The organism is Clostridium sp. FS41 (genome assembly GCF_000954015.1).
GTDB classification, from domain to species: Bacteria; Bacillota; Clostridia; order Lachnospirales; family Lachnospiraceae; genus Enterocloster; species Enterocloster citroniae.
Genome location: NZ_JYHN01000066.1, coordinates 1 through 87,701, shown reverse-complemented (window position 1 = coordinate 87,701; position 87,701 = coordinate 1). Strand labels below are relative to the sequence as shown.

Below are 87,701 nucleotides of genomic sequence, written 5' to 3'. Positions count from 1 at the left end.
ACAACTTACATACCACATCACCCCCCCCCTACAAATTTCAAACAAAGTCAGGAGTTTTCTTGACATGGCTTCAAACGGCAATTATAGTATACAGATAGGGCGAAGGAGCAGTGAAGGGCCCGGTATCATCAGAAATTAAGAAATGGAGCAGACTAATTGCATTTATTATCCCAACAGACCTTGGAATACATTTTATCCGACATATTAGAAAAATCAAGATATCTTCCAATAGCGCTTATTGTGGGTATTTTGATAGGGTTTTGCAGCATGAAGTTTTTAGGCTGTAATAAAAGGTGCCTGAAATGTACCTTGCTTATTATTTATTTTATCATGCTGTCCATCCTCACTATATTTGAGCGGGAGCCTGGATCGCGCACTGAAATGTGCCTAACCTTATTTGGGACCATTGGAGGGCCCAGAGACAATTCTTATGTGATTGAAAATGTTCTGTTATTCATTCCCTTTGGGATTCTTGCTCCGTGGACATGGAGACTCATGAGGAACCCGGTTATCTGTACCTTGTTTGGATTTGCCTTGAGCTGTACGGTTGAAGTGATACAGCTGATCACGCAGCGGGGCTATTTTCAGGTGGATGATATTTTCACCAATACGATAGGAACATTGATCGGAGCCGTTGTGTTTTGGATTTTTACCCGTATGGCAGGATATGATTGACAACTGTTAAAATCTTGCTATAATTAAATACTTAGGAAGCGAACTAATTGCGTTCTATGTCAGCATTTCCAATGAAAATTTAATGGAAATCCAATGAAGGCCCAATGAAGATCCTGTCAACATCCGATCAGGACCCTATAATAATTCCATGTGGATTCACCTGGACCAGATAAGAGAGGACAGCTTATGCAGACCGGCAAATTGATTAATATGATATCCATACGCCTAAGGCGCCGTTCCGGGAAGACAGGAAGGCTTTTGGGCATCACTGAGGCTCAGGGGCGTATCCTTGAGTTTATTCTGGTTGAAAGTAAAGACAAGCCGTTGTTTCAAAAGGATATAGAAAAGGAGTTTGATCTGCGGCCATCCACGGCCACAGAACTATTGAAAACACTGGAAGAGCAGAAGATGATCCAGCGAGTCAGCAGCGAACATGACGCCAGATACAAGGAGATTTTGTTCACGGAAACAGCAGAACATATACGCCTGGCCCTTCAGCAGGAGATACAGAGGACGGAAGAGCAGCTTGTGAGGGGAATACCCAAGGAAGAATTGGATGTATTTATGAGGGTTGCCGGGAAAATGCTTCTGAATCTGGATGATTAGGAAGAGTGCTGAAGCCTTATATAAGTGAAGAAATACATCCAAACCATTTTACATATAAAAGGAGTCCAAAATGTCAACCCCAACCAATTTATCCGATGATTTCACTCAGGGAAACATAGTAACAAAACTGATCAGATTCATGGTCCCCATCCTGGGCGCTTTGATCCTCCAGGCCATGTACGGGGCAGTAGACCTTCTGGTGGTAGGCCAGTTCGGCACGGATGCAGGCATATCGGCCGTGGCAACGGGCAGCAATATCATTAACCTGGTGACCTTTGTCATAACCTCCCTGACCATGGGGGTAACGGTCCTGATCAGCCGGTATATGGGCGAAAAGAGGGCAAGCCGTATTGGCGGTGTGATCGGAGGATGCATCTGCTTTTTTGCCATTTTTACCGCAGTCATTATGGTCCTGCTGCTGGCAGGCGCCCCGGTATTTGCATCCTGGCTCAACGCGCCTGCCCCAGCCTATGAAATGACCATTGAGTATGTAAGAATCTGCGGCGCGGGAATTATTTTTGTGGTCGCATATAATGTGATCAGCGGCATATTCAGAGGGCTGGGGAACTCAAAGCTGCCTTTGGTCTTTGTGTCCATTGCCTGTCTGGTGAATATTGTGGGGGATCTGTTTTTTGTGGCGGTTCTTCACATGAATGTGGCAGGCGCCGCGCTCGCTACCATTTTAGCCCAGGCGGTCAGCGTGATCCTGTCCCTGTTTATTATCAGGAGGCAGAACCTTCCTTTTACCGTCACACGGCAGGACCTGCATTTTAACAGTGAGATCCCGGTTTTCCTCAAGCTGGGCATCCCCCTGGCATTGCAGGAGCTGCTTACCAGCATTTCCTTCCTGATCCTGTGCGCCATTGTCAACGGCATTGGGCTGGAGGCGTCCTCCGGTTATGGGATCGCGCAAAAGGTGATCTCCTTTATCATGCTGATCCCGTCAGCCCTTATGCAGTCCATGTCCGCGTTCGTGGCCCAGAATGTGGGCGCAGGAAAGGAGGAGAGGGCCAGGAAGGCAATGCTTACCGGCATGGGATTAGGAGCGTCTGTGGGGGTGATCATATTCCTGATCTCATTTTTCCGCGGTGATATCCCCGCCTCGGTCTTCACCACGAATGAAGCTTATATCATAAGGGCCGCGGAATATTTGAAAGGATTCAGCTTTGAGGCCATCCTCACATGCCTGGTTTTCAGTTATATTGGTTATTTTAACGGACACGGCATGTCGCTTCCGGTTATGGTTCAGGGGATCACGGCGTCCTTCCTGGTACGTGTGCCTCTTTCCTATTTGTTCAGCTTAAAGGAAGGCGCCAGCCTGTTTGATATTGGATTGGCAGTTCCCGCCGCCTCCCTGTACGGCATCCTTTTTTTCACCATATGCTACATATGGTACGTGCGGAAAAAAGGGTAGTCTTTTTCTATTTGTCTTTATGATGTTCCTTACACTGTTCTTTATACTGGCGCAGGTATTCCATCTGCTGTTCATCATCCACTTCACGGTCATAGGGCGTGGTGTTGCACACACAGCAGTATAATATAAACGCGATCAGTATAAGAAGCAGGATAACCAGAATGATCCAGAGCATAGTTCCTCCAATCACGGAAATAATAACAACTTACATCTAACCGATCAAAAAGGGTACCAGGCCGTCAAATATCCACTGACCTGATACCCTTACTATCAATCTATCCACATTTATCCGGCCTATGCACATGGGCGCGGCATTTCTTACTTCTCATCGCAGACCTGAAAAATATAGAACTTCAGATAGTAGCTTTCATCCGCAGCCCACAGGATGGGATGGTCACTGGCCTGGGTACGGTACTCTACCTGGCGCAGCCGCTTGTGCACATTCCCGGCCGCTTCCCGGATCGTCTTTGTGAAAAGTTCCGGGTCCATAAAGTGGGAACAGGAGCAGGTGGCCAGATACCCCCCGTCCTTTACCAGCTTCATGCCTCTCAGATTGATTTCCCTGTACCCCTTAACTGCATTTTTTATGGAATTTCTGGATTTGGTAAATGCCGGCGGATCCAGAATGACCACATCAAATTTCTGCCCATCCTGTTCCAGCTTGGGAAGCAGGTCAAATACATCTGCACATTCAAAATGCACCCTGTCCTGGATTCCGTTGAGCGCTGCATTTTCACTGGCCTGATCCACCGCCAGACGGGATGCGTCCACGCCCAGCACGTCCTTGGAGCCGGCCAGCCCGGCATTCAGGGCAAATGAACCGGTGTGCGTAAAGCAGTCCAGCACCTTGTCCGGCTGGGTCCTCCTGCACAGGTTCTGCACAGCCAGGCGGTTATATTTCTGGTCAAGGAAAAATCCGGTCTTTTGGCCGTCCTCCACATCCACCAGGTAGCGGACCCCATTTTCCAGAATCTCCACCTTGGTATCAAACGGCTCTCCTATAAACCCTTTATACCGCTCCATGCCTTCCTGGAGGCGGACCTTTGCATCGCTGCGCTCGTAAACGCCCCGGATGGTGATCCCGTCCTCTGCCAGAACCTTTTTAAGCATTTCCACGATCACAGGTTTCAGCCGGTCGATCCCCAGTGCCAGAGATTCCACCACCAGCACATCGGAAAATTTGTCGATCACAATACCCGGAAGAAAGTCGGCCTCTCCGAACAGGATCCTGCAGCTGGAAGTGTCCACGGTTGCTTTTCTGTACTCCCACGCATTCCTGACCCGCATCTCAATAAAGTTCTGGTCAATAACGGTATCCTTTTTGCGGGATAACATGCGCACGGTCAGCTTGGAGTTGGTATTGATAAATCCATGCCCCAGCCCATAACCGTCAAAATCCTCCACGGCGGCCAGGTCCCCGTTCTCATATTCCCCGGTGACGGTGTCGATCTCATTGTCGTAAATCCAGGCTCCGCCGGCTTTCAGGGTGCGTCCCTGGCCTTTTTTTAGGCGGACAGTGGCTGTAACTGTGTATAAGTTCTTAGATTCCATGAAGTGCTCCTGTCTTTGGTTGTTTTATCTGATACCATGAATTTTGCATGTCTACCATCATATCATAATATAAATGAAAATTCAAACCCCGGCCTCCCCTACGCGTAAGGATCCATCTCCAGCACCTCGATCCCCTGGGTGATGATCTGCTCGGTCAGCTTTGCCATCTGCTGTGGCGTTTCCTTCAGTCCGGTCTGGAGCCAGTACTGTACCAGCCCCACGCAGCCCGATGCAATATAGGAAAAGAAAGCGTCAAAGACAGCCGGATTGCCGGTGCGGAATACCTCCATCCAGTCCTTGAGACATTTTTCGCGTATAAGCTTTTTCAGGCGGTTGACAAAATTCAGATCCCCGTTTTCACCCAGCAGGATTTCAATGAGATCTGCATTTTCATAAACCAGGGAATAGATCTCATTAAAGATCACAGCCGGTCTTTGCTTTAGGTCCACGGCGTCATGCTTGAGCACCAGCTGGTTAAACTCGTCCTGCAGCTCAGCCTCAGTCTTTTCCAGCAGGTCGAACACGTCCTTATAATGAAGGTAAAAGGTTCCCCTGTTCAGATCGGCCATGTCTGTCAGCTCGCGGACCGTGATGTCCTGGACTTTTTTCTCCTTTAATAAGGAAATAAGACATTCCCGAAGCTGCCTCCGTGTTTTTCTAACCCTGCGGTCTATGGAATCAGTACTCATGATTCAATCCTCCTTTGATGTATAATGTACCTTCGGAGCCTTCCAGGCACCCATTCTTGCGGCTGATCCTTCCGCCGGCCCCACGCAAACTGATCAACGTACACACCATGTACGCCTCATACATTTGTGGCTAACTGACAAAAACCATCCCGCAAATCTGAGTACCAGGAGATTCGGAGAGTGCACTACAGATATGGGGAACGCAGCCCCATTAGACTTTACAAATATTTAACATATTTTTCCTGGACAAATGATGCAATAGTGTTGATTATTAGGCGAATCCATCAAAATTAATCATTGTATTTTTGCCATTTCTTAGTATAATCCATTATAGTCAATAAATAAACAAATGTCAATTAATAAAATAGAAGTTGCTTAACAGAATAAAAGACGTATAATAGATATATAGGCATAACTAGACAGCTGTATGAAGGGGATGATCAGGTGAAACACAGAAAATATAGACTTTTTTTAATGGCAGTCTTGGTTGTGGGAGCATTTCCGGGAACCGGCCTGGGAACGGCAGCGGCCCAGGAGACACAGCAAACCCAGGAGACACAGCAAACCCAGGAGACACAGCAAACCCAGGAGACACAGCCGGCACAGCAAACCGAAAGCAACACCACGGCACACCCGGGCTGGAACCGGTCAGGGGAGAACTGGTACTGGATGGATGAGAACAACAGTTTACATAAGGGATGGATTCAGACAGATGGCCGAACCTATTATCTGGATAAAGATGGGATCATGGCCAGGGGATGGAAGGAAGTGGACGGAGAGTGGTACTATTTCCACGAAGACGGCGGCATGAACCTGGGGGAGCTGATCCTTGACAATGGAATGTATGAGTTTTCAAGGAACGGCGCCCTTGTTTCGGCCCAGTGGGTGGAGAATACCGGGGGCGGGGCGTACAGCGCTGGCTGTTATGATGAGGAGACTCAAGCGCTGTTTGATGAACTGAATGAGGAAAAGAAGCAGAGATATTTTGACCAGCATCCTGACCGGGAAGATGATTATGATGGGGATATGCACAGGGTGTATGACCGGAACGCTGGATTTAAAATGGATATGGCCCTGAATAAGGCCGCGGCCCACCGGCTGGAGGCAGCCATGGCAGGCGGATACATGGATGAGCGGATTCCCGGCGAGGGAACGGTGAATGACTACCTGGCTTCCATTCCTTACCGGAAAAATGCCACCTGCCTGGAACTGTACATCCGCAGCTGTGAGGATGAATCCGAGGCATTTTCCAAAGTCATGGAGCGGACCGGGGACAGGTATGATTCCAAGGGGGACAGAACCTATTCCCTGGAATATTACCGCAGCCTGGGTATGGCCCGCGGTGAAAAGGATGGGAAACAATATTTCTTGATAATTATGATGCGGTAGTGTAAGGGAGTATGGAACATGGGACAGAGACTGCTTGACAGATTGAAGAGAAAGACACACAGGGTAAAAGGGCAGGAGCAGGCAGATGGATTGTCGGTTTCCGCCCGTCTGGCCGGTTTTATCATACATAAGAAGGGCTGGATCGAGAGCGTATTTGTGGCAGGGTGTATCTTTTCCCTGATTGCAATGCTTTTTGTGAATGTGAATTACGACCTGACCGAATATCTGCCGGACACGGCCCAGTCCTGTATCGGACTGGATCTGATGGAAAATGAATTCGGATACCCGGGTACAGCCAGGCTGATGATCAAGGACGTTAGCCTGTATGAGGCAAAGCAGTACAAGGATAAGCTGGAGGCAGTGGATGGCGTGGACCAGATCCTGTGGTGCGACAGTACGGTGAATATTTATTCCGGAGAGGATTTTATTAACCAGAAGGATATTGAGGATTATTATAAGGATGGCTGCGCCGTGATGGATATCACCTTTGACGAGGGGGACACCACTAAGAAGACCTCCCAGGCCATTGATGAGATGAAGGCCATCACCGGGGATAAGGGGTATTATGTGGGCATGGCTGTCCAGAACAAGTCCCTGACGGAAAATGTGGAAAGTGAGATGAACCTTATCCTCACCGTGGCGGTGATCATGATCTTTGCGGTACTGTGCATCACCACCACGGCGTGGTCCGAGCCCTTTTTGTTTTTGCTGGTCATGGGCGTGGCCATTCTGCTGAACCGGGGAACCAATATATTTATCGGGACCGTGTCCTTTCTGACCAACAATGTGGCCATGGTGCTGCAGCTGGCCACCTCCATGGACTATTCTATTTTCCTGCTGGATGCGTTTTCCAGGGAGCGGCAGAAGGGAAAGACGGAAGAGGAGGCCATGGTGGGAGCCATTGAGGAGGCCATTAACTCTATTTTCGCCAGCAGCCTGACCACCGTGGTGGGCTTCCTGGCCCTGGTGTCCATGAATTTTACCATTGGTTTTGATATGGGCCTGGTTCTGGCAAAGGGAATTGTGTTCAGCCTGATCACCGTGGTATTCTTTATGCCCGCCATGATCCTGAAGTTTACAAAGTGGAATGACAAGACCAGGCACCGTCCCTTCCTGCCCAGCTTCCGCAAATTCAGCGAATGGGTATACAAGGTGCGTTATGCTTCCCTGATCATTATGGTCCTACTCACCCCGCCCGCCTATGTGGCCCAGGGGATGAATGATTTCCTTTACGGCAACAGTGCGGTGGGAGCCAGCGAGGGGACCCAGGTCTATGCGGACGACCAGGAGATATCCCAGAAGTTCGGGCGCAGCAACATGCTGTTGGCCCTGTATCCAAATACTTCGCCGGTGCTGGAAAAGGAAATGTCCGATGAGATCGAGGACCTGCCCTATGCTAAAAGCGTAATGTCCCTGGCCAACACCCTGCCTGTGGGGATTCCGGAGGATTTCCTTCCCTATTCCCTTACCAGCGAGCTTCATACCAAGGATTCCTGCAGAATGCTGATATACATAAGGACTAAGACGGAAAGCGACCAGGCATTTAAGTGCACGGATGAAATACAAAGCATTGTGGACCGGTATTATCCGGACGGGGCATATCTGGTGGGGGAGACCCCATCCACCCAGGACATTAAGACCACGATTACCTCGGATAACGCACGGGTAAACACCCTGTCCCTGTTGGGGGTATTCCTGGTCGTCATGTTCAGCTTCCGGTCGTTTATCATACCGGTTGTGGTAATGATCCCTATCCAGGTGGCTATTTTCCTCAACATGGCAATGCCCTATCTCCAGGGCGACACCATGGTGTTTATGGGTTACATTATTGTCAGCAGTATCCAGCTGGGAGCAACCGTGGATTATTCCATACTTATGACCAATAACTACGTATCCTGTAGGAAGACGCTGCCTAAGAAGGAAGCCTGTATACAGGCGCTGATGCTGTCCTGCCCGTCCATCTTCACATCGGGGACCATCATTATACTGGCAGGATATATCATACACTTTATATCCACTACAGCGGCCATTGGGGATTTGGGCCATCTGATCGGAAGAGGCGGATTGTTCAGCGTAATCCTGGTGCTGACCGTACTGCCCGCCCTGCTGGCCCTGTTTGACCGGATCATAACAAGCAATGAATGGGACCGCTTGCAAAAGCACCTGAGAAAACGCCATGAAAAGCGCAAGGCGATTATCAAAGCTGGGCTTGGGACCATTGTAAATAAAATAACCATCGGAAATAAAAGAAACAATGAACCATCGGAGGTGGAAAGCAATGAAGTATAAGTATAAAAGAGTCATGACAGCCGGCCTGGCCGCGGCTATGCTTTGCACCAATGCTGGCGGGGGCCTGCCGGTATATGGGGCGGAAGCGGCCGTGGATGTGGATGAGACCATGTACGTAAACCTGGATTATTACGGCAGGCTTGATAAGATCAACGTGGTTAAGGGATGCAGCCTTAACGGCCTTACGGATTTTACGGATTACGGCACGTATCTGGATGTGACCAATATGTCCAATCAGGCGGTGCCGGTGCTGGGAGACGGTTCGGTCACCTGGAATTTTCCCCAGGCCCAGAAGGAGCGGTTCTATTACAAATGCGCCCTGGATAAAGACCAGATTACACTGCCCTGGGAATTTGACGTTTCCTACAAACTGAACGGCGTGCCATCCAACGGCGATCAGCTGGCCGGCGCGTCCGGGCTGGTGGAGATCCATATAAAGGCGGACCCCAATGACCATGCCCGGGAATATTACCGCAATAACATGATGCTCATGGTGGCGGTTCCTGTTGACATGGGGAAATGCTACAGCGTGGAGGCGGAAGGCTCCCAAACCCAGAATCTGGGAGAAACAACAGCGGTAGTGTTCACAGCCCTGCCCGGGGAGGAGGGGGATTACACTGTGCGCATCGGCACGGACAGCTTTGAGACCACCGGAGTCATCATGGCCATGATGCCGGGAACCGTGGAGGATCTGGAGCACATCAAGGATCTGAAGGAAGCCAAGGATACATGGCAGGATGCAGGGGATGAGCTGTATGACAGCCTGGAACAGATGGCAAAATCCGTGGAAGATATGCGTGAGGGTGTGAACCAGGTGCGTGGAGGACTGGATTCAGCGGAGAGTGCAAGGCAGAAGTGGAGCAATTCCAAGGACAGCATCCTGGCCGGAAACGACCAGACCCTGGCGTCCCTGACCTCTGTTTCACAGCAGCTGGAAACCATGATACCCCATCTCCAGACCGCCAAGGATTCAGCGGAAGTGGTCCACAAGAGTATGGGAGATATTGTAAATACACTTGGGGATATGCAGGATCCCTTAAGAAAGCTGCACACCAGGCTGAATAACATCAAGAGCAGTTCAGCGGGAATCTCCGAGAATATCCCTGAGCTGATGGAGATCATGCAGCAGCTGATTGCCCTGGATGCTCAGCTTCAGGCCAGCGAACAGGTATATGTGACCGGTCTGGCCAGTGCCGGCGCAGGGATCGGTTTCCTGGATGAAGATTATTACATGGATGAAGAGGATTTTGGCCACTCACGTGGAAATGGCGGCGGCGGGAGTGGAAGCAGCTCCGGCCACACCGATTCCCAGGGAAAGGATACGGACAACACAGGAAATACAACGGACACTGACAAGAAAAACGACCAGAGTGCAGATGGTTCAACAAGTACGGACGGTTCTGCCGGTACAGGCGGCTCCGCCGGCACGGATAACACCCCGGGAACGGATGACAAGAACAGCCAGGGTACGGGCGGTTCCACCGGCGCGGACGGATCCGCAAGTACGGACGGTTCTGCCGGTACGGACGGCTCCGCCGGCGCGGACAATGCCTCAGGAACAGATGACAAGAACAGCCAGGGTACGGGCGGTTCCACCGGCACGGACGGTTCTGCCGGTACGGGCGGATCCACCGGTACGGACGGTTCCACGAACGCAGGTTCCGCCTCCGGCACTCCCGACCAGAATGATCAGGGCAGCGGCTCCGCCGGTTCCCAGGATAATGCCGCCAATGGTTCCGGGGGAGCAGGTACGGGAACGGACGCATCAGCAGGAGGGACCGGATCGGGCACTGCAGCCGGAACAGGCGCCGCATCAGGATCGGGCGCCGCATCCGGGGCAGGCTCCACATCAGGATCGGGCGCTGCATCGGGCGCAGACTCCACATCAGGAACCGGCGCCGCTTCAGACACAGACGCCGCATCCGGCGCAGGAGAAACACTCTCCCTTGCGCCGGGTTCAACAATAATGGCGGTCATTGAAAAGCACAATGTACCGCTGGTGGGTACTCCCGAGGTTCCGGTGGACATGGGGACCCTGATGGAGCTTTTGTCCGGCAGACAGTCCATGCTGACGGATATATCCAAAAAGAGCAGCGAGCTTTCCCTTCTGATGTCCAACCTGATGGATGACACTTCGGACTCGGCAAAATACAGTGCGGAGATCGTGGATAACCTGGACTATCTCATTGAGGACCTGACCGCACTCCACGATTCACTGGACACCTATTATCCGGATCTCCAGGCTGCCCTGGATGATTCCCAGGAGCTTGTCCGCCGCACCACAGATGCCCTGAATAACGGCGTCAGCACCATGACCATTGTACAGAATACCTTAAAGGACAGCAGTGATGATTTTGACGCTGCTGCACGGGACAGCTTAAGAGGCAGCATGGAACTTCTGGACAGAAGCCTGAGCATACTGGACAGCACCACGGCCATGCGCCGGGCGGGCCGCACCATGAAGGACACCATTGACAATGAGCTGGATAAGTTTGACACAGACAACCGTTTCCTGTTCATGGACCCGTCCTCTGAAAAGGTTTCATTTACCTCTGATAAGAACAGGGCTCCAAAGACATTGCAGATCGTGCTCCGCACCGATGAGATCAGCGTGGATGAGGATGATGCCAAGACAGCGGATGCAGAGGTGGCAAAGATTAAGGAAAGCCCGCTTCGCAGGATGTGGAATGTGCTGGTCCAGATGTGGAAGGCTATGGTCAGCATTTTCAAAAACAGGTAGCAGGCCGGGGGAATTTTTAGTATAATGGTATCTGACACAGGAGTTTGAGGTATATTGCCGTGGACGGCTGTACTGGGGAGGGATGGATACCGTGGCTGAGATAAGCAGGCAGGAGAAAACCAAATACAAGCTGGCGGCTTCCGTGAAGGAATGCATGAAGACCCAGCCTGTGGATAAGATTACGGTGAAGAATATCGTGGAGGGATGCGGCGTTACCCGCCAGACCTTTTACCGCAGTTTCCTGGATAAATATGACCTGATCAACTGGTATTTTGACAAGCTGGTGCTCCAGTCCTTTGAGCAGATCGGCATGGGGCATACGGTGGGGGAAAGCCTGACCCGTAAATTTGAATTTATCCTCAATGAAAAGGTGTTTTTTACAGAAGCCTTCCGCTCAGATGACAAAAATTCCCTGAAGGAGCATGATTTTGAGCTGATCCTCAAGTTTTACACAGACCTGCTTGCCAGAAAGGACAGCAAGGCCCTGAATCAGGAACTGCAGTTCCTTTTGGAGATGTACTGCCAGGGCTCCGTGTATATGACAGTCAAGTGGGTTCTGGGAGGCATGAAGGATTCGCCCCGGGACATGTCCGGCAAGCTGGTGGAAGCCATGCCGCCAAAGCTGGCCGAGGTATTTGAACGCCTGAAGCTGCTATAGGTAATAGTAGACAATGAGAATAGTTAACTTGCACAAAGATTGAGAAAAAGTGACAGACAGAGATGTTTGTCACTTTTATTTTTAACATCCCGTTGTTATAATATTAACAAATAGAACAAGCCAAAGCGCCGGAATTTTCCGGACGCATGTGATAAAAGAAAAGGAGAGGTAAATCATGGCAAACAGAATCGTATTAAACGAAACATCCTATCATGGCGCAGGGGCGATCCGGGAGATTGCAAATGAGGCAAAGGCAAGGGGATTTAAGAAGGCATTTGTCTGCTCAGACCCTGATCTGATCAAGTTCAATGTGACTACCAAGGTGACCAAGGTACTGGAGGATGCCGGACTTGCATACGAGATCTACTCCAACATCAAGCCGAATCCCACCATTGAGAATGTCCAGACCGGCGTTGCCGCATTCAGGGCATCCGGCGCTGATTATATCATTGCCATTGGCGGCGGTTCCTCCATGGACACTTCCAAGGCCATTGGCATCATCATCACCAACCCTGAGTTTGAGGATGTGAGAAGCCTGGAAGGTGTTGCCCCCACCAAGAATCCCTGCGTTCCGATCATTGCGGTTCCCACAACAGCAGGCACGGCGGCAGAGGTTACCATCAACTATGTGATCACGGATGTTGAGAAAAAGCGCAAATTCGTATGTGTGGATACCCATGATATTCCCGTAGTGGCAGTGGTTGACCCGGAAATGATGGCCTCCATGCCGAAGGGACTGACAGCGGCAACCGGCATGGATGCCCTGACCCACGCAATTGAGGGATATACCACAAAGGGCGCATGGGAGATGACCGATATGTTTAACTTAAAAGCCATCGAAGTTATTGCCCGCAGCCTGAGGGACGCGGTGGAGAATAAGCCGGAGGGCAGGGAAGGCATGGCCCTGGGACAGTATCTCACAGGGATGGGCTTTTCCAACTGCGGACTGGGGATCGTCCACTCCATGGCCCATGGCCTGGGTGCCCTGTATGATACCCCCCACGGTGTTGCAAATGCCATCATTCTTCCAACGGTTATGGAGTACAATGCTCCCTGCACAGGAACCAAGTTTAAGGACATTGCCGTTGCCATGGGCGTGGAAGGTGTGGAGGACATGAGCCAGGAGGAATACCGCAAGGCTGCTGTGGACGCTGTGAAGAAGCTGTCCCAGGATGTGGGGATCCCTGCTGACCTAAAGGAGATCGTAAAACCTGAGGATGTGGATTTCCTATCCCAGTCCGCCATGGATGACGCCTGCCGTCCGGGAAATCCAAAGGATCCATCTTTAGAGGATATCAAGAACCTGTACCTGTCACTGATGTGACCATGATCATGCGGACGTATTGCCAAAGCGGCATACGTCCGCATCGCCGTTTTAGGGGTCTGGAACCATAAAACGGCCAATATGATAGTTTCTCATGAAAAATGTACATGGTAACTTCCTATGCCCTGTGGTACAATTTTATCAAACAATTCAAATATCTGGAGGCATATATGGAATTTAAGATAACGGTTTTAAACAGGGATAACGAGATAAAAGCATCCATGGAAGGTCCCTCACAGGCAGTTCTGGCCTGGAAGGGGGAGTACCGGGAAGGGGACCGGATCGTGTTTGGTCTGCCGGAGAAGAACCGCTTCTATGTGGTCCGCGTGGATGACACCATGGACGAGTCTTACATTTTTGCGGTTCAGACGGAACTTGCATATATCGTTCCTTTTGAGGAAAAGAAGACATCCTATAACCCCAAAGCTTTTACAGGGGAGCGCCATTACCTGACCGTACGGTATGCCATGGAGCATGAGATTAAGGTCTATAAGAATCTGGCTGAGAATGTGATGGACCAGCATGTATTCCGCGGATATTACCCTCATGCCAGCGCCAATGTGGAGACAAGAGGGGAAGCCGTGTTTGCGGCGCGCAATGCCATAGATGGGGTCACAGCCAACCGTTCCCATGGAAAATGGCCCTATGAATCATGGGGGATCAATCAGCAGGACGATGCGCAGATGACCCTGGAATTTGGCCGCGCAGTGGATTTTGACAAGATCGTACTCTATACCAGGGCGGACTTCCCTCATGACAACTGGTGGGAACAGGTCACCTTTACCTTTTCTGACGGCTCCGCGGAGACGGTGCGGCTGGCAAAGAGCGCGGAACCCCATGTGATCCCCATCAAAAAGAGTGGAATTACATGGCTTACCTTTGGTCAGCTGATCAAAGCGGATGACCCGTCCCCGTTCCCTGCGCTGACGCAGATTGAAGTGTATGGCTATGAACATAGATAAGTACTTCCTATGACATGAATCTTATTGCCACAAGAGTTTTCCTGTGGAGCCGGACATTAAAATGGGCGGCAGCGGTTTTGTTTCAGCCGCTGCCGCCCTGTTTTGGCTTTCTTATCCTGCCGGTTCCTCCAGCCAGGCCTGCCCCGGGGTCATCTCCCCTGTGAAGATCCTGCCGTAATCTTTTGCATACTTGGCCTGATGGTATTTAAACAGCATTTCATTTTGGGACACAGGTCCCAGTATCTCAATCTTACCGGTAACATGGGACATGGCATAGCGGATGCATTTCCCCTGTCCGTTCTGCATATTCTTTGCGCCCTCCACAATCTCGTAACCCTGCATCAGGGGGACCTGGAACTGGCTCTTTACCCCTGATACGGGGCGGCACTGGAAAATGTAATAGGGAACCGCACCGCATTTGGTCAGATCCTTTAACAGTGCGCCCAGTACATGGCTGCTGTCATTGATCCCCTTTAACAGCACGGTCTGGTTTTTGACAATGACGCCTGCATCCAGCAGGGTTTTCACAGCCTTCCTGGCATGATCGGTCAATTCCTTTGGATGGTTAAACTGGGTAACCACATAGATTTGTTTTTTCTGCGTGTATGTCTTGAGAATATCCAGAAGTTCGTGGTCGTCATAGATTCTTTCCGGAAGAACAACAGGGGTGCGGGTGCCAAAGCGTATCAGGTCCAGATGGGGGATCGGGGTGAAATGCTCCAGATACTGCGCTATGACCTGATTGCTGTTTACAAATGCATCTCCGCCGGATATGAGTATATTGCTGATCTCACTGTGGGCATTTACATAGGCAGCCATCTCAGCCACATTGTCGGCCGTCTCATCATCAGAGATACCCACCAGGCGTTTGCGGAAGCAGTGCCTGCAGTACATGGCACAGCGGTGGGTGGACAGGATCAGGGCTGTCTGCGGGTATTTATGCTGTAAACCCGATATTACTGTGTTGTCCGCTTCTCCGCTGGTATCAAAATCCCCGGACAAGTCAGTTTCACTGATGGATGGGATACACATCCTAAACACCGGATCACGGGCCGGATCATTCCAGTCGATCAGTGACAGGTAATAACGAGTGACGGTCATGGGGAACTGATGGAGGATCCTGTTAAGATGCTCGATCTGGGAATCTGTCAGATCCATGTATTCCCTCAGCTCGCCCGCTTTTGTGACATTGGTTCTCAGTGCTTCTTTCCAATTCATAGTATCATCCCCTTCATTATGTAGTTCACATAAAATTATAACAGGTGAAAGAAAGGTGTCCTATGAATAAATTGTAAATAAATTATAAACTTTAGAAAAAAAGTATAAACCGGGAAAGGATGACAGCCTTTAGAAAATGTAAAGGGACAAAAAGAAAAACACGGTATACAGAGCCATAACGGCCCGGCATATCGTGTTTAAATGGATGGATCTTACGGTTACAGAAGGACAATCCCGTTGCCGGCTCCGATGCGGTCAGCTCCGGCCTCTACTAGCTCACGGGCAAACTCAGGGGTGCGGATACCGCCGCTGGCCTTTACCTGAAGCCTGTCCCCTACTGTTTTACGCATAAGCCTGATGTCTTCAACCGTGGCTCCTCCGGTGGAAAAACCGGTGGAGGTCTTCACAAAAGCAGCGCCGGCTTCCTCAGACAGTTCACAAGCCTTTACTTTCTCTTCATCGGTCAAAAGACATGTCTCAATGATCACCTTTACAATGGCCGGTTTGGAAGCTTCAACCACTGCCTTGATATCATCTCTTACAAAATCCCAGTTCCTGTCCTTGACAGCGCCGATATTAATGACCATATCCACTTCCTCAGCGCCGGCTTTCACTGATTCGGAAGCCTCGAACGCCTTGGCGGAGGTGAGCATGGCTCCCAGGGGGAATCCCACCACACAGCAGGTCATGACACCGGAGCCTTTTAGCTGGGATGAAACCAGCGGAACATGGCAGCTGTTTACGCATACGGAAGCAAACTTATGCTCAACGGCTTCCTTGCAGTAGCGCTTGATGGTGTCGGCGGAGGCGTCAGCCTTCAACATGGTGTGGTCGATTTTCTTTGCAATATCCATTGTTTTCTCTCCTTTATTTTTACAGCAGAGCCGAATTATGATAATAAAATAATAGCATAAATGCCTGTATTTATCAAGTGAAATCGGTTACAGGATTTGTGAAATAAAAAATAGACATTTGCATGTGATAAATGTGTAATAAAGTTCAAATAATTTAAAATAATAGTACAATTTGCACAATAAAATTGTAAAAAAATATTGACAAGGGGGAGGGAATGTGATATTTTTAAAATGTAATTATGAAAGCGGTTTCAAGAATTATATCACGAGGTATAGTGGGAGCCGGCACCAATCCTCCAAGGCGGATTGAAAAAGATGAAACGGGAAAACGAATATGAATATATATGATATAGCCAAAGAGGCGGGCGTGTCTCCCGCCACGGTCTCCAGGGTTTTAAACAATCACAAGAATGTAAAAGAGGAGACAAGGAATAAGATCCAGGAAGTAATCAAGGGCAAAAATTATTCGCCTAACACCATAGCGCGCAATCTCAGCGTGGGCACTTCCAGGAACATTGCATTTATGGTACCTGACATTGAGAATCCTTTTTTCAGCAAGATCCTTCACGGGATTTCGGACCGGGCCATGGATAATGACTACAATGTCTTCATGTTTGGCACAGCTGAGAACACGGCCAGAGAGCACAAGATCCTGGACTCGCTTAAGATCGAGATGATGAAGGGACTGATCATCATTCCTGTGTCGGAAGCGGACAGGGAGACGGCTGAGCGGCTTAAGGAATTTGAGGAACAGGGAGTGCCTGTGGTGCTCATTGACCGTGATGTAAGGAACGCCAGGTTTGACGCGGTATTTTCCGAGGACATGGAGGGAGCCTGTGAAGCGGTGGAGTGCCTGATTGAAGAGGGGCATAAGAAGATAGGGATCATAACAGGACCCGATACGTCAAGACCGGGCCATGAGCGTTTGAAAGGATATAAAAGGGCCTTGGCCAATAATGGCATTTCCCTGAACAAGGATTACATCATATGCGGCAATTTTATGGAAGATGAATCATATGAGGCCATGAAACAGCTGCTGGATCTGGAGGATCCTCCCACGGCTGTGTTTACATCCAACAACATGACCACCTTGGGAGCGCTGCGGTGCCTGAAGGAACGCCAGATGAAATTGGGAGCGGATATATCGGTCGTAGGGTTTGACGATATCAAGGAACTTGCGTATACGGACATTCATCTGACTGCTGTGACCAGACCTGTTTATGAGATGGGATGCGAGGCAATGCGGATATTGGAGAGAAGGTTCCGGAAGGCTGAGGGGGTGGAGGAGGAAAAATTGATCATCCAGAGAAATCTGGTCAAGACATGGCTGATAAAAAGAGGCTCGGAAAAACATAAGGATTTATCAGGTGGGAGTGACACCTATCACACATAAGCGCCTTGAAGACAAGTGTTCATAAGGAGGAAAATAAAATGAGTAAGGTTGCTGTATTTGGCAGTTTTGTAGTTGATCTGATGGCCAGGAGTCCCCATCTTCCGGTACCGGGGGAGACGGTAAAAGGTTCCATGTTCAAGATGGGACCGGGAGGAAAGGGATTTAACCAGTGTGTGGCCGCCCACAAGGCGGGGGCGGAAGTGGTCATGATAACCAAGGTGGGAAGGGACAGCTTTGCCAATGTTGCGCTGGATACCATGACGGATCTGGGGATGGATAAAGAACATATCTTTGTCTCAGATGACAGGGAGACGGGAATTGCTCTGATCCTGGTGGATGAGAATACCAGCCAGAATGAGATCATCATAGTACCGGGAGCATGCAACACCATAACAGACGAAGAGATCAAAAGCATTGAGAATGTTATAAAGGAATCCGAATACGTGCTTCTACAGCTGGAAGTAAACCAGGACGCCAATGAGATGGTGGTGGATATGGCCAACCGGTATGGGTGCAAGGTGATCGTGAACACGGCTCCCTACTCGCCGGTGACAGATGATTTCCTGTCCAAGGCATATATGGTCACCCCCAATGAGGTGGAGGCGGAGGAGCTGACAGGCATCCCGGTATCGGATCTCCAGTCTGCCAAAAAGGCGGCAGCGTATTTTTATGACAAGGGTGTGCAAAAGGTGCTCATAACCCTTGGCTCAAGGGGAGTATTTGTTTCTTCGGACGGCAGGGAGGAGATCGTGCCCGCGTTTAAGGTGGATGCGGTTGACACCACAGGGGCCGGGGATGCCTTTAACGGAGGCCTGCTGGCAGCGCTGGCCGAGGGAAAGGATATCTGGGAGGCGGTGCGCTTTGCCAATGGTTTGGCGGCACTGTCCGTGCAGAAGCTGGGGACCACCCCATCCATGCCTTCCCGGGAAGAGATAGATGCATTTTTACAGAGTACACAATAGCAGAAGGAGGAAATGTGTTATGTTGAAAGGAATACCTACAAGAATTGGATCGGATCTGTTAAAAGCATTGGCTGATATGGGGCATGGGGATCTGATCATCATTGCGGACGACTTCTATCCACCCATCACCAAAACGCCGGGAGGCGTCAGCATCCAGGCCAAGGGCAACACCGCCGCTGAGATGATCGAGGATATTCTCAAGCTGATGCCTTTGGATGTGGATTACTGTGAGCATCCGGTGGAGTATATGGTGCCGGATCAGGACGCCGGTGTTTCCATGGACCGGCCCAAGGTGTGGGATGATGCCGTGGAAGCAGTGGTGAGGAACGGATATGCGCCCAAGATCGTGGGAGAGATCGAGCGCACTAAGTTCTATGAAAAAGCCGGGAAGGCTTATGTGACTGTGTGTACCAGCGAGCGTCAGCCTTACGGATGCTTTATTTTACAAAAGGGAGTTTTATAGGTGCTTTGACAATGCCGGGCCGGAATGATCCGGCCGGTCAGGGCAAAGTATCCATGCGCCAAGCGTCTGCAGGGAAGAGGCCTGGCGCCGGGTGCAACCGGGGGACTATTGTTTATAAGAGAAGGAGGATCTAAGTTATGAAGAAAGGTTTAGCAAAGAAATTGACAGCGGCCCTGTTGGCGGGAACCATGGTATGTTCCCTTGCTGCCTGCGCAAAAAAGGAAGCGGCGCCCACCACGGCAGTACCGGCAGCGGCGAAAGCAGAGGAAGCCAAGCCGGAGGGTACGCAGGCTCCTGAGACGGCGGAAGGAAAGACGTACAGTATTGTTTATCTGACTCCCTCCACTGCATCCCAGTTCTGGACCTATGTTGGGATCGGCATTGAGAATGCCATGAAGGATATGGAGGAAAAGGAAGGGGTAAAGATCGACTTCTCCACCGTAGGACCGGCAGAGGAGAGCCAGACAGAGGATTATGTAACAGCATTTGAACAGTGTATTGCAAAGAAACCAGATGCCATTGTCACGGCTACATTGGCAATTGATGCAACTGTTCCAAAGGCAAAGGAAGCAACCCAGAACGGCATAGTCCTGAACTTTGTAAACTGCGGACTGGGCGTTGGGGATGATGGGGCTCATGAAGAAGACTACAACCAGTTCTATTATTGCTCCAACGATACCATTGGCGAGATGGCGGCCCAGGCATTTTTGGAGACCATGGATGCAAAAAGCATGGATAAGACAAAAGGGACCATCGGTATCAACATGAATGTTGAGAACGAAGCGCTGAACCACAGGATCCAGAGTTTCCGTGACTATATGGCCGCCAATGCGCCCGACCTGACCCTGACTGATACATATTATAACGGCAATGTGGTAGAGACATCCCAGGCCAATGCGGAGAACATTATCTCCACCTTTGGATCTGACCTGATCGGTATGTATTCCGGCAACAACATCACAGGTGACGGCGTGTGTCTGGCAGTACAGGCAGCCGGCATCGGAGACAGGATCGTTTCCGTGGCAGTTGACTCTGATGACACGGAGATCAATGCCCTTAAGAACGGCTCCCTGGATGCCATCATTGTACAGGATGCTTATGCACAGGGCTATAAGTGTATGGAAAATGCCATTCAGACGTTAATTAATGGATCAAATCCTGAGTCCGTCAAGCAGGTGAATTGTCCTCCTGTTATCATTACCAGCAGCAATATGAATGATAAGGAAATGCAGGATCTCCTCGATCCCACACGTCTCAAAAAGTAATTGATAAACGTTCGTTACTGGTAAAAGGAGGCCGTTGTCCAACTGCCTCCTTTTTATAAAAGGGGATAAGTCGATGCAGGAAACGATTTTAAAGATTGAACACATCAGTAAGTTCTACCCCGGCGTTACGGCATTAAATGATGTCAGCTTTGAGATTAAAAAAGGCGAGGTCCGTGCACTGGTAGGTGAGAACGGAGCCGGGAAATCCACCCTGATCAAATGTATCATGGGAGTTGAAAAGCCGGACAAAGGCCGCATTTCCATGAATTATAACGGTCAGTGGGTGGTGAATACAAGCGCGCTGGAGGCACAAAGCCATGGCGTATACGCCAATTACCAGCATGTCAATATTGCTCCTGACCTGAGCATTGCGGAAAATTATTATCTTGGAAGGCAGCCGAAGACAAAGCTGGGAGCAGTTGACTGGAAACAGATGGCGGAAAACAGCAAAAAGATCATTGACAAGTTTGAAATGAATGTGGATCCAAAGGATAAGATCAGGAACCTTCCCATCGCCATGCAGGCCATGGTGACCATCAGTAAGATCTCGGTAAACAATGATATCCGGGTGGTGATCTTTGATGAGCCCACCGCCTTACTGGAGAATGAAAAGGTGGAAGTCCTGTTCCGCTTTATCAAAGAATTAAAGGAAAATGGTGTCAGCATCATTTATATTTCCCATCGTCTGGAAGAGATCATGGATATCTGTGACAGCGTGACCGTGCTGAAGGACGGCACGTATGTGGATACAAAACCGGTCGGCGAGGTGACCAAGGATTCATTGATCACCATGATGGTAGGCCGCGAAATGTCTGATATATACAATATAAAGCGCCAGGAACCGGGGGAGGAAGTCCTGCGGGTAGAAAATTTCAGCGACAGTTCTCATTTTGAACATATTAATTTCACTGTACATAAAGGGGAGATCCTGGGATTTGTGGGCCTGGTGGGAGCCGGGCGCAGCGAGATCATGCGGGCCCTGTGCGGCGTGGAGCGGCGCCTGACAGGAGATGTATATGTCAAAGGAAAGAAAGTCAATATCAAGAACCCCAGCGATGCCATGCATCATGGGATCTGCTTCCTCACAGAGGACAGGCGCACGGACGGGCTGGCGCTCCAGCTGTCCATAAAGACCAATATCAATATGAACTCTTATGATATGATCAGCAAAAAGGGAATCATTTCCCTGAAAAAGGAAAGTGAAAGGGCGGAGGACTATTCCAAACGTGTGAATGTAAAAACACCTAATATTTTGCAGCTGGTAGGCAATCTGTCCGGCGGAAACCAGCAAAAGGTGGTTATTGCAAAGCTGTTGTGCCGTGACCCTGACCTTCTTATCTTTGACGAACCCACTGTGGGTGTGGATGTGGGAGCAAAGGAAGAGATCTATAAGCTGATGGAAAAACTGACGGAGCAGGGCCGGAGCATCATTCTCATATCTTCTTATCTGCCTGAGGTCATGGGCCTGGCGGACCGTTTGATCGTAATGGCTCAGGGAAAGATTACAGGAGAGTTTGATAAAGAAGAATTAAAGACCTTGAGGGAAGAAGATGTCCTGCGCAGGGCGTCCATTGAAGGCTAGACATAGGAGGGGTTTTATGGATAAGGCAAAGGTTGGAAAGGGCAGTTCACTTACCAGCGTATTCCAGCAGACGGAATTCACGCTGGGAGTCATTATAGTGGCTTTATTTGTGATAACGTCCGTGTGTACAGATAATTTCTTTAGTGTTTACAACATTACAAACCTGATGAAGCAGTGTGCCATCATTGGCGTTCTGGCAGTGGCCCAGACCATGATCATCACCACAGGAGGCATTGATATCAGCGGCGGCGCCATCACCGGCCTTTCCTGTATGGTATTGGCATTGCTTCAGCGCGATACGGGGATGAACTTCTATCTGACGCTGATCATAGCGGTCATGTTTTCCATCGGAGCCGGACTGGCAAACGGTATTATTGTCTATGACTTTAAAGTGCCTCCCATGATCGCTACCCTGGGCATGTCCACCATTATCAGGGGTATTGTAAAGATCATAAGCAAAGCGCTGACAGTCAGCGGGCTGGACGAGAGAATCCTGAACATGGGCAATAACAGCTTTTTTGGCTTGCTGCCCGCATTGGCCATTATATGGGCGGTAGTGGCTTTGGTTGTATTCCTGATCCTGCGATACACGGTATTTGGACGAAACCTGTATGTGATCGGAAGCGGCGTTGAGGTTGCCAAGTTAAGCGGTATAAAGGTCAGGAAAATGTTTTACTCCGTGTATGCATTTGCAGGACTGCTCTATGGAATCGCAGGCATCATGCTGGCAGCGCGTGTGCAGAGCGCGCTTCCCACCGGAGGCGAAGGCTATGATATGAACGCCATTGCGGCAGCTGTAATCGGCGGCGCGTCACTGTCAGGCGGCCGGGGTGCTGTCAGCGGTACGCTGCTGGGCACTATCCTTATGGTATTGATCAATAACGCAGGCGTACAGTTTGGATTAAATACGCATGTGCTGGAAATCACCAGCGGTGTGCTGATCGTGTTTGCTGTTACAATGGATATGGTAAAGAACAGGAAAAAAGCTTAGAGGGCAGGAGACTTTCCGGGAGAACTTCCGGGAGACTGCACAGGACGGCTGTATAAGAAGGCTGCAGACCTAGTTTGCAGCCTCCTTCTTTTATACGTTTTTCAGACACAAGGCAGTCATACGAATTTTGAAAAGGACAGATTGCACCCGTCAGCCTTCTGGCTGAAAATATTCACGGCCCGGGACATCACATGATAGTATTCCTGGTCCTTTGTTTCCACGTTCAGATAGTCCAGTTCCTTGGTGAACTGGGCTTGTTTTAGGTCGGGGATGTGGCACAGTTCCTGGAGAATCTCCGTTGCCTGCTCCGGCTTGAGCTCTTTGGATAAATGATAGCTTCGTCCCATTTTATTTTCATCATCCTTTCATGAAAAAATTGAGGTTTTCTGTTTCATTTCCTTATATATAAATGATAAACAGGAATTGGGATGATTAAACAGCATGGGATGAAATATTTTCCATATTTTATGCGGTCCCTGTACCGGCAGGGACCATTCACTGCCGGGTCAGCTTATAAAGCTCCTTTAAATATCGCTGTGCAAATCCGCTGAGATGGAGTTTGGGGTTGGATATCCACCCTATTTCCATGGATTCCTCTGTCTCCGGGGGAACGGCGATGATGGAGTCCCCGTTTAAGTTGCGGTTCAGGATGCCGCTGCAGATGGTGTAGCCGTTGAGCCCGATCAAAAGGTTAAAAAGCGTGGCACACATCCTATATTGCCAATAAGATATATGAGGCCGTATTCCGTCTCATGGCATCCTGAATCCTGGCTTTAGGGCTGCTGGTCCAGCTGGGAAAGGGGCTTCTGGCTGAAACGCACCGTAAGGGCATAGACATGCTCATATCCCTTTGAATCATACTGTTCAGGCGTAAAATAGTGATCCACATCATAGGATAAGACAGTGCTCTGTGAGGTTATGATCTGAACTGCAAGGGGGATCTCCTCCTCATAGTCCACCTGGGTCAGTCCGTTCAGAAAGGATGTGGCGGCGCTCATGCCATCGGACTTCTCGGCGGGAACTGAGCTGTGAGCCGTGGCTCCGCTGCCGCCCTTGCTCTGGAACGCGGTCCTAAGTCCCTCTGACAGATCCTGAAAATCAAAGGCCAGACGCCCGGTGTCATCGGAGAATTGATGGCCTCCCCCTCCGGACATCAGCCGCCACTGGCCCTGGTCCAGCTCATATGTGTTAAACTGGATGGTCTGCACCGTATCGTCCAGCTTAAAATCGTATATGGCGGGAGAGTCCCCGGCGCCCAGTAATTTTGCCATATTCAGCTCCTGCGTGGTCAGGGCTGCCTTTTCTATGTACATATCAGGCTTTTTGCCGGAAGGGCTGCAGGCCCAAAGGGATAAGGATAGGACGAAAAGGCCAATGGCTGTCTTTATTTTTTTCACTTAATTGCTCCTCCTGAATAAAAAATGGTTCATTGGTAAAAGTAGTAGTATACTCAGGATTTTATCACAGGGACTGAAGGAATTCCACCATAATTGGAAGTCTTAAGAATGGTTTGGAAAATGTAAGAAACACAATATTATCAATAAACGGATATTATAAAAATCAAGGAGTATTGCATAATTGTAAATATCTGTATGGGCGAATAAAATTTTACACATAATTTACATAGACTTTACATTCGGGGCGGGAATCTATATTGACGATATATGAAATATCCCGTATAATGAGTATGTGTAAAAGAAATGTTAAGATGAAGTAAATAATAGGAAAAGAGGCTACAGATTATCATGGAGTTCGCCCGATTTGAAGGATGCCGCAAGCATGTAAAAAAACTGGCATAACCTGCGATCTTGTACGTAAGATGGCGGGCTATGCCATATTTTTGCGCATTTTTAGGGAATAAGGACAGATAATATCCAAAAAATGATAATATAGGGAAACCTTGAATCCCTTAAGACAAAAGGAGAAAACACATGGGAGTAGAATTGGTTTTAAGCCTGCTTGGCGGCCTTGCGCTGTTTATGTATGGTATGCAGATGATGAGTACCAATCTGGAAGCAGTGGCAGGAAACCGGATGAAGCAGATTTTGGAACGGCTTACAGCCAACCGTTTTTTGGGAGTGCTGGTAGGCGCGGGAATCACGGCCCTGATCCAGTCATCCTCAGCCACCACGGTCATGACAGTGGGTTTTGTTAACTCTGGGCTTATGACCCTGAAACAGGCTGTATGGATCATCATGGGCGCCAATGTGGGAACCACCATCACCGGACAGCTGATCGCCCTGGACATAGGCGCCCTGGCCCCCCTGATCGCCTTTGTGGGCGTTATGCTTTTGATCTTTGTAAAGAATAAGAAGGTACAGCATGTGGGCGGGATCGTGGCCGGTATCGGTGTGCTGTTCATCGGAATGGGAATGATGAGCGATGCAATGGTTCCTCTGCGTGATTCCCAGACCTTTATCCATATGGTGACTAAATTCTCCAACCCGCTTCTGGGGATCCTTGTGGGCGCTGTATTCACAGCCATCATACAGTCCTCATCCGCATCCGTTGGTATCCTCCAGGCATTGGCCATGGGCGGCGTGATCAACCTGCACAGTGCCGTGTTCGTGCTCTTTGGCCAGAACATCGGTACCTGTATCACGGCGCTGCTGGCTTCAGTGGGAACAAGCAGGAATGCGAAGCGGACCACCCTGATCCACCTGATGTTTAATGTGATCGGAACCGCACTCTTTGTGACGCTCTGTATCCTCACTCCGTTTACAGACTTTGTGGCAGGCCTGACCCCGGATAATCCTGTGGCCCAGATCGCCAATGTCCATACCATATTCAATATAAGCACCACCCTGATCCTTCTTCCCTTCGGCTCTATGCTTGAGAAGATCGCCATCGCCCTTCTTCCTGACAAACAGGTACCGGTAAAGGATGCGGACAGGTGGTTTGAGGACCTTATGGCATCCAAGCACCATCTGGGTGTTTCCACCATTGCCATCAGCCAGATCCATGATGAGATCACCCAGATGCTGGATACAGCTGCGGTGAATGTGTCGGAGAGTTTTATGGCAGTGGCCAACGGGCCTGGAAATGATGGGATCCATCCCATTGAGGAAAGGGAAGAGGAGATCGACCTGAGCAATGTGAGGATCTCCAAAAAGATATCCAAGATACTTGTTTTGGACCAGACGCCCAAGGATGTGGACACCCTGAACCGTATGTATACGATCCTGGGCAATATTGAGCGTATCGGGGACCATGCCATGAACCTGGCGGAATATGCCGAGACCATTGAGCAGAAAGGGTTATCATTTTCCGGATATGCCCAGAAGGAGTTTAAGACCATGGAAGAAACCTGCAGGGAGGGAATGGGCATCCTGCGCAGGGCAGCGGACGGTGACCCCGAGTTCAGGCTTTCCATGGCGGAGGAGATCGAGCAGAGGATTGATGATATCACCCTGAAGTTCCGCCAGAATCAGATTGACCGGATGCGTGAAGGAAACTGCAATGTGGAATCCTCCATTCTGTATTCCGAGATGCTTACCGATTATGAGAGGATCGGTGACCATATGCTCAACATTGCCCAGGCATATGCCGCTATTGAGCGTCCCGGTGACGGGGGACAGACGGCTGCGGCCGCAATTGCATCATAGGACGGGAGGTACAGGTTCTGAACAGAGCGGCATAGGGCCGGGAACCTGAAAAAACGGTTGACCGGGAAGGCCGGGCGGTGTAAGATAGTACCATAAAACAAACGTAACAAAAAGAAAAAGGTGATGAAGGTCCGGCATATCAGATGACACAGAATCAGTGGCATGGGTGTGACTGGAAAAGAGCGGATAAAATCAATTGGATCGGATCAAAGGCAGCTGTTCTGACAGTTCTGTTTTTGTACCCGGTATTTGATTTTACTCTGCTCACACTTTCATTGACCTGGAAAGAAAACCGCGGAGTAAAATCTGCGGTTTTATTATTTCCAGGTCAATAAACGTGTACCGTTTAAAAATGATTGCAAGGAGGATGGATGATGTACAAACACATGATACAGTTTTTAGACAGGCCGGACCTTTACCAAAAGACAGAGGCGGCATTCTGGGATGATGAGCACATTTCCGGGGAGATGCTAAAAGCCCATCTTGCTCCGGATTTTGAAGGGGCAAGCAGGAAGCTGGAATTTATCCAACGGTCGGCATCGTGGATCGGGGAAATAATGCCCCCTGCAAAGTATCCCCGTATTCTCGATGTGGGCTGCGGTCCTGGGCTGTACACGGAACGGTTTTCCAAAATGGGATATGGGACAACTGGTATGGATCTTTCCAGGCGGTCCGTTCAATACGCCAGGGATTCAGCGGCAAGTCAGGGATTGGATATCACCTATTATTGCCAGAACTATCTGGCCATGGAACTGGAGGAAACCTTTGATGCGGCTGTGATGATATACTGTGATTACGGGGTGCTGCCGGATCACGAAAGGAGAACTCTTTTAAGAAACCTGTATAACCATCTAAGGCCAGGGGGAAAGGTGCTGCTGGATGTCTTTTCAATGGAAAGCTATAGGCGCTTTGAGGAACTGCAGACATGGGAAACCTGTCCAAAGGGGGGATTCTGGAAAAAGGAGGGATATATAGCGTTGACGGGGAAATACCGCTGTACGGACCATGTGACACTGGAGCAGGTTACTGTGATCGGAGAGCGGGAAACAAAGGCATACTGCCTGTGGAACACATATTTTACAAAGGAAATGTTGGTCAGGGAAGCCGGGGAAGCCGGTTTTGGGGTATGTGGAGTGCTGGGGGATGTGGCGGGAAGCCCTTGCAGGGAGGATGGTCCCACCATTGCCATACTCATAGAAAAACAGGCCGGATGACCGGCCTGTAGTTAAAGGGTACAGCAATATGATCCATTTTTATTTCTGCTTCCTGGTGGCGGTGGGCAGGTTCCAGCAGTATCGGGTGGCCAGCAGACGTATGAGGATGACCACCAGGGCGCCAACGATCATGGACGCATCCCCGGTCAGCCAGTCACTTAGGAACACATAGCACAGGGCGCCGGCAATGGAAGCGCTGGCGTACACGTGTTTGCGCAGGATGTAGGGGGTCTGCCCGGCCATGATATCCCTGAGCACCCCGCCTCCGACCCCGGTGAGCACACCCAGGAACACGGACAGGAAATGATAGTCCTCATATCCCGCCAGTACCGCGGTATCAATGCCCGTTACAGTGAAGGCGGCCAGACCAATGGCATCAAAGATATTCATCATTTTTTCATATGCCGCAATGTAGCGGCTTTCCAGTATCTTTTGGTTCAGGCGTACAACAATGAACAGTACCAGGACCGTAATGAATGCTGTGAGGACATAGACGGGATTCATAAACAGGCTGGGAGGGACATTTCCCAGTATGATATCCCGCATCATTCCGCCGCCCACCGCAGTGGTGACGCCCAGAACCACCACGCCAAGCAGATCCAGCTGCTGCTTAATGGCAACCATGGCGCCTGATGAGGCAAATGCAATGGTGCCGATCACCTCAATGATAAAAAAGATTGAAACATGAAATTCCATAAGATTCTCCGTTCTGCCGCATCAAAGGGATATCGGTATATACCCGGATATGCGGCATTTCTCCTCCGTAATTTAACCCATATGTATGCTATATTAGAAATGGCCGGATGTCAACAGGCATTTGAAGGAAAATCCAGTGAAACGGAAATATATAATAAAAACATCCCGCACCGGGGAAATCGCAGTCCCGGTCCGGGATGGTCTTGATACAGAAATCAGTTTGAACAGGTATTATAAAAGGAAAATATTATGTTCCCTGCATGTTTCCCGCATTTCACCGGGCCAGATGCTGGCCTGGACCTCTCCGATGTGGGCGCGGTCCAGCAAAAGCATGCACAGACGGGACTGTCCGATACCGCCGCCGATGGTGTAGGGAAGTTCCCCGTTTAAAAGCATCTGGTGGTATGGAAGGGTACGGCGGTCCTCGCAGCCGGCCTTTTTAAGCTGTTGCTCCAGGGCTTTTTCATCCACACGGATTCCCATGCTGGAAATCTCCAGCGCGCACTGGAGGTGGTCGAACCAGAACAGGATGTCGCCGTTCAGGCTCCAGTCATCATAGTCAGGCGCGCGGCCGTCATGGGGTTCCCCGCCCTTTAACTTGTCGCCGATCTGCATAAGGAAGACACATCCGTGTTCCCTGGTGATCAGGTTCTCCCGTTCCTTGGGCGTACGGTCCGGATACAGATCCTCCAGTTCCTGGGTAGTGATAAAAAAGATCTCCTTTGGAAGGTGCTTTACGGCTTCCGGATATTTGTACCATACTTCATGCTGCATGTGCTTGATGATCTTAAATATCTCGCGGACTGTTTCCATCAGGGTGTCCAGGGTCCTTTGTTCCTTGGTGATTACCCGCTCCCAGTCCCACTGGTCCACATAGCAGGAGTGGAGATTATCCAGCTCCTCATCCCTTCGGATGGCGTTCATGTTGGTATAAAGGCCTTCGCCCGGCTGAAAGCCGTATTCCTTTAATGCCATACGTTTCCACTTGGCAAGGGAGTGCACTACCTCCAGGGTTTCCCCGGGCAGTCCCAGCATATCAAATGCCACGGGACGCTCCGTACCGTTTAGGTTGTCATTGAGACCGCTGCTGCGTTCCACAAAAAGGGGGGCGGAGATACGCTCCAGGTGCATTTCCCGTCCCATCTCTTTCTGGAATGTATCACGTATGTATTTGATTGCGTCCTGTGTCTCCCGGATACTAAGCCGGGGGTCATAGTGTTCAGGTAAAATGAGTTCCATTTAACAAACCTCCAAATAATCGATTAGCGTATTTTCTTATGGTATCATTAATAGGAAAAAGGCGCAAGAGTAAAAAATAAAAAACATTACTCATATAGATCCATAAGTTTCCTGCGCATTTGCCTGCGCCGTTTTTCGGTTGCACCTGCATCCACGCAGAAGACGCCCTCCTGTTCCAGGATCACATCCCCCTCTTGTGCCCCGGGAGGGAGCTCCTTTAGGGGAATGGGGATCATTTCCCTGGACTCATTTTCACACACAGCCATTTCTTCCTCCAGGCGGTCGATAATGTATTTCATAAAAAACCCCTTTCTCATATATTATGTTTGGTCTAAGATCACTGCGGGTTAAGATCACTATGGATTGCACTGCTTACAGGGAGCGTAGCCCGCCTCTGTCAGTTCATCGCGGGTGGAGGTGACCTCCCGGCGGTTTCCGTCCCGGATCTGGCTCACTGAGGAGCACTCCGGCACATGGAATTTCTTTGTGTTGGTATTGAGTATGTACGTCTGCCCGGTCCCGGTCTGTCCCGTCCCGGTCTGTCCCGTCCCGGTCTGCTCCGTTCCAATCTGTCCCGATATGGTTGTCCAGGTGATCTTGCTTCCATCGCTGTCCGCAATGATGGTTCCCTGCTTATCGGTGCGGAAAATGCGGCATCCGGCCTGTTCCAGCTTTTCCATGGTCTCTTTGTGGGGATGACCGTAGGAGTTGTCCTTGCCGCATTGGATCACCACATAGCTGGGGGATACCTTTTTAAAAAATGCATCGCTGGTGGAGGTGCTGCTGCCATGGTGACCCGCTTTCAGCACATCGGCAGACAGCACCGCGCCGCTGTTTACCATATCCTCCTCGGCATCCTTTTCCGCATCGCCGCACATGAGGAAGCTGTTATCCCCATAGGTCAGGCGGATGCCCACGGACCAGTTGTTCAGGTCATTTCCGTAATCCGCTGCAGGAGCCACAATGGTGAAGGCGGCTGCGCCCAAGGAATAGGAAGTGCCCGGAACCGGCTTGGTGATCTTAAGCCCCTTATTGGAAATGGAATCCAGCAGGTCCTCAAAGGTCCTGGAAGTGTGCTCCACAGGGGGCAGGATGACTTTTTTCACAGTAAATTGGCCGATCACCTTGTCCAGGCCACCGATGTGGTCGGAATGGGGATGGGTTCCGATCACATAGTCCAGCTCAGTGACCCCGGCCTGCTGCAGATACCGGATGACGGTGTCCGCCTGGTTGTTTTCCCCTGCGTCAATGAGCATGAAATGCCCTTCCGACTGGACCAATATGCTGTCCCCCTGCCCCACGTCAATAAAATGGACCCTTAAGTCCTGTCCCTCAGAGCCTGACGCTGCAAGGGCCTGGGATCCGGGCGGGCCGGAGGACTGGGAAAGAGCGGAGGAACACCCTCCCAGGAGAAGGGCTATTGCAGTGAGTAAACATATTATCAGTATTCGGATATGTCTTTTTTGTGCGATCATTTCAGTCTGCCTTTCTGTCAGTTAAATATTCTGTGTGGCCATGGCCTTTTGAAAAGCCTCATCCCATGTGGGATAGGTCCGTTTCAGGGAGACGGGATGCCCCTCCCTGTTAAGGAAGCAGTGGCTGCTCTCACCCGCGGCCCGGAGTTCGCCTGTAGCCTTGTCCCGCATCTCGTATGAGAGGGTCATGCGGATGGCGTTATAAGCTTTCATCCTTACCCGTATGAGGATATGGTCGTCAAAATGCACCATGGTCCTGTACTGGCAGCTGATCTCCAGAACCGGGCTCATGATCCCGGCCTCTTCCATGGAGCGGTATCCGCAGCCCATCTGCTCCATCATATCGATCCGGGCCTCCTCCATCCAACGGATGAAATTGGAATGGTGGACACAGCCCATCTGGTCTGTCTCATAATAGTTTGCGTGGTGCTCGTAGTCTTTAAACATTGGTACCTCCTGTGCGTTCAAATGCTACTGATTAGTATACCCCAGGCCCTGGATTTCGTAAAGTCCCTGAAAATTTGACATTTCCCAGTGAAACAAGCCGTATATTTTTGGATAAGCTGACATATAATGGTAATAAATGGCCGGTGAAAGAAACAAACGGCCTGAAAAATTAAATTCAGTAAAGGAGCGCGCGATTATGGCACGGGGAGTAAGAAAAACACCGATTGAAAAGCTGCAGGGAGAACTGGCGGAGGTGCAGAATTCCATTGCACAGTATGAGAACTGTCTGGAGACAATGAGGGAGCGTGAAAAAGCCCTGGAAGATCAGATCCAGCTGGAGGAGTTTAAGGTGGTCAATGAAATGCTGCGGGAGCGGGATATGACCATGGACGATTTAAAAGAGATGATCGCGGGGGGAACGGAGGAGAGCCTGACTGCTTAAAAGCGTAACTGCTTAAAGCATATTTGTCCGCTGTTTCCCGAAAGCTGTGTATAAATGTGAAAACACAGCATTCCGCACTTGTATACCCCATGATTTCTATGATAAAATAGAGAAAAATTCTCGGTGGAGGTACAGGTGATGGTGGAAGTGACTTTGGGAAGCACGGGCATTACGGTGAACAAGAACGGTTTTGGCGCCCTTCCCATTCAGCGTATATCAGATGAAGATGCTGTCTGTCTGATCAGAAAGGCATATGAAGGGGGCATCAACTTTTTTGATACGGCCCGGTGTTATTCGGACAGCGAGAAAAAGGTGGGGATTGCCCTGGAGGGAATCCGGGACAAGGTGATAGTGGCTACCAAGACCATGTCCACCACAGTGGAGGGATTCTGGGAAGATCTGGAGATCTCTCTGGACAACCTGAAGACAGACCATGTGGATATATACCAGTTCCATAATCCTTCCTTCTGTCCTCGCCCAGGTGACGGCACCGGCCTCTATGAAGCCATGCTGGAGGCCAAGGCACAGGGAAAGGTAAAACATATCGGCATTACAAACCACAGGCTGTCTGTGGCCAATGAAGCCATTGATTCCGGCCTTTATGAGACGCTGCAGTTCCCGTTCTGTTACCTTGCCACTGACAAGGATATAGAGCTGGTGGAAAAGTGCAGGAAAGCAAACATGGGATTTATCGCCATGAAAGCCCTGTCCGGAGGACTGATCAATAATTCCAGGGCTGCTTATGTGTACCTGGCCCGGTTTGATAATGTCCTGCCCATCTGGGGTGTCCAGAGGGAGAACGAACTGGATGAGTTTCTTTCCTATGTACAGGAGCCGCCGGTGATGACACAGGAGCTGGAGGAGCTGATCCGCCATGACAGGGAGCAGCTCCAGGGAGAATTCTGCAGGGGCTGCGGTTACTGCATGCCTTGCCCGGTGGGCATTGAGATCAACAACTGTGCCAGGATGTCCCTGATGATCAGAAGGTCTCCTTCTGAGGCACAGCTGACTCCAAAGATGCAGGAAAAGATGAAGCTGATCGAAAAATGCCTCCACTGCGGCCAGTGCAAAGGCAAATGTCCCTACGGGCTGGATACGCCCACACTCCTTGAAAAGAACCTGAAGGATTATCTGGAGATCCTGGACGGCAAAGAATATTAAAAAAGTTCTTGACTGTTATGATTTGATTTAGTATAATGCATAGCGTTCACTCGGAGGGTGAGCCATTCGTTTGGAAATGGCAAGCTGGATAAGGTGACAGGTTGAAAAGCCTGTTATCCTGTCCGGCTTTTTTTGTGTCATTAAAGTGACAAAAGGAGGAACGCAGTGATGGATTTATTGCAGGGAAACACTAAAACAACATACTTTAAATATCTGGGTGCGGCATTTGGCAGCGCATTGATCAGCGCGGTTTACAGCATTGTGGATATGGCCATGGTGGGGCAGTACCAGGGACCTGAGGGCACGGCGGCCCTTGCAGTGGTGGCTCCTGTGTGGAATATCATATACAGCCTGGGGCTTTTGACCGGCATTGGCGGATCCGTGCTTTTTGGCGCTGCAAAAGGAAAGGGTGAGAGACGCACAGAGGGGGAGTATTTTACGGCTGCCCTGATGATCACCGTGGTTTTGGCAGCTGCCAGCTGGCTTATGGTCCTGTTTTTTGACACTCCCATGCTGCATTTGTTTGGGGCGGAGGAGACGTTGCTGCCCCTGGCCAGGGAGTACCTTTATCCCATTAAGTTTGTGGTGCCCCTGTTTCTGTTTAACCAGATGCTGGCGGCCTTTCTGCGCAATGACGGCAATCCCGGCCTGGCCGCCGCCGCTGTATTGTCAGGGGGTATATTTAATATCATTGGGGATTATTTGTTTGTATTTGTGTTTGGCATGGGGATCATGGGAGCCGGACTTGCCACCGCGGCCGGAGCCGGCATCACCTTTGCCGGGATGATCTCACATTTCTTCACAAAAAAGAACACTATGAGACTGGTGAGGCCCAGCCTGTTTTGGGGAAAATGCCGCAGGATCATAGTGACGGGCTTTTCCACCTTTTTTATTGATGTGGCCATGGGAATCCTGACCATGCTCTTTAATCGTCAGATTATGAAATACCTGGGAGGCAGTGCACTGTCCGTATATGGCGTGATCGTTAATATCAGCACCATTGTCCAGTGCTGTGCGTACAGCGTGGGCCAGGCGTCACAGCCGATCTTTTCCATCTGTTTTGGGGCGGGAAAATGGGACAGGATAAAAGAAACACTGAAATATGCCCTGTATTCAGTGGCATGTTTCAGTGTTGTCTGGACCCTGCTGGTATTTGCGTTTCCCAACGGGTTTATCCGCATTTTCATGGCGCCCACAGATGAGATATACCGCATTGCGCCCTTTATATTGAGGAGTTATGGGATCTCCTTCCTGCTGCTTCCTCTCAATGTTTTTTCCACCTATTATTTTCAGGCGCTTATGAAGCCGGGAGTCTCATTCCTGGTATCGGTTCTGAGAGGGCTGATCCTCAGCGGAATTATGATCTGCCTGCTGCCCATTGCCGCTGGCCCCGATTCACTGTGGTTTGCCATGGTGATCACAGAGGCAGCGGTAGCGGTCCTGGTCATTTCCCTGATCCGCAGATACACAAGGGAACTGCCCGCAGAATAGGCGGAGCCAAAACCGGGACGTCCTTGGAATAAGTCTTCCATAGGAACCGGCTTATCCCCGGTACCGGTTGATACATGCAAAGATTTCCTGGGTTCTGGGCATGCACAGGCTGCAGGCAGCATAGGAGGTGTCGCTGACAGCGGTGATGCCTCCCTTTTTTATTTCCTTTTCCAACAGGGTAACCGTGTCAGCCACGGTATAGCGCTCCAGCAGCTGGTGCTCCACACAGTAGCGCAGCATCTGCGCCAGGGCATTGGTCTGCTCCGGGTCGATCAGCTGCTCCACGAAACGCAGGTCAACAGGGGACTTCCCTACCTGAAGGGAGTCCTTGCCGTAAACCTTGACTTTGATCCGCTCCTCGCGGCCGCCCTGACTGCCGTAACCGCCCCGGGCTCCATCCCGTCCGCCTCTTCCGCGTCCATAAGATCCTCCCTGGCGGTAACCGCCCTTACCATGTTCTTCAGGCTGCGCATTTTGGGACTGACCCGAACGGCCGGAAGCGGACAGGCCGGAATTGGATAGGCCGGATGTGGATGTCCCGGTCTGAAGCTTCCTTCCCCTGGCGGGAAGGGCAAAACCCGGGGCGCGGGTAATTGGCTCAGCGCCGTAAGAGGCGCAGAAAGCCTTGGTCTTGTCCGTAATATCCAATGGCTCGTAACAATCCATCTGTATGATAGTGTCCGCAATGTAAAAGTAAGCGCCGGAACTGCCCGCCACCATGATGGTGGAGATGCCGGCATTCTCATACAGATCCCTGGCCCGTTCAATAAAAGGCGTGATGGGTTCCTTGGAGCGGCTGATGATCTTTTGCATCAGGTCATCCCGCACCATGAAGTTGGTGGCGGATGTGTCCTCATCGATCAGGAATGCCCGGCTTCCCGCTTCTATTCCCTCGATCACCGCAGCTGCCTGGGACGTACTTCCGCTGGCATCCTCAGTGGAGAAGCACTTGGTATTCTTTTTGTTGGGAAGGTCATTGATGAACAGGGAAATGTCGGTGTTCTGTATGCTCCTGCCGTCCTCTGCCCTGAGCTTCATGGCAGTGCTGTCCGTGATCACATATTCCCGTCCATCCCCTGCAACATGGTTGTAGACGCCGGCCTCCAGGGCCTTTAACAGGGTGGACTTGCCGTGGTATCCGCCGCCTACGATCAGGGTGATGCCCCGCCTCAGCCCCATGCCTGTAAGCCTGCCATGGTGAGGCAGGTCCAGCTCTGTCCGAAGGGACTGAGGGGAGGAAAAGGGAACGCTGCCCTTCATGGGCCTGCTGGAAATACCGCTTTCCCTGGGAAGCACGGCCTTGTCCGCCACAAAGGAGACCAGGTCCAGGCGCTCAAGCTCACGGCGTATGAACTGCTGGTCCTCTGCCAGATGGATCACGGACAGCACCTCCTCCGGCTTTCTGTTTTTAAAGTAGAATACATGTTTTACGCAGCGGGGCAGGAAGTCAAAAAGGATCTTGATCAGCTCCCCTGAATTAATGGTCCTGCCGTTGGCAGGGAAACCGGCCTCAAAGCGGGCGGTAATGCCCTTTGGGCCGCATTCGCAGGCCGTGCGGCTCAGTATCTCCGGGCCGGGCCGGCTGGTGGTGATAAGACCGCTTTTGCCGGAACCCTTTGCCTTAAAATTAAACGTTGCAATTTCCTGGTAAAACTGCCTTACCATATAATCTTCCAGGGCAGTCTGCTTCCAAGGCGTGTCAAAATATTCTGCCGGATATCCTGCCTTCTCATGGGGGATCCATACGCTTAATTTAGAAGGGGAAGCAAAGGGATCTCCCTGTACGTGGTCAATGGAAAGTACATAGTCATTAAAATCATAGGAACCCCTGGCATCCTTATAGGCGGGGTAGCTTCTGCGGTCAATGGACTCCAAGAGCCTCTGTAGATCTGTTGATGATTTCATAGTGGATCGTCTCCTCGCATTTAGTCCATTCCATTTTATAGCAGGGTACAGGAAAATGCAACAGGATGTGACGTTGAAGAAAGGGATTGTTTGTGGTATGATGATTTCCATGATACGGCAGGAAACCATAGTGAAATAAAAGGGGATGAATCGAATGGACCAGCAAAAACAGGAAATACTGGATGCACTGGCAGGTGCGGATAAAGTGCTCATCGGAATCGGCAATGAATGGAAGCTGGCCGGAGACGGCCGGGATATAAGGGAACGCAGGCTGGATGACCCGGGGCAGACCCGGCTAAAGGAGGCCTATGGCAGGTTATATGAACTGGTAAAGGATAAGGACTATTATGTGGTCACCACTGTGACGGACGGAGCCGTCTATGACACAGGGTTTGACAGCGGCCGGGTGGTGGCTCCCTGCGGAAATATCCACTGGCGCCAGTGTTCTGCCGCGTGTACCAAGGACATATGGGAGGAGGGGGAAGTCCCCGGGGACGTCTGTCCCCACTGCGGCGCGCCCCTGACAGGGAATACCCTGGAGGCGGGCCGGTATATAGAGGAGGGATATCTTCCCCGCTGGGAAGCCTATAAGAGATGGCAGACAGGCACCCTGAACCGGAAACTGGTGATACTGGAACTGGGAGAGGGGTTTAAGACCCCCACGGTGATCAGGTGGCCCTTTGAGAAAATTGCTTTTTTTAACCAGAAAGCCAGGTTTTTCAGGATCCACGAAAGCCTTCACCAGATTCCCGGGGAAGTGGGGGAGAGGGCCCTTGGGATCGGCTGCAACAGTGTGGATTTTATATTAAAATGGTAACAGTTCAGGACATCCGGTGTAAAATGGGTGTAAAAACCTGTTGCCTTTATTACGTTACCATGCTAAAATGTTAAATCATAGGGAACGAGGTTTAAGAATATGATTGGGATTATCGATTATGACGCAGGGAATCTGCGCAGCGTAGAAAAAGCACTGATATCCCTGGGAGAGGCACCGGTGATCACCAGGGACAGGAAGTCCATACTGGAAGCGGACCGGGTCATACTGCCCGGGGTCGGCTCCTTTGGGGACGCCATGTCCCGCCTTCGCCAGTATGGACTGGTGGATGTCATCCGGGAGACAGTGGATAAGGGCACTCCCTTTTTGGGCATCTGTCTGGGACTGCAGCTTTTGTTTGAGAGCAGCGAGGAGAGTGAGGGCGTGGAAGGCCTTGGAATCCTTCCTGGGCGCATTCTGCGGATCCCGGATACTCCGGGGCTTAAGATACCCCACATGGGATGGAATTCCCTGGACATCAAACCAGGCGCAAAGCTGTTTCGGGGGATTGACAATGGCGCCTATGTGTATTTTGTCCATTCCTATTATCTGAAAGCCGATGACGAGCGTGTTGTGGCTGCTTCCACGGAATACAGCACCCATATACACGCGGCTGTGGAAAAGGAACATGTATTTGCCTGCCAGTTCCATCCGGAAAAGAGCAGCCAGGTGGGTCTGTCTATTTTGAAGAATTTTCTGGAAGTTTAGGTGTATCTGAAAATGATAGGAGAGAGCTATGTTTACAAAGAGAATTATCCCATGTCTGGATGTGAATAACGGACGTGTTGTAAAAGGCGTAAATTTTGTGAATCTCAGGGATGCGGGTGATCCGGTGGAGATCGCTGCGGCCTATGACAAGGCCGGGGCGGATGAGCTTGTATTCCTGGATATCACCGCTTCCTCAGACAACCGGGGGACCGTGGTGGATATGGTGCGCAGGGTGGCTGAGACCGTGTTCATTCCATTTACGGTGGGAGGAGGGATCCGCACAGTGGAGGATTTCCGCATGCTCCTTCGGGAAGGGGCGGACAAAATTTCCATCAACTCCTCGGCCATCGACCGCCCGCGGCTGATCAGCGATGCGGCGGACAAGTTCGGCCGTCAGTGCGTGGTGGTGGCCATTGACGCCCGGCGCAGGAAAGACGGATCCGGTTGGAACATATACAAACACGGCGGACGGGTGGATGTGGGCATTGACGCAGTGGAATGGGCCATGGAGGCGGACCGCCTGGGAGCCGGGGAGATCCTTCTCACCAGCATGGACTGTGACGGCACCAAAGGAGGGTATGACAATGAACTCACTGCCCTGATCGCTGAAAATGTCTCAGTTCCCGTCATTGCCTCAGGGGGGGCCGGGACAATGGAGCATTTCTATGATACGCTGACAAAGGGAAAAGCAGATGCAGCCCTGGCCGCCTCCCTGTTTCATTACAAAGAACTGGAGATAGGGGATCTGAAGGAGTATCTGGCGGGAAAAGGGATATGTGTGCGGTTGTGAGAGCATTGTGACAAGTGAGGGATGGGGTTCACCGGCGGGTTCTGCCCGCCGGTATTTTTATGGGATGTTTTTCATCCATATTTCCTCATTGACATTTACGTGGTAATTTGATATAGTGATTTTGGGAACGTTCCCAAAATGATTCTGTTTGATCCGAAGGAGATTATATATGGACTTTTCAATCTGGGATGTGGCGAAGCGTGCAGGAGTGTCTAAAAGTACGGTATCCCGCGTGCTCAACGGCAATGCGGTTGGACAGGCTTCTTATCAGAAGGTTATGGACGCTGTTAAGGAGATGGGGTACCGTCCTAATTATATGGCCCGCGGCCTGAGGGGAAATTCCAGCAATGTGATCGGAGTACTTTCCCTTGGAGGCATGATGTTCCGTGACCCCTCACTGTGCACCCGTTTTGCGGGAGTTGCAGATGTGCTGCAGCAGCAGGGGTATGACCTGTTTCTGGTACATGATGACTATGATAATTTTAATGGCATTAACACGCCCAAATATATGACATATCTTGCTGAAAAAAGAATTAACGGTTTGATCACCCTGGGTGCAACGGACAGCCTAGAGGATCAGATTAAAAATGCTGCAACCAAGTTCCGCAATGTTGTCTATACCGGTGACCGGATCCTTTCTGATAAGGGATTCAGGGTGTATCTGGGCAACTATAATTACAGCTATGACCTGTTTCACTTACTTCTTGAATATGGTCATCGCCGGATCTTAATGATATACCGTGACAATAACAAGCTTCTTCTCAGCCGCAGGGAAGCTGCGCTTAAGGATGCGGCCGGAAGCCTTTCCATTTCTGGTGAGGTGCATTGTCAGTTTTATAATCCCTATGAAGATACCGGATATTCTGCGAAAACATCTAAATTGCAGGAAGCCATTTACCATACCTATAGGTCTGGTGATTTTACGGCTGTTTTTGCCGATGAGTCAATTGACACCCGCACAATACTGGGGGCCTTTGCAAAGCATGAAAAGGTTTTGGGAAAGGACTATTCCCTTGTTACCATTGAAGGAGGTCTTGAGATCAACCAAAGCGGCGTTGATTCCATTACCTCTGTCCATTTGCCTGATTATGACTACGGAAAACGTATTGCTGAACTGATGATCGAGGTCATTGAGGATGACACTCTTGAATATAAAGATGTGTACATGTCCTACTCTCTGACAAAAGGAAATTCTGTCAGAAGATTACTTTTATAGGTTTATTTTTGCTTTTTCTGGGAACGTTCCCGAAAAAGTTTAAATAAGATCTGCGTTCCGGAACCGCAGTTTCTACTAAAATAATTAAGGAGGATCGTTTTTATGCAAACAAAGGGAAGATTCCATTATGCATTTGCTGTTGCGGCAGCATATTGCCTGGTTATTCCGGCTATCTATCTGTTCAGTAATCCTTTCAGCATGTATATGGTGCCTATCGTAGAAGATCTTCATATTTCCCGGGGTACATACTCATTGCACCAGACCATTCACGAAATCATATCTGCAATTGCCTACTTCTTGTATGTCAAGGCCCAAAAAAGGTTTGGCCTGCGGGAACTGGCAACCATGGGGCTGCTTTGCGCCGCGTTAGCGGCTGTTTGCTACGCAGTTGCACACAGTGTGCCTCTTTTGTTTCTTGGAGGTGCCTTTTCAGCTCTGATCTGGCCTCTTTCCAGCCAGGTTACAGCGGGAAGTATTGTAAATAACTGGTTTGCCAAGAAAAGCGCTACCGTGATTTCCGTTATTTTCGGGTGTGGAAATATTGCAGGCTTTTTTAATGCCAAGATCATTGCTTACTGGATCAGCCATTACGGCTGGAGGCGGTCAATGCTTTACACCATGGCGGTTATGCTGGTGGTGGCTGTCATCGCATATGCGGTAATCCGCAGCCATCCCAGCGAAAAGGGCCTTCACGCATGGGGGACTCCCCAGGGCGGGGAACAGTCTGATGAAGTAGAGGAGGATGACCCTTCAAAGCTTCCTGGCGCGGATTTTAATACGTCCATGAAAAATATTAAGCTTTACAGCGCGTACGCCTGGTGTTTTATCACCGGCATCATTGTATATCCGGTGGTTGGTATTTTTTCCGCCCAGCTTACGGATATTGGCCTGGATGCCGCTGCGATCAGCAATGCGGTGGGGATCATGAGCATCGGCTCCCTGGTTCTTCTGATCCCATTGGGACAGGTGATCGACAGATGGGGGATCCGGCCGGCCACCGTGGCCTGTGTATTGTCCTACCTGGGAACCATCGCCCTGCTGCTCACCGTATCCCCGGCGACTCCGGTTCTCGCAACGGTTGCCGGATTCCTCATGGGGGCTGCGATCCTTCTTTTTACGATCCTCCCGCTGTTTATGAAAGAAGTGTTCGGATTCCGGGAATTTGCAAAGTTTATGAGCTATTCTGTTATTTTCCGCACGGTGGGAAATGCGATCGGTTCGCCGATGTTAAACTTTGTGTATGATTACGCTGGTTCTTACCGGATCGTCCTGCTGGTGTTTGCAGGGATCTCGCTGCTGCTATTACTTTTTGGCTGCATAGCCACCAGCAAAAAGAACCCCTTGTGGGTGGAAACCCGTCCGGGATATCCGGGATATGTTGAAAACTAAATAAAAAACCATAAAAGGAGATATCACTATGCAGTACACGCGTTTATTAGGAAAATATGCTTCTGAACTGAAATATGAGGATCTGCCCGCCGAAGTCATTGAACAGGCTAAAAAGATCACGCTGCACACCATTGCGGTTGCCATTGCAAGCATGAATGTACCCACTGCGCAAAAGGCCGTGGAAATGGTGCGCAGAAAAGGCGGGACTCCTGAGGCAACTGTCTGGGGAACCGATCTGAAGGTTCCTGTGGAAGAAGCAGGCTTTGCCAATGGTACGACCGCGGATACTCTGGACTGGGAGGATTGTACCTGGACCGGACATGCGTCAGCCGGGGCGATACCGGCAGCCTTTGCCATGGCGGAACAGCAAAAGGCATCGGGAAAAAGGTATCTGGAGGCGGTGGTTGCGGCTTATGAAGTGTATCAGCGCATTGCGATGTCCGTGCAGCCGGACCTGTCCAATTACTTTGGAAAAGGAAAAGGCTGGGGGCTTGTGTGCTGGCAGATTTTTTCCTCCACTGTTGCGGCCGGCAAAATACTTGGGTTTGACGGAGATCAGATCGCGGCAGCCATTACAAAAGGCGCTTATCTTACCCCTCTTACCCTTGGTGATACCGGACTGACGGACACGTATCATGTGGCCCACGGGGTTTCTGCAAGATGCGGTATCAACAGCGCGCTGTTGACCAGCATCGGATTCGAGCCTTATCTGGATGGGCTGGATGGAAACAGCGGTTTCTGGAGACAGATCTGTGACCGTGTTGACTGGGATTGGCTGGATCGGGATTTGGGCAAAGATTACCTGATCATGCAGACCCTTCTGAAACATTGGCCTGTAAATGTATGGATCGAAGCGCCTCTGGACGGACTTGATAATCTTTGCAGAAAGTACCAGTTCCGGACAGAGGAGATTGCTAAAATACGCGTGTCGCCCCAGCTTGACATCTATACGGATAAAGGGATGAGCAGGCCGTATGTGTTCATGCAGGCGCAATACAGTGTTCCCCATTGCTTTGCAGCTTATTTGGACAATCCATTTCCGTCCGAAAACTGGTTTACCCAGGAGAGCAGACAGCCGGAAGGGCGTATTGCAGAACTGTCGCGCCTGGTTGAGTTTTTTGGCCCTGAGATGGATCGCTATGAAGCATTTCTTATTTTTATGGATCGTGATTTTCCTGAAACAACAGTTGAGGTCACTTTAAAAAATGGTGCCACTGTCACAGAAACGCTTAAATATCCAAAAGGCCATCCCAAGAATAATTATACCTTTGAAGAGGAACGTGAACATTTTATGGCGCGTACGGCCCCGTATATCGGAGCGGAAAAAGCCAAACAGTTTGTGGATGCAATTGAACACCTGGAGGAATATTCCAACGTATCAGAGGTTGCAAAGTACCTGATCCGGGAATAAGAACGGTATTGCAGCCGGAAAATACTGTCCCGGCTTCCGACTGCAATCTTTCATGGAATGAGGAGGTATCTGTTCATGTCTGGTAATACTCATGATACAAAACAAAAGTTAACTTTTTCCGAATGTTATTCCACGGGCATTGGAATGGTAATCGGAGCCGGAATCATCACAATGACAGGTGTTTGCATTGGTTTTACCGGCAGCGGTGTTTTCATTGCCTATCTCATTGCAGGCGTTGCCGTATTTTTAGCAAATGGTCCCCTTTTGCTGGCAGCATCCGTTTTGCCGCGTACCAGCGGCAATTACGTATATGCCAGTATACTGAACCGGAAACTGGGAGGCATTTATGCCTGTATCATCTTTTTAACAGATGTAACCATTGGTTTTATGGGAGTTTCTTTTGCCAATTATCTGGACAGTATTTTTCCTGTTAATAAGACTGTGATCGCTTTGGTGGTCGTGACTGTTTTCTTTATAGCAAATCTTTTTGGGGGTAAAAATGTGGCAAGGCTCCAGACAGCCCTCAATATTATTTTAATTCTTGCATGGGGAAGCTTTCTGATTTTAGGACTTCCAAAAGTTAATATTGATAATTTTACCATTGACAAAATGTTTCTCAACCGGGCGCAGGGGATGAAGGATTCTGTTACAATGCTGGTTTTTGCAATGGGAGGCGGCCTTTGGCTGACCAACAGCGGAGGGCGTGTGAAGAATCCCCACCGGACCATTATACTTGGCAACCTTGCCATCACGGGAACCGCCATGGTGCTGTTTTCCTTGATCGCAATCGTGGCAGCCGGTGTTTTACCCTTGAGTGAAACCGCAAACCAGCCCCTTACCCTTGTGGCAAAAACAATTTATCCGGGAAACAGTTATCTGTTTTTTGTTGTAGGCGGTGCGCTGATCGCCCTTGCCACGACCATCAATGCCAGTTTCCTAAACACAGCAAATGCTCTGGTCCGCAGCAGTGAGGAGGGATGGTTTCCGGGCATTCTCGGAAGGCTTAATAAGCATGGTGTTCCGTATATGCTTCTAAGCCTGATGTTTGTTATCACCGTTATGCCCATCCTTTTAGGAATTGACACAACGCTGTTTTCACGCATGACCTCAGGCCTGACATACCTGACAAAGATCATTCCCAATGTGGCGTGTATTGCTGTTCTTTATAAGTATCCTGAAATTTGGAAAAACTCAAAGTTTCACATGAGCAAGCCGGCTTTGATTCTATTTTTAATGATCTGCTATACCGCTCTGGGATGGATCGTGTATGAGAATATGAAAAATTATCCTCCTGTGCTGCTTTTTATAGTTGCCCTGGTGCTGGCGGCAACCACGGCCTATATTTTCTGGCGTGAAAAATACCAGATCAAAATTAAAGAGGAACAAGGTTTCTCCGATACTGAGATCAGATTCTGACGCATTCCAGGCGGCTGATCTGTTTCCAAGTTTTCCGTAAAAAGGTCCGATTCCCCTTCCGGATAGGGGGGAATCGGACCTTTTTTATGGAAATTAATCCATTCCCATGTCCAAATTCCTCAAATCTTTGACAAATATTTTGTATATATCCGTTGTTTCCTTTGTATTCCTATGCTAAAATATGAAAATATGGATAATTATGTAGAAGAAAAGGAGATGCAGAAGATGGCCGCAATATCCAATGATTGGCTGCAGCCCTTAAGCAGTGAATTTAAGAAAGATTATTACAGGAAACTGTACCAGACCGTAAAGCACGAGTATGAGACCAGGAAGGTATTCCCGGCTCCTGATGATATTTTTAATGCATTTGCCTTCACGCCTCTGGCTGATGTGAAAGTGGTGATCCTGGGGCAGGACCCGTACCACAATGACGGACAGGCCCACGGCCTGTGTTTTTCCGTGAAGCCGGATGTGGAGATCCCGCCTTCCCTTGTGAACATTTATCAGGAACTCCATGATGACCTGGGATGTTATATCCCCAATAACGGTTATCTGAAAAAATGGGCGGATCAGGGCGTTATGCTGCTGAACACTGTTCTTACGGTGCGTGCCCACCAGGCCAATTCCCACCACGATATCGGCTGGGAGGAGTTTACCAACGCGGCGATCAAGATCCTCAATGAGCAGGACAGGCCCATGGTATTTATCCTCTGGGGCAGGCCGGCCCAGTCCAAGAAGCCCATGTTAAACAATCCAAAGCACATGATCCTGGAAGCGCCCCATCCCAGTCCCCTTTCCGCGTTCCGTGGATTTTTTGGCAGCAGGCCGTTCAGTAAGACCAATGCCTTTCTTGAAGAACACGGCCTGACGCCTGTGGACTGGCAGATCGAGAATCTATAAAACAGGTATAGTGACCGAAAAGATTACATAAAATGTACAGCATGCAGCCGGAGCAATGCAGTCATGCGGTAAGGAGAATTTATGACTTTAGTTGAAGTGTTGAAGATAATTGTATTGGGTATTGTGGAGGGCTTTACGGAATGGCTGCCCATAAGCAGCACAGGGCATATGATACTGGTGGATGAGATCATCCGGTTAAACCAGCCGGATGCGTTTAAGGACGTGTTTCTGGTGGTGATCCAGCTGGGGGCTATCCTGGCGGTGGTGGTAATGTATTTCCATAAGCTGAACCCGTTCAGCCCTACCAAGAGCAGCCGCCAAAAGGATGCCACCTGGGCCTTATGGATCAAGATCGTGATCGCATGTGTGCCCGCGGCCGTGCTGGGGCTTCTCTTGGATGACTGGATGGAAGCCCATCTGTTTAACGCCTATGTGGTGGCGGCGGCCCTGATCATATACGGCGTGCTGTTCATTGTACTGGAGAACAGCAGCGTCTGCTCCAATCCGCAGATCAATAAGGTGGGGCAGATTTCAGCCAAGACAGCCTTTATGATCGGCATGGTCCAGCTGCTGGCCCTGATCCCGGGAACCTCCCGTTCCGGCTCCACCATACTGGGAGCCATGGTGCTGGGCTGCTCCAGGGGCGCTGCTGCCGAGTTCTCATTTTTCCTGGGGATCCCGGTCATGTTCGGAGCCAGCCTTTTAAAGCTGGTGAAATATTTTGTGGCAGGCAATGTATTCACCGGCCCACAGATCTTTTATACGGTCCTGGGAATGCTGATCGCCTTTGTGGTCTCCATCTACTCCATCCAGTTCCTGATGAGTTATGTGCGCAAGCATGATTTTAAGTTCTTTGGATATTACCGGATCATACTGGGCGTGATCGTATTGGCTTATTTTGGAATAACGGCATTGGCCAGTTAACTGGTTTGCAAACGAGTTGAAGAAGTGATGCAAACGAGTTGCAGAAGAGTTAAAAAGAGAAAAGAGAGTTGTCCCGCCGGCGTCCTATACGCCGGCCTTTTTATATCTGATATTTACATCCAAGTACGCCCGGCTTCCCCAAGGCGGATTGAAAAAAGTGATGGAAATAATTTCAGCCGGAAACAAAACACAGCGCCCAAACTAACTGGCAGCTGCGGTTTTGCTTCCGGCTGAGGCGATAGTCAGGAATGATTTCCCGCTTAGTCCAGATTATCGGCGATCTCGTACAACAGCCGCTCTGAGTCTTCCCAGCCCAGACAGGGGTCTGTGATGGATTGGCCGTAGCAGTGCTGGCCGATCTTCTGGCTGCCCGGCTCGATATAACTCTCGATCATAAGTCCCTTGACCAGCTTTTTGATATCGCTGGAATGACGGCGGCTGTGAAGCACTTCCTTGGAGATACGGATCTGCTCCTTGTACTGCTTGTTGGAGTTGGAGTGGTTGGTATCCACAATGCAGGCCGGGTTCTTCAGATCTCTCTTGGCATACAGGTCAAAGAGCAGCTTCAGGTCTTCGTAGTGGTAGTTGGGAATGCACTGTCCCCTTTTATTGACAGCTCCCCTGAGAATGGTGTGTGTCAGCGGGTTCCCCGGGCACTGCACTTCATTGCCCCGGAAGATAAAATCATGAGGCAGCTGGGCGGCCACCACGGAGTTGAGCATAACGGTCAGGTCGCCGCTGGTGGGATTCTTCATGCCCACAGGCACATCACATCCGCTGGCTACCAGGCGGTGGTACTGGTTTTCCACAGAGCGGGCGCCCACTGCCACATAGGCCATCATGTCGGAAAGATAGTTCAGGTTGTCGGGATAAAGCATCTCGTCAGCGGTGGCCAGACCTGTCTCACGCAGAACCCTCATATGCATGTGGCGGATGGCCAGGATGCCCTCGAACATATCGGGCTTCTTCTCAGGATCGGGCTGGTGCACCATGCCCATATAACCCTCGCCCGTGGTCCGCGGCTTGTTGGTGTAGACACGGGGAATGATGATGAGCTTGTCCTTTGTTTTTTCCTGAACCTTAACAAGGCGTCCCGTGTAATCGCACACGGATTCCTCATTGTCGGCAGAGCAGGGGCCGATGATCACAATAAACTTGTCGCTTTCCCCGGTGAATACCTTTTTGACATCCTCATCCCTCTGCTGTTTGATCTGTGCCAGCTTCTGGTCCAGAGGGAACTGTTCCCGTATCTCTGCCGGAGTCGGCAGTTTGTTAATAAACGTGAATCCCATTTTCTATATCCTCCCATGTATAAATACCGTGCCGTTATGCGTGGGATCGATCTATATGTAATGCCCCCAGCGCACGGATATGTTCCAATGCTTCATTATAGTATAGAAACAGGGATTCGTAAATAGTGAATCCCACGAAAATGTTGACAATAAAGGCATTTCCAAGTATAAATAGAGACATGGCGGTTTTGGGAGACAATACCTGACCGGGAGATAATACCTGCCGGGAGACAATACCTGACCGGGACACGATCCATAGCCGGGGCACAATACATAACCAGGAGACAGTACATAACTATGAAGACAGGGAACAGACAGACCATGGGGACGATCATGGCGCTGGCAGGCGGCATATGCTGGGGTTTTTCAGGATGCTGCGGCCAGTTCTTATTTGAGCAGAAGGCGGTACAGGCACCGTGGCTGGTGACCGTGCGCCTTTTCTTTGCAGGCATCCTTTTGATCCTGACAGGATTTAAGCTGAACGGAAGGGAGAATCTTAATATATTCAGAAAAAAACAGGACGCACTCCATCTTCTGGCCTTTGCTATTTTTGGCATCACCTTCTGCCAGTATACGTATTTTATGGCCATCCAGGCATCCAATGCGGGAACCGCCACGGTGCTGCAGTACCTGTCGCCGGTACTGATCCTTTTGGTGGTGTGCATCCGTGGAAAACGCCTTCCCAAAGGCCTGGAGCTGGGGGCCATCGGGCTGTCGCTCCTTGGCACCTTTGTCATAGGGACCCATGGGGATATCCACACCTTCCATATCTCGGGGGAAGCGCTGTTCTGGGGCCTTTTGGCCGCTGTCAGCTCCATGATCTATACCATGATACCGGGCGGTCTGATCCTCAAATATGATATCTACCAGGTACTGGGATTCGGCATGTTCATGGGCGGCATTGCCATGGGAATATTCGTGCGTCCGTGGACCTGCGCGCCGGTGTGGGATACGGGAACCGTTGGCGCCCTGGCCGGCGTGATCGTGGTGGGGACAGCCCTGGCTTTTGGTCTGTTTTTGCAGGGGGTCAGCCTTATAGGCCCTTTGCGGGGAAGCATTATGGGGAGTGTGGAGCCGGTGTCCGCGGTCATTATTTCCGTGTTTTGGCTGAACACGTCCTTTACCCCTGCTGATTTTATTGGGTTTGCCCTGATCCTGGGAGCTGTGTTTGTGCTGACATTTTCACAGAGACCCGAATCCCTAAAAAAGGCGGATGCAGGGATAACAGACGGTATTTAGGGCTTGACAAAACAGGGAAGCCTGTCTATAATGGGGATAATTTCATGAATTGGCTATGACGGGAACAAGTAATGATCTGCAAAAGCATACAGAAAGCAGCCGGGTGATGAGAGGCGCATGGAAAGCAGGTCATGAATACATCTTAGAGCTTCACACCCAACGGCGGCTGCCCAGTAGGCTGTGACGGATCCTGCACACGTTATCGTGCTAGAGTATAAAGGAGAGGCATGCACTCCAGTACTCGAAGAGGCGGGCAGCGTGAGCTGTCTGTAAACATCAGGTGGTAACACGGAGCACATGGCTTCGTCCTTTTGAATCAAGAGGACGGGGCTTTTTTAGTACTCAGGAAAACATCTCCCCCTCCCGGGGAAATGCTGCCTGATAGAAAAACGTAAGAATCAAGCCCTTGCATGAAACAGGAAATATGATAAAATATTTAGAGTAGGAAGAGGAGAAAACACCATGCAGATTTACGAAGAATTAGTTGCCAGAGGCTTAATTGCCCAGGTCACAAACGAAGAAGAAATTAAGAAAATGGTAAACGAAGGCAAGGCTGTATTCTATATTGGCTTTGATCCAACGGCTGACAGTCTCCATGTAGGGCATTTTATGGCCCTGTGCCTGATGAAGCGCCTGCAGATGGCAGGCAACAAGCCGATCGCCCTGATCGGAGGAGGCACCGGCATGATCGGAGATCCGTCCGGACGTTCCGACATGCGTACCATGATGACTCCTGAGATCATCCAGCACAACTGTGACTGCTTTAAGAAACAGATGAGCCGTTTTATAGATTTCTCTGAAGGCAAGGCGCTGATGGTCAACAATGCGGAGTGGCTGTTAGAACTTAACTACATTGATTTTCTCAGGGAAGTGGGACCCCATTTTTCCGTCAACAACATGCTGAGGGCTGAGTGCTATAAGCAGAGGATGGAGAAGGGATTAAGCTTCCTGGAATTCAACTACATGATCATGCAGAGCTTTGATTTCTATGAGCTGTTCCAGCGCTATGGCTGCAATATGCAGTTTGGCGGTGATGACCAGTGGAGCAACATGCTTGGCGGCACGGAGTTGATCCGCAGAAAGCTGGGCAAGGATGCCCACGCCATGACCATCACGCTGCTGCTCAACTCTGAGGGCAAAAAGATGGGCAAGACCCAGTCCGGCGCTGTCTGGCTGGATCCCAATAAGACATCTCCCTTTGAGTTTTACCAGTACTGGAGGAATATTGCGGATGCGGATGTACTCAAGTGCCTGCGTATGCTTACATTCCTTCCGATTGAGCAGATTGATGAGATGGACCAGTGGGAAGGCAGCCAGCTGAATAAGGCCAAAGAGATCCTTGCATATGAACTCACCAGCCTGGTGCATGGTGAGGAAGAGGCAGCCAAGGCGCAGGAAGGGGCAAGAGCCCTGTTTGAGTCCGGCGGCAACACGGCTAACATGCCCACATACCAGCTGACAGATGAGGACTTTACCGATGGCGCCATTGACGTGCTGGGCGTGCTTCAGAAGTCAGGACTTTGTGCTTCACGTTCAGAGGCAAGAAGAAATGTGGAACAGGGCGGTGTATCCGTGGATGGGAATGCTGTAAAGGATATCAAGGCAGTTTTCTCAAAGGACCAGTTTGCAGGCGAAGGCCTTGTGTTTAAGCGCGGCAAAAAGAATTTTATGAAGGTCATTGCCAAATAAAAAGTCCTGCGGAGTCAGAAGATTGAGAGGAGGGTGCCGGATGAGCGGTTTCAGACCGGTACGGCAGCTGGGAGCATTTGTGGCTGCAGCTGTCCTAAGTATAGGCTCGGTGTTTGTTTCGGAAGCAGCAGCCGTAAAGCCACAGGTGCCTGTATCCATGCACATGGATATCAACAGCAGAAGGACATCCATCTATGATGGGTATTCCACCTATGTGCTTGGCTACAGGGCATCGGAAAGTGATACATTCACGGTTACAAAAGACAGAAACGACATCAATCTTGATGACGTGACAATGAATTATTATCTTCTCACCTATGACGGTGAGACACAAAAGTATCTGGAATGCACGGTTTATGGCCTGAAGGAGGGAACTCATTATCCCATTGTCCGGCCGGAGACCGTGGAGCGGGAAAAGGCAGCAGGCAATCTCTATGAATACCTAAACCGCTGTTATGTGGTGGAATTCTGTTATGGGGATGCCAGGTCGTCCATGTATTTTTCCGTGTTTCCCGAGGAGGATATGAATGCATACCGCAACATCCTTTTGGGAAAATGGAAAAAAGAGACCCGGGGATGGAAATATGAATATCAGGACGAGGTTCTCACGAACTGGGCCCTGATCAATGAAAAATGGTACTATTTCGGCGCAGACGGATATATGAAGACCGGATGGCAGGATTATAAGGGAGATGTATATTACCTGAGCCCTGACAGCGGTGTGATGCGCGCGGACTGTACCATTGACGGATTCCGTCTGGATTCCAGCGGTAAACGAGTGGATTAAAAACATGAAAAAAGCTGTACCCGGCAGGTATGATGTGCCGGATACAGCTTTTTTATTGCAGATATGTGCTGAGAATATGTGCTGAAAATATGTGGTGCAGATATGTTTTAAAATGCCAACAGCCCCAAATGTTCCAGCAGGATCTTAAGCCCCATAAGGATCAGAATGGCGCCTCCGGCCAGCTCCGCCCTGGATTTGTATTTGCAGCCAAAGGCATTTCCAACCTTTACGCCCACCATGGACAGGGTAAATGTGACAGCGCCGATAAAGGACACGGCAGGAACAATGTCAACGTTCAGGAATGCGAAGGTGACTCCCACGGCCAGAGCATCGATGCTGGTGGCCACGGCCAGAAGGACCATGCCGCGCACATCCAGGGACGCGTTGGCGCAGGACTCGTCTTTTTCAAAGGACTCCTTCACCATGCCGGCGCCTATGAGGACCAGAAGGAGGAAAGCCACCCAGTGGTCGTAGGCACGGATAGCCATGCTGAACTTAGAGCCCAGGAAGTATCCCAACAATGGCATGGCGGCCTGGAATCCTCCAAAGTACAGACCCACGATTAGCGCACCCTTCCAGCTCATCCTGGGCATGGCCAGGCCCTTACAGACAGCAACAGCAAATGCATCCATGGACAGGCCCACGGCAATGATGAATAACTCGGTTAATGACATAGCAGATCCTCCCGTTATTGGTTTAATATATGGAATGGCGTATAAAAAAAGACCCATCTACAGCTCTCTTGCCGTAGATAAGTCTCATTATTTAAAATAAAGCCAGATAGAATCTATCAGCGTGTTGACCTTATTACATGCAGCGCATGCCAATTACTCCCTTATCACTTGCTACATTTTACGTGACATTGGAAGAAAAGTCAAGAATAATTCTCAAAAAAGATCTGAAACAGCGTTTAATTCGTTGATTCAGACCATTGTAAAAAAACAGCCCCTGTGCTAAACTGATAAGAACGTACCGATACTGCGGAAAACAGCAGAAAAAAGGAGTATACAGGGAGTTTACGCGAGATGAAAAAGTCATATGAAATAGACATGTGCAACGGTCCGCTTTTGGGCAAGATCCTTTTATTTTCCGTGCCTTTAATGATGTCAGGAATCCTGCAGCTTTTGTTTAATGCAGCGGATATCATTGTGGTGGGACGGTTTGCAGGCAGCAGTGCCCTGGCGGCAGTGGGATCCACCTCGGCCCTGATCAATCTGCTGATCAATGTGTTTGTGGGCCTGTCCGTGGGTGTCAATGTCCTGGTGGCCAAGTACTATGGAGGCCGCAGGGAAAAGGACATGAGCGAAACGGTCCATACGGCCATTACCACAAGTGTCCTCAGCGGACTGTTCCTGGTGGTCTTAGGCCTGGTGGCAGCCAAACCTCTGCTGCACCTGATGGGGACTCCCGATGATGTGCTGAGCCAGTCCGTGCTGTATATGCGGATCTATTTTCTGGGAATGCCTGTGCTGATGCTGTACAACTTCGGCGCAGCGATCCTGAGAGCCATCGGGGATACCAGGCGCCCTCTTTATTTCCTGTTTGCGGCCGGTATAGTGAACGTGGTTCTGAACCTGTTTTTTGTGATCGGCCTTGGCATGGGGGTGGACGGTGTGGCGTGGGCCACGGTTATATCCGAGCATATATCGGCCCTGCTTGTGTTAAAGAGCCTGATGGAAGCGCCCGGAGCCTTGAAGCTGTCCCTTAAGAACCTGCGGATCCATCCCAAGAAGCTGAAGCGGATCATAAAGATCGGACTTCCGGCAGGAATGCAGGGAGCCATATTCTCCATTTCCAATGTGCTGATCCAGTCCTCGGTCAATTCTTTTGGCTCCATTGCCATGGCGGGAAATACAGCATCCTCCAATATAGAGGGGTTTGTGTATACGGCCATGAACGCGGTGTACCAGACCAATCTAAGCTTTACCAGCCAGAACCTGGGCGGCAGGAAATACAGCAGGATCAATAAGATCATGTACATATGCCTGGGGGTGGTCACCGTAGTTGGCCTGTCCTTAGGGCTGACGGCCGTGCTGGGCGGCAGGATGCTGCTTGGGATCTATTCCTCTGACCCGGAAGTGCTGCGATACGGTATGCTGAGGCTGGGGATCATCTGCACCACCTATTTTCTCTGCGGCATCATGGACTGTATGGTGGGAAGCCTGCGCGGCCTTGGTTACTCCATTATTCCCATGTTCGTTTCACTGACAGGGGCCTGCGGATTCCGTGTGCTGTGGGTGTTCACTGTATTTGCAGCATATCATTCCCTGGATGTCCTATATCTGTCATATCCGGTGTCCTGGGCCATCACCGCGGCAGCCCACATGATCACCTTCCGCAAGATACGCCGCAAGATTCCGAAACAGGATGCAATGCCCATGATTTAGATGCCAATAAAAGATGCAAAAGAAAGGTAACATTACTCTATGCTGTTCAGCTCACTTACCTTTGTATGGTTTTTCCTTCCTGCTCTGGCCCTGATCTATTACCTGATGCCGGGGCGGAAACTTAAAAATGCGATCCTGCTGATCGCCAGCCTGATATTCTATACATGGGGGGAACCCCGCTATGTGGTGCTGGTGCTTTTATCCATTCTGGTCAATTATGTATTTGGCCTTGTCATTGCGGGCCTTGACAGAGGGCCAGGTGTGAAAGCATCCGATGAAAAAGGGCCGGGAGAAATGAAACCGGACAGGAAAAGGCTGGGCAGGAAAAAGCTGGCCCTGGCCGTTTGCGTCATAGCAAACATCTGCCTGCTGGGGTATTTCAAATACTTTAATTTTTTCCTGGAACTGGTTTATACCATTGCGGGAAAAGATGGATTTACACCCAGGAACATTCCTTTGCCCATCGGCATTTCCTTTTATACCTTCCAAGCCATTTCCTATATAGCCGACATATACCGGGGCGTAAAGCCGGTGCAGAAAAATATGTTCAGGCTTGCCCTTTATATATCGCTGTTTCCACAGATCCTTTCAGGTCCCATTGTAAGATACAATGAACTGGAACCGCAGATCACGGGCCGCAGGGAGAGCATTTCCATGCACGCCTACGGCATCAAGCGGTTTGTCTGCGGACTTGCCAAAAAGATGATATTTGCCAATATGTTTGGACAGGTGGTGGACCGGATCTGGGAACTTCCCCTGGAGCAGCTGGGCACGGCCATGGTGTGGTTTACAGTCATTCTATACAGTTTCCAGATTTATTATGATTTTTCCGGTTACTCGGATATGGCCATTGGACTGGGGCGTATGTTTGGCTTTACCTATCAGGAAAATTTTAATTTCCCCTACCTGTCCGCCTCTGTCAGTGAGTTCTGGAGGCGGTGGCATATATCCTTATCCACCTGGTTTAAGCAGTATCTCTACATTCCCCTGGGAGGCAACCGCAAGGGCCTTAATAGGACCTGCGTCAATCTGTTTGTGGTGTTCCTTGCAACGGGACTGTGGCATGGAGCCAGCATGAATTTTATCTGCTGGGGCATCTATTACGGGATATTTATCGTGGCGGAGCGTCTGTGGATCGGAACGCTTTTGGATAAGAATCCATATAAGGTGCTGAACCACGTGTACGCACTGGTGGTGGTAGCTTTCGGGTGGCTGCTGTTCCGTGTGCAGAACCTTCACCAGGCCAAGGTCATGGTCACTGCCATGCTGGTTCCAAAGGCAGGCCTGTGGAATCTCCGTATTTTTATGGACAATCGGATCATTTTCCTCCTGATACTTGCAGTATGCTTTTGCGGTCCTGTTCAGCAGCTGTTTCCTGGGCTTAAAAAGCGGCTGTTTGATGAAGAGCGCATGGGGGTATTGGATGTGGCGGTTATGGCATTCCTGCTCCTTCTCTGTACAATGCTCATGGTCAGCAGTACCTATCAGGCGTTTATCTACTTCAGATTCTGACATACATAAGGGAGTACATTTATGATAAAAAAGATTTTGATCGGGGGATTCTGGGCGCTTGTGCTCCTTCCCAACCTGCTGTTTATGCTGGCCGGGGGCAAGGGGGATGGCGGGGGGACGGAGAACCGGACCCTTGCGGAATTTCCTGTGTTTGAAACGGATACATATGAAACATTTCCCTCAGCGGTGGACAGTTACATCAACGACCATGCGGCTTTCAGAAACCGCTTTCTCAGCGCCAATTCAGTGCTGAACTTAAAGCTGTTCGGATATGCGGATAACCAGGATGTGATCAGAGGAAAAGACGGCTGGTATTTTTTTGCAGGAGGCATGAGCCTGTACGATGCGCTGGGCACGGAGCCCTTTTATCCGGATGATGTTGCATGGATCGGGAATCAGATCATACGGGCGGCAGATTATTATGAGAGCAGGGGGATTCCGTTTATCGTAATGATACCGCCTAATAAAGAAGGCGTTTACAGGGAATACATGCCGGATTGCTACGGCCGCGTATGGGAGGGGAACAGGCCGGCCCAGCTGGAAGAGTATCTCCGTGAACACTCCGGTATCACGGTGCTGGACCCCAGGGAATATTTTAATGCCAACAGGGACTATACCTGGTACTACAAGACCGATACCCACTGGAATTTTGCAGGGGGATACGTGGGAACGCAGATGATCATAGAAGCCCTGGGCGGTACGCCGGTACCCATTGAGGATGTGACCGTAACGTATGAGCAGGGGACTCCCGGGGATCTGGTGAACCTGTTCCATTTGCCGGAACGGTTCTGCAGTGAAGAGAATGCGGTGGTGACCGGTTACAGGGATGAGCTGACAGTCAATGCAGAGGATGTGAACGGGGATAAAAACATACTCCATATGTCCACCCCGGGAGCTCCGGACAAAAGGCGGATCGCGGTTATCAGGGACTCATTTGGAACCGCATTGATGGATAAACTGCCCAGATATTTTGCAAATGTGGACTTTTACCACTGGCAGGCATTTGACTATACTATGCTGGAGGAGAATCCGCCGGATGCCATTGTGTACCAGATCGTGGAGAGGGATCTGACCAGGATTCCACAGGATGTGGAAAAGATGCTGCCTCCCTTGGACGCGGAATGATTTTTTAAACTACTTCTTTTGTAAATGGATAAAATATCGTATAATCAGATGGGATAGCATGTAATGCTGTGCAATACTCAATATAGAAGCAGAAAAGGAGAAGGAACGTACATGAAGATTTTGAATTATGGCTCATTGAATATTGACTATACCTACAGTGTGGATCATTTTGTAAGGGGTGGGGAGACATTGTCGTCAGACAGCATGAATGTATTTTCCGGCGGAAAAGGGTTAAACCAGTCCATTGCCCTGAGCAAAAGCGGGGCTGAGGTTTGGCATGCAGGCGCGGTGGGAACAGGAGACGGGGACTTCCTGATCCGGCAGCTTCAAAGTGCCGGTGTTAACACGGAGCTGATTGCAGTGCTGGAAGGTAAGACCGGACATGCCATTATCCAGAAGGCAAAAGACGGAGGGAATTGTATCCTTCTCTACGGCGGCGCCAACCAGGAGATCACAAAATCCATGGTGGATGAAGTCATGGAACACTTTGAGGCAGGGGATTACCTGGTTTTGCAGAATGAGATCAGCGAGATCGGTTATATCATGGAAAAGGCCCATGAGAAACAGATGAAGATCGTATTAAACCCCTCGCCCATGGATCACAGGATAGGGGAATATCCACTGGAATATGTGGACTATTTCCTGTTAAATGAAATCGAGGCAGGGGATATATGCAATGAGCAGGGAGAGGGGGAAGCGCTCCTTAGAAAGCTGTCCGCCAAGTTTCCGGGAGCCAGGATCGTCCTGACCCTGGGAGGTGACGGTTCCCTTTACTGGGACGGGGAACGCCTGTTAAAGCAGGGGATCTATAAGGTGGAGGTGGCGGATACCACCGCTGCCGGGGATACCTTTACCGGATTTTTTATCGGAGGCCTGGTGCAGGGCATGGATGCCGCTGCAGCTCTTGAATGGGCTGCAAAGGCAGCGGCGATCGCTGTCTCACGCCAGGGGGCAGCTCCATCCATTCCTTCCAGGGATGAGGTAGACGGGTTCTGATCAAAGGGTACACAGAAGAATACATTAAGAAAACAGGTGATCTAAAAAGCCGTCATTCCATGTTTTTGTTTTGCCAAACAATGGAATGGCGGCTTTCATTTTATTTTTGTGTTGTTGAGAACGGAAATAAGATCATTAAGAAAAGCCGTAGGGAGTCACTGTCTACGAAAAACCGGAAATCCGCCACAGGAAGGGGGAGCAATCGTTTGATTATTCTAAAATTATCAGAATATTTAAACAATTAGTACAATAATCAAGGGTAAAATTGTATTAAAACGGAAACAATTGTAATTAATTGGATTTAAATATAAATAAACTAAAAAGATAATAAAAAAATTAAAAAAGTGTTGACAAATAGAATGCCATTTACTATAATGAAGACAACAAAAGAACAGAGAACAAAAAAGAATTCAAGGAACTGTAGACAATCAGTTCACAAGTAATAAAATCCAAGCAAAGGAGGTACGGACCACCAAAGACTTAATTTTAGTTTAATATATAGTAAAAGAAATTTTATTATATATTAGACCAGGAAAAGCCAATCTACTAAAAAGTGAAACGCTCAGGCAGTAAAGTAATTTTAAGTAATTGATTTAAAGAAACAAAAGAATCCAGTCGATTGGGAAACGATTCAAAGAGTAACAGAGTTTCAAAGATTAAAGAAGTTTTAATGTAAATGAGTAAGTTTACAAAGGAAAACCATTTAATATAAAGAAATAAGTTAACAAATTGGAAAGTTTAAAAAGCAATTGCAGTATTTAAAGAAATAATTTAAAGATACAAGCTGTTAAAAAGTGAAACATTTATAAAACAATGGATGATAACATTTTCATGAAACTATCTCAAGAGTATTAATCAAAAGATCAGATATCGGTTTAGTGATATGACGAGAAAGTATCATTAGAACGAATTAAATTAATACCGGATAGTAGGGTACAAAGAAGTAAGGAAAATGGATCAGACATAAGTAGTTAGATGAAGTAGTAAGAGCGAAGTAGCAGATAGTAGAATGGTGTAACAACTTAATATAGAAATAAAAAGAAACAATTGTTTCAGAAAAGTGAGGCTTGGTCCAATGGACGAGATAGTCTGGAGACGAGTATCGTAATCGAGAACGTGGTTAGTCAAAGATTCGATACTCGTCTTCCTTGTTGTTTAGAGCACGTTTGAAACACACACAGTTGAGACATGCTCTGAAGATATGTATATGGAATGAGTGGAATCAGGCGTTTTACAGGCCAGGGAAAAGGGAATGCTGGCAGGTAGGCGCTTTTTTGTTGGAGTTACGCTGTTTTCCTAATTTACAGTCCCTCCAGATCAAAGGGAGGGGTATACTCTTCCCTGGAGCTGCTCTTTTGCTGCATAAACCCCTGAGTCAGACCCAGTTCAATCGCTGTGTCCACCACACGGTTGTACTCGTAGGTGGTGATGCGGCGGTTCAGGCCGGGATATTCGCTGCTGTGGTGAAAGGGGGTATACTGGCTCATAAGGCTGATCAGATACCGGCCTTCAGGCAGATGATCTTTCATCCAGTGAAGCAGGGCAATGGAATCATCCTTGTGTCCGGGAAGGACCATATGGCGTATGATAACGCCCTTTTTCAGCAGGGGAAAGGAGGAGACGCTTTCCTGGCCTGGGAGGTGATCCTGGTCCGGGTTGTGATCCTGGTCCGGGTTGTGATCCTGCCATACAGGGGCGCCGGTCTGACGGATCATCTGCCGGATGGCGGCAGAGGACTGCTCAAAGTAATCAGATGCCCTGGAATACTTAAGGGCAAGCCGGTTATCATAATACTTGAAGTCAGGAAGCCATATATCCACATAGTCCTTTAGGGCCAGAATCATCTCTGTGGTTTCGTATCCGCCGCAGTTGTAGACAACGGGTATGGTAAGTCTGTCCCGCACCATATCCAGGGCAGATGTGATGTGGGGCAGGTATTGGGTGGGAGTGACCAGGTTGATGTTGTAGGCCCCCTGGGATTCAAGATTCAGGAAAATCTGCGCCAGTTCTTCTGCGGTCAGTACTTTGCCGAAATTGTCACTGCTCAGTTCCCAGTTTTGGCAAAAGCAGCATCTTAGGGTGCAGCCGGAAAAGAACACGGTCCCGCTTCCGCCTCTTTCCTGTTCAGGACCGCTGATACACGGTTCCTCCCAGTGGTGGAGGGCAGCCCTGGCAGCTTTCAGCTCATGGCCGCAGCCGCAGTAGCCGGTGGTTTCCAGGCGGTTGACACCGCAGGCCCTGGGGCATAGGGTACAGGCGGTATATCTGTCAAATGGTATGGGGATTCTCTGATTCATGGCTCATGGTTCTCCTAAATGGTATAGTCCTGCTGTTCCGGCAGGCGGTGATGTTCCCTGTATTCCTTGGGGGAGACACCGTACTCCTTTTTAAAGGCCCTGAAAAAGCTGGTGTAGTCCTTAAAACCGTACTGATGGTAAACATGGCTGATGGGCTGGTCGGACAGGATGGCGTTCTTGCTGGCATGAAGGCGCTTTTTCAGGATATACTGGTGAAGGGGGATCCCCATATTGTCCTTAAATATGTGGGATATGTGATATTTACTCACATAAAAAAAGGAGGACAGGCTGTCCAGGCTCAGATCACCCTCCAAATGCCGGTTAATGTAGTCGCAGATGTTCAGGTAGAGCACATTTTCATAGACCACTGACTTTTGGTGAAGGCTGTCATAAAGCAGCCGGTTGATATATACCAAAAATGACACGGCCATAAGTTCTGCCGTCAGGCGGTGGAAGGCGCGGCCGCTGGCCGACTCCTCGATCAGGTCCGTAAGCTTACCCTGTATCTCCTGGGTGGTGATGGTGTCGGTATGAAAACGGTAGGTCTGATGGCTCTGGGCATAGTCAAAACCATAAGCCAGCTCCTCATCTGCCTGGCGCAGTGTTTTGAAGTAATCCGCTCCCAGCCAGAATACAAAGCGGCGGTATGGTTTGTCATGGGAAAGAAATTCCGGATAGTGGGGAGTGGAGGGTGGGACCAGCAGACAGTCACCGTACTCCAGATGATAACTTTTGTTTCCCACATGGTATTGTACATCGCCTTCCAGGAAAAAATAGAATTCATAATAATCGTGTTCATGGGCAGCCACGGATTTTAAGGTAGTGTCATTGTAATAAAACAGCTCAAAGTCAACGGGCTGCATGTATTGTCTTGTATTAAAGTCCGAGGATATCTGTTTTTTCACAGGGAGTTTCCTTTCTGGGGCAGTTTGTGCGCGGGCGCAGGAGCAGGTATAAACCGTGTGGTGAGGTATTATTTTACCCAATCTTAGCATGAAACAACAACATTTGCAATATGTTGGGCAAGTATCACTATGGACGGGAATGCTGTATCTGATATAATAAAATTAAATAAAGGGACATCCATTAACCAACAATTTTAAGGAGGAGTTTATACATGAAATTATCATTCAGATGGTACGGAGAAGATGACAAGGTAACCTTGGAGAACATCCGCCAGATCCCGGGAATGCAGTCTATTGTAACAGCTGTTTATGATGTGCCGGTAGGTGAGGTATGGAGCCGTGAAAGCATTGCCAAGTTAAAAAAGCAGGTTGAGGATGCGGGCCTTGGATTCGATGTGATCGAGAGTATTCCGGTTCATGAGGATATCAAGCTGGGTAAGCCAACCAGGGATAAATATATTGAGAACTACTGTGAGAACATCCGCCGTGTGGCTGAAGCCGGTATCAAGTGTGTATGCTATAATTTCATGCCTGTATTTGACTGGACAAGAACCCAGTTGGACCATGAGCTGGGTGATGGATCCACTTCACTGGTATATTATCAGGAGCAGGTGGACGCAGTGAATCCTCTGAACAGCGACAGCGATCTGACTCTTCCGGGATGGGATTCCAGCTACACAAGAGAAGGATTAAAGGCAGTTGTTGAGGAGTACAATAACCTGACCGAGGATATGCTGTGGGATAATGTAAAATATTTCCTGGAAAGAGTGATCCCGGTTGCGGCAGAGTGTGATGTAAACATGGCAATCCATGAGGATGACCCATGCTGGAGCATTTTCGGTCTGCCGAGAATCATTACCTGCGAGGAGAACCTGGACCGCTTCTTAAAGCTGGTGGATGACAAGCACAACGGTATCACGCTGTGTACCGGTTCCCTGGGCTGCTCCGCTAAAAACGATGTGGTGAGAATGGCCGGAAAGTATGCTGCCATGGGCAGGATCCATTTTGCACACATCAGAAATGTGGCTGTTCTGGACAATGGATTTGAGGAGAGAGCACATCTGTCTTCCTGCGGTTCCCTGGATATGTTCGGAATTGTAAAGGCACTGGTGGATAACGGCTTTGACGGCTATGTGAGACCTGACCACGGACGTATGATCTGGGGTGAGACAGGACGCGCAGGATATGGTCTGTACGACAGGGCTCTGGGCGCAACATATCTCAACGGTCTGTTTGAGGCAGTGGAGAAGATGAGCAAGTAATAGACTTTCATGGATAGATCGAATAAAGGGATCAGGGTAGAGTGCGCTGGTCCCTTTTTTTACATAGAAACCATGTACAAAACCAAATGGAGGGAGGTTAAAGGTATGGTATTCGGAACGGATCTGACCGGAAAGATGGCTGTGGTCACAGGAGCGGGCGGGATTTTGTGCGGTATGTTTGCCAGGACTCTGGCAGGGGCAGGGGCATCAGTGGCCCTGTTGGATATCAATCTGGAGGCGGCTGAGAAAATTGCAGGCGAGATACGGGACATGGGCGGCACCGCCTCGGCCTATGAGGTGGATGTAATGGACAAGGATATGCTGGAAAGCGTCCATGCCAGGGTCCTGGCGGAACTGGGCCCCTGTGATATTCTGGTAAACGGAGCAGGAGGCAACCAGGCCTGCGCCAATACATCCAAGGAGTATTTTGAGATGGGCGACATTGAAGGGGATGTGGTCACATTTTTCGATCTGGAATATGGGGGCATACAGAAGGTGCTGGATCTGAATTTCCTGGGGGCATTCCTTACCTGTCAGGTGTTTGCAAAGGATATGGTGGGAAGGGACGGGTGCAATATCCTGAATATTTCCTCTGCCAGTGCGAAGCGGCCCCTGACCAGGATACCGGTATTCAGCGGGGCCGTGGCGGCTCTCAGCAATTTTACCCAGTGGCTGGCCGTGCATTTTGCCAGGGCAGGCATCCGGGTCAATGCCATTGCGCCGGGGTTTTTTGTGACACGGCAGAATGAGAGGCTTTTGTATGAGGAGGACGGCGCCCCGGCAGCCAGGGCGGCCAAGGTACTGGCCGCAACCCCTATGGGCCGGTTCGGAAAGCCGGAAGAACTCAATGGGGCCCTGCTTTTCCTTCTCAATAACGAGGCTGCCGGTTTTATCACCGGGGTGGTTCTGCCTGTGGACGGGGGATTCGGGGCAAATGCAGGGGTTTAACATGCATGTTCCGTTACGTATGTTCTGTCATACATCCCTTGAATGTCCTTTGATCCCCCTCGCCTAAGCTGCTCCTAAATGTCCGCAATACCCCAACATAAGGTTCATCAGGCAGGTGTTTTCCTGGAACGGCTGAGATATTTGGGAAGGCCCAGCTCCATGATCCGCTCCGGTTCCCCTGCAATGAGAGGCAGTGCGTACTCCAGGAATTGGGGACCGATATCCGTACCCTTTTGGGTGATCCAATCCACCGGAAAGCCCTTTTCCTTGTTGCAGACATTGCAGACATCCGTCAGCCCGTATTCCAATTCATAGGAAGGGGTATGGCGGCGGGAACAGGTGACCATGCACCCGGTGGCGCCGCCCAGCATCTGTTGAACAGCGGTTCGTCCGGACAGGACTGCTTCGTGCACATCCGCGGCAGATGCCAGCAGGCTGCTGCACCGCTGATTTACATTCAGTTCCACGGAACGGACTTTTACATGGAAGCGATTGCGCACATAGCTTTCAAGAAGCTTGGCGCTTCCAGTGAGCATTTTGTGGCCAAAGGTGTCCAGGCTGGCCTCATTGGCATATTCACAAATAAATCTTCCATGTTTATCCCTGATGCCTTCGGATACGCAGACCACCACATTGGGCTGCTGATCCAGGGCATTTTTTACATTTTCCAAAAACTGTTCCATGTCAAAGGGAACTTCCGGCATATAGATAAGGAGAGGGTTGTCTCCAGGGTGCTTTCTTGCCAGAACGCTGGCCGCAGTGACCCAGCCGGCATGGCGGCCCATAAGCTCCACAATAGTGACTGCGGGCTGCTGGTATACCGAGGCGTCCAGGCATATTTCCCTGACCGTGGATGCCACATATTTGGCAGCGCTGCCGTAACCCGGTGTGTGGTCCGTGACAGGAAGGTCGTTGTCTATGGTTTTAGGTACCCCAATGAATGATACGTTTTCATGGCGCAGACGGGCACAGCGGGACAGCTTATCCACTGTATCCATGGAGTCATTGCCGCCGATATAAAGGCAGGCGCCAATGCCCAGTGAGGTGAATTTTTCAAATAAAAGCCCGTAAACAGGGGCGTCCAGATTCTCGGGAAGCTTATAGCGGCAGGAGCCAAGATATGCCGCCGGGGTCTGCTTTAACAGCAAAAGGTCCTCCGCGGTCAGCTCTTGTGAAAGATCCATGCAGCGGCCTGAGAGGAAACCCTCGATTCCGTTTACCATGCCGTAAACCGTGTCTATGTGTTCAGGATGGGCTTTTCCCTCGGTGATGACTCCGTATAAACTGGCGTTAATGACAGCAGTGGGCCCTCCGGACTGGCCAACCAGAATGTTTTTTCTCATGATGCTTCTCCTTGATATTCTCTTTGATGTTAGGCAAGTACGCATATGAGTATATAATAAATGTAAAGACAATGCAATCCACTCTTGTAAACATGCATAGAAATGTAATCCAATTTTGTATATTATGCCAATTGAAATTGAAATGACTATGTGCTAACCTGTATACAAATTTAAAAAGTTGTATACAAGTTGATAGGTTGGAATACAACCTCGCAGCCAAAGGAGGATTTAAGTAATGGATATTCGTTATTCTGCAAACCAGAGAGATGTGAAGCGCTATACCACAGAAGAATTAAGGGATGAATTCCTGATCCGGAACCTGTATGTGGAGAATGAAGTGGTTGCCGTGTATTCACACGTGGACCGTATGGTGACATTGGGATGTATGCCCACAACCGAGACTGTTTCCATTGATAAGGGAATTGACTGCTGGAAGAATTTCGGCACTCATTTCTTCCTGGAGCGCCGTGAGGTGGGTATTTTTAATATTGGAGGCGCTGGAAAGATCGTAGCTGACGGCCAGGAATTCAACATGGGATATAAGGACTGTCTGTATATCACCAAGGGAACCAAGGAGGTTTACTTCTCCAGCCAGGATGCCTCTGCTCCGGCCAAGTTCTACATGGTAAGTGCACCGGCCCATACTTCTTTTACCACCACCTATATCCCCATTGAGAAGGCTGCCAAGAGGCCATGCGGCGCTGCCGAGACTGCCAATAAGCGCGTGATCAACCAGTTCATCCACCCGGATGTGCTTCAGACCTGCCAGCTGTCCATGGGCATGACGGTTTTGGAAGAGGGCAGTGTATGGAATACCATGCCGGCCCATACCCATGAGCGCCGTATGGAGATCTATATGTACTTTGAGGTTCCGGGAGACAACGTGGTATTCCATATGATGGGAGAGCCCACCCAGACAAGGCATATCATCATGAAGAATGAGGAAGCTGTCATCAGCCCGTCCTGGAGCATCCACAGCGGAGCCGGTACATCCAACTATACATTTATCTGGGCCATGGGCGGAGAGAACATGGAGTTCGATGACATGGATACCATGATGCCGAATCAGATGATGTAGGGGCAGACAGATAAGAATCAGGCAGATGCAGAACGAGTAGATGCAGAACATATCACAGGTTTTAGGAGGATAAGGAAATGAACGAATATTTACAGAATTTTTCACTGGAAGGTAAGATTGCCCTGATTACAGGCGCATCCTACGGAATCGGTTTTGCCATTGCAAAGGCCATGGCAGGAGCCGGTGCAACCATTGTTTTTAACGATATCAAGCAGGAGCTGGTGGACAAGGGCGTGGCAGCATACAAGGAAGAGGGAATCGAAGCACACGGCTATGTGTGTGATGTCACCAACGAAGATGCTGTGAATGAACTGGTATCCGTAATTGAGAAGGAAGTGGGCGTGATCGATATCCTGGTCAATAACGCAGGGATCATTAAGAGGATCCCCATGTGTGACATGTCGGCTGCCGAGTTCAGACAGGTGATCGATGTGGATCTCAATGCTCCATTTATTGTATCAAAGGCAGTTATCCCCAGCATGATCAAGAAGGGCCATGGCAAGATCATCAATATCTGTTCCATGATGAGTGAGCTGGGCCGTGAGACTGTTTCCGCTTATGCGGCAGCCAAGGGCGGATTAAAGATGCTTACTAAGAACATTGCTTCCGAATACGGCGAGTACAATATCCAGTGCAACGGCATTGGACCCGGCTATATTGCCACTCCTCAGACCGCGCCTCTTCGTGAGATCCAGCCTGACGGGTCCAGACATCCATTTGACCAGTTCATTATTGCCAAGACTCCAGCCGGCCGCTGGGGCGAGGCAGAGGACCTGGGCGGACCAGCTGTATTCCTGGCTTCCGAGGCATCTAATTTTGTGAACGGTCTGGTATTATACGTGGACGGCGGTATTCTGGCATATATCGGAAAGCAGCCTAAATAATAGAAAATTGGGGAAGTATCCCCAAAGAGGTGCCTCCAGGTCAGGATTTCCTGGAGGCATCGGATCAGTGACGGATAACTGTATGGGGGTGACACCATGGGAGAAGAGAATTTTAAGAACCGCGGAGAGCTTGTATTTGAGACCCTGAAGCGGGAAATCCTGGATCTGAGGCTTAAGCCTGGACAGATGATCAGTGAAAATGATATATGTGACCGCTTTGGCGTGTCCAGGACTCCTGTGAGGGATGCCCTCAGGCTTTTGCAGGAACAGGGCTTTGTGGAGACCGTTCCCTACAGGGGGACTTATGTCACTCTTTTAAGCCTGGATAATATCAAGCAGATGATCTATATGCGGGTAGCGGTGGAAACCATGGTACTCAGGGATTTTACCCAGGTCCGCACACCCATGGTCATGGAGGACATCCGGCATGCCATTGCCCAGCAGAAGGCTTTGACCCAGGAACCCGGATTTGAACCTGAACAGTTTTATCATATGGATGCGCAGATGCACTCCATCTGGTTCTGGGCAGTGAAGCGCCAGAAGCTTTGGGAAATGCTTCAGGCCCAGCAGCTCCATTACACCAGGTTCCGTATGCTGGATTTTATAACGGAGACGGATTTTGAACGCATCATAGGGGAACATGAGGAATTGTTTCAGCTGATCTCCCAGGGAGATGAAAAGGGGCTGGAGGAATCCCTCAAGGAACACCTGTATTACAGTATGAAGCGCATGCGCCATTCCATAGAAGTGGATTACAAAGATTATTTTGAAGAAGAACCAGAAGAAGGACGGTTTGTCATATGACAGGCCGTTTTATTTTATGAATATTTTGTAACAGTTCAGGCCGGCTTATCTTCTTGACCGGAAAAGCCGGTCAAGAAGCATCAGATGTCCATCCGATGTGAAAATGGGTGCAAACAGACCAATAAGCAAGCTTAACGCCCGCTTTTGCCCCCATTTTTCCGCTGTTCAGAACTGTTATAATATTTTCTTTCATCCGGATTTTCCTTTAGATAATCCTCCAGATCTTCAGGGGAGAGATGGGAGCGGACTTCCTCAAAGAAGGCTGCTCCGTCCATGGATGCAAATTCCAGAAGCCGTCTGGCCACCTCCTGATCCTCTGCCAGTTTTTCAATGCGTTCTTTGGTAAAGTAGTTCATGATTGATTCTGCCTTTCAATGTCTGATTTTGTCAGTTTATACATCCTATCTCCTATAGTATATTCGTAATTGCGAAGATATTCAATATCCTAAATCTATTTTATGCTTAATCTATCAAGCGGATTGTCAGCTGGTGCCGCAGCAAGACGCCGGGACTTACGCGAATACAGGAGTTTGGAATGATAGATTATACGCCATTTTGGAAGACACTGGAACGTTCAGAAGAAAACTGGTATACCCTGACAAAACGCCACCATGTGTCTGACAGTACCCTACACAGACTGAAGCATAACAAGGACGTATCCATGAAGACAGTGAACGACCTGTGCAGGATATTGAATTGTGATATAGAGGATATTGCGGTATATGTGGCTTCTGATCAGGACCAGAAGCTGTAGAAGGGTGTCTGAAACTGGATATGGTTGGATGGATATAGCTATCCCCGGCAGGCAGGTCGTGTGACTTGCGGATGCAGGGGATTTTTTCTGTTCCCGGTTTTATAATAATATGTTTATTTTGGGATTGCGTCTTCCAAAAAGGAGAAAACTAGTATAAAATATTTTCAGGAATTGAATAAAATGTAAGGACAGGAGGCAGGGCATGGATACAGGGCATGGAAAAGGAAAAAGTCCGGGATACTTTGGCAGGATGTGGCTATCCTGCTCCCTGGAGCAGAAGGTGCGCTATATTTCACGTTCTGCAGCCGCAGTGGTGATTCTGTCCATAGCAGCCAATATTCTGGTGGCGGGATTTGGAATGCGGGAATTCAGTTCGGTTCTTAGGAATAATTCCCAGACCCTGTCATTCTGGTCCGCTATGTCGGAGGAGAGCAATGCCTTTGTGTCCCTGGTGAATGACGGGAATGAAGAAAACAGGATGAAATTTGAGACGGCTAGGAATGGGGCTGTGTCGGCTCTTCGGTCCCTGCCGTTTGATTATGGTAAGATCGGGGCCGAGCGGTATGCGGGAACCTGGTCCATTTCCAATCTATATGAGAACTATGCCAGGGCAAGGGATGAGTTCCTTGAGATGGATGAGGACGATCAGGATTATCTGGAACGTCTTTACACCATTTACCGTGTTCAGGGATATCTGGGCACCCACGCGGCCAGACTGGAGCAGATGACCGTGGAGATGGGGAATGAGAGTTATCAGAGGCAGCAGCCTTTGCTGGTGATGGTTCCCATAATCAGTATTCTCTGGGGGGCGGCAGCTCTTTTGATGCTGAGGTGGTTAAAACAATCGGTCAGCCGCAGTATTGTGCGTCCTGTGGTGGAACTGGCCGAGGATTCATGGCGTATAGGGGAAAATGATTTCTCAGGGCCGGATATACAGGCAGAGGGGGATGACGAGATAGCAAGTCTGGTCAGGGCCTTCTGTACCATGAAAGCATCCACCAAAGGATATATCGCTGCCCTGACAGAAAAGCATGAGGCGGAGAAACAGCTGGACGCCGTGCGGCTCCAGATGCTGAAAAACCAGATCAATCCCCACTTCCTTTTTAACACGCTGAACATGATCGCCAGTACGGCCCAGATTGAGGACGCAGGCGCCACGGAAAAGATGATAACCGCCCTCAGCCGTTTGTTCCGCTACAATCTTAAATCCACCGACTCGGTGATGCCTCTGGAGCGTGAGCTGAAGGTGGTGCAGGATTACATGTATCTACAGAGGATGCGGTTTGGGCAGAGGCTTAGCTGCAGCTATGACTGCCGGCCCGACACCTTGGAAGTGCTGGTGCCATCCTTTGCCCTTCAGCCCCTGGTGGAAAATGCCATCATACACGGTATATCACCTGGAAGCCAGGGCGGGAGGATCCATATACGCTCCTGGATGAGGGGAAGGAGGCTGTGGATCTCGGTGGCGGATACAGGCATTGGAATCGATGAAGAACGCCTTGTGGAGATTCAGGAAGCATTGAAGCAGGGGGATGAGAAGGCCACCGGAGTAGGACTTGGGAATATTTACCGAAGGGTCCATGGAATGTACCAGGACGGGGAGGTGTTCCTGTACAGCAGGAAGGGCTGCGGTACTGTAGTGCAGATGGCTTTTACGGGAGAGGCGCTTAAGTGAATGGAAAGGATGAGAGCATGAGCAGGTATCGTATATTATTGGCTGATGATGAGCAGATTGAGCGGATGGCCCTTGCCAAACGGCTGAACCGGCATTTTGGGGACAGCCTGGATATCAGTGAGGCAGTCAATGGAGCAGAGGCGCTGGAGGTATTTGGAAGGGAACAGAGCCAGATCGTGATTATGGATATTTCCATGCCGGAGATGAATGGGGTGGAGGCCGCGGAGCGGATCCGGTCCATGGATGAGGACTGTATCATCATATTCCTCACCGCCTATGATGATTTTGCCTATGCTAAGAGGGCCATTGTCATCCGCGCCCTGGACTACCTGTTAAAACCCTGTGATGAGGAGGAACTGGTCTCTGTTATGGAAGAAGCCATGCGGCTGACTGACCGCAGGGAGGGACAGAAGCAGATGATGGAGGCTGGCAGGGCTGGTGGGGGAGCAGCTGGTGAGTCAGCTGGTGAGTCAGCTGGCGGGGTGGCAGGCGGAGCAGCAGGTGCGTCAGTTGGCAGGTCGTCCGGCGGAGCCGCTGTCGGGTTGTCCGGAGGGGTGCCTGGTGATCATGCCGGCGGGCAGAACCTTCCCATGGACCATGGGGAGGAAGAAGGCGGAGCCGGTCGTATGGCTCAGACCGCGGAAACCATGCGGGAATATATACGGAACAATTATATGAAGGAAATATCCATGCAGGATGCGGCCAGGGTCATGAATTATTCGGATGCCTATTTCTGTAAGCTGTTTAAACAGTGTTTTGACCAGAATTTTACTTCCTATCTTACAAATTTCCGTATCAGCGAGGCAAAGAAACTTTTAAGGAACAGGAATGCAAGTGTCAAGGATGTAAGTCTTCAGGTGGGATATTATGATTCCAATTATTTTGCAAAGGTGTTTAAGCGGATCACAGGGGTCATTCCCTCAGAGTACAGGGACAGCCTGCCATCCGGGCCGTCCGGGGAATAAAGATTTATCCTTGTGTTAAGAAAATGACAAAATCTTCTCCCCCAATGACAAACTTTTACGGTACAAATAAAATGCCCCGGGCTATATAATTAAGAAAGTGTTAAGGAAGGCGCCAACACCTTAATGTGTTCTGGATTGTACAGCTGCAGGGGTTATTTTTATGCAGTATGAGATGGAGGATTTCAGTCCAGAATAATAACAAAGGATTTTTACCGTATAAAGGGAAAGGAATGGGAAATGGTGAGGAAATTCATGAAGAAACTGGCAGCAGGTATGCTGGCAGCTGTGGTAGCTGCCGGCCTTACGGGCTGTGGCTCTGTGACATCCGGGAAGCGGATCATCCGTATCTCCCATGCACAGTCGGAAACACATCCGGAGCATCTGGGGCTGCTGGCATTTAAGGAATATGTGGAAGAACGCCTGGGAGATAAGTATGAGGTTCAGATCTTCCCCAACGAGATCCTTGGATCTGCTCAGAAGGCCATAGAGCTGACTCAGACAGGGGCCATTGATTTTGTGGTGGCTGGAACAGCCAATCTGGAGACATTTGCAAGTGTGTATGAAATTTTCAGTATGCCGTACCTGTTTGATTCAGAGGAAGTGTATAAGTCGGTGATGCAGGATACGGATTATATGGAACAGGTGTATGAGTCCACGGACGAGGCGGGATTCAGGGTGGTGACATGGTATAATGCAGGCACCAGAAATTTTTATGCAAAAACGCCCATCCATACGCCGGATGACCTAAAGGGCAAAAAGATCAGGGTTCAGCAGAGCCCTGCCAGCGTTGCCATGGTAAATGCATTTGGCGCAGCCGCTGCTCCCATGGGATTTGGTGAGGTATACACCGCCATCCAGCAGGGAGTGATCGATGGGGCTGAGAACAATGAGCTGGCCCTTACCAACAACAAGCACGGTGAGGTTGCAAAGTATTATGCCTACAATAAGCATCAGATGGTTCCGGACATGCTGGTAGCCAACCTTAAATTCCTGGAAAGCTTAAGCCCTGAGGAATATGAGATATTCAAGGATGCGGCAGCCCTGTCCACCCAGGTGGAAATGGACGAGTGGGATAAGAGCATTGAGGAGGCAAAGAACATTGCCGTAAACGACATGGGAGTGGAGTTCATAGACGTGGATGTGGATGCGTTTAAGCAGAAGGTCCTTCCTCTCCATGAGACCATGCAAAAGGAAAATCCAAAGATCGTAGACCTGTATCAGCACATTCAGGAAGCAAATGAAAAAGCAAAGGGAGGACAGTAGGATGGAAGGCATGCATAAAGTAAGAGCCGGTATTATGCGGATCCTGGGTATTGTAATCATATGCCTGTTTGCCATGATGACCGTGATCGGCACCTATCAGATCGTAACCAGATATTTCTTTAACCGCCCCAGCACTGTTTCAGAGGAGCTTTTAACTTATTCCTTTACCTGGATGGCTTTGCTTGCCTCCGCTTATGTATTTGGAAAAAGGGACCATATGCGCATGGGATTCCTGGCAGATAAGATCACTGGTCCGGCAAGGAAATGTCTTGAGATTGCCATTGATCTGCTCACATTTGCATTTGCCGGTGTTGTAATGGTGTATGGAGGTATTTCCATTACAAAGCTGACCATGATCCAGACCACGGCGTCTCTTCGTGTACCCATGGGTTACATCTATGTGATCGTGCCTGTGACCGGCCTGCTTATCATGCTGTTCAGCCTGATGAACGCGGCGGATATGATGCACAGGGACTTTAGCGGAAAGGAGGAGGCGTAAGAGATGAATATAGCAGTAGTCTGCGGACTGATCATTCTGGTACTTTTAGTTGTAATGCTTTTAGCCGGCGTTCCCATTGCGGTTGCCCTGGCAGTGTCATCCATTTGTGCGATCCTCCCTGTCCTGAATACAGGGGCGGCCGTGCTTACGGGCGCACAGCGGATATTTTCCGGTATTTCCGTGTTCAGCCTTTTAGCCATTCCATTTTTTATCCTGGCCGGAAATATCATGAACAAGGGCGGGATCGCCATCCGTCTCATTAATTTTGCAAAACTTTTCACCGGCAGTATCCCCGGCGCACTGGCACATACCAATGCGGTTGCCAATATGCTTTTTGGAGCTATTTCCGGTTCCGGTACAGCGGCGGCATCTGCCATGGGCTCCATTATCGGGCCTATCGAGGAGGAGGAGGGATATGACAGGGACTTCTCCGCGGCGGCCAATATAGCCACGGCGCCCACCGGTCTTCTGATCCCTCCCAGCAATGTAATGATCACGTATTCACTGGTCAGCGGAGGTACCTCTGTGGCGGCTCTGTTTATGGCGGGATATATTCCGGGAATCCTTTGGGGATTGGCATGTATGGCGGTTATCTTTTATTTTGCAAAGAAAAAAGGGTACCGCAGCACTATTAAATACAGTTCCAGTGAAAAGGTAAAGGTATTTTTCCAGGCTATTCCCTGCCTTTTGATGATCGTGATCGTGATAGGCGGTATTATCAGCGGTATCTTTACCGCAACCGAGGGAAGCGTGGTGGCAGTTGTGTACAGCCTGATCCTGTCCCTGTTTTTTTATAAATCCATCAAGCTGTCTGAACTGCCAAAGATTTTTCTGGACAGTGCGGAGATGACAGGTATTATCATTTTCCTGATCGGTGTGTCCAGCATCATGAGCTGGGTTATGGCATTTACCGGCATACCAAGCGCAGTGTCCGAGGCCATGCTTGGGATCAGTGATAACAGGTATGTGATCCTGTTTATCATCAATATCCTGCTGTTGATCATCGGCACTTTCATGGACATGACTCCTGCCTGCCTGATCTTCACGCCCATCTTCCTGCCCATCTGTCAGGCATTGGGGATGAACACCGTACACTTTGGTATTATGATGATATTTAACCTTTGTATCGGTACAATCACACCTCCGGTGGGGACCACGCTGTTTGTAGGCGTTAAGGTTGGAAAGACAAAGATTGAGAATGTAATAAAGCCGCTGCTCCTTTATTTTGCAGCCATCTTTGTGGTGCTGTTACTTGTATCCTATGTACCTATCCTGTCCATGTGGCTTCCGGGGCTGCTGGGATACGTGTAATGGGTGAGCCGGTGTAATATGCAAGAGGTAGAAATTGTGCAGATGACAGAATCTTTATAGATGGAAAGATCTTATAGATGAGGGAATGGAGAGTGCCGCTGCCGCGGTTTATGCATACATTGTGTGCAGCGGCAGCGGCAGTTTTCTTGTAACATATCCACCCCGCCTCTCATAAGTGAGGGAAGGATTAGAGCCCAGGTGAAAATGTTAGGGAAAACAGGTTGTAGTCCGGGCTGAATTCTGTTATAGTACATAACGTATGTTTCAATATTCAGACAGATGAGGATAGGAAAATGACGGAAATACTGATAAAGGCAGCGTCTTTTGTGGCCATAATCGTGGTGGGTTATGTGCTGAGGCGCAGGGGTTTTTTTAAGGAAGAAGATTTTTATGTATTGTCAAAAATTGTATTAAAGATCACGCTTCCCGCTGCGATCATTTCAAATTTTTCAGGGATTGATATGAAGCCCTCCATGCTTCTTCTAAGCCTGCTGGGACTGGGCGGCGGCGTGATCTTTGTGACCATGGCGTTTCTCATAAGCATTGGGAAAAGCGGAGAGGAAAGAGCGTTTCATATAATAAATATGTCCGGATACAATATAGGGAATTTCACTCTGCCTTTTGCGCAGGGATTCCTGGGGCCATTGGGAGTGGTGGCAACCAGTCTGTTTGATTCCGGTAATGCCCTGGTTTGCCTGGGCGGTTCCTACAGCATTGCATCCATGGCAAAGGGAGGCAAAAGCGGATTCAGTATCAGGCCGGTCATAAAATCCCTTCTCACATCCGTTCCTTTTGACGCGTATCTGCTGATGACAATTCTTTCACTGCTCCACCTTTCACTGCCGTCCCCGGTGGTGTCTTTTACCGGGATCATTGCCAATGCAAATGCCTTTATGGCAATGTTGATGCTGGGTGTGGGATTTAAGATGACAGGGGACAGAAGCCAGCTGGGGCGGATCGTGAAGATATTGGGAATACGGTATTCCATATCCATAGCCCTGGCATTGGCATTTTATTTTCTGCTGCCCTTTGCGCTGGAATACAGGCAGGCGCTGACCATCTTGGCATTAAGCCCCATTGCCTCCTCTTCTCCCGCCTACACAGCAGAACTAAAGGGGGATATAGGCCTGTCCAGTGCGGTGAATTCACTCTCCATCATTATCAGTGTGGTTTTGATCACCGGAACGCTGCTGATGATATTATAGCTGTTTTTTATTGTTTGCAAAAAATTTTATGGGGAGTGTATATTCTAATTGGATCGGGTGATAATATGAGTATACCTGAAAGATAAAGTAATTAATACTTATCCTCCCCTTTTTTTCAGGCCCATCGCAATGGCGCGGTGGGCCTGGATTTTTTCCTTTAAATACAAGGGTTCCCGGCTTTTTGGCTCTTGAAAGAGTTGTAAATAATTGGGAAGGATTTAGAAGAAACTGGGGCGGTTAGTCACAAATTAGTCACAAATCAGATCTTTGGAATTTTGATTTTTTGTATCTGTTTTTGCAAATCTGATAGGCTACGGTGTCCATATGTCTTATTGGTGATATCGTTTCCGAAGGAGTGTCCTAACATGCGTTTGCGATCGTTTTCATTTACCTTAAAGTCTTCACAGAGTTTGGAAAATGTATGCCGGCAGTCATGAGGCGTATGATGTGATATACCAAGTTGATTCAGAAGATCTCTTTCATCCAAGTGCTTACGGAAGGTTTGGTCGCTAGTGAGCAAAGAACCATCTCGCTCTAGTCGGCGTTTAACGAGAGGCAGGATGCCTTTATGGATGGGGACGATACGGTTCTTGCTATATTTGTTTTTGACACCTCCACGAAAGTAATTTTCTTCCAGATTAACTTCCATATTTTTATAGGCGGATATCCGAAATCCAGAGTAACACATAATCAGCAGGAATTCCACATCTTCATCATCTTGATTTTTCCATAGTGTTAGCAGTTCATCATTAGTGAATGGAACTCCATGTTCTTCCTCATCTGGTTTATTTATTTTGAGATAAAGTGAACAGTCCTCATCTGTTATATGGTATATCTTTGCATAGGCATACATTTGATGAAGGAGATTGATTACTTGCTCCAAACTAGCATACTTAAGGGGGCTATCGTCAATGACTTTTTGTAAGTCGTCATAGGTAACTTTTCGGAATTCCTTATCATGTAATGTCTTGCAGCGTTTAAATGCCCCCCTTGTTGCATTCAAGGTATGAGGGGAATAGGTCCTACTTTTATCACGTACAAATTTGTAATCATACCAGTCTCTATATACTTCCTCGAAGGTCCTACCTTTGTCTGCCTCATCAGGTCTCTTGAAACGATTGTAATCAGCCAGAATCTTTTGAGAGAGGCCTTTTAGATCCTCGCTATCTTCTATATCCAGAGTACATTCATAGCCAGGGTAGTATGTTCCCCCTTTCAGAGCCACTAAGATCGTGAATCCCTTTATCCATGCATCTACGTAACAGAGGGCGGCTGGACGTAAGGGAACCCCATCCTTAGTGAATTCAGGCGTTGGTGGATGAACTGCATAGGGGTTACGCCGGTTCTTGCCCAGATAACGTATTGTTCCAAATCCGTTGGGAAGTTTGGGATATTTAGTACGTTTGGCCATTACATCATTCCTTTCTTTTTGGGCATAAAAAATACGCCCCTTGTCAGAACGCTCCATAAATGATATAATTTGGTTGCGAAGCAAAATATATCTTCTGGGAGCGAACCCAGTAAGAGTATTATGTTAAAAGTCATTCCTGCGCCTACAGGGGTGGCTTTTTTCATTTATATGATCAAATATATCAATGAAAGATTCCGCACGCAGTCCTTGTTTTTCTTGCTGTTTTTTTGACAAAATTTTTATATCTTCCAGCTTTATTCCAGCATAGTATTGTAGGATTTCGTATTTTAGGTTTTCTATCCTATATTTCACTGCTGCTTTAGGAACAAGGTATGTATCACAAGCTATATTGACAAAATCTTCTATAGCTACCTGATCAGGATGCTTTCTGACTAGATCGTATAGCATTGGTATAAACTCCCTAAATGGCATAAGAAATTCCGCTGCTCCTTCATTTGCTTGCCATTCAAGGAACGGATCCTGATTGGGTGCCGCCACTTCATTAAAACAATTGAATGTAGATCGTCCTGTGTGCCGATGCAATGCTAGATGCATTGCTTCATGTCCACAATCAAAATTTTGCTCTCTGAATGTTCGTGCGCTGTTTAATAGTATTACATCTGGATGTGGATTTTTTCCTATTGCTGCCATGCCACGCAAACCAGGTGTTTTAAAAGGTAGAACTTCCACTTTTACACCGGTAGACTCAAACGTTTTTACAAGGTTTATTCCACATTGGAAATCTTTGAATCCCATAAAACGTTTGACCCGTATAACATTTTTGTATAGTTCTAATTTGTAATTCTGATCCAATCCTATTTCTCTCCCCTTAACCTCCTTATAGTATCAAGAGCGAGACGAATATCATCCGGGTCGATTCCACTGTCTTGGGCTTCCTTGGCGTAAGACAGGTATATGCCCTTCAAATTGCTATAAGGATTTTTGTTTTTTTCTGGTTCCTCTTTTCCTGTCATTAAATAGTCAACACTAACATCAAGAAGGTCCGCAATTTGCTGTAGCTTCTCCACGCTGGGTCTATTCTTATTAAATTTGTTGATGGAGCTTCTTGCAAATCCCAATTCCAATTCCAGTTTATTAACTGAATACCCTTTTGATTTGGCTATATCTCGAATGTTTTCATACAGTCCCATTGTTATACCTCAAAATTTTGCGCAATTAATACTTGACATACGTAAAATCTTGTGTATAATAAAGATATGAATTGCGCAAGATTTTGCGATATGCCATATTCATCGCGTATACTCTATATTAGTTGGTGGTACTTCTAATTGTAGAATATTTTACGCATAATGTCAATGGGAACCTCAAAATTTTGCGCAACAAAATAAGGAGGTGATAAAATGCTATATAGTAACATTAAAGTCCTTTGTGAATCTGCTGGTATTTCGATTTCGCAGTTAGAACGAATTCTCAAATTCCCAAGAAGTAGTATATGCAAATGGAATGACAATGAGCCGGGTATCTGGAGGGTCCAAAAGGTTGCTGATTATTTCGGCGTTCCAATTGAAAAACTTTTAGAAGATCGCTCAAAGGAGGTAATTATAAATGAAAATTTACATCATTGATGATTCACCCAATATTGTGATGCCACACAGTTACTACCGTAAAAAGTGTGAATCTTATGTCATGGAACTTGAGGTTAAAAATAATCGACACCTCTGGGGATTGTATACTGCATGTAATTCGATGGCAATGGCTTTGTATTCCCAACTTACAGGGAGACAAGCAAAAGTCACACAATTGGTTACAACTATTGAACAAGCTGAGGAACTTTTTGAGCATTTTAAAGTGTTCGCTAATGTGTGGACCTATAGAATAGTTAATTAAAAACAAACATATGTTCTAATACGGTTATTGTACCCCTATCAGCAACAGGTGTCAATAGGTAGGGGCAATAAATTAATAGAAAGGAAGGAACAAATGTGCGAGCGGGTAAAAGTATCCGATGCTGCAAAGGAACTGGGAATGTCAAAGCAGGCGGTAAGGGAACATATGAGGAGAGGTCTTTTTGATATAGGGGACTATATTCCCAAGGAAAAGACTGGTAAAAAGCAAGATGAGTTCCACATATATCGTCCAAAACTGGATAAGCACATTGGAAAAGTAAATATAGATTTACAGTAGTACTTTTTAACAAAAATGTGAAGGGGAGGTGGTTAAATTGGCATTACAAGAAAATGTCTTGGGTCATGTTAAATGGTTTGACAAAAAGAAGGGATATGGATATATCACGGCAGAAAATGGACAAGATTATTTTTTCCATTATACCAACTTGCTTAAAGATGGCTTTAAAACAACTTATCCTGGTCAGAAAGTTTTGTTTGATATAACTAATGTTCATAAAGGTGTGCAGGCTATTAATATTTTGGAAAGGGGGGATAGATAAATGGATTCATATTGGAAAGGAAAATATCGCGAATTAAAGCAACAAGACAGGACAAAGGATTTCATGATCTGTTTAAGCTGGGCTATTACATTTATTATTGCAATCGGAAATTGTCTTATCTCGTTGTTGAAATAAAAAATGCGCCAAGGAAGCTGCAACTTCTCTTCGGCGCTAGGATATTTACTCAATATAAGTATAGCACAAGAAGGAGGATTTTGTAAATGCATGATATGAGAATTTCGTTAAGTCAAGAAGAGTACCAATCTTTACTTGAATCAAAGATAAAGCTAGATATTTTAGACCGGCACTTCAGCCGCCCGGAAAATAACGCTATGTACCGTTCTGATTTTGAAACGATCACAGGCTTTGAACACACAAATTATAATCCGAAAGCGTTTGACCCAAGTAATGAGGCGCTTCCTTGCGTATGAAGTATGTAGGTATAGGACATAGGGCAGGATTTGTGATTGAGGAAAAGGATGCGTTTGAATTTGCACTTAATGCAATGCGGAATGAACCGCCAGAAGACAAACAGGCTTTCGTTGAATGGTTCTTTTCTGGGAACTACATAAGGGAGGATGGAGATGATACTGGGCAATGAAACAATATATCACGGAATCCAAGTTAGAAAGAAAATCATGGATTTCATAACCAGATATATTATCCAACATGGGTATTCACCCACCGTAAAAGAAATTGGGGATGGAGTTGGGCTCAAATCAACCAGCTCCGTACACAGCCATGTGAAGCAGCTGATTAAGGAAGGAAAACTGGAAACAGATGATCCCGGATTTCCAAGAGCCTTAAGGGTTCCCGGATATCGTTATGTAAAGGAAGATGAGGTTTTAAATGGCAGAGAATGAAAAGCAAGCATTATTACAAGAAGAGAATAAATCAGAAAACGTGGTTTCCACAGTAAAGCGTACGGCTTTAGCAACTAATCCATTCTCGGATACAGATCAGTTTAACAATATTTTCAAAATGGCACAGCTAATTTCACAGTCTGATATGATTCCGGCAACATATAAGGGAAAACCAATGAACTGCGTAATTGCACTTGAACAAGCCAATAGGATGGGGGTTAGTCCTCTAATGGTCATGCAGAACTTATATGTAGTAAAGGGGGTCCCTAGCTGGAGTGGTCAAGGGTGCATGATGATTATTCAGGGATGTGGAAAGTTTCGTGACGTTGATTATGTGTATTCTGGAGAAAAAGGAACTGATTCAAGAAGTTGCAAGGTGGTTGCAACTCGGATATCTGATGGAAAGCGGATTGAAGGAACTGAAATTACAATGCAGATGGTTAAATCAGAGGGATGGATCAGTAATACTAAGTGGAAAAACATGCCAGAACAGATGTTGGGATATAGGGCTGCAACTTTTTTTGCAAGGATGTATTGTCCAAACGAACTAAATGGATTTGCCACAGAAGGTGAGGCAGAAGATATGAATCACAAGCCTCAACGAATAGAAGCAATAAATGTATTGGGAGATACTGCACATGAATAAGGGGTTTATATTAAGCCAGGAAAACTATTATTTACCTGAGACAAATCAGCTATTCTGCTCTGCCAGTCAATATAAACAGGCGATAGGCTGTATTGGCCGTCCTGGTTGTGAGGCTACTATGTTGGCGCAGCTACGAGGTGATTGGGAATTTGAAACATCCATAGATATGCTTATTGGATCATATGTGGATGCCCGGTACGAGGGTACGATAGAGCAGTTTCAGGAAGAACATCCAGAATTGTTTGTATCCCGAGGAGAACGCAAGGGCCAGTTAAAGGCGGAATTTATAAAAGCAGAGCAGATATACCGGCGTTGCGAGAAAGATACCCTATTCTCCGCATATATGAGCGGAGAGAAACAAGTAATTATGACCGGCGAGATTGCTGGTGTACCCTTCAAAATCAAAATGGATAGCTTGCATCGAGGGAAATGTATTGTTGATCTGAAGGTGATGCAAGACCTATCAAAACAGTTTTGGGTAAGGGATTATGGCCATATGGATTTTATCACATATTGGGGATATGATATTCAGCTTGCAATCTACCAGGAAATCTATTATCAGAATACAGGAGAGCGGTTACCTACATACATATGTGCTGCAGATAAAGGCAAGGTAACGGACATTGCTGTAATCTACGTAGATGATATGCGGCTCAGGGAATGCCTGGAGGCTGTCAAGGCCAATGCTCCTAAGATTCAGATGCTTAAATCAGGCGAGATAGAACCTATACGCTGTGAACTGTGCGATTACTGCAAGTTCACAAAGGTACTGGATAAGCCTATTCATTTTTCAGAATTGACAGGAGATGTCTAATGAAAAGTACTGTAACAGAATATGATACAATCTGTTTCTTTTGCGGTGGCCTAAAGGAATGTGATCATCATTTGATTTTTGGAAATTCCCTTCGCGTACTGGCTGATCAGGATGGATTGATTATTCCGTCCTGCAACAAGAACCATAATATGGGAAGTTTGTTAGAGCGTATACATGATAATCCGGCAGCAGAAAAATTGTCAAGAATGTTGGGACAGGCTATTTTTGAACGGAATTATTGCGCACAAGGTCATAGCCTGGAGGAAGCCAAAGCGGCATTTATGCGGCGATACAAAATAAATTATTTATAGGAGGAGAACATGTCAGGAAGAGTTAAACATATGCAGCGTAGTCACTATTCATATCACAATGGAGCGGATAGTATTTATAGGAATTTTGAGAATAGAGCTTATGCTAAGCGTGTTAAGAAGGCACCTGGGATAAGCTTGGCTGAAAAGATGGCAAATACTTTACAGAAATTGAGGTTACCGGGGTTTGCCAATAAGAATGCAAAGTACGAGGGAGGAGAAGACTAATGTCAAAGGTAAATCTGGAAACATTTGCAGGTGGTGCCCTGCAGGAAAAGGTAGACCGAGCAATGGATGAGGTACTACAGAATATGCAGGATCCGAATACACCATGGAAAAATAAGAGAGGAATTACAATCAAGATTTCATTCCAGCAAAACGAAGATCGGGATGATACAGCAGTAGATGTGGTAGTTGAGAAGAAACTGGCACATTCTAGCCCCATTGTTACCCGGATGTCAATTGGAACTGATTTAGATACCGGAGAGGTTTATGCAGAAGAATACGGAAAACAGGTTAAGGGTCAGATGTCCCTTAATGACTGGAATGCAGTGCAGGAGAAGGCTGGAAAAGCAGTTGTTGATGGAAAGACAATAGATACCAGTACCGGTGAGGTTTTAGAAGAACCAACAGTTGAAAAGAACGTTGTAGTTGATTTTAGGGCCATAAGGCAGGCTTAAGAGGAGGATAAGGACTATGATTAAAGAGGCATTACAGTACATTGTAGGATTAAAGGCACCGGTGATTACTGAGATTGGAAACCAGACATATTCTGATAAGGAGTTAACGCGTATTACATTTAATCCTAAGGCCCAGGAAATAGAAATGAATACCCTCACCAGTCTTGTGGATTACATAAAAGGTAACATTGATCCTATGGCGGATAAGATGATTGTTCATGTTATGAATCCCACTAAGGTAGCACTGTATTCCCAGCTTGACAATGAAAGAATCAGGGAAAACATGGTAGTTGTAAATGCCCAGGTGCCAATGTTTCCGTTTGGAAAGTTTATAGAGCATGAGAACTTCTGTATTGGTCTGCAATCCAAATTTATGGATGATTCCGATACAGATCGGGCGTTGGTATTGAAATTTGCTGGAACGGTTGAAGATGGAACTGTGGCTGAATACGGAGATGATGGGGTCACTCAAAAGGCCACTGTTAAAAGCGGAATCTCATCTAAGACAGACGCAAAAGTGCCTAATCCGGTACGCTTAAGGCCATACAGGACATTTCAAGAAGTCCGGCAGCCTGCTAGTGATTTTATCTTCCGAATGAAATCAGATAAGTATGAAGGCGTCCAGTGTGCGATATTCGAGGCTGATGGAGGAGAGTGGAAGAACCATGCAACAGCGTCTATCAAAGAGTATTTGAAAGAACAGCTTAAAGGGTATGGAAGGTTTATTATTATTTCTTAGTTGTATAGGCTAGAGCCTTTACATAGATGGTTAATGCACTTGTCCAATCTTTACCAGATATGTCACAGTATTTGCCATTGGTTGGACATGAGGGGCAGTTCCTGACCGGCTGCCCTTCCTCCCGAGGAGATGGATAATGGAACATAAATTTGTTATACGTGGCAGGTTCTATGGAGACAAGACCTTCCCAAGCTTAAATGATTATCTTCACGAATGCGGAAAGAATCCGAAGAATGGTGGAAAGATGAAACGGGATTACATGATGGTTGCATCAAACGCAATCAGGCTGCAATTAAGGCGGTTAAAAGTCAATAGGCCTATCATTCTCCACTACAGATTCTATGAGCCGCGTAAGGGGCAACGCAGGGATTTCATGAACATATTTAGTCTGGCAGATAAAGTTATTCAGGATGCCCTGCAGCAATGCAAGGTGATACCAGATGATGGGCCTGACTGGGTCAAAAACACCACCCATGAATTTTATTACACTGACAAGGAACCATGGGTTGAGGTGGTAATTGAGGAATTATGATGAGGGGATGAATGTGGCAGGAGATTATATCATTATCAGCCGAAAGATAATGGAATGGGAATGGTATAAAGACTTGAATACCAAGGTCCTTTTTCTGCACATGTTGATAAAGGCCAACTGGAAAGATGGTAGGTTCAAGGGTATAGATGTTCCGAGGGGGGCATTTGTATCATCATTGGCAATATTATCGCTGGAAACCGGGCTAACAATCAACGAAGCGCGAACAGCCATTTCACATCTAAAGTCAACAGGCGAAATCACAAGCAGTTCACACAATAAATACACTGTATTTACAATAAAAAACTACTGTCAGTATCAATGTATCCACACGCAGGAACACACTGAAACCACAGGCAGTTCACAATCAGATAACAATCAGTTCACAAGCAATCCACAAGCTATTAACAGGCAGTTAACAACAATAGAAGAAGGGAATAAAGAAATAAGGGAAGAACCTGAAGAAAGAGAAGAAGGGAATAAAAAAGATTATCGTAATTATCAGGAGATAATTACTCTGTACAATTCGCTCTGCAAATCGTACCCCCGGGTCACAAAGCTGTCTAACAAGAGAACCGCTGCTTTGAGAGCACGATTAAACAGTGGATACACGGTGGATGATTTCCGACAGTTGTTTGATATAGCTGAGAGGAGCGATTTCCTGAAGGGTAAAAACCGTAAGAACTGGGCAGCCACATTTGACTGGCTAATCTGTGATGCCAATATGGCAAAGGTTCTTGATGGCAATTACAACAACGATAGGTTTGCTTCCCGAAATGAGTCCGTCAATGTAGTAGCGGACAAGCAACGTCAGTGCCGTGAAATGATGTATGACTGGGCAATGGAGGGTGAAGAACAATGACGAGAAAGGAATTTGCTGTATTTGCAGACCGGGTAAAAGTAGCATACCCCAAGGACAACCTACTGTCATCCAAGGATGCCATGGACTGGTGGTATGATTTGTTGGGCGATCTTCCTTTCCCAGCGGCAATGAGTGCCCTTAAGCAGCATGCCGTAACCAACAAGTTTCCGCCAACGGTTGCTGAGATACGCCAAGCGGCCACAGAAACACTCACAACGGTAACGATGGATGTAGATGAGGCGTGGGGGACAGTAATCAGGGCAATACGAACATACGGCTATATGAGGGAATCTGAGGCATTGGACAGCTTTCCAGAACCGTGCAAAAGTGTTGTGAGAAACATCGGATGGCAAAATCTATGTCAAAGTGAAAATATCATGGCAGAACGTGCATTCTTTCGGGATAACTACAAAGTGAAGATGGAACGGCAGAAAAAAGAAAATGCACTTCCGTTGTCGGTGAGGAATGAAAAGGCCGCCTTATTGGAACAAAAAATATCCCAGGCTGTCTGCGCACTCACTATGAAGGAGCCTCCAAATGGATGAAAGGTATGCAGCAAAGCTTGCAAGGCACCGGGTAGATGTGGAAACGCATATGGGCTTGGAGATGACCCCGGAAGAAGTTATCCTTCGGAGACAGTACATGCGAAGTATGTTGATGGTCAATCCGATGTGGAAAGGGTGCACAGATTTGCAGATCGACTGCATGAGAATGTACAGAGCTGGGGATGACTGGTTTGTTGAGGATGTGGATTTTTATGAATATAAGCTGTGAGAAATGAGGTGTTGCTATGAATGTGGGAAGCGGAAAAATGTCAGGAAATCCAATCACAAAGGAAGAAATGGATGCCTTCAAGAAAACCATCCATATAGGTGATAAAGTAAAATATTCAGAGAAGGTTCCAAGGGATGATGGAATCAGTGGATTGAAGGTTGTAAAAACAGAGATGGAAATCAGCGGAATTTACAAATACTTTGTGACCTTAGAAGCCGGAAAAATGCATAGAAGTCTAACTTGGCCAGAACTTTTAATTTCCAAGAAACCTGGGAGGTCAGGAAAACGTAATAGGAAGGCAGCAGACGAAAGAGAACGTTCTAGAATTATTATGGAGTTATATAAATCGGGCATCAGTAGAATGAGAATTTCTGAAGAAACTGGTTATTCGTATTCTACGGTGACACAGATTATAAGCATACATACTAGGAAACGTAGGCCGTGCTATCCAGAAATAATTAAATTGAGAGAACAAGGATTTACTCTGAAGGAAATAGCCATGAAGATTGGAGCTAGTCAGACTACTGTGCAGAGAATATGTAGTGGTATGAAGTAAACTGAAAATGCCCATTTTAGCGGAGAGCGGGAACCATGGGATTAGAGGTATTTGACCATTACGAATGTGATGGACAAATAGAATTATTTGCGATACAGGAGGAAAATATGGGGACGGATAAAAAGACTGCGGAAAGATTCTATGAGAATTATAAGGCATGTCGGGACGAAGAGGAGAGAAAGAGACGCGAATGGTACGCGCTCGCCGAGATGTGGAAGAAAGATGGCTACATAGACGATGCGCTTGGAGACAGGGTAGAGGCCGCTCAAAAAGAATATGCCGAGGCGGAAAAGGAAACCAATATCTTTGCAAGGCTGGCGTTGGACTGCATCCTGGAAGGCCAGAAGCGGTAAACACAGATTTAGAGGAGGATCAGCCATGATGAATAAAAAGCGTGTCAGGGAAACAATTTTTAACCTTGTTGACCATTGGTGTTCAGAGGAGCCTATCTATAGAGCAGACTTGCCATGGATTCGCGGTCAAATTTCGTTTGCCTATATGATTGAGGCTATCACCTTATCCGAAAAAGAGGAATTAGTAAAGGGCTGTGCGGCTATTGTAAGGAGGCAGAGGAATGAAAAGAATGACAACAGAAAAACCAGCCAAAGAAATGAACATGACAGAACTGGCACATAATTGCATGTACCAAAAGGACAGATGGGCATGGTATCGGGATTATGATTCAGACATGGATCTAAGGGATTTTATCCGTAGATTTGGCCAGGCAGAGGGTGTAAGTAAACTGCCAGATGATGATGGGGACCTTGCAGAGGTTCTGATGGACGACCTGCAATATGATATCAATGACCCAAATGGACGCACTGCATTGGTATACCGTCTTATGTGGGCATTGGCTGATGTTAGGGAAGCGCTTATGAGGTATGAGGACACCGGATTGACACCAGAAGAAATCATGAATGGCAAGATGCTTACCGGATGGATCCCGGTAGCGGAGCGGATGCCAGAAGGTCGTGAGGATGTCTTGGTATGTACGGGTGATAGGTGGATTTTGGTAGCTTGGTATGGTACTAATGGACAAAGTTGGCACATAACTCCAACGGGGATTACTCATGATGATATCATTGCCTGGATGCCATTACCAGATAATCAAAACTGAGATCAGCAGTATTAAAGTTTATGTGAGGTGAAAATCATGAGAAAAACAATGATTAAGGATCCACTCACTCAGCAAGAACTGAGATGTATGGCAGGTGAACCTGTGTACTGTCCAGAGATTGATTCATACGGAATTATAAAATGTGAAACTATAGGATGCTGGGCAGACGTACCGTTTTTAGTTGGAGCATGGCATCGAGAAGGTGTTGCAGTAAATTTTGAATATAACGTTACAGAGAGAAAGCTTAAATGTTATCGAATCAATGAAAATTAACATTTCTGGAAGAACCGGAGGAAATTATGAAATACACAGTGCACTATGAGAGCAAGCCGGGAATGTGGGAAGTCTACAGAGGAACAAAAATAGTTGAAGCTGATGACAAAAAAGAATCCATCGACAAGGCATATAGGCTTATTCGGAGAGATTTTCCAGACCGTCCGCGGAGTGGCTGGCATTTTTCGGTAAACTGATAATCAGCAGTATTAACATTTTAAAAGGAGGTTACAAAAATTATGTATAAAAGCGTATATGTAAAGACTCATGAATGTTATGCAAAGGGAATTGATTGCAATGAATTCTATTTTTCCAACGTTGATATCGAAGATGAGGCAAATTTTTTGACATTATATGATAGAGACGGCACTTTAGCTTTTAAATGCCGCGTAACTGATATTGAGCGTTTTGCTAAGATGCAAGATTAGAATTTAGTGGAGGAAATTAAAGTATGTTATATCCAGAAGTGGAATTGATAAAAGAACATGCGTATTGTGTATGTGGGGCACCGAATTTTAGAAATAGTTCGGAATTTCATAAACCGATATATAAAATTTACAGTGTTACGATTCCTACCAGACCATATGGAACTAAAACACATCATTTATGCGAGGATTGTATAAAAAGGATTATGAAAGGTGTTGAGCAAGTAAACATCTGACGTTAACTTAGAATTTTCGGGAGAACCGGAGGAAAGGGTGACAATGGAGCAGCTTATAAAAGGCAGAACAGAAGATGGGAAATATTATGTCCGTCCTATAAACTGGGCAGGACAATGGGACAAAGATGGAGCCTTAGTTTATGGTAACAATCTAATCGAAACCGAGACAGAAGATGAGGCCATATCGTTCATGAAGAATTATAAACTAATTGAATTAGTGAAAGAAAATCCATCTATGCAAATAGTTCCAGTGACCTACTACGAGGTCCTTGGCGGAGACAATGGCTATTGGCTTGGACGTATTGAATCCGTGGAAATTAGAGAATATGCCATAAATGAGTGGGACGATGAGAATGCTGTCATATTTAAAGATGATGACAGCGAAAAACTTGTTGAGGCAATCGCAGAACAGAAGTATGACGGCAGCGATGAAGCTTACAAAAAAGCTGAAAAAGAAGCCGAGCAAATGTGGGAGAAAGGAATAATAATCAGAATAGGATTGTAATCGTAAAATTAATATTTAAATAAATAACTGAAAGGAGGCGGAAGCCCCGGCCGGGAAAAGATATCTGG

95 protein-coding genes are annotated in these 87,701 nt (G+C 48.4%); 72 read left to right on the top strand and 23 right to left on the bottom strand.

The genetic code is table 11. From position 1 onward, the window contains the following. Nucleotides 1-267 precede the first annotated feature (267 nt). From CLFS41_RS19790 to CLFS41_RS19780, 3 genes are all read left to right on the top strand, one after another. A complete protein-coding gene (locus CLFS41_RS19790; protein WP_276327346.1) occupies nt 268-675 on the top strand; it encodes a VanZ family protein in 408 nt (135 codons plus the stop codon). Nucleotides 676-861: 186 nt separating this feature from the next. Then, the gene (locus CLFS41_RS19785) at nt 862-1,281 is read left to right on the top strand and encodes a MarR family transcriptional regulator (RefSeq protein ID WP_045093247.1); all 420 of its coding nucleotides are present in this window, start codon (nt 862-864) and stop codon (nt 1,279-1,281) included. A 70-nt stretch (nt 1,282-1,351) separates the two neighbouring features. Next, a complete protein-coding gene (locus CLFS41_RS19780; RefSeq protein WP_045093246.1) occupies nt 1,352-2,695 on the top strand; it encodes an MATE family efflux transporter in 1,344 nt (447 codons plus the stop codon). A 7-nt stretch (nt 2,696-2,702) separates the two neighbouring features. Here CLFS41_RS19780 and CLFS41_RS30470 read toward each other — a convergent pair whose 3' ends face one another. The 3 genes from CLFS41_RS30470 to CLFS41_RS19770 all read right to left on the bottom strand — a co-directional run bounded on the left by CLFS41_RS30470 (nt 2,703) and on the right by CLFS41_RS19770 (nt 4,935). Next, entirely contained in the window at nt 2,703-2,870 is a 168-nt protein-coding gene (locus tag CLFS41_RS30470) for a hypothetical protein (protein WP_007860697.1), read from the bottom strand. 143 nt (nt 2,871-3,013) lie between these two features. Then, the gene (locus CLFS41_RS19775; protein WP_045093245.1) at nt 3,014-4,246 is read right to left on the bottom strand and encodes a class I SAM-dependent rRNA methyltransferase; all 1,233 of its coding nucleotides are present in this window, start codon (nt 4,244-4,246) and stop codon (nt 3,014-3,016) included. A gap of 98 nt (nt 4,247-4,344) precedes the next feature. Beyond that, a complete protein-coding gene (locus CLFS41_RS19770) occupies nt 4,345-4,935 on the bottom strand; it encodes a TetR/AcrR family transcriptional regulator (RefSeq protein ID WP_007860695.1) in 591 nt (196 codons plus the stop codon). Between the two features lie 444 nt (nt 4,936-5,379). On the opposite strand from CLFS41_RS19770, the gene CLFS41_RS19765 reads away from it, so the two are divergent. The 6 genes from CLFS41_RS19765 to CLFS41_RS19740 all read left to right on the top strand — a co-directional run bounded on the left by CLFS41_RS19765 (nt 5,380) and on the right by CLFS41_RS19740 (nt 14,297). Then, nucleotides 5,380-6,324, top strand: a complete 945-nt coding sequence (locus CLFS41_RS19765) for a hypothetical protein (protein ID WP_045093244.1) — start codon at nt 5,380-5,382, stop codon at nt 6,322-6,324. Nucleotides 6,325-6,342: 18 nt separating this feature from the next. Continuing rightward, nucleotides 6,343-8,613 carry an MMPL family transporter gene (locus CLFS41_RS19760; protein WP_045093243.1) on the top strand — a complete coding sequence of 757 codons (2,271 nt, stop codon included), beginning with the start codon at nt 6,343-6,345 and terminating at the stop codon, nt 8,611-8,613. Further along, entirely contained in the window at nt 8,603-11,353 is a 2,751-nt protein-coding gene (locus CLFS41_RS19755; RefSeq protein ID WP_045093242.1) for a hypothetical protein, read from the top strand. The genes CLFS41_RS19760 and CLFS41_RS19755 overlap by 11 nt, the downstream gene beginning before the upstream one ends. A 91-nt stretch (nt 11,354-11,444) precedes the next feature. Beyond that, nucleotides 11,445-12,011, top strand: coding sequence for a TetR/AcrR family transcriptional regulator C-terminal domain-containing protein (locus CLFS41_RS19750; RefSeq protein WP_007860689.1), 567 nt, complete (start codon nt 11,445-11,447; stop codon nt 12,009-12,011). A gap of 175 nt (nt 12,012-12,186) precedes the next feature. Next, nucleotides 12,187-13,335 carry a lactaldehyde reductase gene (gene fucO, locus CLFS41_RS19745; protein ID WP_007860686.1) on the top strand — a complete coding sequence of 383 codons (1,149 nt, stop codon included), beginning with the start codon at nt 12,187-12,189 and terminating at the stop codon, nt 13,333-13,335. A gap of 170 nt (nt 13,336-13,505) precedes the next feature. Beyond that, nucleotides 13,506-14,297: a hypothetical protein gene (locus tag CLFS41_RS19740; protein WP_045093258.1), complete on the top strand. Its 792-nt coding sequence runs from the start codon at nt 13,506-13,508 to the stop codon at nt 14,295-14,297. A 111-nt stretch (nt 14,298-14,408) separates the two neighbouring features. Here the strand turns inward: CLFS41_RS19740 and CLFS41_RS19735 are convergent, their stop codons facing one another. Next, nucleotides 14,409-15,515 carry a KamA family radical SAM protein gene (locus tag CLFS41_RS19735; RefSeq protein ID WP_045093241.1) on the bottom strand — a complete coding sequence of 369 codons (1,107 nt, stop codon included), beginning with the start codon at nt 15,513-15,515 and terminating at the stop codon, nt 14,409-14,411. A 218-nt stretch (nt 15,516-15,733) separates the two neighbouring features. Continuing rightward, nucleotides 15,734-16,369: a deoxyribose-phosphate aldolase gene (deoC, locus tag CLFS41_RS19730; protein ID WP_007860681.1), complete on the bottom strand. Its 636-nt coding sequence runs from the start codon at nt 16,367-16,369 to the stop codon at nt 15,734-15,736. 334 nt (nt 16,370-16,703) lie between these two features. Here deoC and CLFS41_RS19725 point away from each other — a divergent pair, with 334 nt between their 5' ends. The 6 genes from CLFS41_RS19725 (at nt 16,704) to CLFS41_RS19700 (ending at nt 23,025) form a co-directional block, all read left to right on the top strand. Continuing rightward, complete coding sequence (locus CLFS41_RS19725; RefSeq protein ID WP_007860680.1) at nt 16,704-17,762, top strand: LacI family DNA-binding transcriptional regulator; 1,059 nt, start codon at nt 16,704-16,706, stop codon at nt 17,760-17,762. A gap of 38 nt (nt 17,763-17,800) precedes the next feature. After that, complete coding sequence (rbsK, locus tag CLFS41_RS19720; protein ID WP_007860679.1) at nt 17,801-18,724, top strand: ribokinase; 924 nt, start codon at nt 17,801-17,803, stop codon at nt 18,722-18,724. Nucleotides 18,725-18,743: 19 nt separating this feature from the next. Further along, the gene (locus CLFS41_RS19715; RefSeq protein WP_007860678.1) at nt 18,744-19,187 is read left to right on the top strand and encodes an RbsD/FucU domain-containing protein; all 444 of its coding nucleotides are present in this window, start codon (nt 18,744-18,746) and stop codon (nt 19,185-19,187) included. 137 nt (nt 19,188-19,324) lie between these two features. Next, nucleotides 19,325-20,452 carry a substrate-binding domain-containing protein gene (locus CLFS41_RS19710; protein ID WP_045093240.1) on the top strand — a complete coding sequence of 376 codons (1,128 nt, stop codon included), beginning with the start codon at nt 19,325-19,327 and terminating at the stop codon, nt 20,450-20,452. 73 nt (nt 20,453-20,525) lie between these two features. Further along, on the top strand, nt 20,526-22,034 hold the full coding sequence (locus tag CLFS41_RS19705; RefSeq protein ID WP_040415151.1) for a sugar ABC transporter ATP-binding protein: 1,509 nt from the start codon (nt 20,526-20,528) through the stop codon (nt 22,032-22,034). 16 nt (nt 22,035-22,050) lie between these two features. Next, on the top strand, nt 22,051-23,025 hold the full coding sequence (locus tag CLFS41_RS19700) for an ABC transporter permease (RefSeq protein WP_007860673.1): 975 nt from the start codon (nt 22,051-22,053) through the stop codon (nt 23,023-23,025). A 116-nt stretch (nt 23,026-23,141) separates the two neighbouring features. On the opposite strand, the gene CLFS41_RS19695 is transcribed toward CLFS41_RS19700, so the two are convergent. From CLFS41_RS19695 to CLFS41_RS19685, 3 genes are all read right to left on the bottom strand, one after another. Beyond that, nucleotides 23,142-23,372, bottom strand: a complete 231-nt coding sequence (locus CLFS41_RS19695; RefSeq protein ID WP_007860669.1) for a hypothetical protein — start codon at nt 23,370-23,372, stop codon at nt 23,142-23,144. A 148-nt stretch (nt 23,373-23,520) separates the two neighbouring features. Then, nucleotides 23,521-23,736, bottom strand: a complete 216-nt coding sequence (locus CLFS41_RS19690) for a hypothetical protein (protein WP_040415149.1) — start codon at nt 23,734-23,736, stop codon at nt 23,521-23,523. 62 nt (nt 23,737-23,798) lie between these two features. Next, the gene (locus tag CLFS41_RS19685) at nt 23,799-24,422 is read right to left on the bottom strand and encodes a hypothetical protein (RefSeq protein ID WP_007860668.1); all 624 of its coding nucleotides are present in this window, start codon (nt 24,420-24,422) and stop codon (nt 23,799-23,801) included. Nucleotides 24,423-24,956: 534 nt separating this feature from the next. Between CLFS41_RS19685 and CLFS41_RS19680 the strand changes: the two genes are divergently transcribed. Continuing rightward, nucleotides 24,957-26,630 carry a Na/Pi cotransporter family protein gene (locus tag CLFS41_RS19680; RefSeq protein ID WP_007860666.1) on the top strand — a complete coding sequence of 558 codons (1,674 nt, stop codon included), beginning with the start codon at nt 24,957-24,959 and terminating at the stop codon, nt 26,628-26,630. A gap of 371 nt (nt 26,631-27,001) precedes the next feature. After that, on the top strand, nt 27,002-27,844 hold the full coding sequence (locus tag CLFS41_RS19675) for a class I SAM-dependent methyltransferase (RefSeq protein WP_347468675.1): 843 nt from the start codon (nt 27,002-27,004) through the stop codon (nt 27,842-27,844). Nucleotides 27,845-27,883: 39 nt separating this feature from the next. Here CLFS41_RS19675 and CLFS41_RS19670 read toward each other — a convergent pair whose 3' ends face one another. The 5 genes from CLFS41_RS19670 to CLFS41_RS19650 form a co-directional block, all read right to left on the bottom strand. Then, nucleotides 27,884-28,540 (bottom strand): trimeric intracellular cation channel family protein, encoded by a 657-nt coding sequence (locus CLFS41_RS19670; RefSeq protein ID WP_007860657.1) that lies wholly within the window; start codon nt 28,538-28,540, stop codon nt 27,884-27,886. A gap of 231 nt (nt 28,541-28,771) precedes the next feature. Then, nucleotides 28,772-29,779 (bottom strand): aspartate--ammonia ligase, encoded by a 1,008-nt coding sequence (gene asnA, locus CLFS41_RS19665; RefSeq protein WP_045093238.1) that lies wholly within the window; start codon nt 29,777-29,779, stop codon nt 28,772-28,774. An 86-nt stretch (nt 29,780-29,865) separates the two neighbouring features. Next, on the bottom strand, nt 29,866-30,078 hold the full coding sequence (locus CLFS41_RS19660; protein WP_007860655.1) for a DUF3006 domain-containing protein: 213 nt from the start codon (nt 30,076-30,078) through the stop codon (nt 29,866-29,868). Nucleotides 30,079-30,135: 57 nt separating this feature from the next. Next, nucleotides 30,136-31,254 carry a ComEC/Rec2 family competence protein gene (locus CLFS41_RS19655; protein ID WP_347468674.1) on the bottom strand — a complete coding sequence of 373 codons (1,119 nt, stop codon included), beginning with the start codon at nt 31,252-31,254 and terminating at the stop codon, nt 30,136-30,138. Nucleotides 31,255-31,275: 21 nt separating this feature from the next. Beyond that, on the bottom strand, nt 31,276-31,701 hold the full coding sequence (locus tag CLFS41_RS19650; protein WP_007860653.1) for a thioesterase family protein: 426 nt from the start codon (nt 31,699-31,701) through the stop codon (nt 31,276-31,278). A gap of 196 nt (nt 31,702-31,897) precedes the next feature. Here CLFS41_RS19650 and CLFS41_RS19645 point away from each other — a divergent pair, with 196 nt between their 5' ends. The 3 genes from CLFS41_RS19645 to CLFS41_RS19635 all read left to right on the top strand — a co-directional run bounded on the left by CLFS41_RS19645 (nt 31,898) and on the right by CLFS41_RS19635 (nt 34,795). Then, entirely contained in the window at nt 31,898-32,143 is a 246-nt protein-coding gene (locus CLFS41_RS19645) for a hypothetical protein (protein ID WP_007860651.1), read from the top strand. A 138-nt stretch (nt 32,144-32,281) separates the two neighbouring features. After that, a complete protein-coding gene (locus CLFS41_RS19640; RefSeq protein ID WP_007860649.1) occupies nt 32,282-33,304 on the top strand; it encodes an aldo/keto reductase in 1,023 nt (340 codons plus the stop codon). A 168-nt stretch (nt 33,305-33,472) separates the two neighbouring features. Further along, the gene (locus CLFS41_RS19635; protein WP_045093237.1) at nt 33,473-34,795 is read left to right on the top strand and encodes an MATE family efflux transporter; all 1,323 of its coding nucleotides are present in this window, start codon (nt 33,473-33,475) and stop codon (nt 34,793-34,795) included. Nucleotides 34,796-34,846: 51 nt separating this feature from the next. On the opposite strand, the gene CLFS41_RS19630 is transcribed toward CLFS41_RS19635, so the two are convergent. Further along, the gene (locus tag CLFS41_RS19630; RefSeq protein ID WP_045093236.1) at nt 34,847-36,700 is read right to left on the bottom strand and encodes an ABC-ATPase domain-containing protein; all 1,854 of its coding nucleotides are present in this window, start codon (nt 36,698-36,700) and stop codon (nt 34,847-34,849) included. 154 nt (nt 36,701-36,854) lie between these two features. Here CLFS41_RS19630 and CLFS41_RS19625 point away from each other — a divergent pair, with 154 nt between their 5' ends. The 9 genes from CLFS41_RS19625 (at nt 36,855) to CLFS41_RS19585 (ending at nt 46,268) form a co-directional block, all read left to right on the top strand. Next, the gene (locus CLFS41_RS19625; protein WP_045093235.1) at nt 36,855-37,517 is read left to right on the top strand and encodes a hypothetical protein; all 663 of its coding nucleotides are present in this window, start codon (nt 36,855-36,857) and stop codon (nt 37,515-37,517) included. A 99-nt stretch (nt 37,518-37,616) separates the two neighbouring features. Further along, nucleotides 37,617-38,222, top strand: coding sequence for an imidazole glycerol phosphate synthase subunit HisH (gene hisH, locus CLFS41_RS19620; RefSeq protein WP_007860640.1), 606 nt, complete (start codon nt 37,617-37,619; stop codon nt 38,220-38,222). 28 nt (nt 38,223-38,250) lie between these two features. Next, entirely contained in the window at nt 38,251-39,012 is a 762-nt protein-coding gene (gene hisF / locus CLFS41_RS19615; protein WP_007860638.1) for an imidazole glycerol phosphate synthase subunit HisF, read from the top strand. Nucleotides 39,013-39,181: 169 nt separating this feature from the next. Continuing rightward, nucleotides 39,182-40,228: a LacI family DNA-binding transcriptional regulator gene (locus CLFS41_RS19610; RefSeq protein WP_045093234.1), complete on the top strand. Its 1,047-nt coding sequence runs from the start codon at nt 39,182-39,184 to the stop codon at nt 40,226-40,228. 102 nt (nt 40,229-40,330) lie between these two features. After that, nucleotides 40,331-41,617, top strand: a complete 1,287-nt coding sequence (locus CLFS41_RS19605; protein WP_045093233.1) for an MFS transporter — start codon at nt 40,331-40,333, stop codon at nt 41,615-41,617. Between the two features lie 28 nt (nt 41,618-41,645). After that, entirely contained in the window at nt 41,646-43,028 is a 1,383-nt protein-coding gene (locus CLFS41_RS19600; protein ID WP_045093232.1) for an MmgE/PrpD family protein, read from the top strand. Between the two features lie 75 nt (nt 43,029-43,103). Next, on the top strand, nt 43,104-44,444 hold the full coding sequence (locus CLFS41_RS19595; RefSeq protein WP_045093231.1) for an APC family permease: 1,341 nt from the start codon (nt 43,104-43,106) through the stop codon (nt 44,442-44,444). Between the two features lie 225 nt (nt 44,445-44,669). Next, nucleotides 44,670-45,344 (top strand): uracil-DNA glycosylase, encoded by a 675-nt coding sequence (locus CLFS41_RS19590; RefSeq protein ID WP_007860632.1) that lies wholly within the window; start codon nt 44,670-44,672, stop codon nt 45,342-45,344. A gap of 81 nt (nt 45,345-45,425) precedes the next feature. Continuing rightward, nucleotides 45,426-46,268 (top strand): undecaprenyl-diphosphate phosphatase, encoded by an 843-nt coding sequence (locus CLFS41_RS19585; protein ID WP_045093230.1) that lies wholly within the window; start codon nt 45,426-45,428, stop codon nt 46,266-46,268. A gap of 260 nt (nt 46,269-46,528) precedes the next feature. On the opposite strand, the gene CLFS41_RS19580 is transcribed toward CLFS41_RS19585, so the two are convergent. Then, nucleotides 46,529-47,560, bottom strand: coding sequence for a 3-deoxy-7-phosphoheptulonate synthase (locus tag CLFS41_RS19580; protein ID WP_007860629.1), 1,032 nt, complete (start codon nt 47,558-47,560; stop codon nt 46,529-46,531). A gap of 297 nt (nt 47,561-47,857) precedes the next feature. On the opposite strand from CLFS41_RS19580, the gene CLFS41_RS19575 reads away from it, so the two are divergent. The 3 genes from CLFS41_RS19575 to CLFS41_RS19565 all read left to right on the top strand — a co-directional run bounded on the left by CLFS41_RS19575 (nt 47,858) and on the right by CLFS41_RS19565 (nt 51,275). Beyond that, nucleotides 47,858-48,799, top strand: a complete 942-nt coding sequence (locus tag CLFS41_RS19575) for a DMT family transporter (protein WP_045093229.1) — start codon at nt 47,858-47,860, stop codon at nt 48,797-48,799. A 462-nt stretch (nt 48,800-49,261) separates the two neighbouring features. After that, nucleotides 49,262-50,488, top strand: coding sequence for a tyrosine--tRNA ligase (gene tyrS / locus CLFS41_RS19570; RefSeq protein WP_045093228.1), 1,227 nt, complete (start codon nt 49,262-49,264; stop codon nt 50,486-50,488). A gap of 40 nt (nt 50,489-50,528) precedes the next feature. Further along, the gene (locus tag CLFS41_RS19565; RefSeq protein WP_007860619.1) at nt 50,529-51,275 is read left to right on the top strand and encodes a hypothetical protein; all 747 of its coding nucleotides are present in this window, start codon (nt 50,529-50,531) and stop codon (nt 51,273-51,275) included. Nucleotides 51,276-51,382: 107 nt separating this feature from the next. On the opposite strand, the gene CLFS41_RS19560 is transcribed toward CLFS41_RS19565, so the two are convergent. Further along, nucleotides 51,383-51,949, bottom strand: coding sequence for a manganese efflux pump MntP family protein (locus CLFS41_RS19560; protein ID WP_007860618.1), 567 nt, complete (start codon nt 51,947-51,949; stop codon nt 51,383-51,385). A gap of 351 nt (nt 51,950-52,300) precedes the next feature. Between CLFS41_RS19560 and CLFS41_RS19555 the strand changes: the two genes are divergently transcribed. The 4 genes from CLFS41_RS19555 (at nt 52,301) to CLFS41_RS19540 (ending at nt 57,295) form a co-directional block, all read left to right on the top strand. Continuing rightward, entirely contained in the window at nt 52,301-53,662 is a 1,362-nt protein-coding gene (locus tag CLFS41_RS19555; protein ID WP_007860617.1) for an MATE family efflux transporter, read from the top strand. 39 nt (nt 53,663-53,701) lie between these two features. After that, complete coding sequence (locus tag CLFS41_RS19550) at nt 53,702-55,174, top strand: MBOAT family O-acyltransferase (protein WP_045093227.1); 1,473 nt, start codon at nt 53,702-53,704, stop codon at nt 55,172-55,174. Nucleotides 55,175-55,195: 21 nt separating this feature from the next. Further along, nucleotides 55,196-56,299: an alginate O-acetyltransferase gene (locus CLFS41_RS19545; protein WP_045093226.1), complete on the top strand. Its 1,104-nt coding sequence runs from the start codon at nt 55,196-55,198 to the stop codon at nt 56,297-56,299. 111 nt (nt 56,300-56,410) lie between these two features. Then, on the top strand, nt 56,411-57,295 hold the full coding sequence (locus tag CLFS41_RS19540; RefSeq protein ID WP_007860612.1) for a ribokinase: 885 nt from the start codon (nt 56,411-56,413) through the stop codon (nt 57,293-57,295). Between the two features lie 1,301 nt (nt 57,296-58,596). Here CLFS41_RS19540 and CLFS41_RS19535 read toward each other — a convergent pair. Both CLFS41_RS19535 and CLFS41_RS19530 read right to left on the bottom strand, forming a co-directional pair. Beyond that, on the bottom strand, nt 58,597-59,592 hold the full coding sequence (locus CLFS41_RS19535) for a radical SAM protein (RefSeq protein WP_045093225.1): 996 nt from the start codon (nt 59,590-59,592) through the stop codon (nt 58,597-58,599). A 14-nt stretch (nt 59,593-59,606) separates the two neighbouring features. After that, a complete protein-coding gene (locus tag CLFS41_RS19530; protein WP_007860608.1) occupies nt 59,607-60,497 on the bottom strand; it encodes an AraC family transcriptional regulator in 891 nt (296 codons plus the stop codon). A gap of 212 nt (nt 60,498-60,709) precedes the next feature. On the opposite strand from CLFS41_RS19530, the gene CLFS41_RS19525 reads away from it, so the two are divergent. Further along, complete coding sequence (locus CLFS41_RS19525; RefSeq protein WP_007860606.1) at nt 60,710-61,759, top strand: mannonate dehydratase; 1,050 nt, start codon at nt 60,710-60,712, stop codon at nt 61,757-61,759. A 105-nt stretch (nt 61,760-61,864) separates the two neighbouring features. Further along, nucleotides 61,865-62,707, top strand: a complete 843-nt coding sequence (locus CLFS41_RS19520; protein WP_007860604.1) for an SDR family oxidoreductase — start codon at nt 61,865-61,867, stop codon at nt 62,705-62,707. 107 nt (nt 62,708-62,814) lie between these two features. Here CLFS41_RS19520 and CLFS41_RS19515 read toward each other — a convergent pair whose 3' ends face one another. Further along, the gene (locus CLFS41_RS19515) at nt 62,815-64,050 is read right to left on the bottom strand and encodes a 6-phosphofructokinase (protein ID WP_007860602.1); all 1,236 of its coding nucleotides are present in this window, start codon (nt 64,048-64,050) and stop codon (nt 62,815-62,817) included. Nucleotides 64,051-64,285: 235 nt separating this feature from the next. Between CLFS41_RS19515 and kduI the strand changes: the two genes are divergently transcribed. The 3 genes from kduI (at nt 64,286) to CLFS41_RS19500 (ending at nt 66,816) form a co-directional block, all read left to right on the top strand. Further along, entirely contained in the window at nt 64,286-65,128 is an 843-nt protein-coding gene (kduI, locus tag CLFS41_RS19510) for a 5-dehydro-4-deoxy-D-glucuronate isomerase (RefSeq protein ID WP_007860601.1), read from the top strand. A gap of 77 nt (nt 65,129-65,205) precedes the next feature. Beyond that, nucleotides 65,206-66,012 carry a gluconate 5-dehydrogenase gene (locus CLFS41_RS19505; RefSeq protein WP_007860599.1) on the top strand — a complete coding sequence of 269 codons (807 nt, stop codon included), beginning with the start codon at nt 65,206-65,208 and terminating at the stop codon, nt 66,010-66,012. A gap of 96 nt (nt 66,013-66,108) precedes the next feature. Beyond that, nucleotides 66,109-66,816 (top strand): GntR family transcriptional regulator, encoded by a 708-nt coding sequence (locus tag CLFS41_RS19500; protein WP_045093224.1) that lies wholly within the window; start codon nt 66,109-66,111, stop codon nt 66,814-66,816. Nucleotides 66,817-66,947: 131 nt separating this feature from the next. On the opposite strand, the gene CLFS41_RS19495 is transcribed toward CLFS41_RS19500, so the two are convergent. Beyond that, nucleotides 66,948-67,172 (bottom strand): hypothetical protein, encoded by a 225-nt coding sequence (locus CLFS41_RS19495; RefSeq protein WP_007860594.1) that lies wholly within the window; start codon nt 67,170-67,172, stop codon nt 66,948-66,950. 179 nt (nt 67,173-67,351) lie between these two features. Here CLFS41_RS19495 and CLFS41_RS19490 point away from each other — a divergent pair, with 179 nt between their 5' ends. The 7 genes from CLFS41_RS19490 (at nt 67,352) to CLFS41_RS19460 (ending at nt 74,488) form a co-directional block, all read left to right on the top strand. Next, entirely contained in the window at nt 67,352-67,570 is a 219-nt protein-coding gene (locus CLFS41_RS19490; protein WP_007860593.1) for a helix-turn-helix transcriptional regulator, read from the top strand. Nucleotides 67,571-67,772: 202 nt separating this feature from the next. After that, nucleotides 67,773-69,245, top strand: coding sequence for a histidine kinase (locus CLFS41_RS19485; RefSeq protein ID WP_052665822.1), 1,473 nt, complete (start codon nt 67,773-67,775; stop codon nt 69,243-69,245). Beyond that, nucleotides 69,242-70,210 (top strand): response regulator, encoded by a 969-nt coding sequence (locus CLFS41_RS19480; protein WP_007860589.1) that lies wholly within the window; start codon nt 69,242-69,244, stop codon nt 70,208-70,210. The genes CLFS41_RS19485 and CLFS41_RS19480 overlap by 4 nt, the downstream gene beginning before the upstream one ends. A gap of 252 nt (nt 70,211-70,462) precedes the next feature. Beyond that, a complete protein-coding gene (locus CLFS41_RS19475; RefSeq protein WP_007860587.1) occupies nt 70,463-71,473 on the top strand; it encodes a TRAP transporter substrate-binding protein in 1,011 nt (336 codons plus the stop codon). A gap of 1 nt (nt 71,474) precedes the next feature. Then, nucleotides 71,475-71,972, top strand: coding sequence for a TRAP transporter small permease (locus tag CLFS41_RS19470; protein WP_007860586.1), 498 nt, complete (start codon nt 71,475-71,477; stop codon nt 71,970-71,972). A gap of 3 nt (nt 71,973-71,975) precedes the next feature. Next, nucleotides 71,976-73,283 (top strand): TRAP transporter large permease, encoded by a 1,308-nt coding sequence (locus CLFS41_RS19465; protein WP_007860585.1) that lies wholly within the window; start codon nt 71,976-71,978, stop codon nt 73,281-73,283. Between the two features lie 293 nt (nt 73,284-73,576). Continuing rightward, nucleotides 73,577-74,488: an AEC family transporter gene (locus CLFS41_RS19460; RefSeq protein ID WP_007860584.1), complete on the top strand. Its 912-nt coding sequence runs from the start codon at nt 73,577-73,579 to the stop codon at nt 74,486-74,488. Between the two features lie 259 nt (nt 74,489-74,747). Here CLFS41_RS19460 and CLFS41_RS19455 read toward each other — a convergent pair whose 3' ends face one another. From CLFS41_RS19455 to CLFS41_RS29540, 3 genes are read right to left on the bottom strand one after another with little or no spacing between them, the layout of a single operon-like run. Further along, entirely contained in the window at nt 74,748-75,983 is a 1,236-nt protein-coding gene (locus CLFS41_RS19455; RefSeq protein ID WP_347468669.1) for a site-specific integrase, read from the bottom strand. Between the two features lie 39 nt (nt 75,984-76,022). Further along, nucleotides 76,023-76,712: an ImmA/IrrE family metallo-endopeptidase gene (locus CLFS41_RS19450; RefSeq protein WP_045093223.1), complete on the bottom strand. Its 690-nt coding sequence runs from the start codon at nt 76,710-76,712 to the stop codon at nt 76,023-76,025. 2 nt (nt 76,713-76,714) lie between these two features. Continuing rightward, nucleotides 76,715-77,050 (bottom strand): helix-turn-helix transcriptional regulator, encoded by a 336-nt coding sequence (locus tag CLFS41_RS29540; RefSeq protein ID WP_082082647.1) that lies wholly within the window; start codon nt 77,048-77,050, stop codon nt 76,715-76,717. Nucleotides 77,051-77,465: 415 nt separating this feature from the next. Between CLFS41_RS29540 and CLFS41_RS19435 the strand changes: the two genes are divergently transcribed. From CLFS41_RS19435 to CLFS41_RS19335, 24 genes are all read left to right on the top strand, one after another. Beyond that, complete coding sequence (locus CLFS41_RS19435; protein WP_045093221.1) at nt 77,466-77,747, top strand: hypothetical protein; 282 nt, start codon at nt 77,466-77,468, stop codon at nt 77,745-77,747. A gap of 93 nt (nt 77,748-77,840) precedes the next feature. After that, nucleotides 77,841-78,044, top strand: a complete 204-nt coding sequence (locus CLFS41_RS19430; RefSeq protein WP_045093220.1) for a hypothetical protein — start codon at nt 77,841-77,843, stop codon at nt 78,042-78,044. A gap of 37 nt (nt 78,045-78,081) precedes the next feature. After that, nucleotides 78,082-78,306: a cold shock domain-containing protein gene (locus tag CLFS41_RS19425; RefSeq protein ID WP_045093219.1), complete on the top strand. Its 225-nt coding sequence runs from the start codon at nt 78,082-78,084 to the stop codon at nt 78,304-78,306. Between the two features lie 221 nt (nt 78,307-78,527). Then, a complete protein-coding gene (locus CLFS41_RS19420) occupies nt 78,528-78,737 on the top strand; it encodes a hypothetical protein (protein ID WP_045093218.1) in 210 nt (69 codons plus the stop codon). Next, nucleotides 78,734-78,907, top strand: a complete 174-nt coding sequence (locus CLFS41_RS30150; RefSeq protein ID WP_161797499.1) for a hypothetical protein — start codon at nt 78,734-78,736, stop codon at nt 78,905-78,907. The genes CLFS41_RS19420 and CLFS41_RS30150 overlap by 4 nt, the downstream gene beginning before the upstream one ends. After that, on the top strand, nt 78,891-79,169 hold the full coding sequence (locus tag CLFS41_RS19415) for a hypothetical protein (protein ID WP_052665820.1): 279 nt from the start codon (nt 78,891-78,893) through the stop codon (nt 79,167-79,169). The genes CLFS41_RS30150 and CLFS41_RS19415 overlap by 17 nt, the downstream gene beginning before the upstream one ends. After that, nucleotides 79,156-79,815: a recombinase RecT gene (locus CLFS41_RS19410; RefSeq protein ID WP_152649059.1), complete on the top strand. Its 660-nt coding sequence runs from the start codon at nt 79,156-79,158 to the stop codon at nt 79,813-79,815. Before CLFS41_RS19415 ends, CLFS41_RS19410 begins: the two co-directional genes overlap by 14 nt. Further along, nucleotides 79,808-80,629 carry a PD-(D/E)XK nuclease-like domain-containing protein gene (locus CLFS41_RS19405; RefSeq protein WP_045093217.1) on the top strand — a complete coding sequence of 274 codons (822 nt, stop codon included), beginning with the start codon at nt 79,808-79,810 and terminating at the stop codon, nt 80,627-80,629. Before CLFS41_RS19410 ends, CLFS41_RS19405 begins: the two co-directional genes overlap by 8 nt. Beyond that, a complete protein-coding gene (locus CLFS41_RS19400; protein WP_045093216.1) occupies nt 80,629-80,940 on the top strand; it encodes a hypothetical protein in 312 nt (103 codons plus the stop codon). The genes CLFS41_RS19405 and CLFS41_RS19400 overlap by 1 nt, the downstream gene beginning before the upstream one ends. 9 nt (nt 80,941-80,949) lie before the next feature. Further along, entirely contained in the window at nt 80,950-81,165 is a 216-nt protein-coding gene (locus CLFS41_RS19395; RefSeq protein WP_045093215.1) for a hypothetical protein, read from the top strand. Beyond that, nucleotides 81,165-81,617, top strand: coding sequence for a hypothetical protein (locus CLFS41_RS19390; protein ID WP_045093214.1), 453 nt, complete (start codon nt 81,165-81,167; stop codon nt 81,615-81,617). The genes CLFS41_RS19395 and CLFS41_RS19390 overlap by 1 nt, the downstream gene beginning before the upstream one ends. 16 nt (nt 81,618-81,633) lie before the next feature. Then, nucleotides 81,634-82,356: a hypothetical protein gene (locus CLFS41_RS19385; RefSeq protein WP_045093213.1), complete on the top strand. Its 723-nt coding sequence runs from the start codon at nt 81,634-81,636 to the stop codon at nt 82,354-82,356. Nucleotides 82,357-82,492: 136 nt separating this feature from the next. Further along, the gene (locus tag CLFS41_RS19380) at nt 82,493-82,888 is read left to right on the top strand and encodes a hypothetical protein (protein WP_045093212.1); all 396 of its coding nucleotides are present in this window, start codon (nt 82,493-82,495) and stop codon (nt 82,886-82,888) included. Between the two features lie 13 nt (nt 82,889-82,901). Further along, a complete protein-coding gene (locus CLFS41_RS29115; protein ID WP_152649058.1) occupies nt 82,902-83,747 on the top strand; it encodes a hypothetical protein in 846 nt (281 codons plus the stop codon). Next, complete coding sequence (locus CLFS41_RS19365) at nt 83,744-84,292, top strand: replicative helicase loader/inhibitor (protein ID WP_045093211.1); 549 nt, start codon at nt 83,744-83,746, stop codon at nt 84,290-84,292. The genes CLFS41_RS29115 and CLFS41_RS19365 overlap by 4 nt, the downstream gene beginning before the upstream one ends. After that, nucleotides 84,285-84,521: a hypothetical protein gene (locus tag CLFS41_RS19360; RefSeq protein WP_045093210.1), complete on the top strand. Its 237-nt coding sequence runs from the start codon at nt 84,285-84,287 to the stop codon at nt 84,519-84,521. The genes CLFS41_RS19365 and CLFS41_RS19360 overlap by 8 nt, the downstream gene beginning before the upstream one ends. Nucleotides 84,522-84,537: 16 nt before the next feature. Continuing rightward, complete coding sequence (locus CLFS41_RS19355) at nt 84,538-85,077, top strand: helix-turn-helix domain-containing protein (RefSeq protein ID WP_045093209.1); 540 nt, start codon at nt 84,538-84,540, stop codon at nt 85,075-85,077. Between the two features lie 35 nt (nt 85,078-85,112). After that, nucleotides 85,113-85,430 (top strand): hypothetical protein, encoded by a 318-nt coding sequence (locus CLFS41_RS19350; protein ID WP_045093208.1) that lies wholly within the window; start codon nt 85,113-85,115, stop codon nt 85,428-85,430. A gap of 25 nt (nt 85,431-85,455) precedes the next feature. Next, a complete protein-coding gene (locus CLFS41_RS30145; protein WP_161797498.1) occupies nt 85,456-85,713 on the top strand; it encodes a hypothetical protein in 258 nt (85 codons plus the stop codon). Further along, complete coding sequence (locus tag CLFS41_RS30815; protein ID WP_242856896.1) at nt 85,652-86,194, top strand: DUF551 domain-containing protein; 543 nt, start codon at nt 85,652-85,654, stop codon at nt 86,192-86,194. The genes CLFS41_RS30145 and CLFS41_RS30815 overlap by 62 nt, the downstream gene beginning before the upstream one ends. Before the next feature lie 36 nt (nt 86,195-86,230). Further along, nucleotides 86,231-86,467, top strand: coding sequence for a hypothetical protein (locus CLFS41_RS29860; RefSeq protein ID WP_152649057.1), 237 nt, complete (start codon nt 86,231-86,233; stop codon nt 86,465-86,467). A gap of 26 nt (nt 86,468-86,493) precedes the next feature. Then, nucleotides 86,494-86,664 carry a hypothetical protein gene (locus CLFS41_RS30140; protein ID WP_161797497.1) on the top strand — a complete coding sequence of 57 codons (171 nt, stop codon included), beginning with the start codon at nt 86,494-86,496 and terminating at the stop codon, nt 86,662-86,664. A 42-nt stretch (nt 86,665-86,706) separates the two neighbouring features. Beyond that, on the top strand, nt 86,707-86,895 hold the full coding sequence (locus CLFS41_RS19340) for a hypothetical protein (protein ID WP_045091234.1): 189 nt from the start codon (nt 86,707-86,709) through the stop codon (nt 86,893-86,895). A gap of 270 nt (nt 86,896-87,165) precedes the next feature. After that, the gene (locus tag CLFS41_RS19335; RefSeq protein WP_152649056.1) at nt 87,166-87,633 is read left to right on the top strand and encodes a hypothetical protein; all 468 of its coding nucleotides are present in this window, start codon (nt 87,166-87,168) and stop codon (nt 87,631-87,633) included. Nucleotides 87,634-87,701 lie beyond the last annotated feature (68 nt).

Bases quoted from the DNA above. Each gene is read 5' to 3' on its own strand.
- CLFS41_RS19725 (WP_007860680.1), top strand. From the start codon at position 16,704: ATGAATATATATGATATAGCCAAAGAGGCGGGCGTGTCTCCCGCCACG.
- CLFS41_RS19500 (WP_045093224.1), top strand. From the start codon at position 66,109: ATGGGAGAAGAGAATTTTAAGAACCGCGGAGAGCTTGTATTTGAGACC.
- CLFS41_RS19760 (WP_045093243.1), top strand. From the start codon at position 6,343: ATGGGACAGAGACTGCTTGACAGATTGAAGAGAAAGACACACAGGGTA.
- hisF (WP_007860638.1), top strand. From the start codon at position 38,251: ATGTTTACAAAGAGAATTATCCCATGTCTGGATGTGAATAACGGACGT.
- CLFS41_RS19640 (WP_007860649.1), top strand. From the start codon at position 32,282: ATGGTGGAAGTGACTTTGGGAAGCACGGGCATTACGGTGAACAAGAAC.
- CLFS41_RS19395 (WP_045093215.1), top strand. From the start codon at position 80,950: ATGTCAGGAAGAGTTAAACATATGCAGCGTAGTCACTATTCATATCAC.
- CLFS41_RS19580 (WP_007860629.1), bottom strand. From the start codon at position 47,560: ATGGGATTCACGTTTATTAACAAACTGCCGACTCCGGCAGAGATACGG.
- CLFS41_RS19680 (WP_007860666.1), top strand. From the start codon at position 24,957: ATGGGAGTAGAATTGGTTTTAAGCCTGCTTGGCGGCCTTGCGCTGTTT.
- CLFS41_RS19695 (WP_007860669.1), bottom strand. From the start codon at position 23,372: ATGGGACGAAGCTATCATTTATCCAAAGAGCTCAAGCCGGAGCAGGCA.
- CLFS41_RS19400 (WP_045093216.1), top strand. From the start codon at position 80,629: ATGAAAAGTACTGTAACAGAATATGATACAATCTGTTTCTTTTGCGGT.
- tyrS (WP_045093228.1), top strand. From the start codon at position 49,262: ATGCAGATTTACGAAGAATTAGTTGCCAGAGGCTTAATTGCCCAGGTC.
- CLFS41_RS19360 (WP_045093210.1), top strand. From the start codon at position 84,285: ATGGATGAAAGGTATGCAGCAAAGCTTGCAAGGCACCGGGTAGATGTG.
- CLFS41_RS30470 (WP_007860697.1), bottom strand. From the start codon at position 2,870: ATGCTCTGGATCATTCTGGTTATCCTGCTTCTTATACTGATCGCGTTT.
- CLFS41_RS19715 (WP_007860678.1), top strand. From the start codon at position 18,744: ATGTTGAAAGGAATACCTACAAGAATTGGATCGGATCTGTTAAAAGCA.
- CLFS41_RS19735 (WP_045093241.1), bottom strand. From the start codon at position 15,515: ATGAATTGGAAAGAAGCACTGAGAACCAATGTCACAAAAGCGGGCGAG.
- CLFS41_RS19410 (WP_152649059.1), top strand. From the start codon at position 79,156: ATGGCAGAGAATGAAAAGCAAGCATTATTACAAGAAGAGAATAAATCA.
- CLFS41_RS19520 (WP_007860604.1), top strand. From the start codon at position 61,865: ATGGTATTCGGAACGGATCTGACCGGAAAGATGGCTGTGGTCACAGGA.
- CLFS41_RS19540 (WP_007860612.1), top strand. From the start codon at position 56,411: ATGAAGATTTTGAATTATGGCTCATTGAATATTGACTATACCTACAGT.
- CLFS41_RS19420 (WP_045093218.1), top strand. From the start codon at position 78,528: ATGCATGATATGAGAATTTCGTTAAGTCAAGAAGAGTACCAATCTTTA.
- CLFS41_RS30140 (WP_161797497.1), top strand. From the start codon at position 86,494: ATGAAATACACAGTGCACTATGAGAGCAAGCCGGGAATGTGGGAAGTC.
- CLFS41_RS19785 (WP_045093247.1), top strand. From the start codon at position 862: ATGCAGACCGGCAAATTGATTAATATGATATCCATACGCCTAAGGCGC.
- CLFS41_RS19635 (WP_045093237.1), top strand. From the start codon at position 33,473: ATGGATTTATTGCAGGGAAACACTAAAACAACATACTTTAAATATCTG.
- CLFS41_RS30145 (WP_161797498.1), top strand. From the start codon at position 85,456: ATGATGAATAAAAAGCGTGTCAGGGAAACAATTTTTAACCTTGTTGAC.
- rbsK (WP_007860679.1), top strand. From the start codon at position 17,801: ATGAGTAAGGTTGCTGTATTTGGCAGTTTTGTAGTTGATCTGATGGCC.
- CLFS41_RS19560 (WP_007860618.1), bottom strand. From the start codon at position 51,949: ATGTCATTAACCGAGTTATTCATCATTGCCGTGGGCCTGTCCATGGAT.
- CLFS41_RS19630 (WP_045093236.1), bottom strand. From the start codon at position 36,700: ATGAAATCATCAACAGATCTACAGAGGCTCTTGGAGTCCATTGACCGC.
- CLFS41_RS19565 (WP_007860619.1), top strand. From the start codon at position 50,529: ATGAGCGGTTTCAGACCGGTACGGCAGCTGGGAGCATTTGTGGCTGCA.
- CLFS41_RS19780 (WP_045093246.1), top strand. From the start codon at position 1,352: ATGTCAACCCCAACCAATTTATCCGATGATTTCACTCAGGGAAACATA.
- CLFS41_RS19430 (WP_045093220.1), top strand. From the start codon at position 77,841: ATGTGCGAGCGGGTAAAAGTATCCGATGCTGCAAAGGAACTGGGAATG.
- CLFS41_RS30150 (WP_161797499.1), top strand. From the start codon at position 78,734: ATGAAGTATGTAGGTATAGGACATAGGGCAGGATTTGTGATTGAGGAA.
- CLFS41_RS19740 (WP_045093258.1), top strand. From the start codon at position 13,506: ATGGAATTTAAGATAACGGTTTTAAACAGGGATAACGAGATAAAAGCA.
- hisH (WP_007860640.1), top strand. From the start codon at position 37,617: ATGATTGGGATTATCGATTATGACGCAGGGAATCTGCGCAGCGTAGAA.
- CLFS41_RS19595 (WP_045093231.1), top strand. From the start codon at position 43,104: ATGTCTGGTAATACTCATGATACAAAACAAAAGTTAACTTTTTCCGAA.
- CLFS41_RS19590 (WP_007860632.1), top strand. From the start codon at position 44,670: ATGGCCGCAATATCCAATGATTGGCTGCAGCCCTTAAGCAGTGAATTT.
- CLFS41_RS19380 (WP_045093212.1), top strand. From the start codon at position 82,493: ATGGAACATAAATTTGTTATACGTGGCAGGTTCTATGGAGACAAGACC.
- CLFS41_RS19515 (WP_007860602.1), bottom strand. From the start codon at position 64,050: ATGAGAAAAAACATTCTGGTTGGCCAGTCCGGAGGGCCCACTGCTGTC.
- CLFS41_RS19790 (WP_276327346.1), top strand. From the start codon at position 268: ATGAAGTTTTTAGGCTGTAATAAAAGGTGCCTGAAATGTACCTTGCTT.
- deoC (WP_007860681.1), bottom strand. From the start codon at position 16,369: ATGGATATTGCAAAGAAAATCGACCACACCATGTTGAAGGCTGACGCC.
- CLFS41_RS19385 (WP_045093213.1), top strand. From the start codon at position 81,634: ATGATTAAAGAGGCATTACAGTACATTGTAGGATTAAAGGCACCGGTG.
- kduI (WP_007860601.1), top strand. From the start codon at position 64,286: ATGGATATTCGTTATTCTGCAAACCAGAGAGATGTGAAGCGCTATACC.
- CLFS41_RS19405 (WP_045093217.1), top strand. From the start codon at position 79,808: ATGAATAAGGGGTTTATATTAAGCCAGGAAAACTATTATTTACCTGAG.
- CLFS41_RS29860 (WP_152649057.1), top strand. From the start codon at position 86,231: ATGAGAAAAACAATGATTAAGGATCCACTCACTCAGCAAGAACTGAGA.
- CLFS41_RS19675 (WP_347468675.1), top strand. From the start codon at position 27,002: ATGATGTACAAACACATGATACAGTTTTTAGACAGGCCGGACCTTTAC.
- CLFS41_RS19605 (WP_045093233.1), top strand. From the start codon at position 40,331: ATGCAAACAAAGGGAAGATTCCATTATGCATTTGCTGTTGCGGCAGCA.
- CLFS41_RS19355 (WP_045093209.1), top strand. From the start codon at position 84,538: ATGAATGTGGGAAGCGGAAAAATGTCAGGAAATCCAATCACAAAGGAA.
- CLFS41_RS19585 (WP_045093230.1), top strand. From the start codon at position 45,426: ATGACTTTAGTTGAAGTGTTGAAGATAATTGTATTGGGTATTGTGGAG.
- CLFS41_RS19660 (WP_007860655.1), bottom strand. From the start codon at position 30,078: ATGAAATACATTATCGACCGCCTGGAGGAAGAAATGGCTGTGTGTGAA.
- CLFS41_RS19470 (WP_007860586.1), top strand. From the start codon at position 71,475: ATGGAAGGCATGCATAAAGTAAGAGCCGGTATTATGCGGATCCTGGGT.
- CLFS41_RS19550 (WP_045093227.1), top strand. From the start codon at position 53,702: ATGCTGTTCAGCTCACTTACCTTTGTATGGTTTTTCCTTCCTGCTCTG.
- CLFS41_RS19525 (WP_007860606.1), top strand. From the start codon at position 60,710: ATGAAATTATCATTCAGATGGTACGGAGAAGATGACAAGGTAACCTTG.
- CLFS41_RS19435 (WP_045093221.1), top strand. From the start codon at position 77,466: ATGAAAATTTACATCATTGATGATTCACCCAATATTGTGATGCCACAC.
- CLFS41_RS19505 (WP_007860599.1), top strand. From the start codon at position 65,206: ATGAACGAATATTTACAGAATTTTTCACTGGAAGGTAAGATTGCCCTG.
- CLFS41_RS29540 (WP_082082647.1), bottom strand. From the start codon at position 77,050: ATGGGACTGTATGAAAACATTCGAGATATAGCCAAATCAAAAGGGTAT.
- CLFS41_RS19535 (WP_045093225.1), bottom strand. From the start codon at position 59,592: ATGAATCAGAGAATCCCCATACCATTTGACAGATATACCGCCTGTACC.
- CLFS41_RS19575 (WP_045093229.1), top strand. From the start codon at position 47,858: ATGAAGACAGGGAACAGACAGACCATGGGGACGATCATGGCGCTGGCA.
- CLFS41_RS19775 (WP_045093245.1), bottom strand. From the start codon at position 4,246: ATGGAATCTAAGAACTTATACACAGTTACAGCCACTGTCCGCCTAAAA.
- CLFS41_RS19670 (WP_007860657.1), bottom strand. From the start codon at position 28,540: ATGGAATTTCATGTTTCAATCTTTTTTATCATTGAGGTGATCGGCACC.
- CLFS41_RS19555 (WP_007860617.1), top strand. From the start codon at position 52,301: ATGAAAAAGTCATATGAAATAGACATGTGCAACGGTCCGCTTTTGGGC.
- CLFS41_RS19645 (WP_007860651.1), top strand. From the start codon at position 31,898: ATGGCACGGGGAGTAAGAAAAACACCGATTGAAAAGCTGCAGGGAGAA.
- CLFS41_RS19415 (WP_052665820.1), top strand. From the start codon at position 78,891: ATGATACTGGGCAATGAAACAATATATCACGGAATCCAAGTTAGAAAG.
- CLFS41_RS19705 (WP_040415151.1), top strand. From the start codon at position 20,526: ATGCAGGAAACGATTTTAAAGATTGAACACATCAGTAAGTTCTACCCC.
- CLFS41_RS19650 (WP_007860653.1), bottom strand. From the start codon at position 31,701: ATGTTTAAAGACTACGAGCACCACGCAAACTATTATGAGACAGACCAG.
- CLFS41_RS19460 (WP_007860584.1), top strand. From the start codon at position 73,577: ATGACGGAAATACTGATAAAGGCAGCGTCTTTTGTGGCCATAATCGTG.
- CLFS41_RS19545 (WP_045093226.1), top strand. From the start codon at position 55,196: ATGATAAAAAAGATTTTGATCGGGGGATTCTGGGCGCTTGTGCTCCTT.
- CLFS41_RS19465 (WP_007860585.1), top strand. From the start codon at position 71,976: ATGAATATAGCAGTAGTCTGCGGACTGATCATTCTGGTACTTTTAGTT.
- CLFS41_RS19390 (WP_045093214.1), top strand. From the start codon at position 81,165: ATGTCAAAGGTAAATCTGGAAACATTTGCAGGTGGTGCCCTGCAGGAA.
- CLFS41_RS19700 (WP_007860673.1), top strand. From the start codon at position 22,051: ATGGATAAGGCAAAGGTTGGAAAGGGCAGTTCACTTACCAGCGTATTC.
- CLFS41_RS19690 (WP_040415149.1), bottom strand. From the start codon at position 23,736: ATGTGTGCCACGCTTTTTAACCTTTTGATCGGGCTCAACGGCTACACC.
- CLFS41_RS19495 (WP_007860594.1), bottom strand. From the start codon at position 67,172: ATGAACTACTTTACCAAAGAACGCATTGAAAAACTGGCAGAGGATCAG.
- CLFS41_RS19655 (WP_347468674.1), bottom strand. From the start codon at position 31,254: ATGATCGCACAAAAAAGACATATCCGAATACTGATAATATGTTTACTC.
- CLFS41_RS19625 (WP_045093235.1), top strand. From the start codon at position 36,855: ATGGACCAGCAAAAACAGGAAATACTGGATGCACTGGCAGGTGCGGAT.
- CLFS41_RS19600 (WP_045093232.1), top strand. From the start codon at position 41,646: ATGCAGTACACGCGTTTATTAGGAAAATATGCTTCTGAACTGAAATAT.
- CLFS41_RS19490 (WP_007860593.1), top strand. From the start codon at position 67,352: ATGATAGATTATACGCCATTTTGGAAGACACTGGAACGTTCAGAAGAA.
- CLFS41_RS19350 (WP_045093208.1), top strand. From the start codon at position 85,113: ATGGGATTAGAGGTATTTGACCATTACGAATGTGATGGACAAATAGAA.
- CLFS41_RS19475 (WP_007860587.1), top strand. From the start codon at position 70,463: ATGAAGAAACTGGCAGCAGGTATGCTGGCAGCTGTGGTAGCTGCCGGC.
- CLFS41_RS19485 (WP_052665822.1), top strand. From the start codon at position 67,773: ATGGATACAGGGCATGGAAAAGGAAAAAGTCCGGGATACTTTGGCAGG.
- CLFS41_RS19770 (WP_007860695.1), bottom strand. From the start codon at position 4,935: ATGAGTACTGATTCCATAGACCGCAGGGTTAGAAAAACACGGAGGCAG.
- CLFS41_RS19340 (WP_045091234.1), top strand. From the start codon at position 86,707: ATGTATAAAAGCGTATATGTAAAGACTCATGAATGTTATGCAAAGGGA.
- CLFS41_RS19610 (WP_045093234.1), top strand. From the start codon at position 39,182: ATGGACTTTTCAATCTGGGATGTGGCGAAGCGTGCAGGAGTGTCTAAA.
- CLFS41_RS19365 (WP_045093211.1), top strand. From the start codon at position 83,744: ATGACGAGAAAGGAATTTGCTGTATTTGCAGACCGGGTAAAAGTAGCA.
- CLFS41_RS19755 (WP_045093242.1), top strand. From the start codon at position 8,603: ATGAAGTATAAGTATAAAAGAGTCATGACAGCCGGCCTGGCCGCGGCT.
- fucO (WP_007860686.1), top strand. From the start codon at position 12,187: ATGGCAAACAGAATCGTATTAAACGAAACATCCTATCATGGCGCAGGG.
- asnA (WP_045093238.1), bottom strand. From the start codon at position 29,779: ATGGAACTCATTTTACCTGAACACTATGACCCCCGGCTTAGTATCCGG.
- CLFS41_RS30815 (WP_242856896.1), top strand. From the start codon at position 85,652: ATGAAAAGAATGACAACAGAAAAACCAGCCAAAGAAATGAACATGACA.
- CLFS41_RS19710 (WP_045093240.1), top strand. From the start codon at position 19,325: ATGAAGAAAGGTTTAGCAAAGAAATTGACAGCGGCCCTGTTGGCGGGA.